The sequence below is a fragment of the Allobosea sp. GW823-FHT02B03 genome, from assembly GCF_058797755.1.
Genome location: NZ_JBXAJY010000003.1, coordinates 1 through 115,343, shown reverse-complemented (window position 1 = coordinate 115,343; position 115,343 = coordinate 1). Strand labels below are relative to the sequence as shown.

85 protein-coding genes and 1 pseudogene (1 of these 86 running past the window's edge) are annotated in these 115,343 nt (G+C 67.0%); 46 read left to right on the top strand and 40 right to left on the bottom strand.

The features are described from left to right. The 4 genes from sufD to AC1REK_RS10185 all read right to left on the bottom strand — a co-directional run. Positions 1-277, bottom strand: the beginning of a protein-coding gene (gene sufD, locus AC1REK_RS10200) for a Fe-S cluster assembly protein SufD (protein ID WP_492268131.1). 1,073 nt of this gene lie to the left of the window's left edge; the window shows 277 of its 1,350 coding nt (coding positions 1-277); the start codon lies at positions 275-277; its stop codon lies beyond the left edge, outside the window. Continuing rightward, the gene (gene sufC, locus AC1REK_RS10195; protein WP_492268132.1) at positions 277-1,029 is read right to left on the bottom strand and encodes a Fe-S cluster assembly ATPase SufC; all 753 of its coding nucleotides are present in this window, start codon (positions 1,027-1,029) and stop codon (positions 277-279) included. Before sufC ends, sufD begins: the two co-directional genes overlap by 1 nt. Positions 1,030-1,166: 137 nt before the next feature. Beyond that, on the bottom strand, positions 1,167-2,639 hold the full coding sequence (sufB, locus tag AC1REK_RS10190) for a Fe-S cluster assembly protein SufB (RefSeq protein WP_492268133.1): 1,473 nt from the start codon (positions 2,637-2,639) through the stop codon (positions 1,167-1,169). Positions 2,640-2,717: 78 nt separating this feature from the next. After that, positions 2,718-3,932, bottom strand: a complete 1,215-nt coding sequence (locus AC1REK_RS10185) for a cysteine desulfurase family protein (protein ID WP_492268134.1) — start codon at positions 3,930-3,932, stop codon at positions 2,718-2,720. Between the two features lie 281 nt (positions 3,933-4,213). On the opposite strand from AC1REK_RS10185, the gene AC1REK_RS10180 reads away from it, so the two are divergent. Continuing rightward, entirely contained in the window at positions 4,214-4,885 is a 672-nt protein-coding gene (locus AC1REK_RS10180) for an alpha/beta hydrolase (protein WP_066469417.1), read from the top strand. 150 nt (positions 4,886-5,035) lie between these two features. Continuing rightward, the gene (gene tyrS, locus AC1REK_RS10175) at positions 5,036-6,277 is read left to right on the top strand and encodes a tyrosine--tRNA ligase (protein ID WP_492268135.1); all 1,242 of its coding nucleotides are present in this window, start codon (positions 5,036-5,038) and stop codon (positions 6,275-6,277) included. A gap of 185 nt (positions 6,278-6,462) precedes the next feature. On the opposite strand, the gene AC1REK_RS10170 is transcribed toward tyrS, so the two are convergent. After that, positions 6,463-9,942, bottom strand: coding sequence for a hypothetical protein (locus AC1REK_RS10170; RefSeq protein ID WP_492268136.1), 3,480 nt, complete (start codon positions 9,940-9,942; stop codon positions 6,463-6,465). 209 nt (positions 9,943-10,151) lie between these two features. Here AC1REK_RS10170 and AC1REK_RS10165 point away from each other — a divergent pair, with 209 nt between their 5' ends. After that, positions 10,152-10,616 carry a peroxiredoxin gene (locus AC1REK_RS10165; RefSeq protein ID WP_316020748.1) on the top strand — a complete coding sequence of 155 codons (465 nt, stop codon included), beginning with the start codon at positions 10,152-10,154 and terminating at the stop codon, positions 10,614-10,616. A gap of 95 nt (positions 10,617-10,711) precedes the next feature. Beyond that, positions 10,712-12,040: a M23 family metallopeptidase gene (locus AC1REK_RS10160; protein ID WP_492268137.1), complete on the top strand. Its 1,329-nt coding sequence runs from the start codon at positions 10,712-10,714 to the stop codon at positions 12,038-12,040. 220 nt (positions 12,041-12,260) lie between these two features. Here the strand turns inward: AC1REK_RS10160 and AC1REK_RS10155 are convergent, their stop codons facing one another. From AC1REK_RS10155 to AC1REK_RS10135, 5 genes are all read right to left on the bottom strand, one after another. Further along, positions 12,261-13,367, bottom strand: a complete 1,107-nt coding sequence (locus tag AC1REK_RS10155; RefSeq protein WP_492268138.1) for an SGNH/GDSL hydrolase family protein — start codon at positions 13,365-13,367, stop codon at positions 12,261-12,263. Beyond that, a protein-coding gene (gene prfB, locus AC1REK_RS10150; RefSeq protein ID WP_316020745.1) for a peptide chain release factor 2 occupies positions 13,364-14,492 on the bottom strand; the annotation gives its coding sequence in 2 pieces (ribosomal slippage) (positions 13,364-14,422 and positions 14,424-14,492; 1,128 coding nt in all). Before prfB ends, AC1REK_RS10155 begins: the two co-directional genes overlap by 4 nt. Before the next feature lie 105 nt (positions 14,493-14,597). After that, the gene (locus tag AC1REK_RS10145) at positions 14,598-14,846 is read right to left on the bottom strand and encodes a hypothetical protein (RefSeq protein ID WP_492268139.1); all 249 of its coding nucleotides are present in this window, start codon (positions 14,844-14,846) and stop codon (positions 14,598-14,600) included. Between the two features lie 25 nt (positions 14,847-14,871). Beyond that, positions 14,872-17,319, bottom strand: a complete 2,448-nt coding sequence (locus AC1REK_RS10140) for a penicillin-binding protein 1A (RefSeq protein WP_492268140.1) — start codon at positions 17,317-17,319, stop codon at positions 14,872-14,874. 154 nt (positions 17,320-17,473) lie between these two features. After that, a complete protein-coding gene (locus AC1REK_RS10135) occupies positions 17,474-18,697 on the bottom strand; it encodes an N-acetylmuramoyl-L-alanine amidase (RefSeq protein WP_492268141.1) in 1,224 nt (407 codons plus the stop codon). A 696-nt stretch (positions 18,698-19,393) separates the two neighbouring features. On the opposite strand from AC1REK_RS10135, the gene AC1REK_RS10130 reads away from it, so the two are divergent. From AC1REK_RS10130 to AC1REK_RS10120, 3 genes are all read left to right on the top strand, one after another. Continuing rightward, the gene (locus tag AC1REK_RS10130; RefSeq protein ID WP_492268142.1) at positions 19,394-22,222 is read left to right on the top strand and encodes an Rne/Rng family ribonuclease; all 2,829 of its coding nucleotides are present in this window, start codon (positions 19,394-19,396) and stop codon (positions 22,220-22,222) included. 658 nt (positions 22,223-22,880) lie between these two features. Then, complete coding sequence (locus AC1REK_RS10125; protein ID WP_492268143.1) at positions 22,881-23,819, top strand: cell wall hydrolase; 939 nt, start codon at positions 22,881-22,883, stop codon at positions 23,817-23,819. A 92-nt stretch (positions 23,820-23,911) separates the two neighbouring features. After that, positions 23,912-24,277 (top strand): hypothetical protein, encoded by a 366-nt coding sequence (locus AC1REK_RS10120; RefSeq protein ID WP_316019006.1) that lies wholly within the window; start codon positions 23,912-23,914, stop codon positions 24,275-24,277. 12 nt (positions 24,278-24,289) lie between these two features. Here AC1REK_RS10120 and AC1REK_RS10115 read toward each other — a convergent pair whose 3' ends face one another. The 5 genes from AC1REK_RS10115 to AC1REK_RS10095 all read right to left on the bottom strand — a co-directional run bounded on the left by AC1REK_RS10115 (position 24,290) and on the right by AC1REK_RS10095 (position 30,830). Beyond that, a complete protein-coding gene (locus AC1REK_RS10115; protein WP_492268144.1) occupies positions 24,290-26,530 on the bottom strand; it encodes a mechanosensitive ion channel family protein in 2,241 nt (746 codons plus the stop codon). Between the two features lie 95 nt (positions 26,531-26,625). After that, on the bottom strand, positions 26,626-27,816 hold the full coding sequence (locus AC1REK_RS10110; RefSeq protein ID WP_492268145.1) for a pyridoxal phosphate-dependent aminotransferase: 1,191 nt from the start codon (positions 27,814-27,816) through the stop codon (positions 26,626-26,628). A gap of 66 nt (positions 27,817-27,882) precedes the next feature. After that, complete coding sequence (locus AC1REK_RS10105) at positions 27,883-28,449, bottom strand: ImmA/IrrE family metallo-endopeptidase (RefSeq protein ID WP_492268146.1); 567 nt, start codon at positions 28,447-28,449, stop codon at positions 27,883-27,885. A 71-nt stretch (positions 28,450-28,520) separates the two neighbouring features. Continuing rightward, positions 28,521-29,489, bottom strand: a complete 969-nt coding sequence (locus AC1REK_RS10100; RefSeq protein WP_492268147.1) for a Gfo/Idh/MocA family protein — start codon at positions 29,487-29,489, stop codon at positions 28,521-28,523. An 87-nt stretch (positions 29,490-29,576) separates the two neighbouring features. Further along, entirely contained in the window at positions 29,577-30,830 is a 1,254-nt protein-coding gene (locus tag AC1REK_RS10095) for a GGDEF domain-containing protein (RefSeq protein ID WP_492268148.1), read from the bottom strand. A 188-nt stretch (positions 30,831-31,018) separates the two neighbouring features. Here AC1REK_RS10095 and AC1REK_RS10090 point away from each other — a divergent pair, with 188 nt between their 5' ends. Further along, complete coding sequence (locus AC1REK_RS10090) at positions 31,019-31,933, top strand: MerR family transcriptional regulator (RefSeq protein ID WP_492268149.1); 915 nt, start codon at positions 31,019-31,021, stop codon at positions 31,931-31,933. Positions 31,934-32,026: 93 nt separating this feature from the next. Further along, entirely contained in the window at positions 32,027-32,692 is a 666-nt protein-coding gene (gene tenA / locus AC1REK_RS10085; RefSeq protein ID WP_492268150.1) for a thiaminase II, read from the top strand. A gap of 75 nt (positions 32,693-32,767) precedes the next feature. Here tenA and AC1REK_RS10080 read toward each other — a convergent pair whose 3' ends face one another. Continuing rightward, positions 32,768-33,556: a helix-turn-helix transcriptional regulator gene (locus AC1REK_RS10080; protein ID WP_492268151.1), complete on the bottom strand. Its 789-nt coding sequence runs from the start codon at positions 33,554-33,556 to the stop codon at positions 32,768-32,770. Between the two features lie 86 nt (positions 33,557-33,642). On the opposite strand from AC1REK_RS10080, the pseudogene AC1REK_RS10075 reads away from it, so the two are divergent. The 4 genes and pseudogenes from AC1REK_RS10075 to AC1REK_RS10060 form a co-directional block, all read left to right on the top strand. Then, positions 33,643-34,242, top strand: a pseudogene (locus tag AC1REK_RS10075) (MFS transporter); the annotation flags it as partial. A 91-nt stretch (positions 34,243-34,333) separates the two neighbouring features. Further along, positions 34,334-35,224, top strand: a complete 891-nt coding sequence (locus tag AC1REK_RS10070) for an MFS transporter (RefSeq protein ID WP_492268152.1) — start codon at positions 34,334-34,336, stop codon at positions 35,222-35,224. A 225-nt stretch (positions 35,225-35,449) separates the two neighbouring features. After that, positions 35,450-36,427 carry an ABC transporter substrate-binding protein gene (locus tag AC1REK_RS10065; protein ID WP_492268213.1) on the top strand — a complete coding sequence of 326 codons (978 nt, stop codon included), beginning with the start codon at positions 35,450-35,452 and terminating at the stop codon, positions 36,425-36,427. A 52-nt stretch (positions 36,428-36,479) separates the two neighbouring features. Continuing rightward, positions 36,480-38,222, top strand: a complete 1,743-nt coding sequence (locus tag AC1REK_RS10060) for a cache domain-containing protein (RefSeq protein ID WP_492268153.1) — start codon at positions 36,480-36,482, stop codon at positions 38,220-38,222. Between the two features lie 24 nt (positions 38,223-38,246). On the opposite strand, the gene AC1REK_RS10055 is transcribed toward AC1REK_RS10060, so the two are convergent. Further along, a complete protein-coding gene (locus tag AC1REK_RS10055) occupies positions 38,247-38,930 on the bottom strand; it encodes a Crp/Fnr family transcriptional regulator (RefSeq protein WP_492268154.1) in 684 nt (227 codons plus the stop codon). A gap of 645 nt (positions 38,931-39,575) precedes the next feature. On the opposite strand from AC1REK_RS10055, the gene AC1REK_RS10050 reads away from it, so the two are divergent. From AC1REK_RS10050 to AC1REK_RS10040, 3 genes are all read left to right on the top strand, one after another. Continuing rightward, the gene (locus AC1REK_RS10050; RefSeq protein WP_492268155.1) at positions 39,576-41,330 is read left to right on the top strand and encodes an adenylate/guanylate cyclase domain-containing protein; all 1,755 of its coding nucleotides are present in this window, start codon (positions 39,576-39,578) and stop codon (positions 41,328-41,330) included. A gap of 48 nt (positions 41,331-41,378) precedes the next feature. After that, positions 41,379-42,407, top strand: coding sequence for a phosphatase PAP2 family protein (locus AC1REK_RS10045; protein WP_492268156.1), 1,029 nt, complete (start codon positions 41,379-41,381; stop codon positions 42,405-42,407). Positions 42,408-42,478: 71 nt separating this feature from the next. Continuing rightward, positions 42,479-43,435, top strand: a complete 957-nt coding sequence (locus tag AC1REK_RS10040) for a G1 family glutamic endopeptidase (protein WP_492268157.1) — start codon at positions 42,479-42,481, stop codon at positions 43,433-43,435. Between the two features lie 94 nt (positions 43,436-43,529). Here the strand turns inward: AC1REK_RS10040 and AC1REK_RS10035 are convergent, their stop codons facing one another. Then, complete coding sequence (locus AC1REK_RS10035; RefSeq protein WP_492268158.1) at positions 43,530-46,673, bottom strand: cyclic nucleotide-binding domain-containing protein; 3,144 nt, start codon at positions 46,671-46,673, stop codon at positions 43,530-43,532. Between the two features lie 447 nt (positions 46,674-47,120). Here AC1REK_RS10035 and AC1REK_RS10030 point away from each other — a divergent pair, with 447 nt between their 5' ends. Genes AC1REK_RS10030 through AC1REK_RS10010 form a run of 5 tightly spaced genes read left to right on the top strand, consistent with a single transcriptional unit; the run spans position 47,121 to position 50,846 of the window. After that, positions 47,121-47,897: an ABC transporter permease gene (locus tag AC1REK_RS10030; RefSeq protein ID WP_316018990.1), complete on the top strand. Its 777-nt coding sequence runs from the start codon at positions 47,121-47,123 to the stop codon at positions 47,895-47,897. Then, positions 47,894-48,700 (top strand): ABC transporter permease, encoded by an 807-nt coding sequence (locus AC1REK_RS10025; RefSeq protein WP_492268159.1) that lies wholly within the window; start codon positions 47,894-47,896, stop codon positions 48,698-48,700. The genes AC1REK_RS10030 and AC1REK_RS10025 overlap by 4 nt, the downstream gene beginning before the upstream one ends. Next, on the top strand, positions 48,697-49,455 hold the full coding sequence (locus AC1REK_RS10020; RefSeq protein ID WP_492268160.1) for an ABC transporter ATP-binding protein: 759 nt from the start codon (positions 48,697-48,699) through the stop codon (positions 49,453-49,455). The genes AC1REK_RS10025 and AC1REK_RS10020 overlap by 4 nt, the downstream gene beginning before the upstream one ends. After that, entirely contained in the window at positions 49,452-49,781 is a 330-nt protein-coding gene (locus tag AC1REK_RS10015; protein ID WP_492268161.1) for a hypothetical protein, read from the top strand. The genes AC1REK_RS10020 and AC1REK_RS10015 overlap by 4 nt, the downstream gene beginning before the upstream one ends. Before the next feature lie 3 nt (positions 49,782-49,784). Next, positions 49,785-50,846 (top strand): ABC transporter substrate-binding protein, encoded by a 1,062-nt coding sequence (locus AC1REK_RS10010; protein ID WP_316018986.1) that lies wholly within the window; start codon positions 49,785-49,787, stop codon positions 50,844-50,846. A gap of 140 nt (positions 50,847-50,986) precedes the next feature. Here AC1REK_RS10010 and AC1REK_RS10005 read toward each other — a convergent pair whose 3' ends face one another. Continuing rightward, positions 50,987-51,892 (bottom strand): helix-turn-helix domain-containing protein, encoded by a 906-nt coding sequence (locus tag AC1REK_RS10005; protein ID WP_492268162.1) that lies wholly within the window; start codon positions 51,890-51,892, stop codon positions 50,987-50,989. 219 nt (positions 51,893-52,111) lie between these two features. Between AC1REK_RS10005 and AC1REK_RS10000 the strand changes: the two genes are divergently transcribed. The 7 genes from AC1REK_RS10000 to pqqE all read left to right on the top strand — a co-directional run bounded on the left by AC1REK_RS10000 (position 52,112) and on the right by pqqE (position 63,450). Then, on the top strand, positions 52,112-52,915 hold the full coding sequence (locus AC1REK_RS10000) for an AprI/Inh family metalloprotease inhibitor (protein WP_492268163.1): 804 nt from the start codon (positions 52,112-52,114) through the stop codon (positions 52,913-52,915). A 13-nt stretch (positions 52,916-52,928) separates the two neighbouring features. After that, positions 52,929-59,342, top strand: coding sequence for a hypothetical protein (locus AC1REK_RS09995; protein WP_492268164.1), 6,414 nt, complete (start codon positions 52,929-52,931; stop codon positions 59,340-59,342). Between the two features lie 535 nt (positions 59,343-59,877). Further along, positions 59,878-61,131, top strand: a complete 1,254-nt coding sequence (locus AC1REK_RS09990; RefSeq protein ID WP_492268165.1) for a PQQ-dependent sugar dehydrogenase — start codon at positions 59,878-59,880, stop codon at positions 61,129-61,131. 113 nt (positions 61,132-61,244) lie between these two features. Beyond that, on the top strand, positions 61,245-61,556 hold the full coding sequence (locus AC1REK_RS09985; RefSeq protein WP_327522760.1) for a c-type cytochrome: 312 nt from the start codon (positions 61,245-61,247) through the stop codon (positions 61,554-61,556). 80 nt (positions 61,557-61,636) lie between these two features. Next, positions 61,637-61,822, top strand: a complete 186-nt coding sequence (gene pqqA / locus AC1REK_RS09980; protein ID WP_390893370.1) for a pyrroloquinoline quinone precursor peptide PqqA — start codon at positions 61,637-61,639, stop codon at positions 61,820-61,822. 207 nt (positions 61,823-62,029) lie between these two features. Further along, entirely contained in the window at positions 62,030-62,323 is a 294-nt protein-coding gene (gene pqqD / locus AC1REK_RS09975) for a pyrroloquinoline quinone biosynthesis peptide chaperone PqqD (protein WP_492268166.1), read from the top strand. A 56-nt stretch (positions 62,324-62,379) separates the two neighbouring features. Then, a complete protein-coding gene (gene pqqE / locus AC1REK_RS09970; RefSeq protein ID WP_492268214.1) occupies positions 62,380-63,450 on the top strand; it encodes a pyrroloquinoline quinone biosynthesis protein PqqE in 1,071 nt (356 codons plus the stop codon). 48 nt (positions 63,451-63,498) lie between these two features. Here pqqE and pqqC read toward each other — a convergent pair whose 3' ends face one another. The 3 genes from pqqC to AC1REK_RS09955 all read right to left on the bottom strand — a co-directional run bounded on the left by pqqC (position 63,499) and on the right by AC1REK_RS09955 (position 65,589). Continuing rightward, on the bottom strand, positions 63,499-64,230 hold the full coding sequence (gene pqqC / locus AC1REK_RS09965; RefSeq protein WP_492268167.1) for a pyrroloquinoline-quinone synthase PqqC: 732 nt from the start codon (positions 64,228-64,230) through the stop codon (positions 63,499-63,501). Next, complete coding sequence (gene pqqB, locus AC1REK_RS09960) at positions 64,227-65,114, bottom strand: pyrroloquinoline quinone biosynthesis protein PqqB (RefSeq protein ID WP_492268168.1); 888 nt, start codon at positions 65,112-65,114, stop codon at positions 64,227-64,229. Before pqqB ends, pqqC begins: the two co-directional genes overlap by 4 nt. A 205-nt stretch (positions 65,115-65,319) precedes the next feature. Beyond that, complete coding sequence (locus tag AC1REK_RS09955; protein ID WP_492268169.1) at positions 65,320-65,589, bottom strand: hypothetical protein; 270 nt, start codon at positions 65,587-65,589, stop codon at positions 65,320-65,322. Between the two features lie 288 nt (positions 65,590-65,877). Between AC1REK_RS09955 and AC1REK_RS09950 the strand changes: the two genes are divergently transcribed. The 13 genes from AC1REK_RS09950 (at position 65,878) to AC1REK_RS09890 (ending at position 81,740) form a co-directional block, all read left to right on the top strand. Further along, positions 65,878-66,855 (top strand): LysR substrate-binding domain-containing protein, encoded by a 978-nt coding sequence (locus AC1REK_RS09950; RefSeq protein WP_316018975.1) that lies wholly within the window; start codon positions 65,878-65,880, stop codon positions 66,853-66,855. Positions 66,856-66,951: 96 nt separating this feature from the next. Beyond that, a complete protein-coding gene (locus AC1REK_RS09945; protein WP_492268170.1) occupies positions 66,952-67,560 on the top strand; it encodes a malonic semialdehyde reductase in 609 nt (202 codons plus the stop codon). A 37-nt stretch (positions 67,561-67,597) separates the two neighbouring features. Continuing rightward, entirely contained in the window at positions 67,598-68,518 is a 921-nt protein-coding gene (locus tag AC1REK_RS09940) for an NAD(P)-dependent oxidoreductase (protein WP_492268171.1), read from the top strand. Between the two features lie 123 nt (positions 68,519-68,641). Continuing rightward, positions 68,642-70,165: an aldehyde dehydrogenase family protein gene (locus AC1REK_RS09935; RefSeq protein ID WP_492268172.1), complete on the top strand. Its 1,524-nt coding sequence runs from the start codon at positions 68,642-68,644 to the stop codon at positions 70,163-70,165. A gap of 70 nt (positions 70,166-70,235) precedes the next feature. Continuing rightward, positions 70,236-71,207, top strand: a complete 972-nt coding sequence (locus tag AC1REK_RS09930) for a Bug family tripartite tricarboxylate transporter substrate binding protein (protein WP_316018971.1) — start codon at positions 70,236-70,238, stop codon at positions 71,205-71,207. Between the two features lie 58 nt (positions 71,208-71,265). After that, positions 71,266-71,763, top strand: a complete 498-nt coding sequence (locus AC1REK_RS09925; protein ID WP_492268173.1) for a tripartite tricarboxylate transporter TctB family protein — start codon at positions 71,266-71,268, stop codon at positions 71,761-71,763. A 7-nt stretch (positions 71,764-71,770) separates the two neighbouring features. Continuing rightward, positions 71,771-73,270, top strand: coding sequence for a tripartite tricarboxylate transporter permease (locus AC1REK_RS09920; RefSeq protein WP_492268174.1), 1,500 nt, complete (start codon positions 71,771-71,773; stop codon positions 73,268-73,270). A gap of 37 nt (positions 73,271-73,307) precedes the next feature. Then, positions 73,308-75,071 (top strand): thiamine pyrophosphate-binding protein, encoded by a 1,764-nt coding sequence (locus AC1REK_RS09915; RefSeq protein WP_492268175.1) that lies wholly within the window; start codon positions 73,308-73,310, stop codon positions 75,069-75,071. After that, positions 75,068-76,057, top strand: a complete 990-nt coding sequence (locus AC1REK_RS09910; protein ID WP_492268176.1) for a substrate-binding domain-containing protein — start codon at positions 75,068-75,070, stop codon at positions 76,055-76,057. The genes AC1REK_RS09915 and AC1REK_RS09910 overlap by 4 nt, the downstream gene beginning before the upstream one ends. Positions 76,058-76,454: 397 nt before the next feature. Beyond that, entirely contained in the window at positions 76,455-79,481 is a 3,027-nt protein-coding gene (locus AC1REK_RS09905; protein ID WP_492268177.1) for a hypothetical protein, read from the top strand. Positions 79,482-79,543: 62 nt separating this feature from the next. Beyond that, positions 79,544-80,584, top strand: coding sequence for a TAXI family TRAP transporter solute-binding subunit (locus AC1REK_RS09900; RefSeq protein WP_492268178.1), 1,041 nt, complete (start codon positions 79,544-79,546; stop codon positions 80,582-80,584). Next, the gene (locus AC1REK_RS09895; RefSeq protein WP_492268179.1) at positions 80,581-81,210 is read left to right on the top strand and encodes a hypothetical protein; all 630 of its coding nucleotides are present in this window, start codon (positions 80,581-80,583) and stop codon (positions 81,208-81,210) included. The genes AC1REK_RS09900 and AC1REK_RS09895 overlap by 4 nt, the downstream gene beginning before the upstream one ends. Positions 81,211-81,266: 56 nt before the next feature. Continuing rightward, entirely contained in the window at positions 81,267-81,740 is a 474-nt protein-coding gene (locus AC1REK_RS09890; RefSeq protein WP_492268180.1) for a DsrE family protein, read from the top strand. Positions 81,741-81,934: 194 nt separating this feature from the next. Here the strand turns inward: AC1REK_RS09890 and AC1REK_RS09885 are convergent, their stop codons facing one another. The 8 genes from AC1REK_RS09885 to AC1REK_RS09850 are packed head-to-tail and all read right to left on the bottom strand — an operon-like array spanning position 81,935 to position 92,117. After that, positions 81,935-83,092, bottom strand: a complete 1,158-nt coding sequence (locus tag AC1REK_RS09885) for a DSD1 family PLP-dependent enzyme (protein ID WP_492268181.1) — start codon at positions 83,090-83,092, stop codon at positions 81,935-81,937. Continuing rightward, complete coding sequence (locus tag AC1REK_RS09880; protein WP_492268182.1) at positions 83,089-84,831, bottom strand: hydantoinase B/oxoprolinase family protein; 1,743 nt, start codon at positions 84,829-84,831, stop codon at positions 83,089-83,091. The genes AC1REK_RS09885 and AC1REK_RS09880 overlap by 4 nt, the downstream gene beginning before the upstream one ends. Further along, entirely contained in the window at positions 84,828-86,903 is a 2,076-nt protein-coding gene (locus AC1REK_RS09875; protein WP_492268183.1) for a hydantoinase/oxoprolinase family protein, read from the bottom strand. The genes AC1REK_RS09880 and AC1REK_RS09875 overlap by 4 nt, the downstream gene beginning before the upstream one ends. Further along, on the bottom strand, positions 86,890-87,762 hold the full coding sequence (locus AC1REK_RS09870; RefSeq protein WP_492268184.1) for an ATP-binding cassette domain-containing protein: 873 nt from the start codon (positions 87,760-87,762) through the stop codon (positions 86,890-86,892). The genes AC1REK_RS09875 and AC1REK_RS09870 overlap by 14 nt, the downstream gene beginning before the upstream one ends. Next, a complete protein-coding gene (locus tag AC1REK_RS09865) occupies positions 87,759-88,724 on the bottom strand; it encodes an ABC transporter ATP-binding protein (RefSeq protein WP_492268185.1) in 966 nt (321 codons plus the stop codon). Before AC1REK_RS09865 ends, AC1REK_RS09870 begins: the two co-directional genes overlap by 4 nt. Beyond that, positions 88,721-89,605: an ABC transporter permease gene (locus tag AC1REK_RS09860; RefSeq protein WP_492268186.1), complete on the bottom strand. Its 885-nt coding sequence runs from the start codon at positions 89,603-89,605 to the stop codon at positions 88,721-88,723. The genes AC1REK_RS09865 and AC1REK_RS09860 overlap by 4 nt, the downstream gene beginning before the upstream one ends. Further along, entirely contained in the window at positions 89,602-90,546 is a 945-nt protein-coding gene (locus AC1REK_RS09855; protein ID WP_492268187.1) for an ABC transporter permease, read from the bottom strand. Before AC1REK_RS09855 ends, AC1REK_RS09860 begins: the two co-directional genes overlap by 4 nt. Positions 90,547-90,557: 11 nt before the next feature. Continuing rightward, positions 90,558-92,117 carry an ABC transporter substrate-binding protein gene (locus AC1REK_RS09850; RefSeq protein WP_492268188.1) on the bottom strand — a complete coding sequence of 520 codons (1,560 nt, stop codon included), beginning with the start codon at positions 92,115-92,117 and terminating at the stop codon, positions 90,558-90,560. Positions 92,118-92,352: 235 nt separating this feature from the next. On the opposite strand from AC1REK_RS09850, the gene AC1REK_RS09845 reads away from it, so the two are divergent. After that, positions 92,353-93,237 (top strand): LysR family transcriptional regulator, encoded by an 885-nt coding sequence (locus AC1REK_RS09845; RefSeq protein WP_492268189.1) that lies wholly within the window; start codon positions 92,353-92,355, stop codon positions 93,235-93,237. A gap of 694 nt (positions 93,238-93,931) precedes the next feature. On the opposite strand, the gene AC1REK_RS09840 is transcribed toward AC1REK_RS09845, so the two are convergent. From AC1REK_RS09840 to AC1REK_RS09815, 6 genes are all read right to left on the bottom strand, one after another. Beyond that, the gene (locus AC1REK_RS09840; RefSeq protein ID WP_492268190.1) at positions 93,932-94,873 is read right to left on the bottom strand and encodes an ABC transporter permease; all 942 of its coding nucleotides are present in this window, start codon (positions 94,871-94,873) and stop codon (positions 93,932-93,934) included. Beyond that, a complete protein-coding gene (gene thrC, locus AC1REK_RS09835; protein WP_492268191.1) occupies positions 94,873-96,063 on the bottom strand; it encodes a threonine synthase in 1,191 nt (396 codons plus the stop codon). The genes AC1REK_RS09840 and thrC overlap by 1 nt, the downstream gene beginning before the upstream one ends. A gap of 3 nt (positions 96,064-96,066) precedes the next feature. Beyond that, positions 96,067-96,939, bottom strand: coding sequence for an ABC transporter permease (locus AC1REK_RS09830; RefSeq protein WP_492268192.1), 873 nt, complete (start codon positions 96,937-96,939; stop codon positions 96,067-96,069). Further along, positions 96,936-98,243 carry a hypothetical protein gene (locus AC1REK_RS09825; protein WP_492268193.1) on the bottom strand — a complete coding sequence of 436 codons (1,308 nt, stop codon included), beginning with the start codon at positions 98,241-98,243 and terminating at the stop codon, positions 96,936-96,938. The genes AC1REK_RS09830 and AC1REK_RS09825 overlap by 4 nt, the downstream gene beginning before the upstream one ends. Before the next feature lie 31 nt (positions 98,244-98,274). Then, on the bottom strand, positions 98,275-99,789 hold the full coding sequence (locus AC1REK_RS09820) for an ABC transporter substrate-binding protein (protein ID WP_316018949.1): 1,515 nt from the start codon (positions 99,787-99,789) through the stop codon (positions 98,275-98,277). Between the two features lie 62 nt (positions 99,790-99,851). After that, positions 99,852-101,480, bottom strand: a complete 1,629-nt coding sequence (locus AC1REK_RS09815) for an N-acyl-D-amino-acid deacylase family protein (RefSeq protein ID WP_492268215.1) — start codon at positions 101,478-101,480, stop codon at positions 99,852-99,854. 373 nt (positions 101,481-101,853) lie between these two features. Here AC1REK_RS09815 and AC1REK_RS09810 point away from each other — a divergent pair, with 373 nt between their 5' ends. Continuing rightward, positions 101,854-103,722, top strand: a complete 1,869-nt coding sequence (locus AC1REK_RS09810; protein ID WP_492268194.1) for an ABC transporter ATP-binding protein — start codon at positions 101,854-101,856, stop codon at positions 103,720-103,722. 122 nt (positions 103,723-103,844) lie between these two features. Here AC1REK_RS09810 and AC1REK_RS09805 read toward each other — a convergent pair whose 3' ends face one another. From AC1REK_RS09805 to AC1REK_RS09790, 4 genes are all read right to left on the bottom strand, one after another. Next, the gene (locus tag AC1REK_RS09805; protein WP_492268195.1) at positions 103,845-104,045 is read right to left on the bottom strand and encodes a hypothetical protein; all 201 of its coding nucleotides are present in this window, start codon (positions 104,043-104,045) and stop codon (positions 103,845-103,847) included. Positions 104,046-104,259: 214 nt separating this feature from the next. Next, complete coding sequence (locus AC1REK_RS09800) at positions 104,260-104,697, bottom strand: DUF1810 domain-containing protein (protein WP_492268216.1); 438 nt, start codon at positions 104,695-104,697, stop codon at positions 104,260-104,262. 24 nt (positions 104,698-104,721) lie between these two features. Then, positions 104,722-105,213, bottom strand: a complete 492-nt coding sequence (locus AC1REK_RS09795) for a pyridoxamine 5'-phosphate oxidase family protein (protein WP_492268196.1) — start codon at positions 105,211-105,213, stop codon at positions 104,722-104,724. 145 nt (positions 105,214-105,358) lie between these two features. After that, entirely contained in the window at positions 105,359-107,281 is a 1,923-nt protein-coding gene (locus AC1REK_RS09790) for a hybrid sensor histidine kinase/response regulator (protein WP_492268197.1), read from the bottom strand. Between the two features lie 319 nt (positions 107,282-107,600). Between AC1REK_RS09790 and AC1REK_RS09785 the strand changes: the two genes are divergently transcribed. The 3 genes from AC1REK_RS09785 to AC1REK_RS09775 form a co-directional block, all read left to right on the top strand. Continuing rightward, on the top strand, positions 107,601-109,661 hold the full coding sequence (locus AC1REK_RS09785) for an ATP-dependent helicase (RefSeq protein ID WP_492268198.1): 2,061 nt from the start codon (positions 107,601-107,603) through the stop codon (positions 109,659-109,661). Between the two features lie 467 nt (positions 109,662-110,128). After that, entirely contained in the window at positions 110,129-110,974 is an 846-nt protein-coding gene (locus AC1REK_RS09780) for a DeoR/GlpR family DNA-binding transcription regulator (protein ID WP_492268199.1), read from the top strand. A gap of 123 nt (positions 110,975-111,097) precedes the next feature. After that, positions 111,098-115,343, top strand: a 4,246-nt coding sequence (locus tag AC1REK_RS09775) for an Ig-like domain-containing protein (protein ID WP_492268200.1), incomplete at its 3' end; no start/stop codon positions are given.

Genomic DNA, 115,343 nt, shown 5'->3' with positions numbered 1-115,343 from the left:
GCCCGGGAATGGTCTGGATTGCGAGACGGTCAGCCACCGCCTGCGGGCGCTCGGAGCGGCGCGCCAGCGGCATCGCCTCGCGCACGAGCGAACGCAGATCGGTATAGCGCCAGGATTCGAGCCGGCGATGCGGCAAGCCCTTGGCCTCGAAGCCGGCGAAGGCGTCCTCGCGCAGCTTGCGCACGGCGCCAGCGCCCGGCAGTTCCGCCTTCACATTGGCGAACTGCTCGGCGAGCTGCTGCTCGGCCGCGGTCTTGAGCGGGGTGATGATCGCCATTACGCGGCCTCGCCATAGGACGCATAGCCGCTCTTCTCGAGCTCGAGCGCCAGTTCCTTGCCGCCGGTCCGAACGATCCTGCCGTTCGACATCACGTGCACGGTGTCGGGCACGATATGGTCGAGCAGGCGCTGATAGTGGGTGATGACCAGGAAGCCGCGATTCTTGGCACGCAGCGCGTTGACGCCGTCGGCGACGATGCGCAGCGCATCGATGTCGAGGCCGGAATCGGTCTCGTCCAGGATGCACATGGACGGCGCGAGCAGCGCCATCTGCAGGATCTCCATCCGCTTCTTCTCGCCGCCGGAGAAGCCGACATTGAGCGGCCGGCGGAGCATGTCGCGAGCGATGCCAAGGCCATCGGCCGCGGCGTTAACCTGCTTAATGAAGTCGGGAGTCAAGAGCTCGGCCTCGCCGCGCGCCTTGCGCTGCGCATTCATCGCCGCCTTGAGGAAGGTCATGGTGGCGACGCCGGGGATCTCCAGCGGATACTGGAAGGCGAGGAAGATGCCGGCAGCGGCGCGGGCATCGGCCTCCATCTCCAGCAGGTTCTCGCCATTGAGCAGGATCTCGCCGTCGAGGACCTCATAGTCCTCCTTGCCGGCGATGACGTAGCTCAGCGTCGACTTGCCGGAGCCGTTCGGCCCCATGATGGCGGCGACCTCACCGGCGTTCACGGTGAGGTTGAGGCGGTTGAGGATCTGCTTGTCCTCGTCGGCGATCTTGACGACCAGATTGCGAATTTCGAGCATTGGTTTGGTTCTTTCTTGAGCCCTCATCCTGAGGAACGCGCGCAGCGCGCGTCTCGAAGGATGCGTTTCAGAAGCAAGCCCAGCATTCCGCGAGACGACGCCTCAGGCGGCCTCGCGGGATGAAGGCTGGTGAAAAATCAGCCGACGGAGCCTTCGAGCGAGATCGTGATCAGCTTCTGCGCCTCGACGGCGAACTCCATCGGGAGCTGCTGCAGCACCTGCTTGACGAAGCCGTTGACGATCAGCGCCACCGCCTCCTCCTCGGAGAGGCCGCGCTGCTGGCAGTAGAACATCTGGTCCTCGCCGATCTTCGACGTGGTCGCCTCGTGCTCGAAGATCGCCGTCGCGGTCTTGGCCTCGATATAGGGGATAGTATGCGCGCCGCACTGGTCGCCGATCAGCAGCGAGTCGCAGTTCGTGAAGTTGCGCGCGTTCGTCGCCTTGCGATGTGCCGAGACCATGCCGCGATAGGTCGAGTCCGACTTGCCGGCCGCGATGCCCTTGGCGATGATCTTCGAGGTCGTGTTCTTGCCGAGATGCAGCATCTTGGTGCCGCTATCGACCTGCTGGGCGCCATTCGACACCGCGATCGAGTAGAACTCGCCGCGCGAGCCGTCGCCGCGCAGGATGCAGGAGGGGTACTTCCAGGTGATCGCCGAGCCGGTCTCGACCTGCGTCCACGAGATCTTCGAGCGCTTGCCGCGGCAATCGCCGCGCTTGGTCACGAAGTTGTAGATGCCGCCCTTGCCCTCGGCGTCGCCGGGGAACCAGTTCTGCACGGTCGAGTACTTGATCTCGGCATCGTCGAGCGCGATCAGCTCGACCACCGCCGCATGCAGCTGGTTCTCGTCGCGCTTGGGCGCCGTGCAGCCTTCGAGATAGCTGACATAGGAGCCCTCGTCGGCGATGATCAGCGTGCGCTCGAACTGGCCGGTGTTCTGCTCGTTGATGCGGAAATAGGTCGACAGCTCCATCGGGCAGCGCACGCCCTTGGGGATGTAGACGAAGGAGCCGTCGGTGAAGACGGCGCAGTTCAGCGTCGCGAAATAGTTGTCGGTCACCGGCACCACGGTGGCGAGGTACTTCTTGACCAGCTCGGGATGCTCCTGGATCGCCTCGGAGATCGAGCAGAAGATCACGCCGGCCTCCGCCAGCTCCTTCTTGAAGGTGGTGACCACCGAAACGGAGTCGAACACGGCATCGACCGCGACGCGGTTCTCCGGCGCGACGCCGGCGAGGATCTCCTGCTCGCTGAGCGGGATGCCGAGCTTCTTGTAGGTCTCCAGGATGGCCGGATCGACCTCGTCGAGCGACTTCGGCGAGGCGCCTGTCTTCGGCGCGGCGTAGTAGTAGATGTCCTGGTAGTCGATCGGCGGGTACTGGACGCGCGACCAGTTCGGCTCGGTCATGGTCTTCCAGCGCCGAAAGGCGTCGAGCCGCCATTCCAGCATCCATTCCGGCTCGTTCTTGCGCGCCGAGATATACCGAACCGTGTCCTCGGTCAGTCCCTTGGCCGGCTTGTCGACCTCGATCTCGGTAACGAAGCCGTACTTGTACTCGGTCACGTCGATCGACTTGACCTGGTCGATGGTCTCCTGGACCGCTGCCATATCTACTCTCCTGTCGCGGGTTCAAGGCCCGCCGGTTTGGTCTTCGTCTTGTTGGTCGTAATCGTCTTGCCGCAGGGCTCAGGCCGCCGCCTGTTCCTGCCGGTTCGGTATCGCGGCCACCGCCTTCGCATAGGCCGCGAGGAAACGCTCGATATCTGCCCCGGAGGTGGTCCATCCGAGCGAGGCGCGCAAGGCCCCCGCGCTCATGGCAGGGTCTACTCCCATGGCTGCGAGCACATGCGAGCGCTTGACCTTGCCCGAGGAACAAGCCGAACCCGAAGACAGCGCGACGCCGGCGAGATCGAGCATGATCAGCGCCGTCTCGGCCTTGATGCCGGGCGTCGCGAAGGCGCTCGTGCCCGGAAGCCGGGCAACCCCGCCACCGAAGACCAGCGTCTCCGGCGCCAGCTTCGCCAGGCCGGCCTCGAGCGCATCGCGCAGCCCGGCCAGCCTGATCGCCTCGTCCGCCAGTGCGGCCCTTGCCTCGGCAGCGGCGACGCCGAAGCCGACGATGCCCGGCACGTTCTCGGTTCCGGCGCGCCAGCCACGCTCCTGCCCGCCACCACGGAGGGGCTTGTCGGCAAGCTCGAGCGCCCCGGTCCGGAAGACGATGGCACCGACGCCCTGCGGGCCGCCGAGCTTGTGCGCGGACAGCGTCAGGGCATCGACGCCCAGAGCATTGATGTCGATCGCGATCTTGCCGGCAGCCTGGACCGCGTCGCTATGCACCAGCGCGCCATGGCGCCTGGCGATCACGGCCGCTTCGGCGGCCGGCTGGATCACGCCGGTCTCGTTATTGGCGAGCTGCAGCGAGACCAGCGCGCGTTCGCCCGGCCGCTCCGCGGCATGGCGGGTGAGCCGCGCCTCGAGCCAGGCGAGATCCGCCAACCCGTTCCCGTCGACAGGAATTTCTTCGGCAGCCCCCGCCGCAAAACGGTGACCGTCGCGCACGCAAGGATGCTCGACCGCGCCATGGAGCAGCAGCGTGACCGGTGCACGCACGCAATCGCGCCCGCCGCTGCAATCGCTCAGGCCCGGTGCCAGAACCGTCGCATTCGCCTCGGTGCCGCCGCTGGTGAAGACGACGTTCGCGGCCTTCGCACCGCACAGCGCCGCGATCTGCTCGCGCGCCGCCTCGATCGCCGCCCGGGCCGCCCGGCCTTCGCCATGCACGGAGGACGGATTGCCGGTCATCTGCAACGCCCGCAACATCGCCTCCGCCACCGCCGGGCGGACCGGCGTGGTGGCGTTATGGTCGAGATAGCTGCGGTTCGTCGCGTTAAACAGCGTCATTGCTCCATGTCCAGACGGGCCTGCCGCGGCTGCGGCACGAAATGCTTGAAATTGCACCCCTGCGCCGTGCTATAGCCGCCCGTCCGAGCCGCACTGACTGGAGCGGCAAGCGTTCATTCGCCTGCATGTTCCCGTCTTGTTCACGGCTGTTAGAACCATTCTAAGCGCTTGATTTAGGGCGCGAGCGGCGGGGCCGTCAAGGGCAAGCGCATGCATCGGTGGCATTCCTGCCGCTTTTGCGCGCTTGTTCCGCAGCTCCGCCCAGCAAAAGGCGAGATACGATGCCCGAGGTGATTTTCAACGGACCGGCCGGCAGGATCGAAGGCCGTTACCAGCCCGCCAAGAAGCGCGGCGCTCCGCTCGCGATCATCCTGCATCCGCACCCGCAGTTCGGCGGGACGATGAACAACCAGATCGTCTACAACCTGTTCTACACCTTCGTGAACCGGGGCTTCTCGGCGCTGCGCTTCAACTTCCGCGGCGTCGGCCGCAGCCAGGGCCATTTCGACCATGGCGCGGGGGAGCTTTCCGATGCCGCGGCGGCGCTCGACTGGATGCAGGCGCTGAACCCGGAGGCCAAGAGCTGCTGGATCACCGGCGTCTCCTTCGGCGCCTGGATCGGCATGCAGCTCCTGATGCGCCGCCCGGAGATCGAGGGCTTCCTCTCGATCGCTGCGATGGCGAACCGCTACGACTTCTCCTTCCTCGCCCCCTGCCCGTCCTCCGGCCTGTTCGTGCACGGCTCGGAAGACCGCGTCGCCCCGGTCAAGGAGGTGATGGCGGTGATCGAGAAGGTGAAGACCCAGAAGGGCATCCAGATCGAGCATGCCGTGGTCGAGGGCGCCAACCACTTCTTCGACGGGCGCGTCGACCAGCTGATGGAGCAGGTCGGCGTCTATCTCGACCGCAAGGTCGGCCCGGAAATCCTGAAGACCGAGCAGGAACAGGCCTGATCCTGTCGCCGAACGGCTCCGAACCGTCATGCTCGCCCTTGCGGCGAGCATCCATGTCTTGAACACGGCGCTCGATCAGTGAAGTGAAGACGTGGATGGTCGGGACTAGCCCGACCATGACGGAAAAACCGTCAAACCATCGAGACCGCCATGACCAGCTTCAAATCCGATTTCCTGCGCACCCTCGACGAGCGGGGCTTCATCCACCAGATCTCCGACCCGGAAGGGCTGGATCAGGCTGCGCTGAAGGGGCCGATCTCGGCCTATATCGGCTATGACGCGACGGCGACCTCGCTGCATGTCGGCCATCTCATGCAGATCATGATGCTGCACTGGATGCAGGAGACCGGCCACAAGCCAATCGCGCTGATGGGCGGCGGCACCACCATGGTCGGCGATCCCTCCTTCAAGGACGAGGCGCGCAAGCTGCTGACCCAGGAGACGATCGAGCAGAACCTTGCGGGCATCCGCTCGGTGTTCTCGAACTATCTCGACTTCTCCGGCCCGGCGACGATGATGAACAACGCCGACTGGCTGCTCGGGCTGAACTACCTCGAATTCCTGCGCGATGTCGGCCGGCACTTCTCGGTCAACCGCATGCTGTCCTTCGACAGCGTCAAGACGAGGCTCGACCGCGAGCAGTCGCTGTCCTTCCTCGAATTCAACTACATGATCCTGCAGGCCTACGACTTCGTCGAGCTCAACAAGCGCACCGGCTGCATCCTGCAGATGGGCGGCTCCGACCAGTGGGGCAACATCGTCAACGGCATCGATCTCGGCCATCGCATGTCGGATGTGCAGCTCTACGCCCTGACCTCGCCGCTTTTGACCACGGCCTCGGGCAACAAGATGGGCAAGACCGCCTCCGGCGCCGTCTGGCTCGACGCCAAGCTGCTGCCGGTCTTCGAATTCTGGCAGTACTGGCGCAACACCGAAGACGCCGATGTCGGCCGCTTCCTGAAGCTCTTCACCAAGCTGCCCATGGCCGAGATCGCGCGCCTTGCGGCGCTCGGCGGCGCCGAGATCAACGAGGCCAAGAAGGTACTGGCGACCGAGGTCACCGCCCTGCTGCACGGCAGGCAGGCGGCGGAGGCCGCGGCCGAGACCGCGCGCAAGACCTTCGAGGAGGGCGAGACCGCGCAGGACCTGCCGAGCGTCGAGCTGCCGAAGGCGCAGTTCGAGGCCGGGCTCGGCGTGCTCAGCGCCTTCGTCAGCGCGGGCCTCGTGCCCTCGACCGGCGAGGCCCGCCGCCAGATCAAGGCCGGCGGCCTGCGCGTCAACGACCAACTCGTCACCGACGAACGCGCCAGCCTCGGACTTTCCGACCTGGCGGACGGCGCCGCCAAGCTCTCCTTCGGCAAGAAGAAGCACATCCTGCTGCGGGCCGTCTGACGGCGCTCGAGAAAATCCCGGGCAGCACAACTGCCCGGGCGCAATCAAGATCTCAGGCACTCACGCCAAGCATTTGCCGACAGTAACGATTTCGGCCTGACACGGCCAACCGGACCGCATTGCGACGGAGCCGGCGTCATCGAAACAGGCGCCGCCCGGCCTCGCGATCGCACGGCGCCCGCGCCTCAGCGTTCGGCCGTATTGGGAACGTTGCCCTGCGGCCGCTGCTCGAGCGGGCCGCCGCCGAGCGGATCGATGAAGCGGCGCAGGATGCCGGGCGCGATCGCCGAGAGCGGATTGACCGTCATGGTAGGTGCGGTGGCCGAGCCCGAGACGCGGAAATTCACCGCGAACAGCCCGCCATACTGGCCGCCGCCGAGGATCATGCCGACCACCGGCACCTGCGCGAAGGCGTTGTTCAGCGCGTAGCCCGGCACGAAGGTGCCGCCGATATCGACGCGGTCGCGGCCGTAGTCGACATTGCCCTGCAGCGTGAAGCCGACCTGCTGGCCCCAGATCACCGCTTCGCTGATGTCGATGCGGCTGGCGCTGCGGGTGAACTCGGCCCGCATCTTGGTGAAGGCGACCTCGCTGACGTCGATGCGCTGCGGGATCGGCGCGCCATTGCGATCGAGCGCGCTCGGAGCCGTCGCGCTCTGCGCGCCGACGACGCGGCGCAGCGCCGGCTCGTCGCGAACGGTGAAGTTCCGCAGCAGCACCTCGCCATCCTGACGGACATCGCCAGCCCCGAGCCGCAGCACGAGATCCCCGCCATGGGCGCGGCGGTAGAGGTCGAAAAAGCGCAAGGTCGCGCCGCCATTTTCCGACTGAAGCACCAGCGGCCCGGCGCCCTCGCCCTGGCGCGCCTGCTTGATCGAGAGATCCGCCCGCCCGATCCTGCCGGCATAGTTGATCGAACGGATCGCGCCGCCGCGCCGCGAGAGCTTGAGTTGCGAGTTGCCGAGCGCCTCGTTGTTGAAGCCCGTCAGGATCGGCACGTCGAGATCGAGCTCATAGTCGGGGCCGGCTGCTGCCGCTGCGCCGCGAGCGCCACGTGCAGGCGCCGCCGGCGCGCTCATGAGGTCGCGAATGAAGGGGCGGACGTCGAGCACGGCGCCGCGCACGGAGAGCTTGGTCACAGCCCCGTCGCGGCTGATCTCGACCTTGTTCAGATTGTCGCCGGGCGAGAGCCGGAGCTGCGACAGGCTGGCGCTCTCGAAGGCGTTCTGCTTGTTCAGCGAAACCCGGCCCTTGACCAGGATCGGGGCGCTGTCGATGGTCAGATCCTCGAAGTCGGGCCCGTCCGCATCCGACACATAGGTGAACACCGCCCGGCCCGCCCGGCCGGCCGGCTTGCTCAGTCCGGGAATGGATGTATCGATCGAAGCGCGCGCCAGATCGATCTCGACACGCGGCGGCGCCTCCGGCGTCTTTCCCAGAGCCTTGATCACCTTGACCTGCAGCGGGCCGTTGATGCCGGCCTCGGGACCGATGCCGCGGCGCTGCCGGGCGGCATTGTCGAGCGTCAGCGAAACCGTCGCCTCGCCCTGCCCCTTGGCGTTCTGGCGCAGCTCGATCGGCCCGCGATCGCCGCCGATGCGGCCTTCGCCTTTGATCAGCAGCTGGCCACGGTCGTAGTTGAGCGTCAGATTGGCGCCGTCCAGCTTCTCGTTGCCGAGCAGCGTGTCGGAGGCGACGCCGGTCAGCGTGCCGTTGCTCTGGATCACCACATCGGCGAAGCTCAGATCATTCACCAGCGGCAGCGAGATCTGGTTCTTCAGCTCGCTCGTCCCGCGCAGCGATGCCGGATCGATCTGCAGCGGCGAGAATTCCTTGAGTGCCGGGAATGCGAACAGCGATAGCAATGCGTCCATCGACCCGGTGGAGCGGAAGCCGATCCGCGCCAATGACCGGTCGGCCCAGCTATCCGCCATCGTGAAGCTGCCCTCGTCGAGCATCAGCTTGCGGCCATTGCCAAGATCGGCGGCTGCCTGGGCGATGCCGAGTTGAACCGTGCGACCTGTGATCGTGCCGGCAACACGCGCATCGACCAGTGGGGGCAGCCCGGGGCTGGGCAGGAAACGCACCTCCGAGCCCTTCAGCACCACGGTGATGGCGTCATCGTCCATACCCTGGCCGCCATGCAGGCGGGCATTGGCCTCAGGCGAGACCGACAGATCGACGGTGATCTCCTCGACGCGCCCGCCGAGAATCTGACGGCTCAGGGTCGCATGCAGATCGGGCGAGGTCACAGCCGGCCAGACAGCGAGGGCCGCGCGCATGTCGGAATTGACCGCCCTGATCTTGAACTCGTGCGAGTTGCGCTCGCCGACGCGCCGAGCCGCACCGGAGCCTTCGGCATCGATCAGCGGCCCCTTGACGACGAGCTGCTCGATTCGGACTTCGCCGGCGGTCGGTTCGACCTCGAAGGCGGCACGAAGCTTGTCGACCACGACCGGCGCGTCCTGATCGACGCCGGCGACCTGTCCCGCCCCTTCAAAAGCGACCTTCCAGACCCCGCCCTCCTCGCGCGACTGCCCGCGCCCGCTCAGCTTCGTTGCTCCCGCCTGCAATTCCGCCGCAGCGATCCGGACCGTCTTGAGTCCGTCATCGCTGTCGAAGTCGAGCCGGGCGCCCTGAATCTCCAGCGGCTCGAGCGCGGCGCTGCGAAGGTTGACGACACCGGGCGCGACATTGAGCCCGGCGGCGATCCTGCGGGCCCCATCCGGCGTCTGGGTCAGCGAGATCTTGCCGCTGAGCGCAAGCCCGTCGAGCGCAACCGTCGCATTGCCGAAGGCGAGCGCCACCGCCTCAGACGGCTCGAAGCGCCGGATATCGATGCTGGCGCGGCGGGTGCCGTCGGGACTGCTCGACAGGTCGAGGGAGACATCCTTCCACCGCGAGCCCGTGCGCCCTCGCGCCACCAGCCTGGTCAATCCGCCGCCGAGCCGCTCCAGCCTGACCTCGACATCCTCCAGCCCAGCCTTCTGGCGTCCCGAGGGATCGATCAGCGTCACTCGCGCCCCGCCCATGCCTGCCTGTTCGAGCGAGCCGAGCAGACCATCACCCTCTGCGAGGGCGCCGATCGCGTTCATCACGCCGGTGAAGGCGTTCCAGTCGGCTGGATCGCCGACGACCGGGGCATTCGGCAATGGCACGGCCTGCGCCTGCGCGCCCTGCTCCAGCAGCAGCGCACCATCCTGGGTGACGCCGAGGCGGATATTGACGCCGCGCAGATCGAGCGACACGAGCTTGATTTCGCCGCGCAGCAGCGCGAGCGGCTCATAGCCGAGCACGGCCTCCGGCGCCCGGAAGGAGGCGCCTCCCGAATGGCGGAACGAAACCTGCTGGACCCGCAACCGCGAGCGGCCGTCGACCCGGTCGAGTCCGGCCTGCTCTACCTCGACTTTCCAGTTCGGGCCGAGCCTTTCCTCGATGGCGTTGGAAATCCTGCCTTCCAGGCCTGAGAGCGGAATGAAGCCGCTCACGAGAAGAGCGCCAGCCGCCAGGCACAGCGTCACCACCGCGACGACAACAGCCACGCCGATCGTGACCACGCCCTTCCAGGCGCGCTTTGCGACCCCTGCGGGGTCACAGGCCTCCGCTTGCGTCGCAGCAGGCGCCGCGGCGATGGGCGCCGAAGTATTCCTGTTGTCCTCGGTCAAGAAGGATTCGCTTCATGTCTTGCGGTTGAAAGGCCCGGCATCCGGTCAAACGCCCTTCCGGCACAATGCGCGCGACCGCCCGGCGGGTACAGCCCGCGACAAAGTAACCGATTCTCCGGCCGCATGTTCCTGCTCTCTGGCCTCAGCCGGCTCAGCGTCCTATGGCTCGCCAGCCCATGCGGCGCGATATCGACCAAAGGAAGGCAGACATGGCCCTGAACGAAGGCAGCTTCGCCCCGGACTTCACCTTGCCGAAGGACGGCGGCGGCACTGTGACGCTCTCCGAGCTGAGAGGCGGAAAGGTCGTGCTCTATGCCTACCCGAAGGATGACACCCAGAGCTGCACGCTGGAGGCGACCGCCTTCAACGGCCTGCGCAAGGCCTTCGCCGCAGCCGGAACGCGAATCATCGGCGTCTCGCCCGATTCGGTCGCCCGGCATGACCGTTTCAAGCAGAAATACGACCTGGAAATCGACCTTCTCGCGGACGAAGACCGCCAGATGATCGACGGCTATGGCCTCTGGGTCGAAAAGAGCATGTATGGCCGCACCTATATGGGCGTGGAGCGCACCACCTTCCTGATCGATTCTGACGGCAAGATTGCCCGGATCTGGCGCAAGGTGAAGGTGAAAGGCCACGCGGAGGAAGTGCTTCTGGCCGCCGAAACCCTGTAGAGCACGAAAATCGCGGCCTTCGGGGGGCGTTTTGCGATTGATTAACCCTAACAGGGTCTAATCAGATCATCGCAGCGTCACAGTCGGTATTGCGTATGACACTCCCCGATTCCGCGGCTCACCCCCGCGCGCCGGCACTCGCAGTGACCGGCATCCTCTCCCGCCGCAGCTTCGCCATCCGCCGCTCGACGGCGTTGCTCGGCCTCTCCCTGCTCGGCCTGACCACCGCCTGGAGCGGCGCGACGACATGGTACATCCTGCGCAAGGATGATCTCGCCGCCCGGCTGATCAACCGCGAGACCTCCAGGCAATATGCCTATGAGGACCGCATCGCCGCCCTGCGTGCCGATATCGACCGGCTGGCGAGCCGGGCCCTGCTCGACCAGGACGGCGTCGAGGCCCGTGTCGGCGAGATCGCCATGCGCCAGGCCGAGCTCGAATCCAAGCAGGCGTTGGTCAACGCGGTCACGGAGACCTTGAAGGCGAGCGGCATCGGCGTCACCCAGGCCGGCAAGACGGCTTCAGGCCCGCGCCTGATCAAGCCGGAGGCGGCGACCCGCGCCTCCAGCGTCAGCAGCTTTGCCCCGATCGGGCCGACCAGGCCGACCCCTGCACCCGACATGCCGGTGCTCCGCGGCGCCGAGGACCGCAATGCCGGTCCCTGGCAGTCCGGGGAGGTCCCGGAGCCGGTGTCGCCGGCGCAGCGCGTCGCCGAGGCACTGGAGCAGCTTGACGAGGCTATCGGCCAGACCGGCTCGTCGCAGCTTGGCACGCTCCGCAACATCGACCGCAGCCTCGGCGAAACCCAGAAGACGCTGCGTGCGGCCCTGGCGGAAACCGGCCTCGACACCGATCGCCTGGCGGCCAGCACGACGATCGCCAAGGCCGTCGGCGGCCCCTTCGTTCCGATCAAGATCGACCCCGCCGCCGGCCCGTTCGAGGCGACGCTGCACAGCCTGCAGCCGCGCATCGCCGCCGTATCGCGGCTGCGCGAGCTTGCGCTGCAATTGCCGCTGCGCCGCCCGCTCCAGGGCGAGATCGACATGAGCTCGAACTACGGCTACCGCGTCGACCCGTTCACCCGCGGCCCGGCCATGCATACCGGCATGGACCTGCGCGCCGAGACCGGAACTCCGGTCCGCGCCACGGCGGCGGGCAAGGTCGTCACCGCCGAGTATTCCGGCGGCTATGGCAACATGGTCGAGATCGAGCATCCCGGCGGCATCAGCACCCGCTACGCCCATATGTCAGCGATCCTGGTCTCGGCCGGCCAGAACGTCAGCGCCGGTGCGCTGGTCGGTCGTGTCGGCTCGACCGGCCGCTCCACCGGCCCGCATCTCCATTACGAAACCCGCATCGACGGCGATACGCTCGACCCGATCCGGTTCCTGCGTGCCGGGGACAAACTCGCCGGACAGCTCTGACGGACCGCAAGCCGCGCAGTCTTTGAAGAAAAATGCAGCCTCCTGAGGGAAAGCCCTTCAGGAGGCTGATCTCATTCCGGGAGCGGCGCCGCGTTTCCTGCCGATCATCTCGCCGATGCCTGACGGGGCGCAGCACGGCGCCGGCGCACAAGAGGAAGCTCCGGTGCTTTGCGAACAGCGCAGGGAAAAACCCTTCAGCTTCGCGTGAATGCGGAGCGCGCTAGCGCAGCGCCTCGGCGATCGCCGCTCCGGCTACCGCATGGCCGTACTCGTTCCAATGCGCATCGGAGCGGAAGTCGAAGCGCTTCTGGTTCCTGGCCCAATCCGCCGCGAAGACGGGATGAAGGTCGAGGAACGGGATGCCGTGCCGACCCGCCATCTCGGCGGCGATGCGGTTCAGGCGCAGCGCCCCGCTGTCGCGCCCAGCATAGATCGCCTGCCGCTCGCCATCCATGACGAGCTGGAGCTTGGCGCCGATCGCCTCGGCGCGGGCCTTCAGCCTGCCGAACAGATAGTCTGTGGCGACGCGGATATCGGCCTCGCGCGCCAGTACGCCGGCAACATCGATGTTGGCGGCGAACCCGCCCTCGCCTGCGGCCTGAGCCGGCCCGAGGATGGCATCGAGCAGCATTTGCGGACGCACCTGCCAGCGATAGAGCAGGAAGCGCGCCGTAGCGGTCTGGCGCAGGCTCTCGAACGCGCCGGGATGCCAGGGCTCCGGCGGAACCTCGCCGGCAACGCGGCCGTTCTCGATCCGCAGCTTCAGGAAGCTCGATGTATAGCGTCCCGGCTTGAAGACGAAGCTCTCGTCGAAATCATTATGGACCAGCATCACGACGATGCGGTCCGGGCGCCTGATCTCGACCTCGCGCTCGACCATCTGGAGGTATTGGCTGAGCGGCGCGCCGGCGACGCCGAAGCGGTAGCCCTCGACCGCTCCTTCCGGCCCCAAAGCGGCAACCGCGCTTTCCACGAATGTCCGGTCGAACGGAACCTGCAGGGCTTCGACGAAGCTATCGCCGACGAAGGCGATACGGGACACCCCTGGCCGACGCGCGACCGGATAGTCGGGTAGCGGAGAATTCCAGCCCTGCGCATTGATCCTGAACGGCGCCGCGATCTCGTCGCGCACCCGCCAGGTTCCGTTCTGCCCGGGCTGGTAACGCACCACGCCATTGCTGAAGGCATTGCGCGGCACGTCGCTGCCGGGCAGCACGAAGCGGAACAGCACCAGTTCGCAGAACAACAGGAAGAACAGGACGCTGCCGGCCGAGACCGCGAGATTGGTCAGGATCTCGCGGCCACGGGAACGCTTCTTCTCGCTCAATCGATGTCCTCGACTTCGACCTCGGTACCGTAGACCCGCTGGGCCAGCGAAGCCTCCATGAACGGGTCGAGATCGCCGTCGAGCACGTCGGACGGGGCCGTCGACGAGACGCCGGTGCGCAGGTCCTTCACCAGCTGGTAGGGCTGCAGCACATAGGAGCGGATCTGGTGGCCCCAGCCGATATCGGTCTTGGAAGCCTGCTCGGCGTTCGCCTTGTCCTCGCGCTTCTTGAGCTCGACCTCGTAGAGCCGGGCGCGCAGCATGTCCCAGGCCTTGGCCCGGTTCTTGTGCTGCGAGCGCTCCTGCTGGCAGGCCACCGCGATCCCGGTCGGGATATGGGTGATGCGCACCGCCGAATCGGTGGTGTTGACGTGCTGGCCGCCCGCTCCCTGCGCCCGATAGGTGTCGATGCGGCAGTCCGATTCCTTGACGTCGATGACGATCCGGTCGTCGACCACCGGATAGACCCACACCGACGCGAACGAGGTCTGGCGCCTAGCATTCGAATCGAACGGCGAGATCCGCACCAGCCGGTGAACACCGGATTCGGTCTTCAGCCAGCCATAGGCGTTATGACCCTTGAACTGCAGCGTCGCCGATTTGATACCGGCCTGGTCGCCGTCCTGATAGTCCAGCGTCTCGACCTTGAACTTCCGCCGCTCGCCCCAGCGCCGATACATGCGCAGCAGCATCTCGGCCCAGTCCTGGCTTTCGGTACCGCCCGCGCCGGGATGGATTTCGACATAGGTGTCGAGCATGTCGGCCTCGCCCGAAAGCAGGGTCTCGACCTGGCGGCGCGCCGCCTCGACCTCGACGGCCTTGATCGCCGCCTCGCCCTCGGAGACGGTGGCCTCGTCCTCTTCCATCTCGCCGAGCTCGATCAGCGTCAATGCGTCGTCGAGCTCGCGCTCGAGCTTGATGATGCCGTTGATCTGATCCTCAAGCGATGTCCGCTCGCGCATCAGCTTCTGCGCGGTCTCGGCATCGTTCCAGAAATCGGGGCCTTCGGAGAGGGCGTTCAGCTCTGCGAGACGTCTTTGCGCGACATCCCAGTCAAAGATGCCTCCTCAGCAGTCCAATCGACTGCTTGGCGTTATCAAGTTGCGTCTGGATCTCTGGGCGCATGGTCTGTGGTCGGCTTCCGTTAGTCTGCGAGCTTTGGCGCTGGCATAGGGGTGAAGGGCGGCGCTGTAAATGGCGGGCCGCGATTGGCAGGCTCTCTCGCCTGCCTCACTTGCCGAACTGGCAGGCGAGGCACTCGCGCCCGAAACTGTATTCCGCTTTCCAGTAATGCGGATCGTCAAGATCGCGATAGGTCACGCCCGACGCAAGCACATGGCGTCGGGCGAAGGGGCGCGACAGGATCACCAGGAGGTCGCAGCCGGGCTGCCAGTCGCCGATCTCCGCGACATGGTTGCCACGGGCGAGCTCCGATTTCAGGATCGCCTGCAATGGCGGCGCCGTTGTCGGCGCCGTCAACCTGCCCAGCTTCTCCCGCAAGCCGTCAGTACAGCCCACCGGTGCCCGAGCCGACCGAGCGTCCGCCGGCCGGCGCGACGCTCATCGCGCCGGTGCCGTCGCCGGCCGCGCCGATCACCGAGTAGCTGTCCGGCGGCGCCGTGCCCGGCTTGAAGGCCTCAAGGATGCCGCCCTCGCCACCGGCGCGCATGCCGGTGCGCGGATCGACGCGGATCAGCTTGATGCCGGCCGGGACACGGAACGGCGTCGCCGGCTTGTCCTTCAGCGCCTGCATCATGAAATCGCGGAAGATCGGCGCGGCGTACTGACCTGCGGTCGCCGAGTTGCCCAGCGACTTCGGCTTGTCGAAGCCCATATAGACGCCGACGGCGAGGTCCGGCGAGAAGCCGACGAACCAGACGTCCTTGGCGTCGTTGGTCGTGCCGGTCTTGCCGGCGAGCGGCTTGCCGACAGCCTTGACCACCGTCGCGGTGCCGGCGTTGACGACGCCTTCGAGCATCGAGACCATCTGGTAGGCGGTCAGCGGGTCGAGCACCTGGTCGCGATTGTCGACGAGGCGCGGCTCGCGCTGATTGGCCCACTTATCGGCATTGCAGCCCTCGCAGATACGCTGGTCGTGCCGGTAGATCGTCGAGCCGAACCGGTCCTGGATGCGGTCGATCAGCGTCGGCCGGATGCGCTTTCCGCCATTGGCGAGCATCGAATAGGCCGCGGTCATCCGCATCACCGTGGTCTCGCCGGCGCCGAGCGACATCGAGAGCACCGGCAGCATGTCGTCATAGATGCCGAAGCGCCGCGCATATTCGGCGATCAGCGGCATGCCGACATCCTTGGCGAGTCGGACGGTCATCAGGTTCTTCGAGAACTGGATGCCGTAGCGCAGCGTGCGCGGCCCGGTGAACTTGCCGTCATAGTTGCTCGGCGCCCAGACGCCGAGCCCGCCGCCCTGGTCGACCTCGATCGGCGCGTCGAGCACGATGCTGGACGGGGTGTAACCATTGTCGAGCGCGGTCGCATAGACGAAGGGCTTAAAGGACGAGCCGGGCTGCCGCAGCGCCTGCGTCGCGCGGTTGAACTCGGACTGGTCGTGCGAGAAGCCGCCGACCATGGCCAGCACGCGGCCGGAGAACGGATCCATCACGGTGATGGCGCCGTTCACCTCCGGCATCTGGCGCAGACGCACCTGCCCCGGCTTGCCGTCGATCGGCTCGACATAGACGACGTCGCCGACCGAGACAGCCTGCGACACGCGCGTGCGCCGCGTCCAGCGAATGCCTTCGCCGCCGAGCGTCGCGGTCTCGCGCTCCGGCCGGAGATGGCCCGAAGCTTCGCGGATCGGCTGCAGGCCGACGCGGGCACTGTCGCCGGCGACATCGAGCACGACGGAAAGCCGCCAGGGCTTGACGTCGCCGAGCACCGGGAGTTCGCCGATCGCGACACCCCATTCGCGGCCCGCGAGATCGAGCTTCTGCATGGCGCCGCGCCAGCCGCGCGCCTCGTCGAAGCGCACGAGACCGTCGACAAGCGCCTTGCGCGCCATCAGCTGCATCTTGGGGTCGACCGTGGCGCGGACCGAGAGACCGCCCTCGAGCAGCTTCTTCTCGCCGTAACGGTCCTGCAGCTCGCGGCGGATTTCCTCGGCGAAGAAGCCGGCGGCGATGTTGTTCGGCGACACGGTGCGCGGATTGACGCCGAGCGGCTGGTTCTTGGCGGCGTCCGCCTCGGCCCGCTTGAGCACGCCGTTCTCGGCCATGCGGTCGAGCACGTAGTTGCGGCGCTCGATCGCGCGCTCACGATTACGGAACGGGTGCAGGTCGGTCGGCGCCTTCGGCAGCGCCGCGAGATAGGCAGCCTCCTGAGCGTTCAGCTCATGCACCGACTTGCCGAAATAGTTCAGCGCCGCGGCGGCGACGCCATAGCTGCCCTGCCCCGGCGCCGGCGCACCGAGATAGATCTCGTTGAGATAGAGTTCGAGGATCTTGTCCTTCGAATAGGTCGACTCGATGCGCAGCGCGATCAGCGCCTCACGGATTTTGCGCTCGATGCTCTGCTCGGAGCCGACGAGGAAGTTCTTCGCCACCTGCTGGGTGATGGTCGAAGCGCCCTGCGGCCGGCGGCCGGAGCCACGATTGCGGAAATTCGAGATCGCGGCGCGCGCCAGACCTTCCGGGTCGACGCCGAAATGCTTGTAGAAGTTCTTGTCCTCGGCCGAGAGGAAAGCGTCGATGATCAGCTTCGGCACCGCCTGGATCGGCAGATAGAGCCGGCGTTCACGGGCGAATTCGGCGATCAGGCTGCCGTCACCCGCATGGACGCGGCTCATCACCGGCGGCTCGTAATTCCGCAGCTGGGCCGAATCGGGAAGGTCCTTGGAATAGTGCCAGACGAGGCCTGCCGCTCCCGCGACACCGATCACGAAGAGGATCGTGCCGGCGGCGAACGCCCACCCGAAAAGGCGCAGAATGAACCGCATCGAGAAACTTGACCTCGTCTAGCGGCAGCGGCGTCGCTCGAATCGACGGCATGCCCTGCCCGGGTGATCGATCTTTAACTTCACTCTATAACATGGCGGAAATGGCGGAACCGTGGCTGTAAGACCACAAAGCCTCATCTTCGGCCCCGCTACGTCACCGCCGGCTCTCTGCTGCCTTGCCCGGGGGCTGGGTACGCTCGAAATACTGGTCGACCGCGCCCTGCACCGCAGTCACGGCCTGCGCCCGCCAGCTTTCGGAGTTCAGGAGCTCTGCGTCCTTCGGGCTCGACATGTAGCCGAGCTCGATCAGCACCGACGGCACGTCCGGCGCGGTCAGCACCCTGAAACCTGCCGAGCGCAGCGGCACCTTGTGCATCTTGACGGAGCCGCCGAGCTTTTCGACGAGATTGCGCGCGAACATCGCCGAGAAGCCGCGCGTCTCGCGCTTGGCGAGGTCCATCAGGATGCCGGCGACGTCCTGCACGTCCTCGCTGGCGTCGAGGCCGGCGACCGCATCGGCCTGGTTCTCCTTGGCGGCAAGCCGCGCGGCTTCCGCGTCGCTCGCCCGCTCCGAACCGGTATAGATCGTGGCGCCCCGGACATCCTGCGCCTGCGTCAGCGAATCGGCGTGGATCGAGATGAACAGATGCGCCTCGACGCTGCGGGCGATACGCACGCGGTCGCCCAGCGGCACGAAGCTGTCATCGTGCCGGGTCATGATCACGCGGTAGCGCCCCTGCGCCTCGAGCTGTTCCTTGAGCTTCAGGCCGAAGGCCAGCACGACCGACTTTTCCGCGATCGAGGCAACGACAGCACCGGGATCGATGCCGCCATGACCGGGATCGATCACCACGATCCGGCGCTGATCGCCCTCGGACTTGGACTCGACCGGGACGTGAGGCAGCTGGGCCTTGGCCGCGGCGGCGCGCGCCAGCGCAACGAACTCCTCGCGGCTGGTCCGCTTCAGCTCGATGACGAGCTCTCCGAAACCGCCGCGCAGAGGCTTCACCGAGACATCCGCGACTGCGGCCGGCTGTGCGAGGTCGAGGATCAGCCGGGCCCGGTCCGGCGTGAAGAGGCCGTAGCGGAAGCCCGAGACGAAGCCGGCGGACCTACGCGCATTCGAAGCCGGAATCTGGAAATTGACCGATGGCAGGTCGACGATGACGCGGTCCGGCCCGGCCATCACGAAGGCGCTTGCCGTGACGGGCTGCGACAGGGTGAGCACCAGCCGCACCGTCTCGCCCTGAGCTTCGATTCGCGCCTCGCTCGCGACCGGGAACTCGCTGGTCGCCCGCCCCTGAGGATTGGCCGCCGCGCCCCCTGCCATGACCAGCGCGGCAAGCAGCAGCGCCGGACGCAAAAAACGCCCCGCCACGTCGCAGAGACGGCCGGCGACCGCGTTAGCGGAAAGATGAAGGCCCGCGGACAGGGGCAGCTCCTACATTTGCGCAGGCAATGCTTAAGGACTCTTAACCATAGCGCTGCGACCCGTTGACAATCGGTTACCACGTCGAGCCTAGCCCGGAAACCGGCCGATTTCTTGTCCCGGCGCGTTCTCCCTTGCCAAATGCGGCAAGCTGTCTGTAATGGAGTCGGTCGCATCGTGATGGCTTCCGCCGCGCGCAACAGGGTCGCAATAACCCGTTGACGCCCGACGAAAAAGCCAACCGGTCCGGTCGCTCGAAGCGATCAGGATCGGCGCGAAGGCGGCTAGCAACAGATCGTCCGCGGACGGGCCGGCGTCAGGCAGAAATCGACGCCGGGTTCGGCATTCCGCGAGCGTGTCAACGCGGTGCGCTTCGCCTTGCGGCAGGTGCGTCGCAGGTCAAAGGTAAGATGTCGGGGCATACGACGCCGCTTCCCATTTCGGTGTTTCGTCGAGACCTTTCCGGTTGCGACGGGCTTTCTGCCCGTTCCGCCGCTCGCCTCCGCTATCCGGCCTTGGCTGATTTTTCCTCCCTGCAACATGCCGGCGCGAGCCGGCCGACGCGCGGCGCCCCTGCCCGCGGCAGCGGACTCATGTCCGCAGCCCGGCGGGTACCAAAGGCAGCTGCGCAGATGGACCTGTCCTATGGCCAACAAGATGCTGATCGACGCCACCCACCCGGAAGAGACCCGGGTCGTGGTGTCCCGCGGTTCCCGCATTGAAGAATTCGATTTCGAATCCGCCAGCCGAAAGCCGCTTCGCGGCAACATCTATCTGGCGAAGGTGACGCGGGTCGAACCGTCGCTCCAGGCTGCCTTCGTCGAGTATGGCGGCAACCGCCATGGCTTCCTCGCATTCTCCGAAATCCACCCGGACTACTACCAGATCCCGGTTGCCGATCGGCAGGCGCTGCTGGCCGAAGAGGCCCGCGCCGAGCGCGAGGAAGAGCGCGACGAGGAGAAGCGCGAGAAGCGCGGCCGCCGCGACCGTGGCCGCCGGGGCGACCGTGACGGACGCGCCAAGCGCGCCAGCAACGGCGACGAGACCGTCAGCGCCGAAGTCCAGGCAGAGAGCGGCCAGGGCGAAGTCGAGCATGTCGAGACCGACGGCAAGGAAGCCGCGATGGTCAACGAGGGCGCGCCCGCCTTCGGAGAGTACTTCGCGCCCGCCGTCGCCGAATCGAGCAGCGAGAGCGTTGCCGAGAACGCCGCGCCGCTGACCTTCGAGACCGTCAGCGAGCCCGCAGCCGAGGCCGAGGAAGCGCGTGCTCCGTCCGAGAACGGCGACGAGTCCGGCGGCGAAGACGGCAACGACGACAATGGCGGTGACGACCACCCGGACGAGGAGCCCGAGCAGCTCGGCGGCGGCGACGCCCTCGACGACATGCCCGAGCGTCCCCGCCATTCGCGTCGTCAGTACAAGATCCAGGAGGTGATCAAGCGCCGCCAGATCATCCTGGTCCAGGTCGTCAAGGAAGAGCGCGGCAACAAGGGCGCCGCCCTCACCACCTACCTCTCGCTCGCCGGCCGCTATTCCGTGCTGATGCCGAACACCGGCAAGGGCGGCGGCATCTCGCGCAAGATCACCAATGCCGAGGACCGTAAGCGCCTGAAGGAGATCGCTCAGGAGCTGGAGGTTCCGGAGGGGATGGGCATCATCCTGCGCACTGCCGGTGCCTCCCGCACCAAGCCCGAGATCAGGCGCGACTACGAATATCTGATGCGGATGTGGGAGAGCGTGCGCGAATTGACCCTCGCCTCCGTCGCCCCGGCGCTGGTCTATGAGGAGGGCAACCTCGTCAAGCGCTCGATCCGCGACCTCTACAACAAGGACATCGACGAGGTTCACGTCGCCGGCGAGGCCGCCTATCGCGAGGCCAAGGACTTCATGCGCATGCTCATGCCGAGCCATGCCAAGAGCGTGAAGCCCTATCGCGAGCAGACCCCGCTCTTCGCCGCGTTCGGCGTCGAGAGCCAGCTCGACGCGATGTTCTCGAACACCGTGACGCTGAAGTCGGGCGGCTACATCGTCATCAACCAGACCGAGGCGCTGGTCGCGATCGACATCAACTCCGGGCGCTCGACCCGCGAGCACAATATCGAGGACACCGCCCTCAAGACCAATCTCGAAGCAGCGGAGGAGATCTCCCGCCAGCTGCGCCTGCGCGACCTTGCCGGCCTCATCGTGATCGACTTCATCGACATGGAGGAGAACCGCAACAACCGCGCCGTCGAGAAGAAGCTGAAGGAGTGCCTGAAGAACGACCGGGCTCGCATCCAGGTCGGCCGCATCTCGGCCTTCGGCCTGCTCGAGATGTCGCGCCAGCGGATCCGCACCGGCGTGCTCGAGAGCTCCTCGGTGCCCTGCCCGCATTGTGCCGGCGCCGGCCTCGTCCGCTCGACGCCTTCGATCGCGCTGCAGATCCTGCGCGCGCTGGAAGAAGCGCTGATCAAGAGCGCCTCGCACAATCTCGAAGTCCGCACCCGGCCCGAGGTCGCGCTCTACGTGCTCAACCAGAAGCGCGCCCATCTGCGCGATCTGGAGGAGCGCTTCAACATCGCGATCACCGTCTCGGCCGATGCCGCCCTGCTCGGCACGCGCTATTTCGAGGTCGAGCGCGGCGAGTTCGTCGGCAATGAGAACCGGGTGATCCCGGTCAGCAGCATGCGCGCCGAGGCCATCGTCGAGGAGCCCGAGGAGGACGAGGTTCTCGATCTCGAAGCCGAGAGCGAGGAGAGCGGCGAGGCCGAGGCCGGCCCGAGTTCGGCCAATGGCGAAGGTGAGGAAGGTCGCGGCGAGGGCGAAGGCGGGCGCAAGCGCCGCCGCCGCCGCCGCCGTCGGCGTGGCGGCGAGCGCGATGGCGATGGCCAGCGCCTCGAAGGCGGCAGCGAGGAGGCCGGCGACGGCCAGGATGACGACCAGGACGCGTCGGACGAGCCGGCCGATGGCGGCGAGAGCGGCGAGCCCGTCGCGGAGATCGTCGAGGTCGTCGCGGAGGCTCCCGCCCCCGTCGTCGAGGTCGCAGCCGAGGAGGCGCCTGTCGAAGCCGAAGCCAAGCCGCGCCGCGGCCGCCGTGGCGGACGCAGCAAGAAGGCCGAGGCCGAAGCGGCGACTGCCGAGACGCCCGTGACCGAAGCCGCCGAAGCGCCCAAGGCTGAGACCACCGAAGTTGTGGCCGAAGCTGCTGCGGCCCCGGCCGAGAAGCCCAAGCGCAGCCGTGCCCGCAAGAAGGTGGTTCCGATCACCGAGGACGGCGCCGCCGTTGAGGCCGCCCCTGCGGCGGAAGCCCCGCCTGCCCCGGCAGCCGAGCCTGAAGCTCCGGCTCCGGCAGCAGCCGAACCTGTCGTCGAAGCAGCGGAACCGGCCCCTGCGCCGCGTGCCGTCGAAGAGCCGGTCGCGGTGGTGCTGACCCCGCCCGATCCGGATCGCCCGAAGCGCGGCGGCTGGTGGAACCGCCTCGCCGGACGCAAATGAGACCAGAGCCCGCTGCAATCGCAGCGGGCTTTTTTCATGGCGCAAGGGAAGCCGCGGGCCGCCGGGACGCGGGCCCGGCTTGGGCGCCGCCCGTGGTGAGACAAAACGCCGCCCGGAAAACCGCTATTGGTTCGAAATGGCCACAAAGTCGCCGAACTCGATGCCCATAGCGAACGTAATTCGAGCCAGAAAACGCGACACAGGAGGCTATAGAATATTGACGTAAGGTAATAATCAAATAAGCCGCTACAAGGAATTTCGGGTTCACTATCGACTACTCTGGATTGCGCACCGCTAGCGCAGCCGCTTCTCTGATGATCCACTCTTCGGTCACCGCAAGAGACAAGATCACCCCCCGCCTACGTCACGACTCCGCTTATCGGTGACGACGCGCGAGAGCGCACTGCCTACCCGGTCCAGCCGCGACGAATGACCTGCGATCCATCGCAGGCTCGCGGCGCTCCTGAGTGTCAGTCGGCAAGTACGCAGAATGGCCGTGCCGCTAGGCGCGCGGTCGCTCGTCTCATCGCGGTTGGTGAAGCGCCAGTGCGCCCCGCCGCAAGCCCTCCAAGCAGACCAGGCCAAGAAAGCCGCTGACCCTGCCGCCGATCCCTCGGTGCCGCAAAGGCTCGGCCTGTCCCCGATTCCGGAGTTCCCCATGAAGCGCCTCGCCCCGGCGGCGTCGCTTGCGCTCGCGGCTTTTGTCGCGCTGCCCGCGAAGACCGCCCCGGCCACGCTGCCAGCCTCCCCCGCGATGCCGCTCGGCATCAACCGCGACCTGCTTCCCGTCCCCGGCAAGCCGATACACCTGATCGGCATCGATGCCGGCGAGGCCGGCCTTTTCGGAAAGCCCGATCTCACGACTGCGCTGACGAGCGCGAGCCTTTCCTTCGATGCGCTCCAGGGCGAAGAGCACCGGAGCCCGCTGCATGACATTCTCCCGCAGCCGCGGGGCGACCAACAAACCGAATCCGATCCGCCGGAGCCCTTGTCGCCCCCGCCGACAGCGCCGCCGACCGGCGACGGCGCCACGCCGGTGGTGGCTCAAGCCCCAGCACAGGGCTCGGCAACGCCGATGAGCGAGCGCACCGCCCATGCTGCCGCGTCACTGACGCCAACGGGTACAAAAGAGCAGGAGCCGCAACTGCTCTATGCCGGGCTGATCAAGTCCGAGGACATGGCGCGCGAGCAGCGTTGCCTGGCCGAGGCGGTCTATTTCGAGGCGCGCTCGGAACCGGAGGAAGGACGCGCCGCCGTCGCCCAAGTCGTGCTCAACCGGGTGAAGAGCGGGGTCTACCCGACCTCCGTCTGCGGCGTTGTCTACCAAAACCGACACCGCAAGCTCGCCTGCCAGTTCACCTTCGCCTGCGAGGGCAAATCGCTGCGCATAAAAGAGCCCGAGTCCTGGGAGATAGCCAAGCGCATCGCGCAGGAGGTCTACGAGGGCAAGATCTATCTGACCGAGGTCGCCGCCTCGACCCATTACCACGCCGATTACGTGTCGCCCCGTTGGGCGAAGAAGCTCAGGAAGATGGATGTGATCGGCCGGCACATCTTCTACAGCCTGGAGCCCAGCAGGGTCGCGCAGGCTCGGTAACGCATTGCCTGGCAGAAACCGGCTGCCGGCCTTGACCTGACGGCGCCGGAATGCGGAACTGGCTGCGGTCTCCCTCAGCATGCGGAGCCGTCATGCCGCCGCCGCGCAGTCCCGAACGCCTCATCCTCTCGGCCCTGTGCGGGGCCGGCCTGCTAGGTCTCGCCTGGTTGGCCTTGCAGGCGATCGGCTGGTTCGGGGTCGGCCTGCTCGGCCTCTTCGTGCTGTTCGTCGCGGTACGCTTCGAGCTCGAGGGCAATCTGCCGATCGGCCCGCAGATGACGCCCGATCTCTACGCGAGCCAGTTCCGCAAGCATGGGCGCGAGCACGCCAGCGACCGGGCCGAGCAGCGCACGGCCTTCAGCCGCCAGCTTTCGGCAGCGCGTCTTGCCGCCGGCTTCGGCGTGCTGCTGACGGTGATCGGCTTCGGCTTCTTCTTCATGCTCGAGCTCGGCCGCTGATCCGGCCGGGCCTTACTCCGCCGCCGGTGCGAGCGGCGATGGCGGCGCCACCGCGGTGATAGCAGCCGCCCCCGCGGCCCCCTTGCCACCGCCCTCGCGCACCGTCACTGCGGTCGAGGCGAATGGCACCTCCGCCTCGATCAGCCCGCGATAGACCCGCTTCAGCGCCTCGCGCTGCAGCATCGAGGCCTGGGTCGGCTTGGAGGTGAATTTCAGCCGGATCACGATCGCCGCATCGGTGATGTCGGCGACGCCCTGCATCTTGAGCTGGGCGATGAAGTGCGGGCCGAATTCGGGGTCCTCCAGCAGAGCGAGACCGACCTTCTTGATCGTCTTGCGCGCCTTCTCGATATCGGCCGAATGGTCGAGCCGGACGTTGAATTTCACCGTCGCCCAGTCGCGGCTGGCATTGGTCAGCGATTGCACCTGCCCGAATGGCACGGTGTGGATCTGCCCGCTCTGGTGGCGCAGCTGCATCGAGCGCAGCGAAATCTTCTCGACCGTGCCCTTGAGGCGGCCAGTATCGACATATTCGCCGACGCGGAAAGCATCCTCCAGCATGAAGAAGAAGCCAGAGACGATATCGCGCACCAGCGCCTGCGAGCCGAAGGAGATGGCGAGGCCGAGAATGCCGAAGCCGGCCAGTAGCGGTCCGATATCGACACCCAGCCGCGACAGCAGCACCAGGATGGTCAGGCCGATCACGGCCGTCAGCACAACGCCACGCAAGACCGGCATCACCGTCGCGAGCCGCGACGGGATATTGTCTTCCGGCATCACGTCCTCGTCCACGGGACCGGTGGATCGTGGACGCGGCGCATAGGCGTCGAAGAAGCCGCGCAGGAAGACCATCACGACCCAGCCTGCGAAAGCCAGCACGGCGATGCTGGCGATCTGGCGGGAGATCTGACCGAACTGACCGGAGCTCATGCCGAAGAGCAGGCCGGCCCAGATGCGCGCCACCAGATAGAAGCCACCGGCCCACATCACGCCGCCGGCGGCCGCGCGCACGGCATGGCCGAGCGCTTGCGCCAGCGGCGTCGGCTTGGCAATGGCGGCGCGCCGCGCCTGACGGCAGGTCAGCAGGCTGTTCACTCCGACAGAAAGGATCGGCGCCAGCACGACGATGATCTGCGTCAGCTCCGCCGCCTCGGACCAGCGGCCGCCATTCGGCATCATCGCCGCCGCACGCCCGACCATCCAGAGCACGACCGCGATCGCGACATAGATCCAGGGCATCGCCTGCGCCAGGAACCTGCGACCGGGGCCGGGCTCCGCGCTGCCGCTGAGGACGAGCGCGGTCAGGTCGTAGCGGGCGTCGACGAACCACCAGATCTTGTAGGCGGCGAGCACGAAGCCGCTGAGCGTCACCAGCCCGGCGACCGCCTCCGGCCCACCGGAAACGCGATGCGCCAGCAGGGCGGCGACGATGAAGACCGGCACGAGCACGGCATAGGTACAGAGCAGCCGGAAATGCCGCTCGGCCCGCGGCAGCGGCATCAGGCGGCGTTCGGGCTGGCCCGGGGCGAGCAGGAAGCGGCCGGTCGCGACATAGGTCGCGCCAACGGCCGTACCGTTGGTGATCCCGTGCAGGGCGTGTGCCGCGAGATCGTCCGAGGGCAGCCAGTAGCTGCCGGCGAGCCGCGCCACGACGAGGCCCAGCGCGATCGTCAGCAGGTCCTGCAGCAGGCCGAAGCCGGAAGCGATCAGCCTTGCGGTGAAATACTCGGCGCGCGGCCTCATCCTTGCGGCGAACCACCGCGCCGTGGCGAAGCGGAACAGCAGGGCGATGCCGAGAGCCAGGGCCAGAGAGGCGAAGAGGCGCGTCGTCGGTGACGCATTCTGGTTCAGCGACCAGCTCCGCAGCCAGTCGTCCGGCAGGAAGCGAACGCTCGGAATGGCGGCACGGCCATAGTCGAGGCCAGAGACGAAGTAATCGACCAGAGCTTCGGCCTGGGTGTCTGCCGTCTCCACCGCCGATGGCGCGGGCGGCGGCTTCGGTGCGGTAGCCGCTTTCCCCGCCGGGGCGGCCGGGGCCGCGGCAGGCGCTGGCGAATCGGCCGGCACCCCGCCGATCCGGACCTCGACCCGGCGTCCGCCCGCTGAAAGCGCATCGACGAGCTTGCGGACCGTCTCCGGCGTCTCGTCGCCGCGCAGCGTCAAGAGCAGCGGTTCTCCCGGCGCAGCATTGGTCTGCGCCGCCGCCGGCCCAGCGAAAGCCAGGGCTATCGTCGCCAGCAGGAGCCAGCGCATTGCGGCCAATCCCGGACCAATCCACTTCCGACGCATTCCGTCCCCCTGCTCGTGAGTTCAGATTGCTGCCGCTCGGCCCGGATTGGCAAGCAAGATCAACGCGCCTTGAGCCAGCGCCCGAGCCTTGCCACGGCATCCTCGCATTCCGCCAGCGACCCGGCGAAGGAAAGCCGCACGGTGCGCGCCCCCCGCCCCTCGTCGAAATCCAGCCCGGGCGTGATCGCGACCCCGGCCTGTTCGAGAGCGTCGCGACAGAAGCTCATGGAATCGTTCGAGTACTTTCCGATGTCGAGATAGATGTAGAAGGCGCCGTCGACCGGCAGGAAGTCGCCAAGCCCAATTTCCGGCAGCGCCTTGAGCAGATAGGCGCGATTGGCGGCATAGCCTTCCTTGATCGCCTCGCACTCGGCTGTCGCGTCGAAAGCCGCCTCGCCCGCCACCTGGCTCAGCATCGGCACCGAGATTGAGAGATTCTGCTGCAGCCGCTCGATCGTCCTGACCAGCCGCTCCGGCACCACCAGCCAGCCGACGCGCCAGCCGGTCATGCAGTAGTACTTCGAGAAGGAGTTGACGACGATCGCGTCCTGATCGGCGGAAAGCGCCGTCGTCGCCGGCTGGTCGTAGGTCAGGCCGTGATAGATCTCGTCCGAAATGTACCAGAGGCCGAGCCGCCGGCATTCGGCCGCGACGGCAGCGATCGCCTCCGGCGTCATCACCACGCCGGTCGGATTGGCCGGGCTCATCGTCAGCACGCCGGCGAGCGGCGCCTCGGCATGCGCCTTGGCGATCAGCTCGGGCGTCAGCGCGTAGCGCGTCTCCGGCCCGACCGGGATCGCGACCGGCTCCAGCCCGAGCGCCACCAGTATGTTGCGATAGGCCGGATAGCCCGGCGCCGTGATCGCGATGCGTGCACCCGGCTCGAAACAGGCGAGAAAGGACAGGATGAAGCCGCCCGACGAGCCCGTGGTGACGATCACCCGCTCGGCCGGCACCTCGACGCCATAGGCCTCGCGATAATGCCGGGCGATGCGGGCACGGAGCGAGCCGATACCGAGCGCCTGCGTATAGCCGATGCGCCCGTCGTCGAGCGCCCGCGCCGTCGCGGCGCGGATGCTTGCCGGCGTCGGCGCCGAAGGCTGGCCGACCTCCATATGGACCACCGAGCCGCCCCGCCGTTCGATCGCCTCGGCGGCATTCATCACGTCCATGACGATGAAGGGAGCGACGGCCTCCGCCCGCGCGGCGGGTTTCGGCGCCGGCGGCGTGCCGGTTGCGGCAATGGTCATGCGTAGCCTCGACGAGATTGGCGTTGCGCCGAGCCATGCCCCGCCGGCGCGCGGATCGCAAGCCGCTCAGCCCGCAACCCCACCCGGTCGCGAGGGCGACACTGACGCGTTCTCGCCCGAGCGCAACTCGCTGTGCCGGACGATCGCGGCGCTCATGCTGACATGATAGCGCCGGCTCAGCCCTGTCGCGTCCAGCGCCCGCACGGCCGGCGTGTCGGGGATCAGGAAGGCGGCGGCATAGCGCCGGGCCTGATATTCCATCGACCGCAGCTTCGGCGAGAAGCGCTCCGCTGGGCTGCCCGCAGGGCTGCGATTGAACGTGCCTTCGTGGCCGAGCAAAGCATGGCCGACGGCGTGCGCCACCGCCATCAGTGCCCTGCCCTCGCCGCGATCCGCGCCCTCGAACACGGTGTCCGTGATCAGCAGGCGCTTGGCCTGTGAATCCCATTGCGCCTCGGCCTCGCCGAGGCCGTCATCGCCGACGCGCTCATAGGTGAAGTTCGGATAGCGTGCCTTCAGCCTGGCCATCAACTTGGCAAAGTCGATGGCCCGATCGTCGCGAAAGCCGAGTCCGCGCCGATGCGCCAGGGCGCGCGCGTCGATCTGCTCGTCGGTCAGGAAGGCGTGACGCATGGGCGAGCCTCCGAAGGCAAGCCCATCATACCGCTCGTGCCGCTGCGGCTCAATGAACCGCGCGGAACGCCTCAGCTCGCCAGGATCGCCTCGACGATTTCCTGCACGTCGAGCGCTTCCTGGAGCGTCGCGAGCTGGTGTGGCTCGCCGCGGGTCAGCCTGGCGACGCCTTCGAGCTGGCGCTTCAGCGCGACCGGCCGCGCTTCGAGCTGCGACAGCGCATCGGGCGCACGCTGCCAGGAACCGTCCGGCAGGCGCCGCTCGGCCAGCGACCAGTCGCAGAGCCGCACCGCTCCCTTGTCGCCTTCAAGCATCCAGATGTTGTGGTCGTCCTTGGCGGTCGTGCCGACGCCGCCCGTAAGAGTCAAAGGAAGCTCGCCGGCCAGGAGCTTCGCCGCGATTGCGCGCTCCGAACGGCCCGCCTCAGGGAAGCTCGCGCTCGCTTCGAGCCCGTGCAGCGGCCCGATCAGGCGCCGGCTCAGGAACAGGAAATGCGAGACAACCTCGCGGGTGAAGCCGCCCTGCTCCCGCCGGTCGAGCCAGCCGGCCGCATCCGCCTGCCAAGGCCGCGGCCAGCGCGCGAAAGCGACCTCGATCGAGACCTTGCGGAGTGTGCCGAGCTCGCCCTTCGCGATCCAGTCGGCGAGGGTCGCTACCGCCGGCGAAGAGGCGAAGGGGAAGTTCACCGCCCCGCGCCCGCCGGCCTCGGCGACGAAGGCGCGGGCATCGGCGAGGTCGACCGCGAGCGGCTTCTCGCAGAACACGCTGCGGCCGGCACCAAGTGCAGCCCGGGCGTGGCCGAGATGCGAGGCCGGCGGCGAGGCGACATAGACGCAGTCGCTGGCCGCGAGCACCGCTGCTGCATCGCGGAGGGCGGTCACCTGCGGCAGCTCTCCGCCGATTCTTGCCATAGCCTCGGCCGAAGGGTCCCAGATGCCCGCGACACGGACGAGATCGGGCGACTGGTCGAGCACGGCGCGCAGCATGCGCTCGCCCATGATGCCGGCGCCGATGATGCCGATGGAAACGGGTGCAGGCATGGGAAGCGGCCTCTTTGCTAAAGGAGCGCACCGCATAGCAGGTGTCGCCGCGGCGAGACAGGTGGATCCGTGCACGACCGCCTGCCCTCAGGCCCGGCGGCGGGTCTCCATGGAGAGCGTCTCGACCTTGGTGGTCGCGCTGAACTCGACGCGGTTCCGGCCCAGCGCCTTGCTGGCATAGAGCGCCGCATCGGCGCGCCGGTAGAGTTCGGGCATCAGCTCGCGGCCGTCGAACGCCGTCGCGCCGATGCTGATGGTGATGTGATCGGCGGTCGGCGAGGCCGCGTGTTCGATCCGTAGCTCTTCTATTGCGGCGACCAGCTTTTCGAGCCGTGCCAAACCTTTGTCCGGAGCGACATCGTAGAGCAGCAGGCCGAACTCCTCGCCACCGAGCCGCCCGGCCAGGTCCATCGGCCGGCGTCCGGCCGTGGCGATCGTGCCGGCGATCAGACGCAGCGCCTCGTCGCCGGCCTGGTGGCCGTAATAGTCGTTGTAGCGCTTGAAATGATCGACATCGAGGATGGCGAAGACGATCGGAACGCCGTCGCGGCGCGCCTGCTGCAAGGCGGAGGCAACGTTGTCCTCGAACCCACGGCGATTGGCGATTCCGGTCAGCGGGTCCGACATCGCATGATCGTGCAGCATCCGCCGCAGCAGGAACTGGTCACGCTGGGCGCGCTCGCGCAGCCAGGCGCCGACGCCGCCGACGAAGACCGCGAAGAACAGCAGGATCGAGAGCCGGATGTGCTCGGTGAGATGGGCGGGCTCGCGCAGCATGACGAAGCCGAGCGCCGCGGTGAACAGCGCGACGAACAGCGCGACTGCGGAGCTTTGCAGGAAGGTCAGCCCGACCGGCAGGAAGACGGCGGCGATGATGACCAACTGGGCGATATCCGCCTGTGGCAGCCCGCGCAGCTTGAACATGTTGGCGATGAAGGTGCTGGTCGCGCCGATCAGGGCGAGCACCAGCATCGAGAGCCGGTGATAGGCGCTGGGCAGGTGCTGCGTCGCCAGCATGCTGATCTGGATCAGGAGGACGCCCAGCGTCACCAGCCGCAGCGTGATCGCGAGCGGCACGTCCCGGTCGCCGGCGAGCATCGCGGCCCAGCCATCGAGCCGCGTCAGATCGAGCCCGATGAAGATCAGCCAGATGCCGAGCGCCGTGATCAGGCAGACCAGGGTGCTGGTGCGCTGGTCGGCCCGCATGTGCAGGCGGTACTCGTGCTCCAGCTTGGGCTCGAAATGCAGGCCGTCGATGCGCCACCGTGAAGCAGCGCGCTGCGGCGGCGCCTCGGCGGGCACCTCCCGTCCGGGCGCGAAACTGTTTCGGGGGCTCTGCACGTGCGCGATCCTGGCCACGACAAGCTAATGGGAGTTTGACGCGGCTCAACGGAAGCGGATGCGCCCGTGCAGTTTCAGCCGGGAAGGTTTCGGGCCGCTTGCGCAATTGCCGCGCATTCGAGCGATCTCGCGAGAGGCATCGCGCGCCGCTTGACCCTCCATCAGATGGAGACGCTACGAACCTGCCCATGACAGACCAACGCTACACGATCGGCGAGCTTTCCGGCCTCAGCGGCGTGCCGGTGCGGCGCATCCGCTTCTACTCCGACAAGGGCCTGCTGCCGCCGGCCAGCCGGACCATGGCGAACTACCGCGTCTATTCGGATGCGGATGCGGCGCGGCTCGCGCTGATCCAGGCACTGCGTGCCATGGGAGCCAGCCTCGCGGCGATCCGCGGCATCCTCGCCCGCAAGACCTCGCTCGCCGAACTGCTGGCGCTACGGCTGTCGGCGCTCGAAGCCGAGATCGCCGGAAAGCGGCGCATCGCCGCGACCTTGCGCGCCGCACTGCGCCACCCTGAGCCCACCCCGGACGACATCAGGAGATTATGGACCATGACCAGCCTGTCCAATGCCGACATGCGCAGCCTGACCGAGCGCTTCTTCGAGGAAGTCACCGGTGACAGGATCAGCCCCGAGTGGAAGCGCGAGGCCCTCGCGGCCGGCACTCCGGAGCTGCCCGAGGATCCCACGCCGGAGCAGATCGACGCCTTCGCCGAACTCAGGGCGATGCTGACGGACCCTGCCCTCGTCGCCAGCGCCAAGGCGGATTCCACGACGATGTGGACCGCGGATTTCGATCCGGCCGCCTATCACGCCGCAGCAGAGCGGATATTCGCCGCCATTCGCCTGGCCATGGCGAAGGGCGAGACTCCGGACTCGCAGAGCGGCCTGGCTATCGCCCGCGACTGGCTGGACGCCTCGGCGAAGGCGATGAAACGCGCGCCGGACGCGAGCTTTCGCGACTGGCATCTCGACCAGTATCGCCGCCATCACGACCGATCGCTGCGCTATCAGCAGTTGCTCGCCATCCTGCGCGGCGAAGACGCGCCCGGGCGCGAATGGTGGTGGATCAACGAGGCGCTGGCGGCGCTCGCGCTTTAGGAGCACGGGCGGCCGGCCCCGCAGGCGCTTCCGTCGCGTCGCCGCGCTGGCTATCACTGCGCCCGATTCCGTCTCCGGGAACGAGGTGCCGCTATGGATATCTTCGACAGGCTGAAAGTCGCAGCCGCAGCAGACTGGGCGGCTTATGTCGAGCATGACTTCCTGCGGCAGATGGGCGACGGCTCGCTGCCGCAGGCGGCCTTTCGCACCTATCTCGCCCAGGACTATCTCTTCCTGATCCAGTTCGCCCGCGCCTATGCGCTCGCGACCTATAAGAGCCGCACGCTCGCCGACATGCGGGCGGCCAAAGCCGGTCTCTCGGCGATCCTCGATCTCGAAATGGACCTGCACATCCGCCTCTGCGGTCGCTGGGGTCTGTCGCCGGCCGACCTCGAAGCGGCGCCCGAGCACCAGGCGACGGTCGCCTACACCCGCTATGTGCTCGATTGCGGCCAGTCCGGCGACCTGCTCGACCTGCATGTCGCGCTGGCGCCCTGCGTCATCGGCTATGCCGAGATCGGAGCCCGTCTCGCCGCAGAAATCGGCCCGGCGCTCGAAAGCCACCCTTATCGCGAATGGATCGGCGAATATGCTGGCGAAGCCTTCCAGAACGTCGCCCGCGATGCCCGCCGCCATCTCGACGAACTCGCCGCCCGTGCCATGACCGAACGGCGCTTCGCCGACCTCGCCGCCTTGTTCGGCAAGGCCTCGCGGCTCGAAGCCGATTTCTGGCAGATGGGGCTGGACGGAGCGAAGTAGCTCCTCATTCGCGCCAAGTGCTGTCCCGCTCGGACCTCGTCCAAGCGAACGGCGACCAGAAGCCCCGAGAACGAGCTACTTCTGAAAGTGGATCACCATTTTCAGGTGCCGGTACTCGTCCACAATCAGCGTTTCATGGGCGAAGTCGGATTGGCTTCCATCCGGTTTCAGGATGGCGCCGATCCCCCGAGCATACTCCTCCGTGCTCGTCTGCTCGAACCAGCGGCGAAAATCCGCGGACAGCCTTTTGAGCTCATCGATCAGGCCAAGCATGGCCGGATCGTCGGGAGCAGCCGCCAAATCGTAGCGAAACTGCGCCAGCAATCTCGGCGCCTCCTCACGCCAGTGCGGAAGGCGCCGGCGGAACTCCGGATCGGCGAAAGCCAGGCGCATGATGTTGCGCTCGGCTTGCCCGCGGCCGGCGAAGCCGAACAGCTCGTCGGCGGCCGCGTTCCAGGCCACGACGTCCCAACGCAGATTGGCGACATAAGCAGGCCGGACGAGCTCATCCAGCAAGGTCTGGATCAGCGGGCTGACGGATGGCCATTGATAGGCTTCGGCCGGCGGCGGTCGCCTGTGCGCCAAGAGAAAGAGATGGCCGCACTCGGCATCGTCCAGCTTCAGTACCTTCGCCACCTTGAGCAGAAAGCTCTCCGACACCTGGATGTCGCGCCCCTGCTCAAACCATGTGTACCAGGTGAGGCCGACGCCCGCGAGCGCGGCCACCTCCTCCCGCCGCAGGCCGGGCGTGCGGCGCGGGCCGGACAAGGGCAGCCCCGCAGCGACCGGCGAGAGCTTTTTCCTGCGACCTGTCAGGAAGTTGGAAAGATCTGTTCGCGTGCGCGCTAAGGTGCGATCGGACAAGGCTATTGCCTTTAGTAACAGGATAAATTGCAATCTTGTAACAGGATAAATCTGCCTCGAAAGTCGACCCGCAACAAGGAGGCAGCATGACTTCGCGGGACAATTTCAATCTTCCACTTTCAAAGGCAACGGCCGAAGAGGCCGCTTCGTCAGCGACGACGGCAGGCCCGCGCGCATGGTTCGGGCTGGCCCTGCTGGCATTGCCGACGATCCTGCTCGGCCTGGATCTGACGTTGCTTCATCTGGCCCTGCCGGCACTCGCGGCCGATCTGCAACCGAGCAGCACGCAGGCGCTCTGGATCATGGATGCCTATGGCTTCATGATCGCGGGCTTCCTGATCACCATGGGCACGCTCGGCGACCGGATCGGACGCCGCAAGCTCCTGATGATGGGTGCGGCAGCCTTTGCTGTCGCCTCGGTGCTCGCCGCATTCTCCACGAGCGCGGTCATGCTGATCGCGGCCCGGGCCCTGCTCGGCATGGCCGCCGCGACCCTGATGCCCTCGACGCTCGCCCTGATCACCAACATGTTCGTAGACCCGCGGCAGCGCGCTCTCGGGTTCGGAATCTGGGCAACCATGTTCGCGCTCGGCATGGCGCTGGGGCCGGTCGTCGGCGGCATTGTGCTGGAGCGCTTCTGGTGGGGAGCGGCGTTTCTCGTCGCCGTACCGGTGATCGGCCTGCTGCTCCTGCTCGCGCCGATGCTGCTCCCGGAATACCGCGCCCCCCAAGGCCGGCAGGCTCGACCTTGCGAGCGTCGGCCTTTCGCTCGCGGCCATGCTGCCCATGGTCTACGGCATCAAACAGATCGCCAAGGATGGGATCGGACTTCATCCCTTCGGTGCTATCGCGATGGGGCTTGTCTTCGCCGCGTTGTTCGTGCGCCGGCAGCGACGCCTCGCCGATCCGCTGCTCGATGTTTCCCTGTTCGCCGACAGGGCCTTCAGCGTCGCGCTGATCGTGCTCCTCTTCGGCCTCGTCGCGGTCGGCGGCACGATGCTGCTGGTCACGCAGTATCTGCAGCTCGTGGCCGGTTTCTCGCCGCGCGTCGCCGGTCTCTGGATGGGGCCGCCGGCGCTCGCCATGGTCGCCGCCGGCGTCACGGCCCCGTTGATCGCCCGGCATGTTCGCCCAGGCTTCGTCGTGGCCGGAGCGCTGGGCCTGTCGGTCATCGGCTATCTGATGCTGGCGCATCTGGATGGCGGCACGTCTGACGCTACGATCGTCGTCGCCGGCTTCTCGCTGGCCTATCTCGGACTCGGCACGATCGCGGCGCTGGGGACCGACCTCGTTGTCGGCTCTGCTCCCGTTGACAAGGCCGGCTCTGCATCGGCAATGTCGGAGACCGTGCAGGACCTCGGCGTATCGCTCGGGATCGCCGTGCTCGGCAGCCTCGCCACCGCGGTCTACCGCCGCACGATGCTCGACCGCATACCGGAGGGGCTCGGCCACGAAACGCGTGAGGCCGTCGCCGACAGCTTATGGGCAGCCACCGCAGTTGCACCGCCACTGCCCGCCGGCCTGCTGGAGGAAGCGCAAGCCGCATTCACCGCCGGCTTCAGCGCCGCCGCCATGTTCAGCGCGGCGAGCGTCACCGCCCTCGCCTTGCTCGCGGCGGTTTCGCTGCGGCATGTCGGCGTTATCGATGCAGGCGAGCCGCGCCAGTGACCGCGAGCACCGCTCCTCGTGGCGGGCTCTGGGAAGCGAGACCTCGCTCTTGGCTCTTGCCACCGCGGTCATTGTTCCGCGACCGGGGCCTGCTGACCGAGCGGACTACTATACTGCCGCAAAGCACCTGGGATAGGATCGAGTGCCTTCGCTGACCGGCAATGTTGGTTGGGAGAGACGGCCTTGCGTTTCGTGCCCTCCGGCTCGGCCGAAACTGCTGTCCGCATGACACGGCGCGAGGTCATCGCGCTCGGTGGCGGCGTGCTGGCATCGTGGACTTTGCCGTCCCACGCACAGTCGCTGCCGGTGATCGGATATCTCGGTTCTGAAACACCGGACCGTTACGCCAGCCGCCTCGCGGCCTTCCGTGCCGGGCTGGCCGAGGCCGGCTATGCGGAAGGACGCAATGTCGACGTCGAGTATCGCTGGGCGGAGGGCCAGTACCGCCGGCTGCCGGAGCTGGCCAGGGAACTGGCCGATCGCCAGGTGAGCGTCATTGTTGCGCCAGGCGGCGCCGAAGTCGCGCTCGCGGCGAAATCCGCGACATCGACCATTCCAGTGGTTTTCGAGATGGGAGGCGACCCCATTGCCCTGGGCGTCGTGGACAGCCTCTCCCGGCCGGCCGGCAATCTCACGGGCGTCTCCAGCCTGAGCGTCGAGGTCTCGCGCAAGCGGCTGGAGTTCATGGGCGAGCTGCGCCCGGGCATCAAGCTGTTCGCCGCCGCCATCAACCCCGCCAGCCCCACGGCGAATTCGCAGTTGCGAAACCTCCTGATGGCCGCAACCAGCCTCGGCCTCGAACTGCGCATTCTCGAAGCCAGCACCGAACCGGAGTTCGGCGCCATGTTCGCCGCCGCGGCACAGATGCGCGCAGGAGGCCTGATCTTCAGCTCCGACCCTTATTTCGCCTATCGCAGTCCGCAACTGGCCGTGCTCGCCATCGCCCATGCCATGCCTGCGATCACGCAATCCCGCGACTTCCCGATCGCCGGCGGCCTGATGAGCTATGGCGGCGATTTCGAGCAGTCGCACCGGCATACCGGCATCTATGCCGGCCGCATCATCAAGGGCGCCAAGCCTTCCGAGCTTCCGGTCCAGCGCGTCACGAAAGTCGAGATGTGCATCAACCTCAAGGCCGCGAAGGCGCTCGACCTGTCCTTCCCGCCCTCGCTTCTGAGCAGTGCCGACCTCGTGATCGAATGAGCCTCGCCTGATCGAATGACCTGGCCGGCGCGCCGACCGATGAGCCAAGACCGTGTCCGAACCCTTCGCCGCTCCGCGGGCATCGCTGTTCCGCAGGTACTTCCTCGCCCTGTTCGCGGGGGTCGTCGTGCCGCTTCTGATCGCGAGCGGCAGCGAGGCCTGGTTCGGCTATGCCGACCGACGCGCCGCCCTGAACGATCTGCTCGATGCCGAAGCGCGGACGGCCGCGGTGAAGATCCAGGACTTCATGGAAGGAATCCGCGACCAGCTCAGATGGACAGTTCAGTTGCCGTGGTCGGAGCGAGCCGACGAGAAGCGCAGGCTCGATGCCCTGCTTCTGCTGCGTCAGGTCCCCGCCGTCCTCAGCCTCGGTCTTGTCGATGCCGCCGGGAAGGAACGCCTGTTCGTATCGCGGATCGGCCTCAACAAGGTCGAGGGAGGCGACGATCAATCCGCCAACCCGGCCGTGCAAGGGGCGCGCGAGGAGCGGGCCTGGTTCGGGCCGGTCACGTTTCAGCGCGGCTCGGAACCCTTCATGACCGTTGCCGTCGCCGGCAACCGCCCGGCGGCCGGCGTCGCCATCGCGGAGGTCAACCTCAAATTCATCTGGGATGTGGTGTCCGCGATACGGGTCGGGCGCACCGGAGAAGCTTTCGTGCTCGATCAGCAGGACCGCCTGATCGCCCATCCCGACATCAGCCTGGTGCTGCGCGCCGATGACGCCGCGACACTGCCGCTGCGGTCTCTAAGGGCCGCCATTCTCTCGCGTCCCGGCGAGGCGATCGCCGGCCGCGACATGTCCGGAAGCACCGTGCTGGCAGCGATGGCACCGGTCTCCACCGTCGGCTGGAGCGTCATCGTCACGCAGCCCGTCGACGAGGCGTTTGGCCCGATCTACGCGGCTCTCTGGCGCACGCTGGGCCTGCTCATCGCCGGCGCGGCGCTGGCCGCAGGGCTCGCCTACTGGCTGACGCAGCGCATGACTCGGCCGATCCTGCTGCTCGAAGACGGAGTCGCCAGAATCGGCGCGGGCCAGTTCGACCACCGCATCGAGATCACCACGGGCGACGAACTGGAGCGCCTTGCGGGCCGCTTCAACGAGATGGCGGGCGAGCTCGCGGTTTCGCAGGAACGCTCGGAACGGATCGGCCGGCTCAAGCGCTTTCTCGCGCCGCAGGTTGCCGAACTGGTCGACCGCAGCGGCGACGATCACGTCCTCGACGGGCGCCGCGTCGAAGCGGTGGTGGTGTTCTGCGACCTGCGAGGGTTCACCGCCTTCTCGGCGCGCACCGAGCCCGAGACCGTCATTCATCTGCTCGGCGAGTATTACGACGCACTCGAAAGAGTGGTCAGCGCGCATGGCGCGACGCTGACGAACTTCTCCGGGGATGGTGCGATGATTCTCGTCAACGCGCCCGTGCCCTGCCCCGACCCGGCCTTGCGTGCCATCGAGATGGCCCGTGACATGCAGTCGAATGTGCAGAAGCTCCTGGCCGAACGGCAGGAACTCGACCACGGGCTCGGTTTCGGGGTCGGCCTCGCCATGGGGCCGGCTACCGTCGGCCGGATCGGCTCCGAAGGGCGCCTCGACTACACTGCGATCGGCACCGTCGTGAATCTCGCATCACGGCTGTGCTCCGATGCCGGCGACAGCGAGATCCTCGTCGACAGCGTCGCAGCAGGCGCGGTCGGCTCGCGCCTGCCGCTCGTCGAGCTCGGCGCTCGCGCCTTGAAGGGATTCGACCAGCCGGTAACCGTGTTCGCCTGCACGAGCTCCCCTCGGAGTAGAGGCTGACGCAGGCAGGCGCGAACTGCCCAGTCAGGACGCTTCGGTCCTGGCGAGCCGTCTCAGACCATCGAGATCGTGGATCGTCAGCCGCCCGCGTCCGAGGGAGAGAACGCCGTCGCGCTTCCAGCTCTGAAGCTGACGATTGACCGTTTCCCGCGTCACCCCGGCGAGCGCTGCCAATTCGTCCTGCGAGGCATGGACCTCGGCGCCATAATCGGTGGCGAGCAGCAGAATCCGGCGAGCAAGCCGCGTCCCGGCCGGCAGGAAGGTCGTTTCCTCCATCCGTTCGATGAGGTCTCGCAGCCGTGCGCACAGAAGCTCGATCACCTGCAGCGCGATCGAGGGCTCGCTGTTGAGCAAGCTGAGGAAGTCGCGCCTCGGCAGGAAGAACATCTCGGTGTCCTCGATCGCCACGGCATCGGCCGTTCGCGAGCGACCGTCGAGCAGCGCGATTTCTCCGAAGACGTCGCCGCCGCCGAGAACGTTCATCGTCATCTGCTGGCCAAGATCATCCGTCGTGCCGATGCGGACCAGTCCGCGCCGGATGGCGTAGAGACCGTCGCTCGCGTCGCCCTTGAGGAACAGGACCGCGCGCGCAGCGAGATGATGCGGCCTGCAGATCCCCGCGATGCGTTCGAGCGTCCCCGGGACCAGCCCCGAGAAGAACGGGTTTGCCGACAGCAGGCTCGCAATGCGTTGGCGCGCCTCGTTCATCCCGCGACCTCGACGACCGGTTACCGAGCAGGCTGACGCTTATGTGATCCCGCGCACAGAACGCGGAGCGGGAAAGTCCGAGAACCCTCTGCGATCAGCCGGCGCGGGTTGCCCCGCGGTCAGGGAGAAGTCGATCCAGGAGGGGAGCAATTATCGTGCGCAGACCGAGAAATCATCATCAAACACCCCTGAAAATAGCAGATCTGGAGCCCTTGCGCGATATCGCGCAGACTGCTCGGCAAGGTGAATGCCCCTTTCTGGGGCGGCTTGCGCACCGAGCGCGGGACCTGCGTCTCAGGCTGTCTCGGCTCTGGACCGAGCGGCGAGCGGCCTCCCGCACGGAGCTCCTCGACGACCACACTTTGAGCGATATCGGGATACCGCGCATCGAGAACCTCTACTGGGACTCGAAATAACGCGAACACGGCTCTGTTTTATCTAAATATCCCATATCGACAGCCACCTTCGCATCAAGGCCGGTTCGGCCGCTCGCCGGTGACCGGCCCGATGGCTTCGGCGCTGACGCGCGTCCGCATAGAGATGGACCGCGCTCGGCTCTCATGTCAGCATCGAGCGACGCTTGATCTTGCACTGGCCGTCGACCGGCACGCTTCCCGGTCCGGATGTGAGAGCCTCGTAGCGAAGATGCAACGCCATCTGACCGCCATCCTATCGGCCGATGTGGTCGGTTACATGCGCCTCAGCGAGGCGGCGGAGGAAGCGACTCATCATCGCCTGATGAGCCTGCGCACGAGCCTCATCGACCCTTGCGTGCAGGAGCATGGCGGACGGATCTTCAAGAACTCGGGCGACGGCTTCCTCGCGACCTTCGACAGCGCGCCCGCCTCGACCCGTTGCGCGCTTTGCCTGCAGCGCGCGCTGGCTGTCGCGACTGCCGATCAACCCGTCGCGCTTCGCATCGCGTTTCGGATGGGCATCCATCTCGCCGACATCATCCTGGAGAACGACGACATCTTCGGCGACGGCGTCAATGTCGCGGCTCGGCTGCAATCCTATGCCGAGCCGGGCGGCGTGATCATATCGGAGGCGGTGTTCGAGCAGGCCGACGACGAGTCGAAATCGCTCTCCTCCGACATGGGCGAGATCTACCTGCGCAATCACAGGCGGCCGGTGCGTGTTTTCGCCCTGCGCTGCGAACCGGGCTCGGGACCGGCCGGAAGGATCGGCGAGAACCTTGCCGGCGTCGATGCGCGTGCGTCCATCGCCGTCCTGCCGTTCCGCATGAACGGGGCAAGATCCAGCAAGACCTTCGTCGCCGACGGCGTCGTCGACTCGATCATCCAGTCGCTCTCGGGCCTCAAGGAGCTGTTCGTCATCTCGCGGGGCTCGACCCTCGAATATGGACGGCGGCGGATCGATCCGGTGGCGATCGGCCGCAAGCTCGGCGTTCGCTACGTCATGGACGGCACCGTCGCCCTGTCCGACGACCGGGTGCGGATCAGCACCGAGCTGATCGCCAACGAGAATGGCGCCATCGTCAGCGCCGATCACTATGACGGCAAGGTGGGCGAGCTGTTCGAACTGCAGGACCGCATCTCGCTGAAGCTGGTCAGGACCATCGCACCCCATGTCCGCGAGCGCGAGCTGCGGCGGGCTCTGTGCCAACGCCCCCAGAACCTGACCGCGTACGACCTCCTGCTCCAGGCGGTCGACTTGCTCTACAAGATGGACCCCGACAGCTTCGCCCGGGCACGGGGACTGCTGCAGCAGGCCATGGCGCTGGATCCGTCCTATGCGCCGCCCTTCACCTATGCTGCGCTCTGGCATGTCTTTCGTGTCGGCGAACTTGGTTCTCCCGATCCGGACGGCGATGCGAAGGTCGCTGTCGAGCGGGCGCTCGCCGCCATCGAGCGCGACGGCAATGACGCGCTCGCGCTCGCGATCTATGGCCACGTCCAGTCCTTCCTGCTGCGCGATACCGACACGGCGCAGCGCTTCCTGGACCGGGCGATCGAGGCAGGCCCCAGCGTGGCGATGGCCTGGACAATGAGCAGCGCGACGCGTGGCTTCGTCGGCAACGGGCCCGTGGCGGTCCAGCATGGCGAGAACGGGCAGCGCCTGGCTCCTGCAGATCCCTACCGCTTCTGGCATGAGGGCATTCTCGCCCAGGCGCACTACATCAACGGCGACTTCGATCAGGCCGTCGGCTGGGCGCGCAGCGCAGCCGCCCACAACCCCTCAATTCGCTTTACATTACGGACGCTTGCCGCCAGTTTGGCCGCAGCGAGACGAATGGCGGAGGCTGCGAGCGCGGCCGACCGCCTGATGCTGATCCAGCCTGATTTCCGCCTCTCTTCCTACGCGCCGCGCTGCCCGTTCGTGCCAGTCGTGCTGGAGCAATGGATCGAACATCTGCGGGAGGCCGGACTGCCTGACTGAGCCGAGGCCTGAAGACTGTGCCGTTGCAGCAACCATGCGGGGCAAGCGATGACCGGCAATACGGGGAACACGGGCAACACCGGCAATACGGGCAATGCCGGCATCAGCGGCGACATGGGAGGCGGCTGGTTCGTCCCCGACAGGGCTGACTTTCCCTTCATCACGGAAACCTACCCGGCCACCGGCAGCGGAACGGGACGCATCGCCAACCTTCGCCGGGCCGTTCACATCCGCGACGAGACCACAGGGCCGAGAAGGCTGGTCAAGTTCCGGAGCGCCAACGCCGACGATGCTCCATCCGTCGCCTTCGACGACATCAACTGGGGCGCGCGTTGGTATGCATTTGGCGTCCTCATCCCCTTCGCCGGGCAATGGGATCCCGATGCGATCAACGACGCCCTCGCCGACATCCTGCTTGCCTTGAACGGTTATGTTGACCCGAACGCGCCCGTACCGGTCACGAAGCAGGCGCTCGAGATCGACCTGCTCTGCGCGATGGCGCGCGACGAGCGGGCATCGGCGCTGGGCGAAATCCTGAGCCAGGACGTCGAGTTCATCACGACATTCATGGAATTCCTGTCGATGACGCCCGGCTCGCATCCACGCACCTATCGCGTGCTGCATATCGCCAGCCTCGTCGCCTCGTTCGCCGCGCTGCATTTCAAGCACGAATTCAACCGGCCGCGGCCCTCGTGGCAGTGCCCGGCCTTGCTGCCGCCGGTGCCGGTCCCGGGGCACTCCGCTTACCCGAGCGGGCATGCGACGCAGGCCCATCTGATCGCGCTGTGCATGCGGCATGTGCTGGGACTGGTCGACCCTCCGCTGCCCCAGCGCGACACTGACGCCTTGAACGAGGGATTGAATGCGCTGGCGCACCGCGTCGCGCGCAATCGCGAGATCGCCGGCCTGCACTATCCGAGCGATTCTGCCGCCGGAAAACTGCTGGCGAATGCGGTCTTCGGTACCCTCACCGCCCCCGATCCGCAGAACCCGAACGATTATGCGCTCAAACCGTTCGGGCGTGCCGTGCTCGCCGCGGCCAGGCTGGAATGGACCCCCGACAGGGCCTATCCGTGATGCCCGCCCCGGAGCCCACGGATGGCGGCCACGCCGTCACGCCACCGCAGAGCCGGTTTCGGAGCTTGGGCATGCCGCCCGACGGCTTCAACCCATCGACGGAGCCCGACAGCCAGCTGACCCGTTACGGCCTGCCGACGGTGGACGCCATGGCGTCGAACCCCAAGGCGGCGGCGTTCAGGCGCGCATTCCTGCAACCGCTCGCCGATGGTCGTCCCTTGCGCTTCGTGCCGGCGCTGCCGACGTCCAGCATCGCGATGGACCTCTTCGTGATCGAGCGGACGGCCCCCACGACCCAGCCGGCGCAAAGGAGCGTCAACTGGTCCGGCGGCTACCTTGCGGCGCGCGGTGGCCACCGCTTCGTCTCGGTGATGGCCGACTGGGTGGTACCAAGGGTATCGGTTCCCCCGAATCCCCGCGCCACTGAGTACCACAGCTCGACCTGGATCGGGCTCGATGGCCAGAAGTCCTATCTCGACTCCTCGCTGCCACAGATCGGCACGAAACAGCGTTGCGGAGAAGGCCTGCAAGGAGCGCGCGAATACTATGCCTGGTTCCAGTGGTGGGCGCGCGGTCAGGTGACCGAAGAGCAGCCGCTCGGCCTGCCCGTGAACCATGGCGACACCATCAGCGCCATCATCAGCGTGTTCGACGAGACCTCGGTCATCTGCAATCTGAGGAACGTCACCCAGAACGTCATGCTGGAGGCCTTCAGAGCCTGGGCGCCGCCACCCTGCCGGATCAGCGGCGCCACCGCCGAATGGATCATGGAGCGGCCAAGCCCGCCGGCCTCGGATGGCTGGGAGGCGTACGCCATGCCCGTCTACTCACCCTTCGCATTCACCAGCTGCATCGCCGAATCCAGTCCCCTCGACGGCACCACCCTGCATGATCGCGACCTGGAAGGCGCACGCTTGATCCGCATGTATGAGGTGATCGCGAACCCGCCCGGCACGCGCACGATCTCGACCGCGCGCCGCGTCCTCCTGCCGGAGCAGAGGCTGGAACTGGCCTATGTCGCGCCCTAGAGCGTTTTCCGCGATTTCCTGAATCGGAAGTCCGATCCCTTGTTTTATCGCATTTTCCTGGCGCGAGCCGGTACCCACTTCGCTCGAAAATGCTCTAGGCATCGGACCGGGATGCGCTCTTCGACAGAGCCGATGATTTGACCGTGAGCTGATCGCCGCCGGGCGGTCCCTGCCGGCCGGTGCCGGCGACATTGTCCCGCAGCCGCTCGACCATCAGCCGCGTCACCGAGAGCGCCATGTTCGGGAACTCGGCGAGCAGCGCCAGGAAGACGTCCTTGCGCAGCTTCAGCGCGTCGACGTCGGAGGTTGCGACCACCGTGGCAGAGCGGGGATGGTCTGTGACGAGGCCCATCTCACCGACGATGGCATTCCGGGCGAGGCTCCACACCCTGGCAGGGCCCCCGTCGCCGGCGTCGATCATGACCTCGGCCGTGCCCGAAAGCAGCACATAGGCAGCGTCCGCTTCATCGCCCTGCCGAAACAGCACCTCGCCCGCGGCGAAGACCATGCGCTCGCCCGTGAACGCAAGCAGCTTGAGACGCGCAGTATCGAGGTCTCCGAAGATGGGCACCGAGCGCAGGACGCGAATCTCGTCGGCATCGACCCGCGCGGCAGCGCCGGAGCCGGGCTGTCCCGGCCTTGCCCGATCCTCGGCCGGCGCGGCCCCGACATCGCCTTGCACCCCCGCCAGCCTCGCGCCTTCGAAGGCGATGTGCAGATCATAGCCGTGATCGGAAGCCAGATCGCGCCCAGCGACGATCACCGTTCGCCCCGCCATCGCCGCCCGGATGCGGCTGAGTATCTGCCGTGCCTCGTTCTGGCCGAAAGCGCCAAAGGCATTGTTGAGAATGAGCAGTTGCGGCTGCTTGATGAGGCAGCGAGCGAGCGCGATCTGGGTCTTCATGGCGGGGAACAACAGCCGTCCGGCGTAACCGGTCGATTGCTCGAGGCCGCTGCGATAGATCTCTGCGTCGAGGCCGAATTCCGCCAGCGTGTCGCGGATGGCCTCGTCCGCGACCACCGCGTCTTGCGCCACCGCCCCGAACAGGACGTTGTCGCGCACCGGCGCAGCCGCGCAATAGCCCTGCGGATCGTAGAAGGCTATCGCATGGACGGGATCCGCCGCTGCGCGCTCATGAAACGCAGCGCGCACTGCCAGGATGCGCGCTTCGACCGCCCGATCGAGCAGGCCGAGGCGGTGCCGCGGCTCGACATAGAGAAGCGCGAGCCCGATCAGCCGCGTATGGTCCGCCTCGTTCGCCGTACCGGCCTCCACCCGGCCGAGCAGGTCGCCATACTCCTGAAAATCCTCCGCGGCGATGAAGGAGTACTGCTCGAACAGCACATGGCCGGGAGGCAGGTCGGCGAAGATCTCCAGCATCGTCGCGGCAATGCGGCGCCCGATTCCCAGAAGCGTCTCGGTCAGGCCGAGATCGGTGAGAATCCGGCGTGTCAGCTCATGGTTGGCGAGGCTCGCCCCCACCAGGCCGGAATCCAGCGGCACGCCGAAGACGATGTTCTCGCCGATCGTCGCGTTGCGCGTATAGCGGGCCGGGTCATAGGGCTCGATCGCCGACCCGACGCCGCGCTCGGCGAGACCGGCTCGGACGCGGGCGCGGATCGCAGAGATGCCCGCGACGAGTTCCGACCCGCTTCCGCGATCGAGCTTGCAGGCAAGGCCGAAGCGGAACACGGCGTCGGCCAGGCCGACTATTCTCAGCACCTCGATCAGCTTCAGCTCGAGCTCGGCCTCGTCGGCGGCGCCCGCCCGGCCAGGATCGATCGACCAGCCCGCCGGGTTCACAGTGTCTGGCGCCACCCGACGCAGCCCGTAGAGGATGTTGTCCCGCAGGCTGCCGTCGAGGATCAGCGGCTCGGGGCCGAGATAGGCGATGGCGCGCCCCCGCGCTTCGGCCGAGAGCAGCGACAAGGGCATGTCGGCGATGCTGAGCGCGCCATCCCTGGCGCTCAAGCCACCGCCAAGCAGTTGCGCCAGAACACCCGCCCCCTCGCTCGCCCCGCCCGACAGGGCGATGTGCCGTTGCAGCGGCAGCGACAGCGACAGCCGGTCCAGCACGACGTCGCCGCTCGGATTGGTGACCGAAAGGCCGCGCGCGACGATCTGGCCAGTCGCGGACAGGCAGGCGGCCTCGTCGCCGCCACCGGCGCCGGTTTCCACCGAGGCGTCGCCATCCAGCGCGAAATGCTCGACCACCTGCTGGAACTTGGCTTCGACATCCAGCCGCTGCTGGTCCCAGTCGATCAGCTCCTTCACGGGGGACGGCAGGTCACGATAGGCCGCGATGACGGCGATCAGCTGGCCGAGGTCGAGGCGGCCGGCCAGGGCGAAATAGCCCCCGATCACGTAGAACAGGAATGGCGTGATCTGCGCCAGCAGGTTGTTCAGCGTCTTGACCGCAAATTTGCGCCCGTAGAGCCGGTAGCGAATGCCGAAGAGCCGCTCCAGCCGCTGCGCCACCTGGCTTTTCTCGACGGCGGAGGTGCCGTGATTCGTCACCTCCGCCATGGTCTCGACCACCTCGCCGATCTTGCCGGCGAAGGCACGCGACTCGATCTGCCGCTCCCGCCCGAGGCGGATCTGCTCGCGCCGCAGGCGCGGAATGATGGCGCCCTGGATCAGGATCATGCTGGCCGCGATCAGGCCGAGCGCGACGTTCTGCACGAGAATGAAGGCGAGCGCGGTCAGGGCCTGGCCGGCCAGGAACACCGGCTGCACGAAGGCATCTCCGACGAAGCCTCCGATCGGCTCGACTTCGTCCTTGATGATCGTCGCGGCCTCAGGAGGCTTGATGCGTTGGAGCATCTCGGGCCTGAAACGCAGGATCGCCGAGAACAGATCGAGACGCAGGCGCTGCAAGAGGCGTTCGCCCAACGCGCCCTTTCGCATGTTGATGACATATTTGAACCCGCCGCTGATCAGCACGAGCAGCAGGAAAAGCCCCGACAGCGCAAAGAGATAGGATTGCCTGTCGAGCCATATGCCTTCGAAGAGGATCCGTGGCCCGCCGAAGCTCTCCGGCAGATTCAAAGCTAGGTGAAACAGCCGCGCGGTATCCCGGCCGCCGACGAACGCCTGCCCCTGCAATGCGTCGGATATGATGTGACGGGGTACGTCGAGCGAAAGATAGTAGAACGGCAGGGACAGGACGACGATGCCGATGAGCTTGATCTGCTCGCGGCGGCTGTTGCGCCAGATATAGCCGAAAAAGCCGACCATCGCCGTCGCTTCCTTCGAAAACCGCGGCACTGCTGAACCAAGCCGAGCCGTGTCGTCGCAGCGACCTGCTCTTTTCGGGCCCTTCGTCGAGCATTCCGCCTTGAACGGCCGGCATCTGCTCCCGGCGTTCCGAGCAAGGGGAGCGTTTCCGGCGGTCGCTACAGAGAAGCACGTTTGGCATCTGTGACCCCAGTCACAGATGCTCGACGCCCGGACGCGATGAGCATGCTCGCCGCCCCGGCTTCCCCAAGGCGATCGGGGTATGCGCAAGATGCTGCTTGCCGCAGGGAAACCCCGCCTATACTCTCTTGTATGCAAGATGCGCAGTCTTCAGGTTCGCTCGACCGAACCGCCGCAGGAGACGCGCATACGGAATTTGCACTCACCTTCGCGGTGCGGGCGGATCGATCGCTTCGTGGGCCGATGGCGCACGAACAGGGAGGATGCATGGTCGCAGGCAACCGCGTGGCGGGGGCGCTGACTTTTGTCGCGCCTTTGGCTTTCCTGGTCGTTATCTGGGCGGTGGTCGTTCCCGCATTCGAGGTCAGGCCGCAGATCTTCCCGAGCGTGTCGGCCGTTTTCGCCGCAGGAATCGCCGGCCTGCGTGACGGCACCCTGCTGACCCATGTCGCGACCAGCCTGGCTCGCGTCGCGATCGGTACAGTGCTCGCGATCATCGTCGCCGTGCCGCTCGGCATCCTGATGGGCATCAGCAAGGGCGTCTCGGCCTTCCTGACGCCGCTGCTGCGCTTCTTCTCCGTCCTCGCCGGCATCGCCTGGATCCCGATCGCGACGCTCTGGTTCGGCTATGGCTTCGGCGCGATCGTCTTCGTCATCTTCAATGCCGTCTTCTTCGTGGTCGTCTACAACACGCTGCTCGGTGTCTCGACCATCCCGATGCCGATCCGCAATGCCGCCGCGTCGCTAGGGGCGGGCCGGCTCGCCATGCTCAGCGACGTGCTGCTCCCCGGCGCCCTGCCGAACATCGTCACCGGCATCCGCACCGGGCTCGGCTTCGCCTGGCGCGGCCTGATCGCGGCCGAGATGATCGCGACCAATGTCGGCCTCGGCTACATGCTGTTCGTCGCGCGCGACTTCTACCAGACCGAGGTGATCATCCTCGGCATGATCGTGATCGGCACGCTCTGGCTGCTGATCGACCGGCTGCTTCTGGCCCCGCTCGAGCGGGCGACCATCGAACGCTGGGGGCTGGTGCGCGCATGAACGCCACCTTCGTCCTCTGGAGCTGGTGGATCCGCACCTCCGCCAAATGGCCGGTGCTGCAAACGCTCGCCCCCTTCGTTCCGGTCGTCGCGCTCTGGTGGGGCGTCGCAGCCTGGGGGCCGTTTCCGCCAGCCTTCTTCCCCTCGCCGATGGATGTCATGCGGGCCTTCGGCGCGCTGGTCTACAAGGGCGTCCTGCCGGAATATCTCGGCGACAGCGTCGCCCGGCTTGCCGCCGGAGTGGCCGTCGGCATCGCGCTAGGCATCCCGCTCGGACTGCTGATCGGCCTGAGCAAGCGGGCCTACACCGCGCTCTGGCCGATCCTGCTCTTCTTCCAGGCGATCGGCGACATCGCCTGGCTGCCGATCCTGATCATCTGGTTCGGCTTCGGCATGACGACGATGACCATCATCATCGTCTACACCGTGCTCTTTCCGGTGGTGCTCAACACCGTGCTCGGTGTCCGCTCGGTGCGAGTCGAGCTCTACCGCGCGGCGCAGAGCCTCGGCGCGACGCCGGCGCGGGTGCTGACCGAGGTGGTGATCCCCGGCGCGCTGCCGAACATTATCACCGGCCTGCGCAACGGGCTCGGCTATGGCTGGCGCGCGCTGATCGCCGCGGAGATGATCGTCGGCACCAGCGGCATCGGCTTCATGATGTTCGATGCGCGCCGGGCCGGCTCCGTCGTCGAAATCGTGCTGGGCATGATCGTGCTCGGCATCCTCTGGTACATTGTCGACGCTTGGGTGCTGGCTCCGATCGAGCGGGCGACGGGACGTCGCTGGGGACTGGTGACACAGTGAAATCGCTCAGCCTGAAATCGCTCTCCAAGACCTATTTCGACCTCTATGCCGGCTCGCAGCACACGGCGCTGCACGACATCTCGCTCGATGTGCCGGCCGGCGAATTCGTCTCGATCGTCGGCCCCTCCGGCTGCGGCAAGTCGACCATCCTCAACATGGTCGCCGGCTTCATCCCGCAATCGGGAGGCGAGATCCTGGTCGGCGGCGAGCCGGTCAAGGGCCCCGGCGCCGACCGCGGCGTGGTCTTCCAGTCCTTCGCCCTCTTCCCTTGGAAGACGGTGCTGGAGAATGTCGGCTTCGGGCCGAAGATGCGCGGCATCCCCAAGGCCGAGCGCGACGAGATCGCGCGCGAATATCTCGACCTCGTCGGACTTGCCCATGCCGCCGACCGCTATCCCAACGAACTCTCGGGCGGGATGCAGCAGCGCGTCGGCGTGGTCCGGGCGCTGGCCAACAAGCCGGACATCCTCCTGATGGACGAGCCTTTCGCCAGCGTCGACGCCCAGACCCGCATGACCCTGCAGGAGGAGCTCACCCGGATCTGGGAAGAGCGCCGGCCGACGGTTATCTTCATCACCCATGACGTGCCGGAGGCGGTCTTCCTGGCGAACCGCGTCGTCGTGCTGTCGAAGGGCCACATCCTCGAACAGGTCGAGATCCCGCTGGCGCGGCCGCGCATCTGGGACCAGCTGGTCGAGGATGACGGTTTCAAGGAACTCTCGAACAAGGTCCTGGCGCTGGTGAGGGCGGCATGAAGCTGGTCCGCGCCGCGCTGGATTCAAGGCGAGGCCGCATCCTCCTCGGCCTGTTGCTGGCCTGGCTGCTCTGGCAGGCCTGGCTCGCACTTCACGCGCCATCCAAGGTCGCGGACGGCTTCCCCGATCGTCAGCGCGTCAACGCGCTGATCACCCTGCCCTTCGTTCCCGAGCGCTTCCATATCCTGGTCTTCCAGCGCTTCGGACGCGTTTCGGGCACCGACGGCAACAGCGTCGAGGTCAGGAACATCGACAAGAACCAACTCAACGCCATCGCCCGCTACTACTGGGTGAGCAGAATTGAGCCCTTGCAACCGGGAGGATAGAGCATGATCACACGCAGAACAGTGCTTGCCGGAGCCGCGGTCATAGCCGCGCCGGCCGTCGTCAGGGCGCAGCAGCTGATCAAGATGAAGGCCGGCATGGTCACCGGCATCGACCAGCTCGGCCTGCCCATCGCGCTGGAACGGGGCTTCTTCGAGAAATGGGGTCTCGATGTCGACATTGCCCGGCCCTATGCGACCGGCGTCGACGCGCTGAACGCCCTTCAGGCCGGCGAGAGCGAGATCGTCCAGGTCGGCGTGCCGATGATCGGCGCCGTCGTGCGCGGCATGGATCTGGTGGCGCTCGGCAATTACAGCGGCAATGCCCACCGCGGCGGGTCGGACGCCACCATGGCGCTGATCGCCCGCGCCGATTCCGGGATCAGCAAGGGCGATCTTTCCTCGCTCAAGGGCAAGAAGATCGCGGCCTCCTTCGGCACGATCAACCATCTCTACATCCTCGCCCTGATCGAGAAGGGCGGGCTGACGCCGGCCGACGTCACGCTGGTCAACACGCCGCCGCCGGACATGACGGTCGCGCTACTCGCCAAGGGCATCGACGCCTTCGTCGGCTGGGACCCCTGGCCGATCATCGCGCTCAAGGACGTGCCGGGCGCGGTCGAGATCATCCGCGGCGGCAACGTCATCGCCTATGTCGGCTTCAATGTCGGCATGCGGCCCTGGGTCGCCGCCAACGGGCCGAAGATCGAGAAGTTCCTGGCGGCGGTCTCCGAGGCCGACCAGTGGATGCGCAAGAACCCGAAACTGGCGGCACAGGTCGGCACCCGCTGGATCCCCGGCCTCAAGCAGGAGATCGCCGAGGCGGCGATGGAGTTCAACATCCAGCAGGCCGACCGGCGCCTCTCAGCCAACAACTACCGGGCGATGTGGGCGGCGCTCGACCGGCTGAACCGGCTCGGCTTCCTGAAGTCGACCTTCGACGTCAACAAGCACATCGAGCCCAAGCACATCCTCAAGGTGATGCAGGAGCACCCTGCCCTGTTCAACGACCTGCCGCCGATCCCGGCGGATGTTGCGATCGGCCCGGGCTACGAATTCAAGCCCTGAGCTATCCCGCCTGGCGGGCGGCGGCCAGGAGCCGCCGCTCGTTATCCGAATGCGACGTCAGGATGCGTTTCGGCAGAGCGGCCGATCAGCCCTTTCCTTGTTCCCTCGCATCCGAGTGCCATGCGCCAACGCCAACTCAACTAAAGCTCGCGTCCGGCCTGCCTGAACTCGCCCGGCGACATTCCGAATTCACGCCGGAACATGCGGTTGAAATTGGCCTGGTCCAGAAATCCCGAGCGAAATGCGATCGACCCGATCGTTGACGTACGATCATCGAGCAGAAGCCTGCGCGCATAGTGCAATCTTGCGCTCCAGATTGCCGCAGCGACGCCTGTCGGCGCCTCCTCGAAGGCGCGGTAGAGGGTAGCGCGCGAACAGCCCAGAGACGTCGCCAGAAGCTCGACGGAGAATTCCGGATCGGTGCAGTGCCGGGCGATCAGCTGGTACGTCGCCGCCAGCAGAGTCGTGTCGTCGCCCGCCGCATCCCTTGGGCCGGCACCGCCCAATGCAAGGCGCGCAAACTGGACGGCGATATCGACGGCTGCGCTCCGCTCGTCGCGCGACAGAGCGGTCATCTCCTGTGCAAGTGCGCGCAGATGCGAAGACAGCAGCCTGACGGCGCCGGCGGGGACCAAGCGTCCGACATTCGTGCCCCCAGCGTCGCGGGGGAACATCACGCCGAGCTCCCGGTGCTTCAGCCAATGCGCGCAGACCGGGCGGGAGAAATCCGTCACGTACACATCGCCCGGCAGCAGGCGCACGCGCCGCTCCCCGAAGCTGACCTCGGACCGGCCATCGAGAACCAGCCCGACATAGATCTCGGCGCCACTATCGGCGCGGCAGCGCCGCTCGGTGCGCTGGACATGGATGCCGGTCGAGAAATGGTCCCAGAACTCACCCGCACTGCCGGGGACGCGCCGCAGGGTCGCCTGAAATGCCGGCGCGTCCTCGTCGCGGCTTGCAATCTCCATGCGCTTCAGCACGGTCTGCGACCAGAAATCCAGCCGGTCACGCTGTGGAAGCCCGTCGGTGGAGATCTCCATCATGCCAGGTCCGAACTCCGATAGGGGGCGCCGGTGCCTCTCCAGGCGTCGTTTCCCGGCCGAATCGCGCTCCGCACTGCGAGGCCGGAATAAAAGGCGACCGTTCGCGGGATGACAACCTTGCTGGCTTGAGAAGGCCAGACAAGCCTGGGCGAGACGCTACGCCTAACGATGCGTTGCACCGGCACTCTACGAGTTGAACGGAGCTTGCTGGAGAAAACCTTGCTGCCGGATCTGCCCTGCCTGCCGAGAGCGTTGCCGAAAGCGGCATCCGCCTGGCTCGCACGGCGTCTTGCCGCCGTCGCTGTGCTGGGCTCCGCGTTCGCTCTCGCGCCGGCCCCGACGCTGGCCCAATGGGAACGAGGGGCCTCCTACGCCGGCGTCTGGTCTGTGGGTTTCACCGACTCCTTCGGCCACCGGCAAAGCTGCAGCATCGAATTATCGGCGGCCGGCAGCATCTTGGGGGCGTATCGTGCCAGCCCTCGCGGCTGCGGCTCCGCCCTGTTCGCCGTATCGCGCTGGCAGCCGCGGCGGGGCGGCATCTCGCTGGACGACATCTCCGGCCAGTCGCTGATCGCGCTCAGGGCCGGATGGGATGGGCTTTCGGGTACCGACGAGGCCGGCAGGCCGATCCGGCTGGTCGCTGCCAGCGCGCAGCGCGGCAACGCACTCGGGCCGTCTTTCTACGGGCGCCCTGCGGCGCCTTGGGGATGCTCGGTCTATTACGGGCAATCCGAGCGCTGTGCCGAAGCGCGGGACATTGCGGCGCCGCGGCTCGCACCTGGCCAATCCGCGACGGTCAGGATCGTCTACCCCGCCAATCTGCGGCAGTTCCCCTCGCTTGGAGCGCGGTCCCTTGCGCTGATCCCCGTGAACACCTGTGTCGCCGCCGATGCCTGCGCGCGGCAGGAGGACGGCGCCGAATGGTGCCGCATCAGCCATGCCGGCCGTACAGGCTACGTCGTCAAGCTCTTCGCGCGCGATGGGCGGCGCCAGATTCTCTATTCCAACCAGTGCGCGCCTTGATGAGCTCCTCACGATGAGGACGTGCGGAACAAAGAAGCAGCGCTACACGGCCTCGGTCGCGTGGCGCTGCATCGCACTGACGATCGCCGGGCCTTTGGCGCTGGCGCCGCGCGCCGCCCATGCCCAGTTCTTCGATGTGCCCGGCCCCGGAGAGATCGATGAGCGGTTTCGCCCCGGAGGCAGGCAGATCGTTTCCGGAGACCTCACCTCGGCGCAGAGCAAGCCGGCGCTGAGCATGAGTTCCGTCGGCGGTAGCGATATCGGCCCCTATGGCGATGGCAGCCGCAGCGAGAACATGCTGCTCACATTCCGATCGGGCACGCTTTCGCTGTCCGGAGATGGCGGCCTTGGCATCTTGGTCGAAACCAGGGGCGGCAATGGCCGCAGCATTCCGCGCGGCAAGCGCGAGCCGGGCGGTTCCGGCGGCCGCGGCGGCGACATCGATATCCTGCTCGAGCCAGCCGCGACGATCCGGACATCGGGCCGAGCCGCCCATGGCGTGCAGGCCATCAGCACGGGCGGCGATGGCGGCAATGGCGGCGATGGCCGCGTCCTCGGCCCTACCGGCAAGCCCGGCGGGGACGGCGGCGCGGCCGGGCACATCGCGATCACCAACCGTGGTACGATCCTGACATCCGGTGAGGGAGCCTTCGGCCTCTACGCGCGCAATGCCGGCGGACGTGGCGGAAATGGGGGCGACGACAAGGGCATCATCTACTCCCGAGGTGGCAAGGCCGGCGAGGCCGGCGGTCAGTTCGAGATCACCCTGCAGAACAGCGGCTCCATCGCCACCACGGGCGCGAACGGCATCGGCATCTTCGCCAAGAGCCTCGGCGGCGGTGGCGGCGATGGCGGCGACGCGAAGGGCGGCTTCGTGTCGATCGGCGGTCGCGGAGGCAATTCGGGCGATGGCGGCGACATCGTCGTCACCAATAGCGGCCAGGTCTCGACCGCGGGCCGTCTCGCCGCCGGGCTTTCGCTCGAGACGACGGGTGGAGGCGGTGGCGCCGGCGGCTCCGCCCTCGCCGTGACACCCGGACTCTTCAATGTCGCGATCGGCGGCGACGCCGGAAGCAGCGGCGATGGCGGCCGGATCAGCGCGGTCAACAGCGGCGCGATCATCACGCGAGGCGAGCAGTCGCCGGCAATCAAGGTCGCCAGCACCGGCGGCGGCGGCGGGACGGCCGGTGCCGCCAACGTGATCGGCAGCATCAATCTCTTCTCGCTCGGCCTCGGCGGGAATGCGGGCGATGGTGGCCGGGGCGGTGCGGTCGAGGTCAGCAACAACGGCCGGCTGGAGACCCAGGCAGCGCAATCCGAGGGCGTGCTCGCGGTCAGCACCGGCGGCGGCGGCGGTCAGGGCGGAGTGGCGAACGTCCTCGGCATCCTCAGTCTGTTCAAACTGGGGATCGGCGGCGCCGGTGGGGCCGGCGGCGACGGCGGCGCAGTCACGGTCGCCAATGGCGGCCAGATTGCCACCAAGGGCGCGCAATCCGCAGCGATATCGGCCCTGAGCGTCGGCGGCGGCGGCGGGCAAGGCGGCGCTGCCGACATCATTTCCGTCTCCCCGGCGGCAAATATCTCGCTTGCGATCGGCGCGACCGGCGGAGCCGGCGGCAATGGCGGCGCTGTCCATGTGCACAATGGCGACGCCGGAACGATCGTCACCGGCGCGGCCGGCTCCGTCGGCATCAAGGCGCAGAGCATCGGCCAGGGCGGCGGCAACGGCGGCCTAGCGAGCAGCAGCGCGCTGACGATCGGCCTTGCTTCCTCTACCGTCCCGGTTCCCGCCGTCAACTTCAGCATGGCCCTCGGCGGCAGCGGCGCGGCCGGCGGCGGCGGCGGGCCGGTCACTGTGGGCAATGCCGGCGCGGTCACCACGGCCGGAGCCTTCGCCGACGGCATCTTCGCGCAAAGCGCGGGCGGCGGTGGCGGCGAAGGCGGCTTTGCGCTGACGCGCAGCCTGACGATCGCGCCCGGCCACGCGATTTCGATCGCACCGACCATCGGCGGCAAGGGCGGCGCCGGAAGACGCGGCAGCGGCGTGCTCGTGGACAATACCGGCCGGATCGCGACGACCGGCGACAGCGCCATGGGCATCCTCGCCCAGAGCGTAGGCGGCGGCGGCGGCAAGGGCGGCGGCGTCTTCACCAGCATGGGCGCGAGCTATTCCAGCATCGCCGACCGCTGGATCAACCCGACGCAGGTGACGGCGCATTCGATTGCGCTGAGCGTCGCCGTCGGTGGCGAGGGTGGCATCGGCAACGCCGGCGACAATGTCATCGTCAAGAACGCGGGGACGATCTCGACCGCCGGCGCGAACGCCTTCGGCATCGCCGCGCAGAGCATTGGCGGCGGCGGCGGCATGGGCGGCAACAGCCAGACCTTGACCGGCGGCAGCGCCACCGTCACCGCCAATGTCACGGTCGGCGGCAAGGGCGGCGCGGGCAACCATGGCGGCAAGGTCGATGTCAGCAATGCCGGCTCGGTCGCGACCAAGGGCTCGGGATCGGCCGCGATCTTCGCGCAGAGCGTCGGCGGCGGCGGCGGCCATGGCGGCAGCGCGAGCACGCTGTCGCACGAGGTCTATGAAGCGGCCTTCGCGGCCGGGGGCAACGTCAATGGCATCGCCTCGCTTTGGCAGGCGCTGCGCCAGGCCAAGGGGGACCCCGACTTCCTGAAGTCGTGGGGACAGAAGAAGTGGGACATCTCCGCCTCGGTCAGCACCGGGATTGCGCTCGGCGGCAACGGTCTGGGCGGCGGCGATGGTGGCGACGTCAAGGTCGAGAACACGAAATCCCTGCAGACCGAGGGCGAGCGCTCGCCCGGCATCTTCGCGCAGAGCGTCGGCGGTGGCGGCGGCAATGCCGGCGCGGTCAAGAACGACGAGGAGGAGAACAAGGCGGCGAACATTGTCGGGTTGCTCGCCAAGGTCGGGGAACTGGGGCTTGGCGCGAAGGCCTTCAGCGCATTCAAGGCGCTGGATCTGAGCTTCTCCACCAACATCAATGTCGGCGGCCAGGGCGGCAGCGGCGGCTCCGGCGGCGGGGTCGCCGTCAGCAATCGCGGCGCGATCAGCACGAAATCGGCGGAGTCGCCGGGCATCCTGGCGCAGAGCATCGGCGGCGGCGGCGGTAATGGCGGCCAGATCGGCCTGGAGACCAAGGACCCTCCCGAGTTCAGCCTGCCTTCGGTGCTCAACCTGCTGCCGCTCTCGCCCAGCGGCAATGTCACGATCGGCGTCGGCGGCAAGGGCGGCGCCAATGGCAGCGGCAGCGTGGTCGTCGTTTCCAATAGCGGCACGATCGCGACGGAAGGCGCGAGTTCCGAGGGCATCCTGGCGCAGAGCATCGGCGGTGGCGGCGGCAATGCCGGCAGCAGCAACAGCGCCATTGGCTCGGCCAACCTCAACCTGGCGATCGATATCGGCGGCAGGGGCGGCGTTGCCGGCATGGGCAGCTTCGTCGCCGTCAATCACGAGGGCGGTGCGATCTCGACGTCCGGGGCGAATTCCGCCGGCATCCTCGCGCAGAGCGTCGGCGGCGGCGGCGGTCGAAGCGCGGCCAGCACCATCGGCGGCGGGCTGGCCATCGAGCATCTGACGCACAAGTCGCAGGTGAAGGCCGGCACGGCGGGCAGCGGCGGCGGCCTCGGCGGTCCCGTGCAGGTCATCGCGAAAGGCACAATCACGACCAAAGGCGAGCAGTCGGCCGGCATCGTCGCGCAGAGCATCGGCGGCGGCGGCGGCCTCGTGGCCCTTCAGGTGGTGCTGGACGAGAAAACGCTGCGGCCCGAACTCCCGGCTCCGATCAGGACGACCGATACCACGCTCGTCCTGGGCGCGAACGGCGGTACCCAGGGCGATGGCGGCGAGGTCAGGGTCAACCTCGAGGGCACCTTGCAGACATCGGGCGTCAATGCCTTCGGCGTGCTGGCGCAGGGCATCGGCGGCGGCGGCGGCTTCGTCGCGGCGTCGGCGAGCGAAGTGGAGAACGGGCCCCTGAGCGTGACATTGGGGGCGAGCGACGGAGCGACGGGCCACGGCGGTGCCGTCAACGTCCAGGTCGGCACGATCGCGACCATCGGCCGGAACGCCCATGGCATCGTCGCCCAGAGCATCGGCGCCGGCGGCGGCGTTGCCGGTTTGACGACGAGTGCCGGCAAGGTGTCGCTCGACAGGGCCTCTAGAGGTGGCTTCGGCGATGCGCGCAGCGTCACCGTCGGGGTCGCCGGCAAGGTGAGCACGGCCGGCGACGGTGCCATCGGCATCCTCGCCCAGGCGATCGGCGGCGGTGGTGGCCTGACCGGCGATGCGGCCTCGGTTCGCTACGGGCCCAGGCTGGTTAGGGACAGCGGCCTCGTCGGCGGCGCCGGCGAAGGCGGCAATATCGCGATCCATGTCAGTGGCGAGGTCGGCACGGCGGGAGCGAATGCGCCGGCCATCCTGGCGATGAGCCTCGGCAGCGGCGCCGTCTTCTCAGATCAGGGCATCATGCTGATGCGGCCCTGGGAGGCCGCAGGCAACAGCGGCAGGCTGATCGACATTTCCGTCGGCGACAACGGCAAGGTGTCGGCCACCGGGGCGGGTTCTCCGGGCATCTATGCGGTCAGCATGGGCAATTCCGGCGCAGGCGCAGGCGGCAGCCATCGCGGCGAGGACATCAGGATCAATATCGGTGCCGGCGCCAGCGTCAGTGGTGGCAACGGTGATCAGGCTGCGGGCATCGCGGCCATCACCCCGGCTCTGACGGTGATCGCAAACGCCGGCACGATCTCCGCGCTCGGCGGCCTCGCAATCCAGACGGCAAATCGGGCCCGCATCGAGAACAGCGGTACGGTCGCGGGCAATGTCCTGCTTGGTGCGGGCAGCACGTTCGACAATCGGGAATCCGGCCGCCTGCACAGCGGCACGACCTTGCGCATGGCGACGCTGAACAATGCCGGCATCCTCAATCCCGGCGGCGAAAATGCTCTCGGCGCAACGAGTTTCTCCTTCGTCCGGACCGCGCTGGACGGTTCTCTGCAGCAGAGCGCCACCGGGCGTTACGCGGTGGACCTCGACTACCATCACCGCAAGGGCGATTTTCTCTCGGCCAGCGCCCCTTCGCGCTTCGACGGCAAGGTGACGCCGCTTCCGCTGCGGGCGCTGCGCGACATTCCGCTGGAGATCGCGAGGTTCGAACAGCCCTTCTCGGGCTACGGCGCCGTTATCGACGACCGCTCGCCCGTGTTCCGCTACGACCTCAAGCAGGGAGCCCAGCAGAGCGTCACCATCGCGATGGGCGCGAAATTCGCTCCTGATGGCCTAGCCCTGGCGAAGGATCAGGCAGAGACGGCGAATTATCTCCAGCAGGTCTGGGACCGGCAAGGTCCCGACAGTCCGGCGGACGGTGCGCGGGAAAACGCATCGCGCATCTTCGGGCATCTCAGCCGCGTGCAGAGCCCGGAAGCCTATCTCGGTGCGCTCAAGGAAATCAGCAACGATGCGACAGGCGCCCGCGGTGCCGCGATGGCCAACGAAGCGAGGGCCTTTGCCGAAAGGCTGAACAGCTGTCCGGCTTTCGTCAGCGCCGACGCCAGCATGCGCGAGGTCGACTGCGTCTGGGGCCGTTCGATCGCGACGCGGATCGATCGCAGCGGGTCGGTCGACGACAGCGGCTACGGCACGAAGCAGCTGACCTTGCAGGTCGGCGGGCAGAAGCAGGTTTCTCCTGGCTGGTTCCTCGGCGGTTCGCTCGGCTACAGCGCAGCGCATACGACCACGAGCCATGACGATGTCGATATCCGCTCCCAGGGCGTCATGGCTGGAGCGGTCCTGAAGCACGAAATCGGCCCATGGCTGTTCTCGGCTTCGCTGCTCGCCGGCTATGACACGGCGGACCTGAAGCGCGATGTCCTGCTCGGCAGCTACTTTGCGCGTGCTTCCGCCACCTCCCACGCATTGCAGCTCGGCGGCAAGCTGCGCGCCTCCTATCAGTTCACCTTCGGCGACTGGTACCTGAAGCCGATGGCGGATCTCGATCTGCATTTCGTCAAGCAGTACGGCTATCGCGAGCACGGTTCCGGCATCTTCGACCTCGCGACGCTCGACCAAAGCCGGCTCGGCGCCATGGTCTCTCCCGCCATCGAGATCGGAAGCCGGTTCGAACTGGCAGGCATGGTCGCTCGCGCCTATCTCAACGCCGGCGCGAGCTTCACGAGCGGGGATGGTTGGCGGCAGAAGCAGCGCTTCGCTGCGCTAGGGGCCGGAGACGGGCTTGCAAGCTTCGAGTCCGAGACTGGCATGCCGCGGGTCTACGGCAATGCGAAGGCAGGCATCGACCTCGTGACGAAATCCGGCTGGGAACTGCGGGCGGAATACGGCCTGCGCGCTGCCAGCGGCTATCGCGAGCACAACGCCGAGCTCCGCGCCGCCCTGCGCTTCTGAGGGAGAGGCGTGGCGTGCCCCGCCTTCGCTCGCAAAATTGCACCTGACGAGAAACTCAATCAGGCGCTCAAAGACACCTTCCCGGCGGGCGACCCTATTGCCGAGCAGGTACCGGTTACCGCGGGCTGCACAGAGGATCAAAAATGATCGAGGCGCCCTCCTATGGCCTGGCGAGTGCCGGACTAGAAGCCGACGTTGCTCAGGCTGAGATACCCGAGACATCGGCGGGTCCCATGGTCCATTTCGCGCGGCCTCCGAGCCCCCGTCCTATTGCTCGCACCTTCTCGCCAGAACCAGTATTGACTTAAGAATAACGTCGACAAAGGCCTCGTTGACCTAGAGGACCCCCCTTCACTTTCATGCATTCGGCAACAGCGATCAGCGAGAAACGATATTGCGTAGGATTGGTCGCTCGCATAATAATTGATCTGCCGAACAACGATTTCGGCCCAGGTCCAGCTGATTGCGGGCCTTTCTTTCAAGGGGGACGCTCACTAACTCGGAGGAAGCATCGATGACTCGACGTGTTCGCTTCGTGTTGCCCTATGCCCTACTGGCCTCTGTTGCCCTGCCTGGAATGGCAACAGCCCAAAGCGGCGGAACTCCCGGGCTCACCAGCACTACCGTGATGTCCGGCCGCGACCTGACCTGGGACATGGCCTTCCTACCCGACGGCACAATGTTCTTCACCGAGAAGTGCAGCGGACTCTCGGTCCGGCTACCATCCGGCAAGATCAACGCCTTGCTCGGCATCAAGGATTCCAAAAACTACCCTGACACCGCATCCGATCTCTTCTGCGGTGGTCAGGCTGGAATGTACGGTGTTGCGATCGACCCGGAATTCGCCACCAACCGCTTCATCTACGTGGCCTCGGCTTCGAACATGACTGCACCGGGAACCAATCGGGTGCTGCGGCTGACGGTCAATCCCGATCTGACCAAGGTCTCGAACCGGCAGGATATCGTCACCGACATCGCCTACAAGCCCTTGCCCAGCAACCATCCCTTCGGCGATCCCGGCGCGCATAATGGCGGGCGCCTGCGCTTCGGCCCCGGGGACGGCTTTCTCTATGTGACGACGGGCGACACCCATAATGGCGAGGTGCCGCAAAGCCCGACCCGCATGGGTGGCAAGGTCCTGCGCATCGACCGGGACGGCAAGGCCGCACCCGGCAACAATGCGCCGCAGGGCTTCGATCCACGGATATTCACCTATGGACATCGGAACCCGCAAGGCATCTGCTTCCGCCCCGGAACGAACCAGCCCTACACGGCGGAAAACGGCCCCTGGCACAGCGACGAGGTGACGGCGCTCACCGCCGGCGGCAACGCCGGCTGGGACCCGCGCCCCAATATGGCCGGACGCGCCGACTGTCCCGACAACTACTGCGGCTACTCGCCGAACCAGATGGGCGCGGTGGATCCGAAGGATCGCTCGGCGTTCATGCCGATGACCGACACCAAGACCTATCCCAACGCGATGAAGCCGGCCTGGAACAACGAAATGCTCTCGCAGGGCATGTCGTCCTGCGTATTCCTGAACGGTCCGCAGTGGAAGGACTGGAACGGCCGGATGGTGGTGACCTTCATGGGAATCGGCATCCATGGAACACCGGTCGGCAACCGGCTCGACGTGCTCGACATCACGCCTGACGGCTCGTCCGCCAAGCGCACCACGGTATCCCTGCCGATGCCGGCCGGGCGCTTCCGGTCAGTCGTGCAGGCGCCGGACGGCAGCATGTACGTGGCCACCGACCAGGGCGACGTCTACCAGCTCAAGCCCAACTGAGCGCGAACAGCAGCCGCGCCCGCCGATCAGGCGGCGCGGCTGGTCCGTCCTCTGCTGAGGCGCCGCCCCTGCGATCCCGTCCAATCCGGATCGCGCATGAGGGAATTCTGCCCATGCCTGACTTTCGCCAATGCGCGACAGCCTTCTTCGTCGTGCTTCTGACCTCGTCGAGCGCCGTCGCGAGCCCGGAGCTCGCCAGGAGCAAGAACTGCGTGGCCTGCCACCACCTCGAACGCAAGATGATCGGTCCGGCCTTCAAGGCGGTCGCCGAGCGCTACGGAAAGGACGAGGCCGCAATCAAGACGTTGAGCGAGAAGGTCGTGAAGGGCGGCGGCGGCGTTTGGGGACAAACACCGATGCCCCCGCAACCGGCCGTTTCGCCGGAAGACGCCGAAATTCTCGTGAAGTGGATTCTCTCCCAGTAGCGAGACTTGAGTGTCGGCCCCGCGAGGAGCTGACGCGGGCCGATGTTGAAGGACGGCTCGTCCTTCGTCGACGCAGCGAGATGACGCCGCCCGGCCGTCGGCCTCGTTTGCAACACGCTGGTGCCGGGTGTAACCTTCGCCTGCTTTCCCGAGCGAAAGCTGGCGACGATCTGGAGATACCGATCATGCGCAAGTGGAAAAAGCCCACGATCATCGAAGTCACGGTCGGCTGCGAAGTGACGTCCTACGCTCCCGCCAAGCTCTGACGTTTCGGCTCAGCGGCCCAAAGCTATTGTCCTAGGCGGGACGCAGAGGCGCCTTCTCGGATTGGCGCCGAGCAATGAGTGTTGCGGCATGAGGACCGGCCTCCCCTCCGCCAAACAGCCGGGAGGCCGGTCATCGCGCTTTTGTGCGATGCGTTCCGCATCGTCGCCTGATCTGGTGCTTGACGAGTTCGCGCGAGCCGCCGCCCCATGAAAGCCGACGTCACGCATATCGATATCGCAACCCTTGTCCCGGCCTTGCCCCGTGGCGTTCGCTTGCGCTTCGACGAGAGCCGCCAGCAATGGTTCCTTCTCGGCCCTGAGCGCGTCTTCGAACCTGACGAGATCGCGCTCGAGATCCTGAAGCGCGTCGATGGCCAGCGCAGCGTCGAGACCATAGCGCAGGAACTGGCGACCGCGTTCGAGGCGGACCGCGACGAGATCGCCGGCGACGTCATGGCGTTTCTGCGTGGCCTCGCCGATCAGAGGATGGTTGATCTGTGAGCGATGTCGAGACGCTCCCGCAAGCCACGCCCGCCCGGCCGACATTGCCGCCGCCCATGGGCCTGCTGGCGGAGCTGACGCATCGCTGCTCCCTGCGCTGCCCCTATTGCTCCAACCCGCTCGAACTCGACCGGCGCTCTCAGGAACTCTCCACTGCCGAGTGGAAGCGGCTGATCGATGAAGCCGCTGCCCTCGGGGTGCTGCACATCTACTTTTCCGGCGGCGAGCCGATGCTACGGCGCGATATCGCCGAGCTCGTCGCGCATGCGCGTGATGCCGGGCTCTACACAAACATGATCACCTCCGGCGTCGGCTTTCAGCCGGCCGTGCTGGACGCAGTGGCCGAGGCCGGACTCGACCATATCCAGCTCTCGGTACAGGCGATCGACGCCAGGACCTGCGATCGTGTCGCCGGCTATGAGGGCGCTGCTGAGCGCAAGCGCATCGTCGCGGCCGCCATTGCCCGGCTCGGCCTGCGCCTCACCGTGAACGCCGTCATCCACCGCGAGAACGTGCACGAAATTCCCGCCTTCGTAGAGCTTGCCGAAGCCTGGGGCGCAGCGCGGATCGAGATCGCCCATGTGCAGTATTACGGCTGGGGCCTCGTCAACCGCGCCAGGCTGATGCCGACGCGCCAGCAGGTCGAGACCGCGATGGTGCAGGTCGACGAGGCGCGGAGCCGCACGGTGGGGCGCCTTGTCATCGACAGCGTGCTGCCCGACTATTATGCCCGCTATCCGAAGGCCTGCATGGGCGGCTGGGGCGCACGGCTGATGAACGTCACGCCCTCGGGCCGCGCCCTGCCCTGCCATGCCGCCGAGACGATCGCGGGGCTCGCCTTCGACAGTGTACGCGAGGCCAGCCTGTCGGAGATCTGGTATCGCGGCGCGGCGTTCGACGCCTTCCGAGGCACGGACTGGATGAAGGAGCCGTGCCGCAGCTGCGCCCGCAAGGAGCAGGATTTCGGTGGCTGCCGCTGCCAGGCCATGGCCCTGGCTGGGGACGCGGCGGCGACCGACCCCGCCTGCTCCCTGTCACCGCTGCACGAAAAGCTGGTTGCGCTGGCGGAAGCAGAAGCTGCCTCCGAGCGCAGCGACTTCATCTACCGCGGCTACCAGGGCGTTTGACGAAGACAGCGTTCTGAGCCGGAGTAACCTGGCTCCTCCGAAACGCCGTCAAGGCACCGGCACGAAAGCGCCGGGCGGAACATGGCCGGGCGCGACATAGGCGTGATGCAGTGCATCCAGCATCGCCCAGAGCACGTCACATTTGAACTCCAGCGCCGCGATCACCGCGCGCTGCTCGGCGGGCGTGCGGGCATGGACCGTCACATAGCCGAGGGCGGTCTCGACATCGCGCCGCGCCTGCTCCGGACGGGCGGTGAAATAGCTCAGGCTCTCGGGGCTGACGAAGTCGTAATGCGCCAGCATGCCTTCGACGCGGTTGCGGATGATCTTTGGCGAGAACAGCTCGGTCAGCGAGGAAGCGACCGCCTCCAGCAGAGGCCGCTCGCGCACGAAATTGACATAGGCCTCGACCGCGAAACGGGTCGCCGGCAGCACGCCGCGATGGGCCTGCACATCGGCGCGAGCCAGCCCCAGACTTTCGCAGAGCCGCAGCCAGCGCTCGATGCCACCCTCGCCATCATGGTCGCCGTCATGGTCGACGAGGCGCTGACGCCAGGCCCGCCGGAGCGCGGGGTCATTGGCCCGGGCGATCAGATAGGCGTCCTTCACCGGGATATGGGCCTGATAGGTGAAGCGGTTGAGCGCCCAGGCCTGGACCTCGCCCTTGCTGCACTGGCCGGAGTGGAGCCGCGCATGAAAGGGATGCTTGTCGTGATAGCGCGCCTCGCCGACCTCGCGCAGGCGCCGTTCCAGTTCCTCGGGCGATAGCAAAGCGCTCACAGCTCGATCTCCATGCCGTCATGGGCCACCGCGACACCAGCCGCTTCGATCATCAGACGTTCCGGCGATCCCGCGATCAACGCCGGATTGGTGTTGTTGAGATGGATGTAGACTTTTCGCGCGACCGGGAGCCCTGAAAGCCAAGCCAGCGAGCCATCGTCGCCTGCGATCGGCATGTGCCCCATGCGGCGGCCGGTCTTCTGGCCGACGCCGACCCTGATCATCTCGTCATCGGTGAACAAGGTGCCGTCGAAGAACAGCAGGTCCGCGCCGTCCACCCTGGTGCGCAGATCGTCGGACAGGGCGGCGCAGCCCGGGACGTAGACGATCGATCGCCCGCCACCGCTGATCCTGACGCCCGCCGTTTCCCCGGCCTCGGATTCGAGCTTTGGATCCTGGTCCTCGAGGTAGAGCGGAGCCTTGCCGGGAACCGGAAACAGCTCCGCCACGAGGCCGTCGGCCAGCGTGATTGGCGCCGAGGCGCTCGCGGCCACGCGGCGTGCCGGCACCGCGGCGAAGATCGGATTGGCGGCGATCGCATCGAGAACCGGCGGCAGCGCGACCAGATCGAACGCATGTCGCTCGCGCAGGCTGAGCAGCCCCGTGACATGGTCGATCTCGGCGCTGCTAAGGATGACCGCGCCGATCGGCGAATGCCGCTCCCCGCGCGGCCACAGGGCCGGCGTCGCGCGGATCTGGCTACCGAGATCGGGGGAAGCGTTCAGCAGGGTCCAGCCGGCGCCATCGAAGCTCACCGCGAGGCTCGCCTGCGTCCGCCAGGGGGCGCGGGGATCCCCGTTCCAGGCCGCCGCACAGACCCGGCACCCGCAATTCCATTGCGGGAAACCGCCGCCGGCCGCGGCGCCGAGCACGATGGCCTTCACCGGCGCGCCTCGGATCGCCGCCTTCTTGCAGGCTCGCCGGGCGAACGCCCCGGCCTCCGGCCCCTCGCCCCGCATTCGCCCCAGGACATGTCCGGCTCCTTCGATCGTGCGAAGTGTCGATGAACGCGGGCATGCCGTTCGCGCCGCCAGCGTTAGCCTAGGCGCTGTTTGCCCTCTGCTTCAACACCCACGCCATTGCACGGCGCTACCGCATCAGATGCTTGATGCCGCCGACCGCCTCGTTGACGCCCAGGCCAACCTCGTTGGTGATGCCGCTGAACGCGCCGACGACGGCTCCGACGACGGTGCCCGCGCTGGCGACGCCAATCGTCCCATTGCTGAGAGCTCTGCCCTTATCGGAACTGTCGGAGACGGACCGACCTATCCTTCTCAGGCCGTCCAACACATTGTAGCCGCCGTTCACGTCTTCCAACCTCTCGTCGTTCAGCGGGATGTTGTTTCGTTCCGTGCTCATCAACCTGCTCCTGCTCGGGCAAGGCCCGTCGTTGAGCAAGCTGTAGCCTCGCCGGCTTACAGGACGCTTACAGGGTGCCGTGCCGCCCTGAGCAGCCCCCTCGCCCGGCCCGCTTGGCGGTTGTTCAGTACCGGGCCAAACAGGATTGGCTCGCCAGAGCTTCCCGGCCGGTTAGATGAATCATCTTCATCAAAGCGCACATTCTGCAAATTTGTCTTTCGCGGCGCGTCGGATACCCTGCCAGACATGCGCCGCTATCCGCGTCGGTCTGGGAGCTCGGGATAAGCCATGCGGTCGCAGCTCTATGCCCGTCTGAAGCTGCGGCAGATCGAGATCATCATCGCCGTTGCCGAGCAGGGCAGCTTTCTCGCCGCGGCCCACACGCTCAGCATCACGCAACCGGCCGTATCGAAGGCGGTGCAGGATGTCGAGCAGGTCATCGGCCACCAGATCTTCGACAGGACGGCGCGCGGGGTGATGATCACCCCCTTCGGCTGCGCCGTCGTCGAACGGGGGCGCGCGATGCTGTCGCTGGTCGAGCGCCTCGCCGATGATGTCGGCCTGATCGAGCAGGGCCGCGCCGGCACGCTGGTGATCGGCGCCCTGCCGACCGCCGCGACGAGCGTGCTGCCGCCTACGCTAGGCCGGTTGCGCGCCTCGAACCCCGAGCTCAACATCCGGCTGGTGCAGGGCCGGACGGCCGAGCTGATGCCACAGCTCGAAAGCGGCAAGCTCGACCTGATCGTCGGCCGGCTCTACGAGCTCGAGACGCCCCATGACGTCCACCGCGAGACGATCTATCACGAGCCGATCTCGGTACTGGCGCGGGCCGGTCACCCGCTGCTGCAGGGCTCGGAAGCCGCGACGGCGAGCCTCGCCGATTGCGGATTGGTGCTGCCCTCGCTCGAACAGCGGCTCGGCCAGGAGATCGATTCAGTCATCGCCTATTCCGGCCTCGACATGCCGGGCGCGCCGCTGCGCTCGAGCTCGATCTCGTTCATCCGCGAGCTGATCCTGTCGAGCAACTACGTCACGGTGCTGCCGCGGCTGATGCTCGCGGGCGATCTCGGGCGCGGGGCGGTGCAGATCCTTCCGGTCGCTATGGCCTCGAGCAGCCGGCCGGCCGGGATCATCACCCTTCGAAACCGCCGTCGCCCCGCCGCAGTCGCGGCGCTGGTCGCGGCATTGCGCGAGCATCTGCGCGAGTTGCGGGCGACCGGCCTGCTCGACGATGACGGGGCCGCGCCGTCCGTCAGCGCAGCCTGATATTCCCCGCGCTTATAGCTTTTCGCCAGGCCGCGCCGAAGACTTCGCGCCGCCCCCGCCGCTAGCCTGCCGCCATCGATCCCAGGGCGAGCCGGCATGCTGCAAGAGACCTCACGCGAAACACTCTCCGAGCGGAGCCTGGACCTGCTCTTCCGCGAGGCGCGCACCCATCACGCCTGGCTGCCCCGCCCCGTCACGGAGGCGCAGCTGCGCGAGTTGCACGCGCTCTCCCGCATGGCGCCGACCAGCAACAATATCAGCCCGCAGCGCATCGTCTTCGTCGTCTCGCCCGAGGCCAAGCAGCGGCTGCGCCGTGGCCTGAAGCCCGGCAATGTCGACAAGACGATGGCGGCGCCGGTCACCGCCATCCTCGGCATCGACAACCGCTTCTTCGACCATCTCGAACTCCTGGCCCCGCATGCCGTCGACCGCCGGGCGGGCTATCTCGCCGATCCCGATCTCGCGACCCGTGCGGCCTTCCGCAATGCGACGCTGCAGGGTGCCTATCTGCTGATGGCGGCGCGTGCGCTCGGCCTCGATTGCGGGCCGATGTCGGGCTTCCTGCACGATGTCGTCGACGAGGAGTTCTTCCCGGGCGGACAGATCAAGTCCAACTTCCTAATCAATATCGGCTACGGCGACCCGTCCGGCGTGAGGCCGCGGGCCGCCCGCTTCGCCTTCGACGACGTCTGCCAGATCCTCTGACCAGCGCTTCGCCGCTCGCCAGCGAAAGGACCGAGCCATGGACCAACCCGTCCCCGATCGCGCCAATCGGCCGCGCCTGTGCTTCATCGGCTTCGGCGAGGCCGGCCAGGCCTTTGCCGGCGGCCTGATCGAGGCCGGCCTTCGCGACATCGCCGCCTACGACATTGCAAGCGAGGAGGCTCGGGTCCGCGAGCCCGCCGCAAGGCTCGGCGTTCGCCTGGCCCCCAGCCTGGCCGAGGCGCTCTCCGGCGCCGACTTCGTGTTCTCGGCGGTGACAGCCGCCTCCAGCATCGAAGCGGCGCGCGCGGCTGCGACGCATCTCGCGGACGGACAGGTCTTCGTCGATGTGAATTCGGTCTCGCCGGGCCGCAAACGCGAAGCCGCCGCGCTCTTCGCTCGCCCCGGCGCCTATCTCGACCTGGCGATCATGGCGCCGGTCCATCCCAAGCGCCATGCCACGCCCTGCCTGGTCGCGGGCGAGGCCGGCGAGCGCTTCATCGCGATCTTCGGCGAGTTCGGGATGAGCCTCGCCAAGGCGGGCGACGAGATCGGCGCGGCGACGACCATCAAGATGGTCCGCAGCGTCATGGTGAAGGGGCTGGAGGCATTGAGCTACGAGTGCTTCATGGCTGCGCACAAGGCCGGCGTCGAGGAGACGATCCTCGCCTCGCTCGGGCGCAGCTATCCCGGTTTCGACTGGCCGGTGGCGGTTCCCTACAATGTCAGCCGCATGCTCCAGCATGGGGTCAGGCGGGCCGCCGAGATGCGCGAAGTGGCACTCACCTTGCGCGAGCTTGGCCTCGATCCGGCCGTGACCGAGGGCGTCGTCGTCCAGCAGGAGCGGCTCGGCAGGCTCGGGCTGCAGCTCGGCCCCGAAGAGGGGCTCGCGATGCTCGAAAAGGTCGAGGACGCGCTCGGCGCGACCGCTCCAAACGGCGGGTATTCTCAAAAGTTATAGATCGAACCCGAGACCGGGCGAAGACCTGCCCGCCGCAACCCGGTACCCAGGTCAGAACCAAGAATTTCGAGGTGCCCGTCGCATGGACGCAAGGTGCCCGCCGCGAACAGGGAGAGAGATGAGATGAGCCAGCCGATCGCCGCAGATCGCCGCGAGCCGCATGATCCGGCGAAGGGCGCGGCCCCCACCGACGTCCTGCCGCGGAACCGCCAGCTCTATTTCAACGGCGACTGGCACTCGGCCGGCGGCAAGATGCTCGAACTCTTCAACCCGGCGACCGGCGCCTCGCTCGGCGAGGTCGCGCAGGCCACGGCAGGCGATGTCGATGCGGCGGTCAAGGCCGCGAAGGCCGCCTACCGCGTCTGGCGCAATGTCGCGCCGGCGGAACGCGCCAAGATCCTGCGGCGGATCGCCGAGATCGTCAGGGCCAATGCTCGCGAACTCGCCCTGATCGACGCGATCGACGGCGGCAACCCGGTCCACGAGATGCTCGGCGACGTCGCCAATGCCGCCGCGCAGCTCGACTTCTTCGCCGGGCTCGTCACCGAGATGAAGGGCCAGTCGGTTCCGCTCGGCCGGGACTCGGTGAATTTCTCGGTGCGCGAGCCGCGCGGCGTGATCGGCCGCATCATCCCGTTCAACCACCCCTTCATGTTCTGCGCCGCCAAATCGGCAGCGCCCCTCGCCGCCGGCAACACCGTCATCGTCAAGCCGCCGGATCAGGCGCCGCTGAGCTCGCTGCGCTTCGCCGAGTTGATCGAGGGCTTGCTGCCGCCGGGCGTCTTCAGCGTCCTGCCCGGCGGCCGCGATGCGGGGGCGGCGCTGGCCTCGCACCCCGATGTCGCGATGATCTCGCTGATCGGCAGCGTCCAGGCCGGCCGGGCCGTAATGAAGGCCGGCGCCGACACGATCAAGCCGGTGCTGCTCGAGCTCGGCGGCAAGAACGCGCTCGTCGCGCTCGCCGACGCCGATCCCGACGAGGTCGCGGCCGCCGTCGTTGCCGGCATGAACTTCATCTGGTGCGGCCAGTCCTGCGGCTCGACCAGCCGCGCCTTCCTGCATGAATCCATTCACGACGCGGTCGTCGAGCGGATTGCCGAGCGCGTGAAGCATTTCCGCCCGGGCGACCCGTCCGACCCGGCGACCACCATGGGCGCGATCATCAGCCGGCAGCAGCTCGACAAGGTGATGGGTTTCATCGCCGACACCAAGGCGGAAGGCGCAAAGCTGCTCTGCGGCGGCGGGCGTCCGCAGGATCCTGCGCTGGCCAAGGGCAATTTCGTCGAGCCGACAGTGTTCACCGAGGTGACGCCGGCGATGCGCCTTGCCCGCGAGGAGGTCTTCGGACCGGTGCTCGCCGTGTTTCGCTGGAGCGACGAGGCGAGCATGCTCGAGACGGTCAACAGCGTCGAATACGGGCTGACCTGCTCGATCTGGACCAATGATGTGCGCGATGCCCACCGCCTCGCCGCCGAGGTCCAGGCCGGCTTCGTCTGGATCAACGAGGTCTCGCGGCATTTCCTCGGCACGCCCTTCGGCGGCTACAAGCAGTCCGGTCTCGGGCGCGAGGAATGCCTCGAGGAGCTGCTGAGCTACACGCAGGAAAAGCACATCCACGTGAACCTCAAGCGGCCCGCAAGAGCCTGAATTTGCAGACTTTTACCGACGAAGGCTCCGCAAGAGAGCTGCCAGACCGCAATCTGAAAGGGAGAAGAACATGCGCCAGCTCCGTGGACGCTTCGCCTGCCTGCTTTCCGCCGCCGCCATGCTTGCGATCTCGACGGCACCCGGCTCCGCCCAGGCGCCGGCCTACCCCTCGGACCGGATCAACATGACGGTGGCCTTCGCAGCCGGCGGCTTCGTCGACACCTTCGCCCGTATCGTGGGCCAGAAGCTCAACGAGAAATGGGGCAAGGCGGTCACGGTCGAGAACCGGGCCGGAGCCGGCGGCAACACCGCCGCGGCCCTGATCGCCAACGCCAAGCCGGACGGGCTCAACCTGCTCGTCACTTCCACCGCGATCGCGATCAACGAGACCCTCTACAAGAAGCGTGACTACGCGCTCGACCAGCTCGTGCCGGTGGCGATCGCCGCCTCCTCGCCCGAGAGCATCGCGACCCACCCTTCCAAGCCCGGCACGCTGAAGGACTATCTCGCCTGGGCGAAGGGCAACGAGGTTACCTTCGCCAGCGCCGGCGTCGGCTCAGGCTCGCATCTGGCGACCGAGTATTTCCTGAAGACGCTGGCCAAGCAGCCCGCCACCCATATCCCGTTCCGCGGCGGCGCCCTCTCTGTGCAGGCCGCGCTCGGCAACCAGGTCGACATGGTCGCCTCCTCCTTCGGCATCATCCCGCAGGTCGTCGAGGGCAAGCTGAAGGGCCTCGCCGTCGCAAGCGAGACGCGCGTCGCGGCGATGCCTGACGTGCCGACCTACACGGAAGCCGGCTATCCCTTCGTCGCCGAATCCTGGGTCGGCATCTTCGCCCCGGCCAAGACGCCGCCGGCCATCATCGAGCAGCTCAACGCCGCCATCACCGAGATCGTCAACGACCCGCAGACCAAGCAGAAGCTGCTCGGCATGGGCTATCTGCTCCATACCCGCTCGGCTCCGCAGACCGCCGCCTATCTCAAGGACGAGGTGCGCAAATGGGGCGAGATGGTGCAGGCCGTCGGCGTGACCGTCGAATGACCTCCGCGCCCGCGCAACTGCCGCACAAGCCTCATTCCTCGATCAGGGCGAGCCAGCCATGAACCAGTCCCAGCATGGCTCCGGCGCGAGACTGGCGGTCCGTTCGCCGCAGAACCTCGTGTCCGGACTGATCCTGATCGGCGCGGCGCTCTTCGTCGTCTGGATGCTCGGCAATCTCTCGCAGGGCACGTTGCGGGTGATGGGCCCGGCGATGGTGCCGCGCTGGACGGCGGCCGCGATCGGCCTCTTCGGCGCCGTACTGGTGGTCATGGGCTTCACCCAGGAGGGCGACGCACTGGAGCGCTGGCATTTGCGCGGCCCGGCCTTCGTGCTCGCCGGCATCGTGCTGTTCGCGGCGACGATCCGCCAGCCCGGCTTCATCGTGGCGGCGCCGCTCGCCATGATCGTCGCGGGCTTCGGCTCGCGCGAGGTCAGGCCGCGCGAGCTCGTGATCTTCGCTCTGGTGATGACGCTGGCCTGCGCGCTGCTGTTCCGCTTCGCGCTCAACCAGCCGATCCCGATGCTAGTCCTGCCGGCATTCTCGATCAATCTCTGAGGCGGGCATGGAACTGGTCCAGAATCTCGGCCTCGGCCTCGGCATCGCGCTGTCGCCGACCAATATCGCGCTCTGCTTCGCCGGCTGCATGCTCGGCACGCTGATCGGCGTGCTGCCCGGCATCGGGCCGATCGCGACGATCGCGATCCTGCTGCCGCTGACCTTCGGGCTCGATCCGACGGCAGCGCTGATCATGCTGGCCGGCATCTATTACGGTGCACAATATGGCGGCTCCACCGCCTCGATCCTGCTCAACATTCCCGGCGAGTCGAGCGCGGTCGTCACCGCCATCGACGGCCACGAGATGGCCAGGCAGGGCCGCGCCGGCATCGCGCTGGGCATCTCGGCGATCGGCTCCTTCATCGCCGGCACGGTGGCGACGCTGGTCATCGCCGCGCTCGCCGCGCCGCTCGCCGGAATCGCCCTGATCTTCGGCCCGGCCGAGTATTTCGCGCTGATGCTGATGGGCCTCGCCTTCGCCGTGCTGCTGGCGCGCGGCTCGGTGCTCAAGGCGATCATCATGATCCTGGTCGGCGTGCTGCTCTCGACCGTCGGCCCGGACCTGACCACCGGCCAGCTCCGCCTGACCTTCGGCGCCACCTGGCTCGCCGACGGCATCGAGATCGCGCTGCTCGGCATGGGTTTGTTCGGCATCGCCGAGGTCTTCCGCAGCCTGGAGCATGGCGAGGCCCGCAAGGTCCGCGACACCCAGATCGGCCGCCTCCTGCCCGGCCGCGACGAGTTGCGCGCCTCGGCCAAGCCGATCGTGCGCGGCACCCTGCTCGGCTCGATCCTCGGCATCCTGCCAGGCAACGGCGCCGTGCTCGCCCCTTACGCCTCCTATACGCTGGAGAAGAAGCTCGCCCGCGAGCCGCGGCGCTTCGGCCGTGGCGCCATCGAAGGCGTCGCGGGGCCGGAATCCGCGAACAATGCCGGCGCTCAGACCTCCTTCATCCCGCTGCTGACGCTCGGCATCCCCCCGAACGCGGTGATGGCGCTGATGGTCGGCGCGATGACGATCCACGGCATCGTGCCCGGGCCGCAGATCATGACCAAGATGCCGGATCTGTTCTGGGGCCTGATCGCCTCGATGTGGATCGGCAACCTTATGCTGCTCGTCATCAACCTGCCGATGGTCGGGCTCTGGGTGAAGCTGCTGAAGGTGCCCTACCGGCTGATGTTCGTCGGCATCGTGATCTTCTGCTGCATCGGCGTCTACTCGATCAACAGTGAGCCGGCCGACATCCTGATCATGGGCGCGCTCGCCGTCTTCGGCTACGGGCTGACCAAGTTCGGCTTCGAGCCGGCGCCGCTGACGCTCGGCTTCGTGCTCGGCCGGATGATGGAGGAGAACCTCCGCCAGGCGCTGATGATCTCGCGCGGCAATCTCATGACCTTCGTCGAGCGGCCGATCGCCGCCATCCTCATCGTGATCGCGCTCGCGATGCTCACGGTCGCCGTCCTCCCGGCGATCCGCAAGGGCCGCGACGAGGTCTTCAGCGAATAGGCGCGGCCGAAGCCGCGACAGAACCATGGACAGCAACATGCATAGCGAGACGGGCACCGCGGCGACGACGACGGAACGGTGGGGCAGCGACGTCGTCGCCGAGACCATCAGGGCACTGGGCTACCGCCATGTCGCGCTGGTGCCGGGGGCGAGCTTCCGCGGCCTGCACGACAGCCTGGTGAACCATCTCGGCAATCACGACCCGGCGATGATCGTCTGCCTGCACGAGGAGCATGCGGTCGCCATCGCCGACGGCTTCTCGCGCGTGGCGCAGGAGCCGATGGCGGTGATCCTGCACTCCAATGTCGGGCTGATGCACGCCACGATGACGATCTTCAACGCCTGGTGCGACCGCCGGCCGATGCTGATAATCGGCGCCACCGGCCCGGTCGACGCCCATCGCCGTCGGCCCTGGATCGACTGGATCCACACCGCGCGCGACCAGGGCGCGCTGGTGCGCCACTACACGAAATGGGACGACCAGCCGGCTTCGGCCGAGGCTGCGGTGGAATCGCTGCTGCGGGCCGACCAGATCGCCCGCACGGCGCCGACCGGCCCGGTCTATGTCTGCCTCGACGCCGAGATGCAGGAGGCCCGGCTCGACCGCGAGGTCGCCGTGCCGGATGTGCGCCGCTTCGCCCCGCCCCGCCCTGCCGCCGCGCCGGCGGAGGATATCGCCGCGACGCTCGCGATCCTGCGCGCCGCAAAAGCGCCTGTCCTGCTCGTCGGCCGGGTCTCGCGCGGCTGCGCCGACTGGCAGCGCCGCATCGCGCTGGCCGAACGCCTGGGCGCGACGGTGCTGACCACGACGCACAACGCGCCCGGTTTCCCGACCGAGCATGCCCTGCACGGGCTGGCGCCGGTCGGTGAGCGGCCGAACGAGGCGGAAATGGCGCTGCTGCGCGCAGCCGATGCGATCATCAGCCTCGACTGGCACGACCTCGCGGGCTTCCTCAGTGCCCGCTGCGGCGCCTCGCAGACGCAGAAGCCGCTGGATATCCCGATCGTGCATTGCTCGCTCGACGGCCATGTCGCCAATGGCTGGAGCATGGACCATCAGGCCCTGCCGGCGAGCGATGTCAGGGTGGCGGCCGATCCCGACCGCTTCGTGGCGCAGCTTCTGGAGGCCGCCGGTGCCGACTGGAGCCCGGCCGCACCGCTCATCCCGGCTGACCAGCACTGGACGCTGGGCGCGCCGACGGGGCCGGACCGCAGTGCGGTTTTCAACTCCGAGCAGCTCGCCTTCACGCTCTCGGAGTTCGCAGGCGATCGCGAGATCACCTTCGCGCGGCTCTCCTTCGGCTGGCCGCGCAGCGCCTGCCGCTTCCGCACCCCGCTCGACTTCCTCGGCAAGGATGGCGGCGGCGCGGTCGGTACCGGGCCCGGGCACAGCATCGGCGCCGCGATCGCGCTGCGCGACAGCGGCCGAATGACCATCGGCGTCATCGGCGACGGCGATTATCTGATGGGCGTCAACGCGCTGTGGACGGCGTCGCACCAGCGCGTGCCGCTGCTGCTCGTGATCGCCAACAACCGTTCCTATTTCAACGACGAGGTTCATCAGGAGCGCATGGCCCGCCAGCGCGGCCGGCCGGTCGAGAACAAGTGGATCGGCCAGCGGCTCGACGATCCGCCGCCCGACCTGATCGGGCTCGCGCGCTCGCAGGGCTTCGAAGGCGGCGCGCCGGTGCGCAGCGTCGACGAGCTGATCGCCGAGCTCGAACGCGGCGCGGCCGTGGTCGCCGCCGGCGGCCGCTACATCATCGATGCGCTGATCGTCCCGGGCTATTCCGACCGATGAGCCAGCATGATCCAGCCACGCCACGCCTCAGCGTCGGCTGCGGCGCCTATGACCGGACCTGGCCGCTGATCGCCGGCGTGGTCCGGCCCGAGGGCTTTGCGCTCGACTGGTCGATCCTGCCGCCCGAGGAGGTCTTCCTGCGCGGCATGCTCGGCGGCGAGTTCGACATCACCGAGATGTCGCTCTCGACCTATCTCTTGCTGCGTTCGCGCGGCAGCTGCCGCTATCTCGGCCTGCCACTCTTCGTCTCGCGAAAATTCCGCCACAGCGCGCTCTATGTGCGAGGGGATTCCGGCATCGAGCGACCCGAGGATTTCGCCGGCCGCCGCGTCGGCGTGCCGGAATACCAGCTTACCGCCAATGTCTGGGTGCGCGGGCTGCTGGCGGACGAGTACGGCGTCCGGCCGGAGGCGATCCACTGGATCATGGGCGGCATCGATGCGCCCGGACGGGAGGAGAAGGTGCCGGTCAACCTGCCTCCGCACTTTCGGGCGACGCGACTGCCGGCCGGCGAGACGCTCTGGCAATGGCTGCTCGACGGCAAGCTCGATGCGATCATCGCGCCACGCGCCCCGCAGGCCTTCGCCGCCGGCCACCCTGCGATCAGGCGCCTCTTCGCCGACGTCCCCGCGGCGGAAAAGGCCTACTACCGCAAGACCGGTCTCTTCCCGCCGATGCACCTGATCGGCATCCGCGAGGATGTGGCGGAGCGCCATCCCGAACTCTCTCCGGCGCTCGCTGCCGCCTTCGAGGAGGCGAAGGCCTTCGCTGCGCATGAGCTGCATCAATACGCCTATGACACGGCGATGCTGCCCTGGCAGGAGGCGGCGCTGCGCGAGACCGAAGCGGTGATGGGGACGGACTACTGGGCCTATGGCATCGAGCCCAACCGCAAGGCGATCGAAGCCATGGCGCGCTATTCCTTCGAGCAGGGCATCGTGGACCGGCAGCTCGGCGTCAGCGAGATCTTCCCGCTCGACCTCTAGACGCGTGCATGCCGGGACCGCCCCGCGTGCCCCGGCGGTCCCGATCACGCTCGTGTGAAGCATCGTGCCCGGGCGTTTCCTGGCCAGGCGGCATGCCTGCGCTCCCGCTCGTGCCGCAGCGCGCTGACGGCACCAATTGCAGACCAGGAACGCTCCAAAGCCTTGGCGAGCAAGCGAGAAGCAGAACGATGGGGCGATGGCATCGCGGCCGCGGCTATCCCACAGCAGCCGTGATGTCGGGCTTCCGCCAGCGGCCGGCGCATCCGGAGGGCTGTGTGGCGTAACGCCGCAATTGGGGATAGTCTCCCCGTGACTTGCCGCGAGGAGATGGAGCTTCCTTCTCGGGCACAGTGGAGATGCCATGCCTCGATAATGCCCTCAGAACAGGCGTCCTTTCATGCGCCACGCGATCGAGACCGCACCGAAGGACGGGCATTTCGTCATCCTGGAGGATGACGCGAATGCGGTTTTCGACGTTGGGCGCTGGTCGGCGGAGGCAGGAGGCTGGATCGGGAAGGACGGTAATCCCGTCAAGATCACGCCGACGCATTGGCACCCCTTCGCCCGCGATGCCTATCTCCGGCCGGACGAGGGAGAAGTGGTCGCGGATGATGTCGCCGGACCCAGATGGCGACGCTTCGCTGCACCCGCCGTCGGTGTCGTCGCAGTGGCGGTGGCGTTGTTCTACTTCGTGAGGCAGGAAACCGTCGAGCGACCTGCCAAGGATGGTGCTGTCGCCCAGAACAGCCGCTCGCCGAGCAAGGACTTGCAGGCAGCGCTCCCCGAGGTCCGGCAGACCGCCGAGAACCGGGCCAATCCACCCGCGGAAGAAGCGCAGACGGTTCGAGAGCAGCGCCTCGCTGCGACGCCGGGGCCAACCACGCAGCGCCTCCCGAACCAGAACGTTCCCGATGCCCTGACGCCGGAGACAGCCACTGCGCAGGAACTCGGCAAGGCCCGGCGCACCATCGAGCGCCTCGAAGCGCAACTGCGAACAGGCGCGGCCGCCGAGCAGTTGCTGAAGCAGGAGCGCGAGCGCGCAGGTGTCCTCGCAGAGCAGGTCGCGGCTGCCCGACAGGCACTGGCAGCGCACACCGCGCAGCGTCATCAGGCCGTCGAGGAAGAACGATCCCGCAGCACCGCCTTGAAGAATGAGCTGGCCATGGCGCGGCGCGAGATCGAGGCGCAGGCGTCGCAATCGCGTAAGGCGAACGGCGAGACGGAGCAGGTCAAGCCGGCGGAGAGCGCCAAGACCGAGCAATCGCTCGAGGAGCAGCGTCAGAAGATGGAAGCCGCCTTGGCACAAGCCGCGGCGGCCCGACAGGACCTGACCACGAGCACTGCGCAGCATGGCCGGGCCCTCGACGAGGAGCGCGCCCGAAGCGCGGCCCTGGCGACCGAGCTGGCGACAGTGCGGCACGAGATCGAGACGCAGGCGGCACGGTCGCGCCGGGCTGACAGCGAGGCGGCGCAACTCAGGCAGGCGGAGACTGCGACGACCGAACAACTACTGGAACAGCAGCGCCAGAAGATGGCGGAGGCTGTCGCCGAAGCCGCAGCCGCGCGGCAGAATCTGGCGGCAACGACTGCGCGACACGGCCAGATCCTCGACGAGGAACGCGCCCGCAGCGCCGCCCTCACGAACGAGCTGGCGAAAGCGCGACGCGAGGCCGAAACACAGGCGACACAATCGCGCCAGGCGAACGACGAAGTGGCGCAGCTCAAGCAGGCCGAGGCCAGCAGGACCGAGCAATATCGTCAGAAGATGGAAGCCGCCATCGCCGAGGCAGCGGCGGCGCGACAGGATCTGACTGCGAACGCGGCGAAGTACGGTCAAGTCCTAGACGAGGAGCGCGCCCGAAGCGCCACCTTGGCGCGCGAACTGGCGACGGCGCAGCGCGAGATCGAGGCACAGATGGCACAATCGCGCCGGGTCAATGACGAGGCGACAAGGCTCAAGCAGGCTGAGGCAAAGGCCGAGCAACTGCTCGAACAGCAACGTCAGAAGATGGATGCTGCCGCCGCGGAGGCCACGGCGGCGCGACAGGATCTGGCTGCGAGCACAGCGAAGCACGGCCAGGCCCTCGACGAGGAGCGGGCCCGCAGCGCGAAACTGGTGAACGAGCTGGCGGCGGCACGACGCGAGATCGAGGCGCAGGCGGCGCAATCGCGCCAGACAAGCGGCGACACCGCACAGCTCAAGCAAGCGGAAACCGCGAAAGCCGAGCAACTGCTCGAACAGCAACGTCAGAAGATGGAAGCCGCGCTCGCGGAGGCCGCGGCAGCGCGTCAGGGCGTGGCTGCAAGCGCGGCGAAGCACGGGCAGGCTCTCGACCAGGAGCGTGCCCGCAACGCCGCCCTGGCTAACGAACTGGCAACGGCGCGGCGTGAAATCGAGGTGCAGGCCTCGCAATCGCGCAAGGCGAGCGATGAGGCGGCGCGCCTCAAGCAGGCTGAGGCCGCGAAGGCCGAGCAACTGCTCGAACAACAGCGCCAGAAGATCGCAGCCGCTTTGGCGGAGGCAGCGGCGGCGCGACAGGAACAGTCGGCGAGCGCGACCCAGCAGGGCAAGACCCTCGACGAGGAGCGAAGCCGCAGCGCCGCATTGGCCAACGAACTGGCGACGGCGCGACGCGAGATCGAGGCGCAGACAGTGCGGTCACGCCAGGTGAGCGATGAAACGGCTGAGCTCAGGCAGGCGGAGACCGCGAGGACCGAGCAATTGCTCGAACAGCAGCGCCAGAGAATGGCGGCTCTTGCAGAGACTGCGGCGGCGCGGCAGGAACTGACCGCGAGCGCGACGCAGCACGACAAGGTCCTCGAGGAGGAGCGAGCCCGCTATGCCGTCCTGGCAAACGAGCTGGCGACGGCGCGGCGCGAGATCGAGGCGCAGGCGGCGCAGTTTCGCCAGGCTGGCGAAGAGACGGGGTTCCGCAGGCAGGCGGATGAGACAAGGCTGGCGGCGCTTCAGCAGACGCTGAGGGAAGAGCGCGACAGGTCTGCCGCGTCGGCAGCCGAGCGCGATGCGGCGCGACGCGCGGCCGAGGGGCAGGCCCGGCCAGAACTCGTCACGAACGACCAGACCGCCCCGGCGATCGAGGTCAAGGACGCGACCGCCGTGCCATCGCCGGCCGTCCCGGAAGCACAGGGCGGTGCGGAGGCAGCGAGGATGATCGCGCGCGCCGGCGTGCTGCTCGGCCAGGGCGACATCGGTGGTGCGCGGATCGTGCTCGAACGCGCTGCGGACTCGGGCAGCGCTCGCGCGGTCTTCATGCTCGCCGAAACCTACGATCCCGGCGTTCTTTCGGCGTGGAAGACCTATGGAACGCGAGGCGAGGTGACGCGGGCGCGCGAACTCTACGCGAAGGCGCATGCCGGCGGCATTCAGGAGGCGAAGGAGAGGTTCGACAGCCTGGGTCGGTGAGACGCCTGTCAGGCCGGCTCCGGCCTGTGATTTTGTTGCGGTGCTCAAGAGGGAGTTGGGGGATGGAACGGTCCTCGGGAAGACGCCTGCTCTTGCTAGCCTCATTGATCGCGCTCGCCGGAGCACTTCTGGCGGACGGTCTGTCGGCACAGACGCGGCGGAACGAAGCTCAGGGGGGCGCTGCGTCGCGTCGCGCCGCGGCGCAGGAGACGCCGCAAGAGAAGATGAACGCCTGGACCGTCGGCCTTGCCGGCGGATTGATCGAGGGAGCGCCGCTGCGTCTCGCGGCGGAGATGGCGCGCGTCGCCGACGATGGACAGAACCTGCATGTCCTGCCGATCGTCACGCGCGGAGCCACCGAGAACCTGAATTCGCTGCTCTATCTGCGCGGCGTCGATACGGCGATCATCAACTCCGACGCGCTGGACGAGTACAAGGCCCAGCTGCCGCAGATCAGGCGCCGAATCACCTATGTCCTCAATCTCTTCCCGTCGGAACTTCACATCTTCGTTCGCCCCGAGATCCAGAATCTATCGGATCTCGCCGGGAAGAAGGTGAACTTCAACACCCAGGGAACCGCCGCGGCCTATTCGGGACCGCTGATCTTCAGTCGACTCGGCATCAATGCGGACAAGATGTTCATCCCGCACCAGATCGCGCTCGAGCAGATGCGCAAGGGCGAGATCGCCGCGGTCGTCTTCATCACCTCGAAGCCGGTCGATGCTTTCGTGCGCGGGCGTTTCGAGCCCGGTTTCAAGTTCCTGCCCGTCCAGTACGACAGCAAGTTCGAGGACTACTACCTGCCGGCGGTGCTGGAGGCGGGCGAGTATCCCGGCCTGATCAAGCAGGGCGAGCGGGTGCAGACGATCGCGGTGCCGACCGCGCTGGTCGCGTTCAACTGGCCGACGCAGTCAAACCGCTACCAACGCGTCGCCCGTTTCGTCGATGTGCTGTTCTCCCGCATCGACCGGCTTCAGGGACCGGGCTTCGATCCGAAGTGGAAGTCGATCAACCTGGCTGCGACCGTCCCCGGCCTCGACCGGTTCTCGGCGGCGCAGGACTGGCTGGATCGCCAGACGAGAGCGCCGCGGGCCTTGCGATGAAGGTGGTCGCCCTGTCCATCGCGATCGAGATCGCCAGCGGAGTCGCACTGGCGCAGGACGTGGCCGACCCGACGGCTCACCTTCGCGCCTGCGCTGCGATGGAATCTGCTGCACGGCTGGAATGCCTGGACAAGCTGTCGCGCAGCATCGTGCCTACCGACCGCCCGGTCCGCGGTGAAGACAACTGGATCGTCAGCGAAACGACTTCGCCGGTCGACTATACGCCGATCGTGACCGCGAAGACGTTCGCGCGCGGCGGTCCCGAAAGTTCGTTGACGCAGCTGACCATCTACTGCCGCGGCGGCCGAACGGAATTGGCGGTTTCGGGCCCGGCCGTCACCGGTGGCGGAACCGACTATATCATCGTCTATCGCGTCAATGAGGCGGCTCCCCTGCAGATCGCGGCCGGAGTGCCGTCATTCGGCTCCGGCGCCGCGTTCAGGGCCGATGTCGTGCAGTTCCTGCACTCCCTGCCTGACGAGGGCGGCCTCAATGTCCGCCTCGTGCCCCGATCCGGCGCCGCCCATGAGGGGCAGTTCGCCCTGGCCGGGCTGAAAGGGGTGCGGGCCAAGATCGCCGTAGCCTGCAAGTGGCCGAACCTCGGTGCCACCCCCGGCAACCGATGATCCTCGAACCAAACGGGAGAACGAAGATGATTGCTTGCAACGGAACTGCCCGGGCCGTGCTGATCAGCGTCGTGGCGCTCCTGATCGCCTCGCCGCCCTCCATCGCGCAGGAAAAGAGGCAGGCCTCGGCGCAGACATCGAAGCGGACTGCCGCCGAAACAAAAGCCCACCGCCTCGTCCTCCAGGTGAACTCGAACGACCCAGCGACGATGAATCTCGCGCTCAACAACGCAACGAACGTCGCGCAGCACTACAAGGAGATCGGCGAGCCCGTCGAAATCGAGATCGTCACCTTCGGGCCGGGGCTGCACATGCTCAGGGACGACACCTCCCCGGTCAAGGCGCGGATCAAGGAGCTCACGCTCAGCACGCCGGCCATATCCTTCAAGGCGTGTGGCAATACGCAGGAGAACATGAAGAAGGCTGAGAACAAGGAGATCTCGCTCATTTCCGATGTCTCGGTCGTAAAATCCGGCGTGGTGCGCGTCATGGAACTGCAGGAGCGCGGCTGGACCTATGTAAGGCCATGACAAGCAGCGCTCGGATGGCGGCGGCCGGATAATCTGATCGCCTCGCTTGCTGCCTGGCCAGTTTGGCGGACTACAAGATCGTCTGTTGCTGCTCCCCTGCAGCGGTGCTGGCGTCCGCTGGCCGGCTTTGCAGCTATAGAGATTGCTCGTCCAGCCCTGCGCTCCTTCCAACCCAGGCCAATAGCGCTGGGGCCTCAATCGGCGCGACCACGCGCCTCGACCTGCCACTGCGCCACGAGGTCGGCGCCGCGCACGACATGCAGGATGTCGTGCAGATTGATCGTCGGATCGCAATGCGGGACCGTGCATTCGACGACCGTGCCGATCGGCAACGTGCCCTGCCCGTCCGATGGCAGGATGCGACCGAACTCGTCGCCGCACCATTCGATCCGCCCGACCAGCTCGCCGTCCAGGAAAACGCGCGGCGGCGGGCCGTCGAGCGCAAAACTCTTGCTGCCGCCATCGGTGATGGCGAAGCCGAGCGAGCTGTGCCCGATCACGGTGACGGCGATCCGGAGCGCCGGCTTGAACTCCGGCCCGCCGCGGCCATGCATGTCGACGCTGCCATAAGCCTCGTCCATGAAGACATAGGAACCGGCCTGGATCTCGGTCAGCAACCGATCCTCGCCGTCGAGGAGATGGCTGCCGGTGCCGCCGCCCGAGACGATTTCCGGCGCGAAGCCGGCCGCGCCTAACGCCTCGACCATCGAGGCCAGCAGGCGGCCCATCTCCTGGTTGGCGGCACGGCGAGCGGCGAAATCGTCGATATGCTGGACGCGGCCCTGATAGGCCTGGACGCCACGATAGCGCAGCCCGTCCAGCCTGGAGACGAGCCTCGCCAGTTCGACCGCTTCGGCCGGGGTCGCGACGCCGCTGCGCTTCAAGCCGACATCGAGATCGACCAGCACGTCGAAAGACGTGCCGTGCCGCTGCGCCGCCTGCGCATAGGCGGTGGCGAGATCGGCCCGGTCGACCACGACGCCGATGCGTCCGCCCGCTGCAGCAGCGCACGCCAGAGCATCGATCTTGGCGGGGCTGGCGATCGGGGCGCTGAGCAGCAGATCGCGCACGCCGCCCTCGAACAGCGCCAGCAATTCGCCCGGCTTGGCGCAGCAAGTGCCGAGCGCCCCCGCCGCCATCTGCCGGCGGGTGATCTCGGCGCATTTATGTGATTTCGCATGCGGCCTGAGGTTGAGCCCCGCCTTGCGACAAGTCTCCGCCATCAGCGCGATGTTGTGCTCGAACAGGTCGAGGTCGAGCACGGCCGCCGGCGTCTCCAGCCGCGTCCGGCTGCCGGGCGCGCCGACGAGTTTCTGGTTGAGCGCAGCCGCTCCGAACAGGGGCATGCTCATGTCCTAGCCTCTACAAGCGCGGCGCGTCGGCGGGTCGTGGCGTCGCGATCGATGCTCACGCCATCAGCGGCGAAGACCACGCCGTAATCGCGGGCGGCGCCCTCTGCCGTGACCTTCCCTTCTCGCAGATCGTCCTCGACGCGGATGGGATCGCGCCGCAACGCATCGCCATAACCGCCTCCTCCCGCCCCGATCAGGCGGAAGACATCGCCGGCGCGGGCAGCGAAGCTCTCCATCGGCATGGTTGGCAGGCTCTGTTCCGACCCATCGGCGCGGATGAGGATGTGGGCGGAGGGGGCACCGGGGCTGCCGCCCTCGAAGCCGAAGGGCGGATGGTCGCGCCGGTCGCCACGCAGCACGAAGCGGATCGGCGCGAGGAAGCGGAACTCGCGGATGAAGGAGAGCCCGCCGCGGAACTCGCCCGGCCCGCCCGTATCCGGCATCAGCCCATAGCGCAGCACCTCGACCGGCATGTCGGCCTCGATCATCTCGACCGGCTGGTTGGAGAGGTTGGCGGCGGGGTTGGAGATGCCCTCGATGCCGTCCTTGCCGGCGCGGGCGCCCCAGGTGCCGACCACCATCTCGTTGAGCACGAAGGACCGGCCCTCATGCGTGCCGCCGGCGGCGAGCAGGTAAGGCCCGCCCTCCGAGCCGCCGATGGCGCGCTCGGGCACGATCTGCGCCAGCGCCTGCATGATCGCATCGAAGACGCGGTAGCCGACGACGCCGCGCGCGCCGCAGGCGGCCGGATAGCGCGGATTGACCAGGCAGCCCTCGGGCGCCCTGACCGTGATCGGCCGCAGATACCCCTCGCAATTGGGGATGTCCTGCTGCGACAGGCAGCGTATGGCGCAGAAGGAGGCCGATTCCGGCAGCGAGATCGGGCAGTTGATCGAGGCCGCGACCTGGTCGGCCGTGCCGGCAAAATCGATGTCGATCGTGTCGTCGGCGACGGTGACGGTCGCGACGATCGGCAGCGGCTGCGGGTTCTCGCCGACGCCGTCGATATAGTCGGTGGCGCGATAGACGCCGTTCGGCAAGGCGCGGATGACGTCGCGCATCATCGCCTCGGCATGGTCGTGCAGCGCGTCGATATAGGCGTCGAGTTCTTGTGCGCCATAGCGGCCGATCAGCGTCCTCAGCCCCTCCTCGGCGACGTTGCAGGCGGCGATCTGGGCACGGATGTCGCCGAGCACCTCGACCGGCGAGCGGGTGTTGGCCTCGATGATGCGAAAGACGGACTCGACCGGTTCGCCGCCGTCGTAGAGCTTGAGCAGCGGGATGCGTAGCCCCTCCTGCTGGATCTCGGTCGCGTAGATCGCGACGCTGCCGGGCACGATTCCGCCGAGATCGGTGTGATGCGCCACCGTCGCGGCGAAGCCCGAAAGCCTGCCCGCGACAAAGATCGGCTTCAGGATGTAGATATCAGGCAGGTGCTGGCCGCCCGAGCCGTAGGGGTCGTTGGCAATCAGGATGTCGCCCGGCTTCAGCGTGTCGCCATAGCGCTCGCGGACGAAGCCCATGATGCGCGGGAAGGAGCAGAGCTGGATCGGCAGGGTCAGGCCCTGCGCGATCACCCGGCCCTTCGCGTCGCAGAGCGCGGTCGAGTAATCCATGATGTCGCGGACAACAGGCGAATAGGCAGAACGCATCACGATCAGCGCCATCTCGTCGGCGGTCGAGGCCAGCGCGTTGCGGATCACTTCGAGGGTGATCGGGTCGATCTCGCGCATGCTCATGCGGCCTCCAGGGCGATGTCGATATTGCCGGCCTCGTCGAGCCGCGCGCTCTGGCCGGGGCCCACCACGCAGGTGCAGTCGTATTCCTCGATGACGAAGGGCCCGCGCCGCGCCGTGGCGTCGAGATCGGCCCGGCCGATCACGGCGATGGCGGCGGCAGGCGCGCCCGCTGCGAAGGAGACCGACCGGTCGGCCCGGCGCATCGGCGCCTCCGCCGCAAATTGCTGGCGCGGCGCGATCAGCGGCAGGCGCGCCGTCAGGCGGGCGTTGACGAGATGCACCGCGTCCTTCTGCGAGCGATGGCCGTAGGTGCGCTCATGCTCGCGATGGAAGAGTTCGGTGAGCTCCGCAATGTCGAAGCGCCTCGCCGGCACGGTCAGTTCATAGGCTTGGCCGACATAGCGTAGGTCCGCGGCATAGCGGAACTCGGCCTGCGCGAGGTCGTAGCCTTCGAGCGCGAGGATGCGGCTGGCATCGGCGCCGAGCGCGGCGAAGAGCTGCTCCAGCCCGGTATCGTCGAGTTCCCCCGCCCGCCGCCGCGACGGCCGCACGAACTCCTGCTCGACATCGGAGCGCAGCAGACCGAGCGCGCTGAAGACGCCGGCAGCGCGCGGGACGATGACGCGGCGGATGCCGAGCGCCATCGCGACCTCGGCCGCGACCACCGGGCCATTGCCGCCGAAGGCGACCAAGGTCGCCTGGCGCGGATCGCGGCCGCGATAGGTCGAGACTGCCTTGACCGCCCGCGTCATGGTGGTGACCGCGAGCGTCAGCACGCCGCGCGCCGTCTGCTGGAGATCGAGGCCGAGCGGGCGCGCGACCTGGTCGTTGAGCGCGGCCCGGCCGGCATCGGCCTTAAGCGGAAAGCTGCCGCCGGCCAGCGCGATATCGTTGATGTAGCCGAGCGTCAGGAAGGCGTCGGTCAGCGTCGCCTGCCGTCCTCCCAGCCCGTAGCAGACCGGCCCAGGATACGCTCCGGCGCTCTGCGGGCCGACCGAGATCTGGTTCATCTTGTCGATCGCGACGATGCTGCCGCCGCCGGCGCCGATCTCGGAGACGTCGATGAAGGGCATCTTGATCGGGTAGCCGCCGCCCTTGACCAGCTTGCTCGACAGATTGATGCCGGCGCCGACCTCGTATTCGGTGGTCCGTGCCGGCTCGCCATGCTCGATCAGCGCCGCCTTGGCGGTGGTGCCGCCCATGTCGAAGGAGATGATGCTGGGCTCGTCGCTCCCCGAGACCAGCCGCGCGCAGGCGATGACGCCGGCGGCCGGGCCGGATTCGACCAGCGACGCGGCGCGCTTCACCGCCGAGCCGAGCCGCATGATGCCGCCGCCGGAATGCATCATCTCGACCTGGCAGGTGACGCCGATCGAGGCGAGCCGCGCCGTCAGCGCGCTGGCATAGTTGCGCACGACCGGGCCGATATAGGCGTTCACCACCACGGTCGAGGTGCGCTCGTATTCGCGGATTTCCGGCAGGATCTCCGAGCCACGGCAGATATAGACGCCGTCGCCGAGCTCGGCGCGCAGGATCTCCTCGGCCTCGATCTCATGTTGCGGGTTGGCATAGGCGTGCAGGAAGCTGATCGCGACAGCCTCGACGCCCTCCTCGCGGAAGCGCTGCGCCGCCGCGACGACGTCCTCGCGCGAGAGCGGTACGCGGACCGCGCCGTCGGGGCCGAGCCGCTCGCTGACCTCAAGGCGCAGGCGCCGTGCCGCCAGCGGCTTCGGCTTGTCGTATTGCAGGTCGTAGAGCACCGGGATGCGCAGGCGGCGCATCTCGAGCACGTCGCGGAAGCCGGCGGTGGTCAGGAGTCCGGTGCGGGCGCCCTTGTATTCGAGGATCGCATTGGTCGCGACCGTGGTCGCATGGACGATGCCGGTGATGCGGTCGGGCGTGGTCTGGTAATCCTCGACCAGCGCCTTCAGCGCCTGCGCGATGCCGCGGCTGTAATCGTCCGGGGTCGAGGGCACCTTGCGGGTCTCGATCAGCCCATCGTCGCGCGCGACCACGACATCGGTGAAGGTGCCGCCGATGTCGATGCCGATCCGGTAGCTATGCTGCGCCATGGATGTCTTCCCGGTTTTCTGGAGCCATCGTGTCGGCACGCACGGGCAACGGCGTGCGCCGGCCGGCGAGGCCTTTCGGCACGGCGGCGATGAGGGCTTGGGTGTAGGGGTGCTGCGGCCGGTCGAGCACGTCGAGGCAAGGCCCCTCCTCGACGATCGCCCCTTTCCGCATCACGACGATGCGGCTGCACAGCGTGCGCACCAGAGCGAGATCGTGGCTGATGAAGAGCAGCGTCAGGCCGAGCTCTCGGGTCAGGCGCGAGAGCAGGTTGATCACCTGCGCCTGCAGCGAGACGTCGAGCGCCGAGACCGGCTCGTCGGCGATCAGCACCTCCGGCTTCATCGCCAGCGCCCGCGCCAGGCCGATGCGCTGGCGCTGCCCGCCGGAGAGCTCATGCGGCAGGCGCGACCCGATCTCGGGACCGAGCCCGACCAGCGTCAGCAGCTCGGCGATCTCGCGCTCGCGTTGTGCCTTGGGCACGCCGCGCAGCGCCAGCGTCTCACTGATGCAACGATCGACGCTCTTGCGCGGGTTCAGCGCGCTGCTCGAATCCTGAAAGACCATCTGCACGCGCCGGCGCCACGGCCCGGCATGGTCGCGCATCAATTCCGCCATCGACTGGCCGTCGAGCAGGACGTCGCCCGAGCTCGGCCGCGCCAGCCCGACAGCGAGGCCGGCCAGCGTCGACTTGCCCGAGCCGCTCTCGCCGACGATGCCGACGACATCGCCGCGCATCACATCGAGGCTGACATCGTCGAGCGCGACGAGCCGGCTGTCGCGCCCCAGCAGACGGTCGAGGAGGCCGCCCTGCGGGAAGGATTTCGAGACGCCGCGCAGCGACAGGATTGGGCCGGTCATCGCGGCCTCCAGCAGGCGGTGCGGTGTCCGGCCTCGGCGATCAGCGCCGGCATCTGGCTGGCGCAGGTCTCGATGGCGTCTGGACAGCGCGGCGAGAACGGGCAACCGGCCGGCAAGCGCCCGAGCCGCGGCGGCGCGCCCTCGATCGCGGTCAGCGGTCCGACCGGGCCGGACAGGCTCGGCACGCAGGCCTTGAGCAGCTTGGTATAGGGATGGCGCGGTGCGCGCTCGATCGCCTCGACCGGCCCGTCCTCGACGACCTTGCCGCCATACATGACCACGACCCGATCGACGATCTCGGCGACGACCTGGAGATTGTGCGAGATGAAGACGACGGCGAGGCCAAGCTCGCGGCGGAGCTCCGCGATCAGGTCGACGATCTGCGCCTGCACGGTGACGTCGAGCGCCGTGGTCGGTTCGTCGGCGATCAGGAGGCGCGGCCGGCAGGCGATCGCCATGGCGATCAGGGCGCGCTGGCGCATGCCGCCGGAGAATTCGTGCGGATAGGAAGCGAGGCGCCTGCCGGCATCGCGGATGCCGACGCGCTCCAGCGACTCCGCCGCGATGCGCCTGGCTTCCGTGGCCGAAACGTCGCGATGCGCCCGCACCACGTCGGTGATCTGCCGGCCGATGGTCAGCGCCGGGTTGAGCGAGCTTTGCGGGTCCTGGAAGACCATGGCGATGTCGCGCCCGCGCAACGCCCGCATGCGCTTCTCGTCGGCGGTGAGCAGGTCTTCGCCGTCGAAGATCACCCGCCCGCCGGTCACACGCGCCGGCGCGCCGAGCAGCCGCATCACCGCGAGCATGCTGAGGCTCTTGCCCGAGCCGGATTCGCCGACGATGCCGACGGCCTCACCCGGCGCGACGCGGAAATCGACGCCGCGCACCGCCTCGACCACGCCGCCATCCGCCGAGCGGAAACCGACGCGCAGGCCCTCGACGCTGAGCAATGCCGGGCTCATGCGACCAGCGTCCTGGCTTCGCTGCGCGGATCGAACAGCTCGCGCACCGCATCGCCCAGCAGGTTGAAGCCGATCACGGTCAGCGAGATGGCGAGGCCCGGAAACACCGGCAGCCACCATTCGCCGGAATAAATCGCGCTGCGGGCATCGGAAAGCATTGTGCCCCAGCTCGGCTGCGGCGGCTGCACGCCGAGGCCGACGAAACTGATCGAAGCCTCGATGACGATGCCGATCGCGACCAGAAGCGTGCCCTGCACGATGATCGGCGACAGGCAGTTCGGCAGCACGTCGCCGATGACGATCTGCCAGTGCGAGGCGCCCTGCAGGAAGCGGGCGCGGACATAATCGGCCCCGGCGATGCGCCTGGCGACCGCATAGGTGACGCGGGCGAAGACCGGCGAGAACAGGCAGCCGACGAGGACGATGATCTTGACCTCGTTCGGCAGCAGCAGCGGCCCGACCGGCAGCGGCCCGACGCCGAGAATCCCGACGATGGCGATCGCCCAGACGAGCAGCGGGATCGAGGCCACGCCGTCGACGATGCGCATCACGATCTGCTCGCCGAGCCCGCCGCTGTAGGCCGCGAAGATCCCGGCGGAGACGCCGATCGCTGCACCGATCAGCACCGCGCCGATTCCGACCGAGAGCGAGGCGCGCGCGCCGAACAGGATGCGGCTGAGCACGTCGCGACCTGCCTGGTCGGTGCCGAGCCAGTGCTCTGCACCCGGCGCGGCGAGCCTGTCCTCGATGTTGAGCGCGAGCGGGTCATAGGGCGCGATCAGCGGCGCGAGGATCGCGGCGAGCACGATCAGCCCGACGATGCCGGCCCCGAGCCAGCCGCTCCAGTCGAGGCCGCGCAGGGCCTTGCGCAGGTCGCTCATGCCGCCGCCCTCTGTCGCGGATCGAGCACGCGGTTGATCAGGTCGGCGCCGAGATTGGCGAAGACGAAAATCGCGGTGAACAGGAAGACGATGCCCTGCAGCAGCAGGAAATCGCGCTGCGAGATCGCGTTTAGCAACGCGCGCGACAGGCCGGGGATGTTGAAGACCTGCTCGATGATCAGCGCCCAGCCAAACATGTAGCCGAAGGAGAGCGCCGCGAGGTTGACCACCGGCGGCAGCGCGTTGACCAGCGCGTAGAACACGACCTGGCGGGAGGAGAGACCCATGGCGCGGGCGGTGCGGACATAGTCGCCGCGCAAGGTTTCCTGCAGGCTCGCCTGCGTCATCCTTGCGAGCACGGCGACGTAGTAGACTGCGAGCGAGAGCGAGGGCATCAGGATGCTCTGCAGGTGCAACGACAGCCCGGCCGAGAGCGGGAAATAGCCGCCCGGCGGCAGCAGGCGCAGATCGACCGCCAGGAAGCGGATCAGCACGATGCCGAGCCAGAAGGCCGGGATCGACAGGCCGAGCACAGAAGCGAAGCGGCTCACCCGGTCGAAGGCGCCGCCCGGCTTGAGCGCCGCCAGCACGCCGATCCCGAGCCCGAAGACGAGGGCGATCAGGAAGGCGAAGAGCACGATCGACAAGGTCACCGGCAGGGCGCTGACGATCTCGGTCGCGACGTCGCGGCCGGTGACGAAGGACTTGCCGAAATCCCCGCGCAGGACGTCGCCAAGCCAGGCGGCGTATTGCGACAGGAAGGGCCGGTCGAGGCCATGCAACTGCTCGAACTGCGCGATCTGCTCGGCGGTCGCGTCGGCCCCGAGCACGATCCGGGCCGGGGAGCCCGGACCGGAGCGTGTCAGCGCGAAGAGCGCGAGACCGACGAAGAGCAGCGTGCCGATCGAGGAGACGATGCGGCCTGCGACGAGGCGAAGCATGGCGGGCTCGCTCAGACCTTGATCTCGCCGGGCGCGATGGTCAGGCCCTGGTTGACCCTCACGTCCTGGAGCGTCTGCCGCCAGAGATTGGAGGCATGAACATAGCCGAGCACGCCGAGCGGCGCGTCGCGGGCGGCGAGCGACTGCAGCTTGCCGTAGAGTTCCTTGAGCTTGGCTTCTTCCGTCTCGGCGAAGGCGGCCGCCAGCGTCTGGTTGAACTCGGGATTGTTGTAGCCCGTGCTCTTGGACAGCACCTGCTCCGGCGTCAGGCAGACCTGCATGATGTAGCTCGGCTCGCCCGGCGACATGAAGACCTGCAGCGCCGCCTGATGCTCGCCGCGGATCGCCTGCTGGATCAGCACCGAGAACTCGTAGACCTTGAGATTGACCTTGATGCCGATCTTGGCGAGCTGCGCCTGCACGAAGATCGCCGCATCCTTGGTGTCGAGCAGATAGGGCTCGGCCTGGATGCTGAGGTCGAACTCGGCGCCGGTGGCGTATTTCGACTTGGCGAGAAGGGCCTTCGCCTTTTCGAGATCGAAGCCGAGCTCCTTGTCGGCCTCGGCGTTGAACCACCAGCCGCGCGCCGGCGACGGCACTGAGGACGCATCGAGCAGCCCGTAATAGACTTTTTCGCCGATCGTCTTGCGGTCTATCGCGGCCGACACCGCCTTGCGGAAGTTCACATCGTCGAAGGGCGCCTTCAGGTTGTTGGTGTACATCAAGAGCGCGCCGCCCAGCGTCGGGCGCGAGGCACCGGTGACGCCCGGCATCGTCTTCAGCCTGTTGAATTCACGCGGCGGCGGGGCGCTGATCAGGTCGACCTGCCCGGTGAGAAGATACGCGACGCGGGTCGCATCCTCCGGGATCATCTTGACGACGAGCCGGTCCCAGTGGGGCAGGCCCTTGCGCCAATAGTTCGGGTTCTTCCTGAAGCTGATATAGTCGTTCGGCTTCCACTCCTCGAAGACGCCGAAGCCGGTACCGACGCCGGCGGGCTTTGACTTGAAATAGTCGTCGCCATGCTCCTTGCGCGAACCCGCGGGGTAGATGCCCATGTATTTCGTCAGGAAATAGAGCCAGGGCCCATAGGGCTCCGACAGCTCGAACTGGACCTTCAGCGGGTCGAGCACAGTGACCTTGGTGATCCTGGTGAAGAGCGAGCGGCGCGCCGCCTTGTTGGCGGGGTCGAGCAGGTAGTCGAAGGAGTATTTCACATCCTCCGCCGTCATCTTCTTGCCGTTGTGGAAGGTGACGTCGTCGCGCAGCTCGAAGGTATAAGTCTTCTTGTCCGCCGAGATCACCGGCAGCGCCTTGGCCAGCTGCGGCTTCAGCACGCCGTCGATATCGTATTCGACCAGGTTCTCGAACACGGTCTGGCCGAGGACCATCGCATCGTGATTGAGCTGGTTTATCGGATCGATGGTGATCGGATTGCTCGGCAGGACGATAGTCAGCGTCTTGCCGTTGTTCGGTTGGGCGTGGAGCAGGCTCGCGGGCAAAAGGCCGCCCAAGGCGCCGCCCGCTGCGGCTGCGAGAAACGCGCGGCGATTTGTCGGCACGGTCAGCATCGGAGTCCCCCTTGTTTTATGGCAATGCCTTGGCGGCGCCGGAGACCGGCGCCGCGCCGAACATGGGAAAGCTAGAGCGCTGAGGCGGCGAATAAAAATAGGAAGTGCTTGCCGCTTGATTGTCTTTCGCTATCGTTTGGTAAGCTGTCGACAATCCCCTCAGCCCTGGCTCTTCGAGACGCCGCTCCGCGGCTCTCCAGGATGAGGGCCTTCATGCCGAGATGGTCCCGGAGCGGTGCGCTACACTTTCGGCCAGGCGGAAGCATTCTATTGGGTGGCCCGGCTGGGAGGATTCCGCGCCGCCGCCCAGCATCTCAACCTGTCGCAACCGACGGTCAGCCTGCGCATCAAGGAGCTCGAGCGCATTCTGGGCGCCGAGCTTTTCGACCGCTCGCATTACCGGCCCTCCCCCACGACGCTGGGCAGCGCGATCTATGCCGATGTCGAGCGCATGCTGGCCCATGCCGAGCAGGTGCAGCGCCACAGCAAGGAAGGCCTGCGCGGCAAGAGCCTATTGCGCATCGGCGCCGCCGACTCCTTCGCCGCCGCGATCCTGCCCGATCTCCTGGCCCAACTGGCGCGCCGCCATGCCGAGCTTCAGGTCGACGTCACCGTCGATTTCAGCACCCGGCTCGAACAGCTGCTGCTCGACCGCTCGATCGACATCGCCTTCCTGTCTCAGCCGCGCGCGCATGAGGGCGTCACGATCGCCCCGCTCTGGCTGATCGACCTCGTCTGGGTGGTCGGAGCCGGCCTGCCCTTCTCCGGCAACGTCGCGACGCCGGAAAACCTCGTCGACCTGCCGATCTTCACCAACAGCTCGCCATCCGGCCTGTTCACCACCATCCAGATGTGGTTCGGCGCGCGCGGGCTGAAGCCGCATCGTCTCAACACCTGCAACCCGCTAACCGTGATCGCCCGCCTCGCCAGCGCCGGCACCGGCGCGGCGATGATCCCACGCGAGATGATCCATCTCTCCGGCGAGAACCTTGCCCTGCGCGTACTTGAGGCCGACCCGCCGATCCCCGCGCACAATCTCTGCGCGATGTGGTGGAACACCGAATCCGCCGATCTCTGCGGCTATCTCGCCAATCTCGCCCGCGAGATTGCGATGAACTGACGGCCCGTCCGGGGCAGACCCGCTGGAGCGTCGAGACACTCGCCAGCGAGCCCGCCGCCCGGGCGAGCTCGAAATGCGCCCGGGCAAGGCTGGGACTGAACTCGACCGCCAGGACAAGATGCCGCGGCGTGCAGTCGCGTTCACCCGCCGCCATCTGCTGGCGGCCGATCGAGAAATGAGCGAAGGCGGCATAGATCCGACCGAGATCTATCTCCCCCATGCAAAATTACGGATTAAACTCAGATAAAACAAATGGTTACACCGATCACATGAGATCGCGTGGTTGGCATTCGCTCGCGGAACGGTTCACCTGCCGGGAATGTCGTTGGCGACGACCAATGCGAGCTTGCTGCGAGTAACACCCTTCCGAATTCTTCTCTGTGCGAGTTCGCGCTTCGCTTTGAGCTTCTGCTGAATTCTTGACAGCGCCTTCCCAGGTCGTTTCATTCAGCGCCCCCACGGCTACCCAGGGGAACGGTCGTCAATCTGAACGCCGCTTGCAGCCCCCAAATGGGGGCCACAGGAGGCCTTCATGTCGAGGCAACGCTGTGGCGAACTCACTGCCAGTGGTGGGCTTCGCGAGGGCCCATCCGCCCCTGGTCGCCGAGACGAAGCCGCGGCAATCGCCCTGAAGACGCCGATCGATTGATCCGGCCGTGCGACTTGCCAATCGGATCGCGGCCGAACCGCTCCGCTATTTGCCGACGCGAGGGTCCACCAGACTGTAGAGCACATCGACGAGCAGGTTCACGATCATGAAGGTCAGCGCCATGAACAGCACGATGCCCTGAATCACCGGATAGTCGCGCCGGGAAACCGCATTGATCAGCAGCCGCCCGACACCGGGGATGTTGAAGACGATCTCGATGGCGATCGCACCGCCCATCAGCACGGCAAAGGTGATGCCGATCGCCGTGATGATCGGCATCAGGGCGTTCTTCAGGGCATGCCGGGCGATGACGACATGGCCCGGCAGGCCCTTGGCGCGAGCCGTCCGGATGAAATCCTCGCCCAGCACGTCGAGCATGCTCGACCGCGTGATCCGTGCGATGAAGGCAGCCTGGACCAGGCCGACCGAGAGCGCCGGCAAGGTCAGCGACCACAGGCACTGCCAGAAGCCGCGTTCGAGCGGGATATAGCCGGCGACGGGGAACCAGCGGAACTCGACGGCGAAGAGCAGGATCAGCATCAGGCCGAACCAGAACTCCGGCATCGACACGCCGAGCATCGCCAGTCCCATCGCGACCTGATCCGCCGGGCCGTTGCGATTGACCGCCGAGACCACGCCGGAGACCATCCCGATGGTGACGGCGATGACGAGCGCATAGAGCGTCAGGATCAGCGTCGGCTCGACCCGCTGCAGGATCGCCTGCGTCACCGGGATGCGCAGGAAGATCGACTCGCCGAGTTCCAGCGTCAGCATCTGGCGTAGCCAGACCCCGAGCTGGACCAGGAAGGGCTCGTTCAGGCCGAGCTGCTCGCGCAGCGCCGCGATGCGCTCCGCCGTCGCATCCGCGCCGAGCATCACCGCCGCGGGGTCACCGGGCGTCAGATGCAGCAGGATGAAGACGAGGAACAGCGGCACGAAGAGGCTCGGCAGCAGCAGAACCACGCGCTGGAGGATGTAGCGCAGCATCAGTCGTTCCCGCCCGAGTGTCCCATGCCTGCGAGGGCCTGGGTGATCACGCTCGCGGGGGCTCCGGCCTCGACCCGGATCTCGTGCACCGGCATCTGCCGGTAGATTCCGAAATCCTTGAAGCCATGGCCGGTGACCATGCAGACGACGCGCTCGCCGGCGGCGATATCGCCGCTTTCGATCAGCTTGAGAGCGGCGGCGAGCGAGCTCGCGCCGGTCGGTTCGGCAAAAATGCCGTTGCCGGCGGCCAGTGCCCGCATGGCACTGCGGATCTGGTCATCCGTGACCGCGACCGCCTTGCCGCCGGTCCGGCGCACGAGATCGAGCGTATAGGTGCCGTCGCGCTCATAGCCGATCAGCGGATCGGAAATCCCCGAGGCGATGGTCTTCGGCTCCCCCCAGGCCGAGACGGCGGCGGCGTTGTCCTCGAAGGCGCGGACGATCGGCGCGCAGCCCTCGGCCTGCACGGCCAGGATCTTCGGCAGGCGACCGCCCTTGTCGGCAAAACCCTGGACGACGCCCTTGACGAGCGGCCCCGAGCCGGTCGGCACCACCACCCAGTCGGGCGCGCTGTCGCCGAGCTGCGCATGCAGCTCGTGGCCGACCAGGCGCAGGGCGTCGGTGCCATAGGGGTTGATGAAGGTCGTGGTGACGTTGACGAAGCCCGTCTCCTGCGCGACCGCCAGGGCCATCGCGTAGGAATTGCTGTAGTGCCCCTCGACTTTCACGAGCAGAGCGCCATAGGCAGCGATCTGGGCCATCTTCTCGGTCGGCGTGCGTTCCGGCACGAGGATGACGGCGGGAATGCCGGCGCGTGCCGCATAGGCCGCCGCGGAGGCGCCCGCATTGCCGCTGGAGGCACAGACGAGCCCCTTCGACCCGAAGGCTAGTGCGGTGGTGAGCGCGGCGCTCACCAGGCGATCCTTGAAGGAGCCGCTCGGGTTGCGCGTCTCGTCCTTGAACCAGAGCATGCCGGCGCCGGAGGCCAGCGAGCCCGGCCGGGCCTGCAGCAGCGGCGTCCTCCCTTCGCCCAGCGTCACCGCCGGGGAGACGAGCCCGGCCGCGCAGGCTTCTCCGGTCTCGGCGCCGCGGTCGACTTCGAGGATGCCGCCGCAGGCATCGCACGCATAGCGCAGCGTAGCGGGGTAGTTGGCGCCGCAGGAGACGCAGCAAAGGCTCATCGTGTTCATGGGTCAGCGTCCCTGCATCTTAGGATCGAGCGCATCCCGCAGACCGTCGCCGAACAGGTTCAGGCCGAGAACGGTCAGCATGATTGCAGCCCCGGGGAAAAGTGCCATCCACCAGGCCATGACGACGAAGGCGCGCGATTCCGCCAGCATGTTGCCCCAGCTCGGCTGCGTCGGCGGCACGCCGGCACCGAGGAAGCTGAGCGCGGCCTCTCCGAGCACCGCATAGGAGAAGATGAAGGAGGCCTGGATGATGATCGGCGACAGGACGTTCGGCAGCACATGCCGGAAGAGCGCGTAGAGCCGGCTGCCGCCGACCGCGATGCAGGCCTCGACATAGGGCAGTTCCTTGACGACGAGCACCGAGCTGCGCACCACGCGGGCGACGCGCGGCATGTAGACGATGCCGAGTGCGATGATGACGGTCGAACTGCTGGCGCCGAGCACGCCGGCCATCGCGATCGCGAGCACGATGCCGGGAAACGACATCAGGCCATCGAGAATCCGCGAGAGGACCGCGTCCACCCGGGAGAAGAACCCGGTGATCAACCCGAAGAGCGAGCCGAGCCCGACAGCAAGCACGACCACGGAGCAGCCGATGACGAGCGAAGTCCGGGCGCCGTGCATCACGCGCGACAGCACATCCCGGCCGAACTCATCCGTCCCCAGCAGATGGACCGCGGATGGCGGCTTCAGGCGGCTCTGGATCGCAAGGGCGTTCGGATCCGCCGGCGCCAGGATGTCGGCCGCAAGCGCCGTGGCGAGGACGAGCGCGATCAGCAGCGACCCGACGACGACGGTGGAGCGGGCGAAGAGCTTGGACAGGAAACGCGGTCGTGCCGGCTCGATATGGACCGTGTCCTGGGCAGCCATGCTCATGCTGCGGTTCCTTCTCGCACTGGCAAATCAATCCTGTAGATCGCGGAGGGGCGGCCATGGCCAATCGGGGCGCTCTCGCCGATCGGCGCGGCAAATCCGGTTTCGGCAAGCTTTGTGAGGACGCGGCGGGCAGTGCGCGAGGTGGTGTTCAGGATGCCCGCCAGTTCGACGGCGCTGTAGCCACGCGACCGGTCCTCGCCGACGGCCTCCAGTATCCGCGCCAGATTGGCCGCCGTGATTCCGGTCTTGTCCGCGAGTTGCAGAACCAGCGAATCCTCGACCCGGATGAGCCGGGTCCTGCCTTGGCCAAGCGGGCCGATCAGCCGGTTGCCATCGAGGACGATATGGATGCCCGCGCCGGTCTGTTCGGCCTGATGCAAGGCCTTGTGCGCGCCCTCTTCGGCAATGGCGGCGCTGACACCGGTGCCGATACCGATCTCGAAGGAGAAGCCTTGATGCGGAAAGGCCGTGAACGCGGGCGCGGCCGTGAAATCCTGCGTCTGCCGGCGGATGGCTCCGTAGGTCGTGTAGAACAGGTGCAGGCCATTGCCGATGTCGAGCAGATTGACGCCGAGGCTCTCGCTGTAGTCGAGCAGGTAGGTTTCGAGCTCCAGCGCATGGCGGCGGCCATCGGCGATCGAACCCGTGAACTCGGGCGTCCGCACGCGCAGCAGGCCGATGGCGATCTGGGAGCCGCGATAGCGATGCTGCAGGAGGTTCGACACGAGAAGGTCGAGCGCCTTGAGGATCGTATGCTTGGTCCAGAACATGAAGTGGCAGGGAACACCCTGCTGGGCGAGCTCCCGCTGCACCAGCGAGCGGCAGGTCAGCGCATAGGTCGTGCTGCCGGCGCGATAGTGCCGGATATGGAAGCCGGTGAAGTCGTCGTGAACGCCCCCTTCCCGGAGCGGCATGCTCTTGATGCCGGCCAGGGCGATGTTCAGCTCGCGGCTGACATCGGCGATGATGTCGTCCGATATCGTGTCGACGCTGATCGTCGAAGGGTCGACACCGGCCCGGACGAGATCGAAGAAGGCCTTCACGAGCGAGACTTCGTCGAACACGACATAGGAGGCCGGAACCGAAAGCGGGCCCTCGGCCAATGCCAGATGATAGGGAACCGGCCCGGAGAAGAGGATCGCGTCGACGATCCCCTCCAGCTCGCGGGCCAGCCCGATGGCCTCGTCCTGGTCCTCGTAGAGGCGAACATGCAGATCGAGATCGGCGTCGGCACTGCGCAAGGCGTGGTCGAGCGGCTCGCTGAATTCAGCGTTGCCGATGATGCCGATCTTGATCCTGCTCATGATGCGATCGCCTCGATGGACCAGGGGCCTGTCACTGCTTCCAGGCGTTCCAGTAGAACGGGAACGGTGTCGCAGCGACATTCTTCACGTCCACATTCTTGACGCCGAGGATGAAGAAGTCACCGAACTTGGCCATCGGGGCCTGGTCCCAGAAGTGCGTCTGCAGCTCCTCCCAGACGCCGAAGCGCTTCTTGCCGTCCATTTCGGTGTTCAGCTTGCGCACCAGCTCATCCTTCTTGGAATCCTCCCAGAAGCCGGGCCAGGCCGGGTCGAAGCACGGCCAGACACCGGGATCCGGCGTGAAGGTCGTCGCGCCGCTGAAGATGTCGTAGGCCTGCGGGTTGTTGCGCTGCTGGACGATCGTGGCCCAGTCGACGACTTCCAGCTGGATGTTGAAGCCGACCGCCTTCAACTGCTCGGTGGCGACGAGCGCGTTCTTGTACATGAAGTCGTATTCACGGGTGGTGAGCCACTTGATCGGCTGCCCGGTATAGCCGGACTCCTTCAGCAGGGTCTTGGCGCGCTCGAGGTCGCGCTTGTTGTAGACGCCGCCATCGGCCTTGCTCCACCACTGCGACTGCTCCTGGAAGAGAATGCCGGGATCGAGACGATAGAAGTCCTCGGAGGCGAAGGCGGCGCCCATGACCTGCTTGTTGTCGAGCCCGAGCACGAAGGCCTGGCGGGCGCGCGGGTCGTTGAACGGAGCCCGCTTCTTGTTGAAGACGGCCATGGTCCACCAATAGGGCTTGGTCACCACCGGCTCGATCGTCGGATACATCTTGATCATCGGGAGCATGTCCTGGCTCACCTGATCCGCGATGTCGTAGAGCCCGGTCTGGACGCCCTCCAGGCGCACCGAAACCTCAGGGGTCGGCACCAGCCGCAGCTCGTCGAAATGCGCCACGCGCCGGCCGGCCATGCCGTCGGGCTCGCCGCTGGCGGCCGCGTATTTGGCGAAGCGCTCCAGCTTCAGATGACGGTCGGCGACATGCTCCTTGAAGCGGAACGGGCCGGTGCCGACATAGCTGCGGATCTCGTTGTCGCCGTACTTCTCGATGACGCTCTTCGGGTAGATCGCGGCCTGCTGGTTCGGGAAGGCCAGCATCATCGGGACCACCGGAGACGGCTCCTTGAGCGCGATCTCGACGGTGAGATCATCGACCTTGCGCAGCTCGACGACGTTCTTGAACATCAGCCGGCCGTAGTTCGACTTGCGTCCCCAACGTCCGAGCGAGGCGACGACATCGTCCGCATTGAGGATCGAGCCGTCGTGGAAGGGGACGTTGGCGCGCAGCTTGATGACATAGGTGTTGCGCTTCTCGTCGAAGGCAACGCTCTCGGCCAGCATGGGGACGGCATTGTACTTGCCGTCCAGCGTGAACAGCCCCTCATAGATGTGCCAGCCGACCGACTGGGTGATGAAGGCCGTCGAGTGATGCGCGTCGAGCGTCGGGGGCTCGCCGGTGATCGCGATGTTCAGCACACCGCCCTGCTTCGGCTGCTGCGCAACCGCCGGAAGGCCAGCGGCTCCCATCGAAGCGGCCAAGGCTGCTCCGACGAGCCAGCCAGTCAATCGCCCTATCTTCATCGTCTCTTCCCAGTTCTTTCTTAGTTGCAGACAAGTTGGTCTTGCGGCCCGCAGCAGGCGCAGCGGTGCCGGATGAGCTTGCCGGCCCGCTCGGCCGAAGGCGTGCCGCCCTGCGCCGCGAGGCGCCCGTTGACGTAGATGCCGTCCAGCCCGGCCGGATAGCGCCGCGGGTCCTCGAAGGTCGCGATGTCCTGGATCTTCTCGGCGTCGAAGACCACGAGATCGGCCCAGGCTCCCTCGCCGATCAGGCCGCGCTGGGCGAGGCCGAAGCGGCGGGCCGAGACCGAGGTCATTTTCCGGACCGCCTCCTCCACCGACATGATCCGCTCCTTGCGGACATAATGGGCGAGCATGCGCGGGAAGGTGCCGTAGTGGCGCGGATGCACCTTTCCGGTCTCGAGCGGGATGCCGTCCGAGCCGACCATGGCGAAATCCGAGCGCAGCACCGCCTTGACGTCCTCTTCCGACATCTGGTGCAGGATCATGGTGACCCGAGCGTTTTCCTCGAGCAGGATGTCGAGCATGCAGTCGATCGGCTGCTGCCCCCGCTCGGCGGCGATGGTCTCGATGTTCACGCCTTCGAGGCGCCTGTTGGCCTCGCTCTCGACGCCCGAGATCACGACGCGATCCCAGCCGAGCATACCGGCGAAGTTGTCCCAGCCGGGGAGATTGCCTTCCATGTCGCGGCGGATGCGCTCGCGTGCGGCCGGGTCGGCAAGGCGGGCCATGACATCGGCCGAGCCGCCGGCGGAAACCCAGGGCGGAAGCACGGAGAGCAGCGTGCTGCTGCCGGCGGTGTAGGTGTAGATGTCGCAGGTGACATCGAGCCCCCGCGCGCGCCTGTCGGCGATCAGGTCGAGGGCCCGGCCGATCGTGCCCCAGTTGCGCTTGCCGACGACCTTGAGGTGGCTGACATGGAGCGGCGCGCCGGCCGCCTCCGCGATGTCCATCACCTCGGTGAGGGAGTCGAGCAGCGTGTCGCCCTCCGTGCGGATATGGCAGTTCAGGATGCCGCCTGCCCGCGCCGCGGCCGAAGCGACGGCGACGAGCTCGCGCCGGTCGGCGTAACAGCCCGGCGCATAGAGCAGCCCGAACGACAGGCCGATGGCGCCGGCCTGCATGGCTTCGCTGACCAGCGCGCACATGCGCTCGATCTCCGCCGTGGTCGCGGGACGGTTCTCGAAGCCCATGACCGCGATGCGGACCGCGCCATGCGCGACCTGCGAGACGGCGTTCACCGAACTCGGAGAGGTCGAGAGCGTGTCGAGATAATGGCCGAATTCGTGCCAGACGCCGGACGGCATCGGCCCGAGAACCGGCGTCACATAGCGCACGAGATCCTCATGCCGCTCCGGCGTGGAAGGGCTGCCGCCGAAGCCGCAATTGCCGAGCACGACGGAGGTGACGCCTTGCAGCAGCTTGGGCGCGTGGGTGGGATCGCGCAGGACGGCGAGGTCGTCATGGGTATGGACGTCGATGAAGCCCGGCGCCAGGACCCGCCCGCCGAGATCGACCGTCTCCGCGGCCTCGCCCGCCACCGTCCGGCCGACATCGACGATGCGCCCCTCGCTGATGGCGACCTCGCCCCGGAACCAGGGCGCCCCGGTACCATCCATGATTTTCGCGTTGACGAACTTGCGATCGAGCATCTGGGTCACGATTTAAAGAAATGTCCGTTAATGTCCTAAATTAGACTAGGCGCGGCCAGGCGATCCTGTCAACATGATCCAGCTCCAGTCAGAGAGCCGCCGCGAGGAAGCCGCCGCCCGCTATGCCGACGACCCGACCCCCGTTCTCAGCGCAAGCGCATCGATCACCGCCCGTCGCAGGCACGGGGCTGATCGACGGCAGCGGGCAAGCCTCCCCTGCGTCCGTCCGGCGATTTCATCCGCTGGAACAGAGCGCGTGAGGCTGATCGACCATCGCACCGGCAGCTGACCGGCTCGCCCCCGACAATCTCCGCCGAAGCACGCCAAGCCGAACGCTCGCGGGGCGACAATTGGACTGAAGGGATATCGTTTGATGAATTGCACGCAAGACAGCGCACCCGTCCTTTCCGTCTCCGATCTGGTGACCTCCTTCAGGGTCGAGCGGCAGTGGCGTCAGGTCGTCAAGGGCATTTCGTTCGACATCAAGCCGCGGGAGACCGTGGCGGTCGTCGGCGAATCCGGCTCCGGGAAAAGCGTCACCGCCCTCTCGGTGATGCGGCTGACGCAGCCCGGATCGAGCAGGATCGAGGGCTCGATCAAGCTCTCCGGCAAGGAGTTGCTGACGCTGCCGGAAGCGGACATGCGCCGTATCCGCGGCAACGAGATCGCGATGATCTTCCAGGAGCCGATGACCTCGCTCAACCCGGTGCTGCCGATCGGCTTCCAGATCGCCGAGGCGCTGGTCCTGCATCGCGGCCTGTCGCGTTCCGAGGCCGAGGCGGAGACCGTCCGCCTACTGGAAAAGGTCCGCATACCCGCTGCGAGATCGCGCTTCCATGAATACCCCCACCGCTTCTCCGGCGGCATGCGTCAGCGCGTGATGATCGCGATGGCGCTCGCCTGCAAGCCGAAACTGCTGATCGCGGACGAGGCGACGACGGCCCTCGATGTGACGATCCAGGCGCAGATCCTCGAGCTGATCAAGCTGCTGCAGGAAGAGGACGGCATGTCCGTCCTCTTCATCACCCACGACATGGGCGTGGTCGCCGAAATCGCCGACCGCACAGTTGTCATGTACAACGGCGAGGCCGTCGAGACCGGTACGACCGAGGCCATCTTCACCCGGCCAACCCACCCCTATACGCGCTCGCTGCTCGCCGCCGTGCCGAAGCTCGGGGCCATGGAAGGCGTCCGGCGCCCGATGCGTTTCCCGATGGTCGATCGCAAGACCGGTCTCTCGGACGTTCCGACCGAGACGGCCGATACCGTAGCCACGAGCGAGCGGCCGGTGCTCGAAGTCAACGGCCTGACCACGCGCTTCGAGATCCGCTCCGGCCTCCTCGGCGGCGTCAAGGGCCGGGTGCATGCGGTCGAGAACGTCTCGTTCAGCCTTCAGCCCGGCGAGACATTGGCGCTGGTCGGAGAATCCGGCTGCGGCAAGTCGACCACCGGGCGATCGGTGATGCGCCTGATCGAGCCTCTCTCCGGCTCGGTGCTACTCGACGGCGAGGACGTGCTGAAGCTCGACCGGAAGACGCTGCGCGAGCGCCGCAAGCGCATGCAGATGATCTTCCAGGACCCCTTTGCCAGCCTGAATCCGCGCATGGATGTCGGGACTACGATCGCCGAGCCCCTGCTGATCAACAGGCTCGCGACCCGTTCCGAGGCCCAGGACAAGGTCGCCGAACTGCTCCATCGCGTCGGCCTCCATCCGGATATGGCGAGCCGCTTCCCGCACGAATTCTCCGGCGGGCAGCGCCAGCGCATCTGCATCGCACGCGCGCTTGCCGTCGAGCCCCGGCTGATCGTTGCCGACGAATCCGTCTCGGCGCTCGACGTCTCGGTGAAGGCCCAGGTCATCAACCTGATGCTCGAGCTGCAGGAGCGGATGAAGCTCGCCTACCTCTTCATCTCGCACGACATGGCCGTGGTCGAGCGCGTCAGCCATCGGGTCGCCGTGATGTATCTCGGCGAGATCGTCGAGATCGGCCCGCGCGAGGCGATCTTCGGCAATCCCCAGCACCCCTATACCAAGCGGCTGCTGGCCGCCGTGCCAGTCGCCGACCCGGCCCGTCGCCACGAGAAGCGGCCGGTCTCGAACGACGAGATCAGGAGCCCGGTCCGCGCACCCGACTATGTCCCGCCGCCCCGGCAATATCGCGAGGTCTCGCCCGGCCATGCCGTGATGATCTGGGGCGAGGAATGGGAGCGAAAGGACCAGCGGACCGAGATCGCCGCCTGAGACGATCTCGGGCGGCCGGGCAGCCATCCCTCACCTGAGACATCGCCAGTCTCAGGCGGCCGAGGGACCGCATCCGCGTTTCCGCACATCTCCAATCGGCGATGCTCGGCGAGAACCCAGTGCTAATGCGTGCTGCCGAGATACTGCGCAAACGCAGCCGGAATCTCGATGAAGGGTTCGGCATCCTGACGGATGTCGAAATCCGCGATGGCCTCGGTCAGCTGCTCGAACTCACGCTCTTCGTCGGAGCCCCTGCCGGATGAAATGAGCCTGGCAGCCCGCAGCACTGCCGTCTTGCGCTCTTCATAGGTCTTGATGGTCACGGCGTCGGCGTTAGGCATGACACACCTCATCGCTACGCAACTCTGAGCACCAAGTTAGCGGTCAAACCGCCCGTTGACGAGTCGCAACAGCTCGGACGAGGTCAACCGCCTCCCGGCAAGCGCATTCACGGGATAACCGACACGCCTCGACAACGGCCGACCGGCACCTCGCCGACAGCCGCGAGCCGGCTGCGCACCAAGGAGAACGGCCCCCTCAAACCGAGCGAGCTGCCCCGGCAAGCATCTTCTCGGTGCGCGCATCCATCTGCCCGCCGCAATAGAGAGCGAGCGCCCTGCGAAACGGGTCATTTTGCCTGTTCGAAGCGAGCGCGAACAAGGTCATGCAGGAGGCGAACTTCAGGTCGTCCGGGGAACCGAAGATCTGCGACAAGGTGGGCCCGCGCAGCCCCAGCAAGGCTTCGACGGAGGCCACCAAGCGGGGCCCCAGCAGCGGATGGCCAAGATAGGCCCGCGCCTCGCCAATTCCCGCGAGGCCGAAATGCTGGGCCGTCGCCGATACGCCCAGCCCTCGCAACTGCGGAAAGATGAACCACATCCAATGACCGCGTTTTCGTCCCGTCTGAAGCTCCGCCAGGGCGTCGTCGAACATGTCGGCCTGCGCCGCGCTGGCGCGGCTGGAAAGCGGACATATCGAAACGCCGTAGCCCTCCGAAGATCAGTCCAGCTTCATCCTGGCCGTCTTGTTTGCATAGTCCTTCTTGGGATCGATCCCGAGCAGCAGCTTGATGCCGGCAATCAAGCTCCATTCGTCCTCCCAGACCTCCGCCTCCTCGACATCGAAGCGCAGCAGCGCCAGCTTGGGGTCGTCCTTGCCTTGCTCGTACCAGGCGGCGACGAACCTGTTCCATAGCCGGTCGATCACCTCCCGGTCGTTATCGAGCCTCAACTTGCCGCCGATCGTCGCGAAAAGCTCATGCCCCTTCGCAGCGAACGAGATGAACGCGTCGTCGTCGCCCGACAGCGCTTCGACGAGTTCGGTGTCTCTGGCCGAGAAGATCCAGAGCGGTCCATGGTTGGCTTCACCGTCGATCTGCACCGTCATCGGCCGAAGCAGGTGATCCTGCCGGTTGGCCAGCCCCAACATCACCGTCATGTCGGAGCGCAGAGCTTTCCAGAGCCTCGCTTCCAGTTCCTGCGGCGTGGGCATGGCTTGGCGCTCCGATCCCGTGTCGTTCCATGCACAACCGTTCGGCTGATCCGGAGGTTCCAACCGTTCGCCCGGAACTCTGCGCGATTATCGATGAACGTCGCTGCCGGCCCCCTCGCGCCTCCTCGTCGGAGGACGGGGAGGCCTAGGCCGCATCCTGGATCCGGCTGGCGGTCACGGCCGCTAGCACCTTCTCCAGATCCGCCTGCCAAAACGGCTTGCTGAGTCGGGCAACGCTGCCTGGAATGTCGCGAGGAAGCTCGGCATACCCGGTCGCCAGGATGATCGGCAGTGCAGGCCAGCTCGTCGACACGGCGGCGATCAGCTGAGCTCCGGTGATCTCGGGCATGGCATGGTCGGTGATCAGCAGATCGAAGCGCTCGCCATTCGAGAGCAGCGCGAGCGCTTCCTTCGCCGACGAGGCCTCGACGACCTCATGGCCCAGATCCTCCAGCAGCGCGACGGTGTTCATCAGCACGAGAGCGTCATCGTCCACGGCCAGCACCTTGAGATGTTCGGCCGGCTTCTCAGCCGGCTCGGACGGCGTCGGCAGGCGATGCGCCTCGGCGGAATCGGCCTGCCGCGCCGCCGGGAGCCAGATCTCCACCGTCGTCCCCCGCCCCTCCAGGCTGCTGATTGCGAGGCGCCCCCCGGATTGCTCGGCCATGCCGTGAACCATCGAAAGGCCGAGCCCGGTCCCTTTGCCGACGCCCTTCGTCGTGAAGAACGGCTCGACCGCCCTGGCCAAGGTCCCGGCGTCCATGCCGGTCCCGGAATCGCTGATCGAGATCCGAAGGTAGTCCCCGGCAGCCAGGCCATGGGAATTGGAAGGAGCCACGGTCTCGCATCGACCCGCCATGCGCACCACCCCGCCCTCGGGCATCGCATCGCGCGCATTCAGGACGAGGTTCAGGAGCGCCGTCTCGAGCTGGTTCTGATCCGCCCGGGCCGGTGGCAGCGAAGCGGGAAAATCGGTCTCGATCCGCACCAGGGGGCCGATCGAGCGTTGCAGCAGATCCTTCAGGCTGGTGATCAGAGCGTCGAGCGGCACGGCCTGAAGCGCCAGTTCCTGCTTGCGCGCAAAGGCCAGCATGCGCTGCGTAAGCAGTACGCCTCGCTTGGCGCCGCTCATAGCGTTTTCGATCAGGCTCGCCTGCCTCGGATCGGAGATCTGCCGGCTGACCAGTTCCAGGCTGCCGACCACTGCAGTGAGCAGGTTGTTGAAATCGTGCGCGATGCCGCCTGTGAGCTGTCCGATCGCCTCGATCTTCTGGGCCTGCAGGAGCGCCTGCTGCGATTTCTCCAGCTCTTCCTGGACCTTGCGGCGGTCGGTCAGATCGCGGGTGATCTTGGCGAACCCGATGATCTCGCCACTGTCGTCGCGGATCGGGTCGATCACGACATGGGCCCAGAAGGGCCGTCCGTCCTTGCGCAGCCGCCAGCCCTCCTTCTCGAAGCTCCCGGTGTGGAAAGCTGTCGCCAGCGCCTTGGCGGGCTCTCCGTTCGCGCGATCCTCCGGCGTGTAGAAGATCGAGAAGTGCCGGCCGACGATCTCCTCGCGGCGATAGCCCTTGATCCGTTCGGCGCCGAGATTCCAGTTGGTGACACGCCCCTCCTTGTCGAGCATGTAGATCGCGTAGTCGGTCACGCCTTGGACGAGCAGGCGAAACTGCTCCTCGGAGCGCTTCAAGGCCAGCTCGGCTTCCCGCCTTTCGGTCAGGTCCCGCGTGATCTTGGCATATCCCAGCACGCCCCGGCTTTCAGGATTGAATATCGGATCGATGATGACGTGGGCCCAGAACTGCGTGCCGTCCTTGCGCACGCGCCAGCCTTCGGCTTCGAAGCGCCCCTCCCTCTCCGCCGTGCGCAGCGCGCGCTGCGGCAGGCCCGAGGCACGATCCTCCGGCGTATAGAAGTTCTCGAAGGACTGGCCGATGATCTCCGTGTCGTCGTAGCCCTTGAAGCGCCGCGCGCCAGGGTTCCAGCTCGCCACGCGCCCGTCCGGGGTGAGCAGGTAGATCGCATAATCGGTGACGGATTCGACGAGCAACCGGTAGCGGTCGCTCATCAGGGAAAGGGCTTCGACTTCCGGCACTTTGAACGGCCCCCAATAGCTTATCAGGACCGTGAACGTCGCCGCAGGCGAAAGGTTCCCGCCCGATCCTGGAACGGCCGAGAGCACCTGCGAGCGAGGCCGCCTGCGCAGGCGCGCGGGGGCGCGGCGACGTCGCTGCTGCATCGATGCGGCGTGTCCGCTGGTCGCGAGGTCCGACCTGCCCCGGCTCCCCATTTTTTGGCAGCTGCGCCAGGGAGTCCGCAGTCGTCATTTTGCATTGCCGGGCTGTCTGGTCCGTGCTGCCCTGCAGTATCAGCAAGCCGAATCACGCATGAACGCCCACGTTTATCTCGACAATCTCAACCCGGCACAGCGGCGCGCCGTGTCCCATGGCGGAGACGCGGTGCCGGCCCCGCCGGTTCTGATCATCGCCGGCGCAGGCTCGGGCAAGACCAACACGCTGGCGCATCGCGTCGCCCATCTGCTCGTCTGCGGCGCCGACCCGCGGCGGATTCTTCTGATGACATTCTCGCGGCGCGCCGCATCCGAAATGCGGCGTCGCGTCGAGCGCATCGCGCGCAAGGTGATGGGCGATCAAGCTGGCGTCGCCGTCGACGCGCTCAGTTGGGCCGGAACTTTTCACGGGGTCGGGGCAAGGCTGCTGCGCGACCTCGCCGAGCAGATCGGTCTCGACCCTGCCTTCACGATCCACGATCGCGAGGATGCGGCCGACCTGATGAACCTCGTCCGGCACGAACTCGGCTTCTCCAAGACCGAGGCGCGCTTTCCGACCAAGGGGACTTGTCTCTCGATCTATTCGCGCTGCGTGAACGCCGAGCAGCCGATCGAGCAGGTGCTAGGATTGTCCTATCCCTGGTGCATCGGCTGGGCTGACGAGCTCAAGCAGCTCTTTGCGGCCTATGTCGAAGCGAAGCAGCAGCAGAACGTGCTCGATTACGACGACCTTCTGCTCTACTGGGCGCAGGCGATGACCGATGCCGATCTCGCTGCCGACATCGGCTCGCGATTCGATCACATCATGGTCGACGAGTACCAGGACACCAACCGGCTGCAGTCGTCGATCCTGCTGGCGCTCAAGCCGGATGGGCGCGGGCTGACGGTGGTCGGCGACGACGCGCAGTCGATCTATTCCTTCCGCGCCGCGACCGTCCGCAACATTCTGGACTTTCCGCTTGCCTTCTCGCCGCCGGCCGAGGTCATCACGCTCGATCAGAACTACCGCTCGACGCAGGCAATCCTCTCGGCCGCGAATGCGGTGATCGACCTCGCCGCCGAGCGCTTCACCAAGAACCTCTGGACTGATCGAGCCGCCGGTGCGGCGCCCGAACTGGTCAATGTCCGGGACGAGGCCGACCAGGCCAGCTTTATTGCCGAGACGGTGCTGGAGAACCGCGAGGCTGGAACGACACTCAAGCAGCAGGCCGTGCTGTTTCGCGCCTCGCACCATAGCGGCCCGCTCGAGGTCGAGCTGACGCGCCGCAACATCCCGTTCGTCAAATTCGGTGGGCTGAAGTTCCTCGACGCGGCACACGTCAAGGACCTGCTGGCGCTGCTGCGCTTCGTCGAAAACCCGCGCGACCGTGTCTCGGCCTTCCGCGTGATGCAACTCCTGCCCGGCGTCGGGCCGACCTCGGCCCAGCGCGTCATCGAGCATCTGGCGCAAGCACCTGACGGCACAGAAGCCCTGCGTGGCGCTCCCGCTCCCGCCCGCGCCGGAGAAGACTGGGCTTCGTTCGTCGAGACCGTGGAGGAGCTGCGTTCCGGCAGGTCAGGCTGGCCGGCCGAGATCGAGCGGGCGCGGCTCTGGTACGAGCCGCAGCTGGAGCGCATCCATGAAGACGCGACGACACGGCAGGCCGACCTCCTGCAGCTCGAGCAGATCGCCGGCGGCTACCCCTCGCGCGAACGCTTCCTGACCGAGCTGACGCTCGACCCGCCGGATGCGACGAGTGATCAGGCCGGTGTGCCGCATCTCGACGAAGACTACCTGATCCTCTCGACCATCCATTCGGCCAAGGGGCAGGAATGGAAATCGGTGTTCGTCATGAACGTCGTCGACGGCTGTATTCCGATCGACCTGGGTGCCGGCTCAAAGGATGAAATCGAGGAAGAGCGGCGCCTGCTCTATGTCGCCATGACCCGGGCCAAGGACGATCTGCACCTGATGGTGCCGCAACGCTTCTTCACGCACGGCCAGTCTTCCACCGGCGACAGGCACGTCTACGCCGCGCGCACGCGCTTCATCCCCAACAACCTGCTGAAGCACTTCGGGAATCGAGCCTGGCCGCAGGTGGCGCCTCAGGCCGGACGCCCCGCTTCGACCGGGCCCAAGATCGACGTCCGCGCCAAGATGCGAGGCATGTGGCGCTAAAGTCGATTGCTGGGAGACGATCAAGGCGCCCCCAGACGGGGCCAGAGCGATTCTGACGCCAACCCAGGAGATGCGGGCGGCTCCGTCGCCGAGATGCAGCTGACCGTCAGCGGCGCGATCACCGCCGCGGTTTCATGGTCCCAAGGCATCCCCATACCGCGCATGAATTCAAGCGAAGTTCGGATGAGCCGGTGATCCCCCGGACAATTCGCTCACAGCGGCCGCGAATGGACTTTGCAAGAGCGTCTTCGGGCCTCCTTACGCTCCCCGACACCGATAACTTGACCGGAACGTTTCCAAGCCACCGCTTCAAGGCAAATCTGATCCGGCTCACAATCCTACCCTAGGCCCGGCATGTTTGCCGCCTCAGTATTTCCCCTCGTCGAAAATTTTTATTGCTCACGAAGGCTCGCAAGACTTCGTCGATTCTTTTTTAGAGTCGACCTTCAGAAACGATTAACTGTCGCATGAGCGTCACGGAGCGGCGCTATCGCAGTCATATGAACACGAACGGCATTCATATGAACATTGCGCTGGGTTCCGACGGGCGGCAGATGGCGATCGCCGAAATGCTGCGCAGCCGGGACTTCATCAGCGTCGAAGAGCTGGCCACGCATTTCGCGGTCGCCACGCAGACGATCCGCCGCGACCTCGTCGCCCTCTGCGATCAGGGCGTCGCCAGACGGCGTCATGGCGGCATCGAGAGCCTCGCCCGGAGCGGAAACCTCACCTTCAAGGATCGGCGCGTGCTGCATCGTGAAGCCAAGCAGGCCATCGCCGCCGCCGTCGCCGGCCGGGTCGCAGACGGCGAGTCGATCTCGCTGGGTATCGGCACCACCACGCAATTCGTCGCCGAGGCCTTGCTTGCGCACCGGCAGCTCAAGATCGTGACCAACAACCTGCCGCTTGCAGTGATGGTCGGCCAAAACTCGGATTTCTCGCTGGCGATCGCCGGCGGCACGGTGCGCGGCGGCGATCTCGACGTCTGCGGCGCGACGGTCGACGCGTTCTTCGCCTCCTACAAGGTCGATATCGCGATCTTTGGTGTCGGTGGCATCGATGAGGACGGTTCCCTGCTCGACTTTTCGGAGGAGGAGGTCCGCGCCCGCGAGGCGATGCTGCGCAACTGCCGCAGATCCTATCTCGTCCTCGATTCCTCGAAGTTCACGCGCCCGGCCCATGTCCATGGCGGGCGCATCGACCAGGTCACCGCGGTGTTCTGCGACACGGAGCCGCCGGGGGCCATCCGGCAGATGCTGGACGAGTCCGGCGTCCAGTTCGTCAACAGCGCGGAGGCGGCCGTGAGGCCGTAGCCCGACGAGAAGAGACCGCGCCCTGGCGGGCGCGGCTCGCCATCAAGCACCGTTCTTCACGCATGCCCGCAGCGATCCCGCTACCGGGAACGATCGACTATTGCCTGTTTCTGGAGATGAGCCATGGCTGACCAGCCCGTTCTTTACGCCCATCGCGGCACCAACCCCTACACCGACAACGAGACCGAGGCCTATGAGTGGGCGTTCAAATACGGCGCCGATTTCATCGAGATCGACCTTCGCCTGACCAAGGACGGCGCATTGGTCAGCTATCATGACGACCTTCCCGGCGGCATCGCGAACATGACGCTGGCCGAGGTGCGTGCACTGGTGCCGGGTGTCATCACCTTCGAGCAAATCATCGCGCTGACCAAGCGGATGGAAAACGAGACCGGCCGCAAGCTCGGCATCCTGGTCGAGACCAAGAGCTCGGGCCACGCCACCTACGACGCCATGCTCTCGAACCTCGTCGCTGCCGACTTCGCCGATCCCGAGCGGATCGTCTTCCAGACCTTCGCGACCGACCACAAGGTCCTCCGCGACCTGATGGACAACAAGTACCAGGTCGATTTCCCGCTGGTCTGGCTGACGGACAACATCACCGACGCCAAGATCGCGAACGCGACGAGCCCGCAGGGTTCCATGGGCGAGCTCGACGGCCTCGCGCCCCAGATGGCGCTGATCACCGCCGAGACGGTCGCGGCCGCCCAGGCTGCCGGCCTCAAGGTCAATGGCTGGACCGTCGCGGGCAACGAGAACGATGTCCGCAACGCGCTCAATCTCGGCGTAGACGGCATCATCAACGACAACACGCAGCTCGCCCGCCCTGCCCTCGAAAAGCTCCTGAACAATGCCGAGGTCGCCTACGGCACCGACCAGGGCAACGAGATCAACGGCGGCACGGGCAAGGACGTCATCTATGCCATGTCGGGTGACGACATCGTCCGCGGTGGCCTGGGCGACGACGTTCTCTATGGCGATGCCGGCAGGGACCTGCTCTTCGGCGGCGCCGGTGACGACAAGCTCTTCGGCGGCTCCGGCAGCGACTACCTCGCCGGCGGCACCGGCTCGGACATTCTCGTCGGCGGCGCCGGCAACGACGTCATCGTCGCGACGGGCGACCAGATCGTCTTCCGTGCCGGCGACGGCATCGACCTGATCTCTCTCGACAGCACCAGCACGATCCTCTTCGACGGCATCGCCCCGGCCGGGTTCAGCGTCATCCGCAGCGGCAACAACCTGATCATCCGTGCGGGCAGCGATGCGATCGTCCTGCTCGATGGCGTCGATCCCGCGCATCAGCCGGCCTCGATCACGACCGCCGACGGCTTCACGCTGACCGGCGCCGAGCTCGCGGCCCTGGCCGTGGAGGGCACGGACGCCGAGGTTGCGGCGGTGCTGCCGGAGCTTCAGGGCGTGCTCGACAACGCACCCGCCTTCGCCATCCCGTCGACGGTGGTGGTCGGCACCGATCTCGTCGCCGCCGGCGATTTCCCCGAGGGCACCCTGTCCTACGATATCGACAGCGTCGAAACCGGAGCGGTCTATCGCCTGAGCTTCTCGCTCGCCGACCTGCCGATGGGCGAAGATGGCGTGCGCGTGCTCTGGGGCGGCCAGGTGGTCTATGAGGGCGTCCCCTCCCCGACCGGCGGCAAGTTCCACTTCATGGTCACCGGCGGAACCGGCGATGGCTCGAACGACCTCGTCTTCGAAGGCGCGGGCGAGAGCTTCGGCGCGACGCTGGCCGACCTGCGTCTCGTCAAGATCGCCGATCCGGTCATGCCGGTGCCGGGCAATGTCGCGCCCGAGACCCAGGAGATCGACCTCGTCATCAGCCAGGAGGTCCCGTTCAGCGGCAAGGTCGTGGCCACCGACGCCAATGGCGACGCGCTCACCTACCGCCTCGGCGACGGGCCAGCCAATGGCACGCTCGTGTTCAATGCCGACGGCAGATACCGCTACACGCCGGCGGCCGGCTTCACCGGCGCCGACAGCTTCAGCTATCTGGTGAATGACGGGCATGGCGGCATCGTCGAGTCCGTCGTCAACTTCACCGTCGCGCAGGGCATCCTTCTCGGCACCGATCTCATGGTCAACGGCAGCTTCGAGGACCTCAGCGAATCCTCCGGCAACAACGGTCCCAATGACTGGGGCTACCGCAATCCGGACGGCCAGATCCTCGGCTGGACCAACGTCAACAACAAGCGCATCGAGCAGCACTGGGACAATTACGGCGGCGTCGTCGCCAAGGACGGCCGGATCTGGATTGACATGGACCATTCGCAGACGGGCACGACCGTCGACCGGATCGGCCAGTCGATCGCTCATGTCGAGACCGGAGCGACCTATCGGGTGAGCTTCTCGCTCTCCGACTCCGACCGGACGAATTTCGACGATGGCGTCAAGGTGCTGTGGAATGGCGAGGTCATCTTCGACGGCCTGCCGCCGCAGACCAGCGCGAGCTGGACGACGCTGAGCTTCGAGGTGAAGGGCGGCTCCGGTGACGGCAAGAACCGGCTCGAGTTCATCGACAAGGGCGTCTCGGATTCCTGGGGCGCCGGTGCGGCGCTCGACGATGTCCGCTTCGTCAAGATCGCCAATGTCGGCGACAGCATGCCGGCGAACCAGGCTCCGGTGGCGGCCGACGGCCAGGCCGAGGGCATGAAGGACACCGTGTTTACCGGCGCGCTTTCCGCCTCGGATCAGGATGCCGGCACCGCGCTGATCTACAGCCTCGCCACAGGTCCGGCCAACGGCACGGTCTTCGTCTATACGGACGGCACCTATCGCTACGCGCCCAATGCCGGCTTCAGCGGCGCGGACAGCTTCACCTTCCTGGTGGATGACGGGCGTGGCGGCAAGGACACCGCGACCTTCGATCTGACGGTCAAGTCCTCGACCTCCTCAGTGGCGATCGGCACCGATCTCATCATCAACGGCAGCTTTGAGGACGTCAGCGAGTCCGGCAACTACAATGGCGGCTCCGACTGGGGTTACCGGAACCTGGACGGCCAGATCCTCGGCTGGACCAATGTCAACTTCAAGCGCATCGAGCAGCACCTCGACAATTACGGCGGCGTCGTTGCCAAGGATGGCCGGATCTGGATCGACATGGACGGTGCCGGCCAGTCGGCCCGCAACAAGATCGGCCAGACGATCTCGCTGGCGGAAACCGGCGCGACCTATCGGGTCAGCTTCTCGCTCTCGGACTCCGACACCGGGCGCTATGATGACGGCATCATCGTGCTGTGGAATGGCGAGGTCATCTTCGACGGCCTGCCGCCGCAGACCGGCGCGAGCTGGACGACGCTGAGCTTCGAGGTGAAGGGCGGCTCCGGCAACGGCTCCAACCGGCTGGAATTCATGGATACCGGCGTCAAGGACTCCTGGGGCGCGGGCGTGGCGCTCGACGATGTCCACTTCGTCAAGATCGCCGATGCAGGTGACACGCTGCCGGTGAACCACGCTCCGACGGCGACAAACGGCGAGGCCGTCGGCCTGATGGACACCCTGGTGACCGGTCAGGTCGCGGCGTCGGACCCGGATGCCGGCTCGGCGCTGATCTTCAGCCTCAAGCAGGGCGCGGCGCATGGCACGGTCTTCGTCTATACGGACGGCACCTATCGCTACACGCCGACCAACGGCTTCACTGGCGAGGACAGCTTCACCGTGCAGGTGACTGACGGGCGCGGCGGCATCAGCGAGGCGACGGTCAGCCTGACCATCAACCCGCCGAACGCGGTTCCGGTTGCGGGAGACGATGCCGGGCTCGGCACGGCCTATGGCGCTGCGCTGCTGATCGACCCGGCGGCGCTGCTCGCCAATGACACGGATGCGGACGGCGACACGCTGGTGATCCAGTCGGTCGCGGCCGGCATCGGTGGCAGCGTCGTGCTCGATGCTGAAGGCAGGATCGTCTTCACACCGGCCGACGGCTTCTCCGGCGAGGCCTCGTTCGCCTACACCGTCTTTGACGGCAAGGGCGGCACTGCCAGCGCGACCGTCACGGTCACGGTCGCGCCTTACGTCCCGGTCGGCACGCCTGGCGACGACGCGCTTGTCGGGACGGTCGGCGACGATCTGATCCTGGCCGGTGCGGGCGACGATCTGGTTCAGGCCGGAGCGGGCAACGACCTGGTCGATGGCGGCGACGGCGATGACGAGCTGCATGGCGAGGATGGCGACGACGTCCTCAAGGGCGGCGCCGGCGACGATCTGCTCTTCGGCGGCGCGGGCGACGACGTCTTGGCCGGCGGCGCCGAGGACGACCGGCTCGATGGCGGCGACGGCAGCGACACCGCCGACTATTCCGACGACACCGCCGGCGTCACCGTCGACCTGTCGCAGGGCATCGCCTTCGGCGACGAGA

Excerpts from the sequence above, each read along its gene's own strand:
- sufC (WP_492268132.1), bottom strand. The coding sequence starts at position 1,029 with ATGCTCGAAATTCGCAATCTGGTCGTCAAGATCGCCGACGAGGACAAG.
- sufB (WP_492268133.1), bottom strand. The coding sequence starts at position 2,639 with ATGGCAGCGGTCCAGGAGACCATCGACCAGGTCAAGTCGATCGACGTG.
- AC1REK_RS10185 (WP_492268134.1), bottom strand. The coding sequence starts at position 3,932 with ATGACGCTGTTTAACGCGACGAACCGCAGCTATCTCGACCATAACGCC.
- AC1REK_RS10180 (WP_066469417.1), top strand. The coding sequence starts at position 4,214 with ATGCCCGAGGTGATTTTCAACGGACCGGCCGGCAGGATCGAAGGCCGT.
- tyrS (WP_492268135.1), top strand. The coding sequence starts at position 5,036 with ATGACCAGCTTCAAATCCGATTTCCTGCGCACCCTCGACGAGCGGGGC.
- AC1REK_RS10165 (WP_316020748.1), top strand. The coding sequence starts at position 10,152 with ATGGCCCTGAACGAAGGCAGCTTCGCCCCGGACTTCACCTTGCCGAAG.
- AC1REK_RS10160 (WP_492268137.1), top strand. The coding sequence starts at position 10,712 with ATGACACTCCCCGATTCCGCGGCTCACCCCCGCGCGCCGGCACTCGCA.
- AC1REK_RS10140 (WP_492268140.1), bottom strand. The coding sequence starts at position 17,319 with ATGCGGTTCATTCTGCGCCTTTTCGGGTGGGCGTTCGCCGCCGGCACG.
- AC1REK_RS10130 (WP_492268142.1), top strand. The coding sequence starts at position 19,394 with ATGGCCAACAAGATGCTGATCGACGCCACCCACCCGGAAGAGACCCGG.
- AC1REK_RS10125 (WP_492268143.1), top strand. The coding sequence starts at position 22,881 with ATGAAGCGCCTCGCCCCGGCGGCGTCGCTTGCGCTCGCGGCTTTTGTC.
- AC1REK_RS10120 (WP_316019006.1), top strand. The coding sequence starts at position 23,912 with ATGCCGCCGCCGCGCAGTCCCGAACGCCTCATCCTCTCGGCCCTGTGC.
- AC1REK_RS10115 (WP_492268144.1), bottom strand. The coding sequence starts at position 26,530 with ATGCGCTGGCTCCTGCTGGCGACGATAGCCCTGGCTTTCGCTGGGCCG.
- AC1REK_RS10110 (WP_492268145.1), bottom strand. The coding sequence starts at position 27,816 with ATGACCATTGCCGCAACCGGCACGCCGCCGGCGCCGAAACCCGCCGCG.
- AC1REK_RS10105 (WP_492268146.1), bottom strand. The coding sequence starts at position 28,449 with ATGCGTCACGCCTTCCTGACCGACGAGCAGATCGACGCGCGCGCCCTG.
- AC1REK_RS10100 (WP_492268147.1), bottom strand. The coding sequence starts at position 29,489 with ATGCCTGCACCCGTTTCCATCGGCATCATCGGCGCCGGCATCATGGGC.
- AC1REK_RS10090 (WP_492268149.1), top strand. The coding sequence starts at position 31,019 with ATGACAGACCAACGCTACACGATCGGCGAGCTTTCCGGCCTCAGCGGC.
- tenA (WP_492268150.1), top strand. The coding sequence starts at position 32,027 with ATGGATATCTTCGACAGGCTGAAAGTCGCAGCCGCAGCAGACTGGGCG.
- AC1REK_RS10070 (WP_492268152.1), top strand. The coding sequence starts at position 34,334 with ATGCTGCCCATGGTCTACGGCATCAAACAGATCGCCAAGGATGGGATC.
- AC1REK_RS10065 (WP_492268213.1), top strand. The coding sequence starts at position 35,450 with ATGACACGGCGCGAGGTCATCGCGCTCGGTGGCGGCGTGCTGGCATCG.
- AC1REK_RS10055 (WP_492268154.1), bottom strand. The coding sequence starts at position 38,930 with ATGAACGAGGCGCGCCAACGCATTGCGAGCCTGCTGTCGGCAAACCCG.
- AC1REK_RS10050 (WP_492268155.1), top strand. The coding sequence starts at position 39,576 with ATGCAACGCCATCTGACCGCCATCCTATCGGCCGATGTGGTCGGTTAC.
- AC1REK_RS10045 (WP_492268156.1), top strand. The coding sequence starts at position 41,379 with ATGACCGGCAATACGGGGAACACGGGCAACACCGGCAATACGGGCAAT.
- AC1REK_RS10040 (WP_492268157.1), top strand. The coding sequence starts at position 42,479 with ATGCCGCCCGACGGCTTCAACCCATCGACGGAGCCCGACAGCCAGCTG.
- AC1REK_RS10035 (WP_492268158.1), bottom strand. The coding sequence starts at position 46,673 with ATGGTCGGCTTTTTCGGCTATATCTGGCGCAACAGCCGCCGCGAGCAG.
- AC1REK_RS10030 (WP_316018990.1), top strand. The coding sequence starts at position 47,121 with ATGGTCGCAGGCAACCGCGTGGCGGGGGCGCTGACTTTTGTCGCGCCT.
- AC1REK_RS10025 (WP_492268159.1), top strand. The coding sequence starts at position 47,894 with ATGAACGCCACCTTCGTCCTCTGGAGCTGGTGGATCCGCACCTCCGCC.
- AC1REK_RS10015 (WP_492268161.1), top strand. The coding sequence starts at position 49,452 with ATGAAGCTGGTCCGCGCCGCGCTGGATTCAAGGCGAGGCCGCATCCTC.
- AC1REK_RS10010 (WP_316018986.1), top strand. The coding sequence starts at position 49,785 with ATGATCACACGCAGAACAGTGCTTGCCGGAGCCGCGGTCATAGCCGCG.
- AC1REK_RS10005 (WP_492268162.1), bottom strand. The coding sequence starts at position 51,892 with ATGATGGAGATCTCCACCGACGGGCTTCCACAGCGTGACCGGCTGGAT.
- AC1REK_RS09995 (WP_492268164.1), top strand. The coding sequence starts at position 52,929 with ATGAGGACGTGCGGAACAAAGAAGCAGCGCTACACGGCCTCGGTCGCG.
- AC1REK_RS09985 (WP_327522760.1), top strand. The coding sequence starts at position 61,245 with ATGCCTGACTTTCGCCAATGCGCGACAGCCTTCTTCGTCGTGCTTCTG.
- pqqA (WP_390893370.1), top strand. The coding sequence starts at position 61,637 with ATGACGCCGCCCGGCCGTCGGCCTCGTTTGCAACACGCTGGTGCCGGG.
- pqqD (WP_492268166.1), top strand. The coding sequence starts at position 62,030 with ATGAAAGCCGACGTCACGCATATCGATATCGCAACCCTTGTCCCGGCC.
- pqqE (WP_492268214.1), top strand. The coding sequence starts at position 62,380 with ATGGGCCTGCTGGCGGAGCTGACGCATCGCTGCTCCCTGCGCTGCCCC.
- AC1REK_RS09955 (WP_492268169.1), bottom strand. The coding sequence starts at position 65,589 with ATGAGCACGGAACGAAACAACATCCCGCTGAACGACGAGAGGTTGGAA.
- AC1REK_RS09950 (WP_316018975.1), top strand. The coding sequence starts at position 65,878 with ATGCGGTCGCAGCTCTATGCCCGTCTGAAGCTGCGGCAGATCGAGATC.
- AC1REK_RS09945 (WP_492268170.1), top strand. The coding sequence starts at position 66,952 with ATGCTGCAAGAGACCTCACGCGAAACACTCTCCGAGCGGAGCCTGGAC.
- AC1REK_RS09940 (WP_492268171.1), top strand. The coding sequence starts at position 67,598 with ATGGACCAACCCGTCCCCGATCGCGCCAATCGGCCGCGCCTGTGCTTC.
- AC1REK_RS09935 (WP_492268172.1), top strand. The coding sequence starts at position 68,642 with ATGAGCCAGCCGATCGCCGCAGATCGCCGCGAGCCGCATGATCCGGCG.
- AC1REK_RS09930 (WP_316018971.1), top strand. The coding sequence starts at position 70,236 with ATGCGCCAGCTCCGTGGACGCTTCGCCTGCCTGCTTTCCGCCGCCGCC.
- AC1REK_RS09925 (WP_492268173.1), top strand. The coding sequence starts at position 71,266 with ATGAACCAGTCCCAGCATGGCTCCGGCGCGAGACTGGCGGTCCGTTCG.
- AC1REK_RS09920 (WP_492268174.1), top strand. The coding sequence starts at position 71,771 with ATGGAACTGGTCCAGAATCTCGGCCTCGGCCTCGGCATCGCGCTGTCG.
- AC1REK_RS09915 (WP_492268175.1), top strand. The coding sequence starts at position 73,308 with ATGCATAGCGAGACGGGCACCGCGGCGACGACGACGGAACGGTGGGGC.
- AC1REK_RS09910 (WP_492268176.1), top strand. The coding sequence starts at position 75,068 with ATGAGCCAGCATGATCCAGCCACGCCACGCCTCAGCGTCGGCTGCGGC.
- AC1REK_RS09905 (WP_492268177.1), top strand. The coding sequence starts at position 76,455 with ATGCGCCACGCGATCGAGACCGCACCGAAGGACGGGCATTTCGTCATC.
- AC1REK_RS09900 (WP_492268178.1), top strand. The coding sequence starts at position 79,544 with ATGGAACGGTCCTCGGGAAGACGCCTGCTCTTGCTAGCCTCATTGATC.
- AC1REK_RS09895 (WP_492268179.1), top strand. The coding sequence starts at position 80,581 with ATGAAGGTGGTCGCCCTGTCCATCGCGATCGAGATCGCCAGCGGAGTC.
- AC1REK_RS09885 (WP_492268181.1), bottom strand. The coding sequence starts at position 83,092 with ATGAGCATGCCCCTGTTCGGAGCGGCTGCGCTCAACCAGAAACTCGTC.
- AC1REK_RS09880 (WP_492268182.1), bottom strand. The coding sequence starts at position 84,831 with ATGAGCATGCGCGAGATCGACCCGATCACCCTCGAAGTGATCCGCAAC.
- AC1REK_RS09875 (WP_492268183.1), bottom strand. The coding sequence starts at position 86,903 with ATGGCGCAGCATAGCTACCGGATCGGCATCGACATCGGCGGCACCTTC.
- AC1REK_RS09870 (WP_492268184.1), bottom strand. The coding sequence starts at position 87,762 with ATGACCGGCCCAATCCTGTCGCTGCGCGGCGTCTCGAAATCCTTCCCG.
- AC1REK_RS09865 (WP_492268185.1), bottom strand. The coding sequence starts at position 88,724 with ATGAGCCCGGCATTGCTCAGCGTCGAGGGCCTGCGCGTCGGTTTCCGC.
- AC1REK_RS09860 (WP_492268186.1), bottom strand. The coding sequence starts at position 89,605 with ATGAGCGACCTGCGCAAGGCCCTGCGCGGCCTCGACTGGAGCGGCTGG.
- AC1REK_RS09855 (WP_492268187.1), bottom strand. The coding sequence starts at position 90,546 with ATGCTTCGCCTCGTCGCAGGCCGCATCGTCTCCTCGATCGGCACGCTG.
- AC1REK_RS09850 (WP_492268188.1), bottom strand. The coding sequence starts at position 92,117 with ATGCTGACCGTGCCGACAAATCGCCGCGCGTTTCTCGCAGCCGCAGCG.
- AC1REK_RS09840 (WP_492268190.1), bottom strand. The coding sequence starts at position 94,873 with ATGCTGCGCTACATCCTCCAGCGCGTGGTTCTGCTGCTGCCGAGCCTC.
- thrC (WP_492268191.1), bottom strand. The coding sequence starts at position 96,063 with ATGAACACGATGAGCCTTTGCTGCGTCTCCTGCGGCGCCAACTACCCC.
- AC1REK_RS09830 (WP_492268192.1), bottom strand. The coding sequence starts at position 96,939 with ATGAGCATGGCTGCCCAGGACACGGTCCATATCGAGCCGGCACGACCG.
- AC1REK_RS09825 (WP_492268193.1), bottom strand. The coding sequence starts at position 98,243 with ATGAGCAGGATCAAGATCGGCATCATCGGCAACGCTGAATTCAGCGAG.
- AC1REK_RS09815 (WP_492268215.1), bottom strand. The coding sequence starts at position 101,480 with ATGCTCGATCGCAAGTTCGTCAACGCGAAAATCATGGATGGTACCGGG.
- AC1REK_RS09810 (WP_492268194.1), top strand. The coding sequence starts at position 101,854 with ATGAATTGCACGCAAGACAGCGCACCCGTCCTTTCCGTCTCCGATCTG.
- AC1REK_RS09795 (WP_492268196.1), bottom strand. The coding sequence starts at position 105,213 with ATGCCCACGCCGCAGGAACTGGAAGCGAGGCTCTGGAAAGCTCTGCGC.
- AC1REK_RS09790 (WP_492268197.1), bottom strand. The coding sequence starts at position 107,281 with ATGAGCGACCGCTACCGGTTGCTCGTCGAATCCGTCACCGATTATGCG.
- AC1REK_RS09785 (WP_492268198.1), top strand. The coding sequence starts at position 107,601 with ATGAACGCCCACGTTTATCTCGACAATCTCAACCCGGCACAGCGGCGC.
- AC1REK_RS09780 (WP_492268199.1), top strand. The coding sequence starts at position 110,129 with ATGAGCGTCACGGAGCGGCGCTATCGCAGTCATATGAACACGAACGGC.